The organism is Vibrio kyushuensis, from assembly GCF_050337325.1.
Classification (GTDB): Bacteria; Pseudomonadota; Gammaproteobacteria; order Enterobacterales; family Vibrionaceae; genus Vibrio; species Vibrio kyushuensis.
This window is the reverse complement of record NZ_JAKJSV010000007.1, coordinates 284972-394162: the sequence shown is the minus strand read 5'-3', so window position 1 is coordinate 394162 and position 109191 is coordinate 284972. Positions and strand designations below refer to the sequence as shown.

Annotated in this window: 107 protein-coding genes, 1 tRNA gene, 2 rRNA genes and 1 riboswitch (1 of these 111 running past the window's edge); of the genes, 74 read left to right on the top strand and 36 right to left on the bottom strand. The window is 43.8% G+C overall.

Annotation, left to right across the window (positions count from 1 at the left end; translation table 11 throughout):
- The 3 genes from L4D20_RS17600 to L4D20_RS17590 form a co-directional block, all read left to right on the top strand.
- Positions 1-100: ribosomal RNA gene (locus tag L4D20_RS17600) — 23S ribosomal RNA — on the top strand; the annotation flags it as partial.
- Between the two features lie 97 nt (positions 101-197).
- Positions 198-313 (top strand): 5S ribosomal RNA (gene rrf / locus L4D20_RS17595).
- A 70-nt stretch (positions 314-383) separates the two neighbouring features.
- Positions 384-474 (top strand) — tRNA-Ser (locus tag L4D20_RS17590).
- A gap of 409 nt (positions 475-883) precedes the next feature.
- Here the strand turns inward: L4D20_RS17590 and flhA are convergent.
- From flhA to L4D20_RS17555, 7 genes are read right to left on the bottom strand one after another with little or no spacing between them, the layout of a single operon-like run.
- Positions 884-2977: a flagellar biosynthesis protein FlhA gene (gene flhA, locus L4D20_RS17585; RefSeq protein ID WP_428802878.1), complete on the bottom strand. Its 2094-nt coding sequence runs from the start codon at positions 2975-2977 to the stop codon at positions 884-886.
- A gap of 57 nt (positions 2978-3034) precedes the next feature.
- Positions 3035-4168, bottom strand: a complete 1134-nt coding sequence (gene flhB, locus L4D20_RS17580) for a flagellar biosynthesis protein FlhB (RefSeq protein ID WP_428802877.1) — start codon at positions 4166-4168, stop codon at positions 3035-3037.
- Between the two features lies 1 nt (position 4169).
- The gene (fliR, locus tag L4D20_RS17575; protein WP_428802876.1) at positions 4170-4943 is read right to left on the bottom strand and encodes a flagellar biosynthetic protein FliR; all 774 of its coding nucleotides are present in this window, start codon (positions 4941-4943) and stop codon (positions 4170-4172) included.
- 5 nt (positions 4944-4948) lie between these two features.
- A complete protein-coding gene (gene fliQ / locus L4D20_RS17570; protein WP_428802875.1) occupies positions 4949-5218 on the bottom strand; it encodes a flagellar biosynthesis protein FliQ in 270 nt (89 codons plus the stop codon).
- A complete protein-coding gene (gene fliP / locus L4D20_RS17565) occupies positions 5218-5928 on the bottom strand; it encodes a flagellar type III secretion system pore protein FliP (protein WP_428802896.1) in 711 nt (236 codons plus the stop codon). The genes fliQ and fliP overlap by 1 nt, the downstream gene beginning before the upstream one ends.
- A 40-nt stretch (positions 5929-5968) precedes the next feature.
- Complete coding sequence (gene fliN, locus L4D20_RS17560) at positions 5969-6340, bottom strand: flagellar motor switch protein FliN (RefSeq protein ID WP_428802874.1); 372 nt, start codon at positions 6338-6340, stop codon at positions 5969-5971.
- The gene (locus L4D20_RS17555; protein ID WP_428802873.1) at positions 6337-7215 is read right to left on the bottom strand and encodes a FliM/FliN family flagellar motor switch protein; all 879 of its coding nucleotides are present in this window, start codon (positions 7213-7215) and stop codon (positions 6337-6339) included. The genes fliN and L4D20_RS17555 overlap by 4 nt, the downstream gene beginning before the upstream one ends.
- Before the next feature lie 580 nt (positions 7216-7795).
- Here L4D20_RS17555 and L4D20_RS17550 point away from each other — a divergent pair.
- Genes L4D20_RS17550 through L4D20_RS17515 form a run of 8 tightly spaced genes read left to right on the top strand, consistent with a single transcriptional unit; the run spans position 7796 to position 15927 of the window.
- Entirely contained in the window at positions 7796-8677 is an 882-nt protein-coding gene (locus L4D20_RS17550; RefSeq protein ID WP_428802872.1) for a MotY family protein, read from the top strand.
- Complete coding sequence (locus L4D20_RS17545; RefSeq protein ID WP_428802871.1) at positions 8674-10071, top strand: sigma-54-dependent transcriptional regulator; 1398 nt, start codon at positions 8674-8676, stop codon at positions 10069-10071. Before L4D20_RS17550 ends, L4D20_RS17545 begins: the two co-directional genes overlap by 4 nt.
- Before the next feature lie 32 nt (positions 10072-10103).
- Positions 10104-10436, top strand: coding sequence for a flagellar hook-basal body complex protein FliE (gene fliE / locus L4D20_RS17540; RefSeq protein ID WP_428802870.1), 333 nt, complete (start codon positions 10104-10106; stop codon positions 10434-10436).
- 10 nt (positions 10437-10446) lie between these two features.
- Positions 10447-12180: a flagellar basal-body MS-ring/collar protein FliF gene (gene fliF, locus L4D20_RS17535; protein ID WP_428802869.1), complete on the top strand. Its 1734-nt coding sequence runs from the start codon at positions 10447-10449 to the stop codon at positions 12178-12180.
- Entirely contained in the window at positions 12170-13195 is a 1026-nt protein-coding gene (locus L4D20_RS17530; RefSeq protein ID WP_428802868.1) for a FliG C-terminal domain-containing protein, read from the top strand. The genes fliF and L4D20_RS17530 overlap by 11 nt, the downstream gene beginning before the upstream one ends.
- 2 nt (positions 13196-13197) lie before the next feature.
- The gene (gene fliH / locus L4D20_RS17525) at positions 13198-14127 is read left to right on the top strand and encodes a flagellar assembly protein FliH (protein ID WP_428802867.1); all 930 of its coding nucleotides are present in this window, start codon (positions 13198-13200) and stop codon (positions 14125-14127) included.
- Positions 14124-15464, top strand: a complete 1341-nt coding sequence (gene fliI / locus L4D20_RS17520) for a flagellar protein export ATPase FliI (RefSeq protein ID WP_428802866.1) — start codon at positions 14124-14126, stop codon at positions 15462-15464. Before fliH ends, fliI begins: the two co-directional genes overlap by 4 nt.
- Positions 15457-15927, top strand: a complete 471-nt coding sequence (locus tag L4D20_RS17515; protein ID WP_428802865.1) for a flagellar export protein FliJ — start codon at positions 15457-15459, stop codon at positions 15925-15927. The genes fliI and L4D20_RS17515 overlap by 8 nt, the downstream gene beginning before the upstream one ends.
- A gap of 217 nt (positions 15928-16144) precedes the next feature.
- Here L4D20_RS17515 and flgN read toward each other — a convergent pair whose 3' ends face one another.
- The 3 genes from flgN to flgA all read right to left on the bottom strand — a co-directional run bounded on the left by flgN (position 16145) and on the right by flgA (position 17739).
- Positions 16145-16594 (bottom strand): flagellar export chaperone FlgN, encoded by a 450-nt coding sequence (flgN, locus tag L4D20_RS17510; protein WP_428802864.1) that lies wholly within the window; start codon positions 16592-16594, stop codon positions 16145-16147.
- 11 nt (positions 16595-16605) lie between these two features.
- Positions 16606-16899 carry a flagellar biosynthesis anti-sigma factor FlgM gene (gene flgM, locus L4D20_RS17505; RefSeq protein ID WP_428802863.1) on the bottom strand — a complete coding sequence of 98 codons (294 nt, stop codon included), beginning with the start codon at positions 16897-16899 and terminating at the stop codon, positions 16606-16608.
- 105 nt (positions 16900-17004) lie between these two features.
- A complete protein-coding gene (gene flgA / locus L4D20_RS17500) occupies positions 17005-17739 on the bottom strand; it encodes a flagellar basal body P-ring formation chaperone FlgA (RefSeq protein ID WP_428802862.1) in 735 nt (244 codons plus the stop codon).
- Between the two features lie 181 nt (positions 17740-17920).
- On the opposite strand from flgA, the gene flgB reads away from it, so the two are divergent.
- The 22 genes from flgB to L4D20_RS17390 all read left to right on the top strand — a co-directional run bounded on the left by flgB (position 17921) and on the right by L4D20_RS17390 (position 36824).
- On the top strand, positions 17921-18295 hold the full coding sequence (gene flgB, locus L4D20_RS17495) for a flagellar basal body rod protein FlgB (RefSeq protein WP_428802861.1): 375 nt from the start codon (positions 17921-17923) through the stop codon (positions 18293-18295).
- A gap of 5 nt (positions 18296-18300) precedes the next feature.
- A complete protein-coding gene (gene flgC, locus L4D20_RS17490) occupies positions 18301-18735 on the top strand; it encodes a flagellar basal body rod protein FlgC (protein WP_428802860.1) in 435 nt (144 codons plus the stop codon).
- A gap of 45 nt (positions 18736-18780) precedes the next feature.
- Positions 18781-19494: a flagellar hook capping FlgD N-terminal domain-containing protein gene (locus L4D20_RS17485; protein WP_428802859.1), complete on the top strand. Its 714-nt coding sequence runs from the start codon at positions 18781-18783 to the stop codon at positions 19492-19494.
- Positions 19495-19546: 52 nt separating this feature from the next.
- Positions 19547-20737: a flagellar hook protein FlgE gene (gene flgE / locus L4D20_RS17480; protein ID WP_428802858.1), complete on the top strand. Its 1191-nt coding sequence runs from the start codon at positions 19547-19549 to the stop codon at positions 20735-20737.
- An 11-nt stretch (positions 20738-20748) separates the two neighbouring features.
- Complete coding sequence (locus L4D20_RS17475; RefSeq protein WP_428802857.1) at positions 20749-21480, top strand: flagellar basal body rod protein FlgF; 732 nt, start codon at positions 20749-20751, stop codon at positions 21478-21480.
- Positions 21481-21491: 11 nt separating this feature from the next.
- Positions 21492-22277, top strand: a complete 786-nt coding sequence (gene flgG, locus L4D20_RS17470) for a flagellar basal-body rod protein FlgG (protein ID WP_428802856.1) — start codon at positions 21492-21494, stop codon at positions 22275-22277.
- 214 nt (positions 22278-22491) lie between these two features.
- Positions 22492-23172 (top strand): flagellar basal body L-ring protein FlgH, encoded by a 681-nt coding sequence (gene flgH, locus L4D20_RS17465; RefSeq protein WP_428802855.1) that lies wholly within the window; start codon positions 22492-22494, stop codon positions 23170-23172.
- Positions 23173-23181: 9 nt separating this feature from the next.
- Positions 23182-24336 (top strand): flagellar basal body P-ring protein FlgI, encoded by a 1155-nt coding sequence (locus L4D20_RS17460; RefSeq protein ID WP_428802854.1) that lies wholly within the window; start codon positions 23182-23184, stop codon positions 24334-24336.
- Between the two features lie 11 nt (positions 24337-24347).
- Positions 24348-24965 carry a rod-binding protein gene (locus L4D20_RS17455; protein ID WP_428802853.1) on the top strand — a complete coding sequence of 206 codons (618 nt, stop codon included), beginning with the start codon at positions 24348-24350 and terminating at the stop codon, positions 24963-24965.
- Complete coding sequence (gene flgK, locus L4D20_RS17450) at positions 24962-26332, top strand: flagellar hook-associated protein FlgK (protein ID WP_428802852.1); 1371 nt, start codon at positions 24962-24964, stop codon at positions 26330-26332. The genes L4D20_RS17455 and flgK overlap by 4 nt, the downstream gene beginning before the upstream one ends.
- Before the next feature lie 13 nt (positions 26333-26345).
- On the top strand, positions 26346-27251 hold the full coding sequence (flgL, locus tag L4D20_RS17445) for a flagellar hook-associated protein FlgL (RefSeq protein WP_428802851.1): 906 nt from the start codon (positions 26346-26348) through the stop codon (positions 27249-27251).
- Positions 27252-27336: 85 nt separating this feature from the next.
- A complete protein-coding gene (locus L4D20_RS17440; protein WP_428802850.1) occupies positions 27337-28413 on the top strand; it encodes a hypothetical protein in 1077 nt (358 codons plus the stop codon).
- 128 nt (positions 28414-28541) lie between these two features.
- Positions 28542-29129 carry a hypothetical protein gene (locus L4D20_RS17435; RefSeq protein ID WP_428802849.1) on the top strand — a complete coding sequence of 196 codons (588 nt, stop codon included), beginning with the start codon at positions 28542-28544 and terminating at the stop codon, positions 29127-29129.
- A 164-nt stretch (positions 29130-29293) separates the two neighbouring features.
- Positions 29294-30127, top strand: coding sequence for a flagellin N-terminal helical domain-containing protein (locus L4D20_RS17430; protein WP_428802848.1), 834 nt, complete (start codon positions 29294-29296; stop codon positions 30125-30127).
- Positions 30128-30676: 549 nt separating this feature from the next.
- Positions 30677-32002: a flagellar filament capping protein FliD gene (fliD, locus tag L4D20_RS17425; RefSeq protein ID WP_428802847.1), complete on the top strand. Its 1326-nt coding sequence runs from the start codon at positions 30677-30679 to the stop codon at positions 32000-32002.
- Between the two features lie 10 nt (positions 32003-32012).
- Positions 32013-32408 carry a flagellar export chaperone FliS gene (gene fliS / locus L4D20_RS17420; protein ID WP_428802846.1) on the top strand — a complete coding sequence of 132 codons (396 nt, stop codon included), beginning with the start codon at positions 32013-32015 and terminating at the stop codon, positions 32406-32408.
- Positions 32398-32703, top strand: coding sequence for a hypothetical protein (locus tag L4D20_RS17415; RefSeq protein WP_428802845.1), 306 nt, complete (start codon positions 32398-32400; stop codon positions 32701-32703). Before fliS ends, L4D20_RS17415 begins: the two co-directional genes overlap by 11 nt.
- Complete coding sequence (locus L4D20_RS17410) at positions 32700-33767, top strand: flagellar hook-length control protein FliK (protein ID WP_428802844.1); 1068 nt, start codon at positions 32700-32702, stop codon at positions 33765-33767. Before L4D20_RS17415 ends, L4D20_RS17410 begins: the two co-directional genes overlap by 4 nt.
- Positions 33768-33776: 9 nt before the next feature.
- Positions 33777-34244 carry a flagellar basal body-associated FliL family protein gene (locus L4D20_RS17405; RefSeq protein WP_428802843.1) on the top strand — a complete coding sequence of 156 codons (468 nt, stop codon included), beginning with the start codon at positions 33777-33779 and terminating at the stop codon, positions 34242-34244.
- Positions 34245-34259: 15 nt separating this feature from the next.
- Entirely contained in the window at positions 34260-34991 is a 732-nt protein-coding gene (locus tag L4D20_RS17400) for a FliA/WhiG family RNA polymerase sigma factor (RefSeq protein ID WP_428802842.1), read from the top strand.
- A 10-nt stretch (positions 34992-35001) separates the two neighbouring features.
- On the top strand, positions 35002-35859 hold the full coding sequence (motA, locus tag L4D20_RS17395; protein ID WP_428802841.1) for a flagellar motor stator protein MotA: 858 nt from the start codon (positions 35002-35004) through the stop codon (positions 35857-35859).
- Positions 35859-36824 (top strand): flagellar motor protein MotB, encoded by a 966-nt coding sequence (locus L4D20_RS17390; protein ID WP_428802840.1) that lies wholly within the window; start codon positions 35859-35861, stop codon positions 36822-36824. Before motA ends, L4D20_RS17390 begins: the two co-directional genes overlap by 1 nt.
- Before the next feature lie 100 nt (positions 36825-36924).
- Here L4D20_RS17390 and add read toward each other — a convergent pair whose 3' ends face one another.
- The 6 genes from add to glnA all read right to left on the bottom strand — a co-directional run bounded on the left by add (position 36925) and on the right by glnA (position 45524).
- A complete protein-coding gene (add, locus tag L4D20_RS17385; RefSeq protein WP_428802839.1) occupies positions 36925-37926 on the bottom strand; it encodes an adenosine deaminase in 1002 nt (333 codons plus the stop codon).
- A gap of 116 nt (positions 37927-38042) precedes the next feature.
- Positions 38043-40571: a phosphodiesterase GepA gene (gepA, locus tag L4D20_RS17380; RefSeq protein ID WP_428802838.1), complete on the bottom strand. Its 2529-nt coding sequence runs from the start codon at positions 40569-40571 to the stop codon at positions 38043-38045.
- Positions 40572-40715: 144 nt separating this feature from the next.
- Complete coding sequence (gene glnG, locus L4D20_RS17375) at positions 40716-42119, bottom strand: nitrogen regulation protein NR(I) (RefSeq protein ID WP_428802837.1); 1404 nt, start codon at positions 42117-42119, stop codon at positions 40716-40718.
- A 56-nt stretch (positions 42120-42175) separates the two neighbouring features.
- Positions 42176-43276, bottom strand: a complete 1101-nt coding sequence (glnL, locus tag L4D20_RS17370; RefSeq protein WP_428802895.1) for a nitrogen regulation protein NR(II) — start codon at positions 43274-43276, stop codon at positions 42176-42178.
- A gap of 98 nt (positions 43277-43374) precedes the next feature.
- Positions 43375-43962, bottom strand: a complete 588-nt coding sequence (locus L4D20_RS17365) for a DUF4124 domain-containing protein (RefSeq protein ID WP_428802894.1) — start codon at positions 43960-43962, stop codon at positions 43375-43377.
- 152 nt (positions 43963-44114) lie between these two features.
- A complete protein-coding gene (gene glnA / locus L4D20_RS17360) occupies positions 44115-45524 on the bottom strand; it encodes a glutamate--ammonia ligase (protein ID WP_428802836.1) in 1410 nt (469 codons plus the stop codon).
- A 540-nt stretch (positions 45525-46064) separates the two neighbouring features.
- Here glnA and typA point away from each other — a divergent pair.
- The 5 genes from typA to L4D20_RS17335 all read left to right on the top strand — a co-directional run bounded on the left by typA (position 46065) and on the right by L4D20_RS17335 (position 51037).
- Positions 46065-47900: a translational GTPase TypA gene (typA, locus tag L4D20_RS17355; protein ID WP_428802835.1), complete on the top strand. Its 1836-nt coding sequence runs from the start codon at positions 46065-46067 to the stop codon at positions 47898-47900.
- Between the two features lie 127 nt (positions 47901-48027).
- Positions 48028-48555: an AAA family ATPase gene (locus tag L4D20_RS17350; protein WP_428802893.1), complete on the top strand. Its 528-nt coding sequence runs from the start codon at positions 48028-48030 to the stop codon at positions 48553-48555.
- A gap of 148 nt (positions 48556-48703) precedes the next feature.
- Entirely contained in the window at positions 48704-49594 is an 891-nt protein-coding gene (locus L4D20_RS17345; protein WP_428802892.1) for a virulence factor BrkB family protein, read from the top strand.
- The gene (dtd, locus tag L4D20_RS17340; RefSeq protein WP_428802834.1) at positions 49548-49982 is read left to right on the top strand and encodes a D-aminoacyl-tRNA deacylase; all 435 of its coding nucleotides are present in this window, start codon (positions 49548-49550) and stop codon (positions 49980-49982) included. The genes L4D20_RS17345 and dtd overlap by 47 nt, the downstream gene beginning before the upstream one ends.
- Before the next feature lie 137 nt (positions 49983-50119).
- On the top strand, positions 50120-51037 hold the full coding sequence (locus L4D20_RS17335) for a bifunctional GNAT family N-acetyltransferase/hotdog fold thioesterase (RefSeq protein ID WP_428802833.1): 918 nt from the start codon (positions 50120-50122) through the stop codon (positions 51035-51037).
- Positions 51038-51118: 81 nt separating this feature from the next.
- On the opposite strand, the gene L4D20_RS17330 is transcribed toward L4D20_RS17335, so the two are convergent.
- The 4 genes from L4D20_RS17330 to hslR form a co-directional block, all read right to left on the bottom strand.
- Complete coding sequence (locus L4D20_RS17330; protein ID WP_428802832.1) at positions 51119-53068, bottom strand: AsmA family protein; 1950 nt, start codon at positions 53066-53068, stop codon at positions 51119-51121.
- A gap of 183 nt (positions 53069-53251) precedes the next feature.
- Positions 53252-54880: a phosphoenolpyruvate carboxykinase (ATP) gene (pckA, locus tag L4D20_RS17325; RefSeq protein WP_428802831.1), complete on the bottom strand. Its 1629-nt coding sequence runs from the start codon at positions 54878-54880 to the stop codon at positions 53252-53254.
- Positions 54881-55250: 370 nt separating this feature from the next.
- Positions 55251-56126, bottom strand: coding sequence for an Hsp33 family molecular chaperone HslO (gene hslO, locus L4D20_RS17320; protein WP_428802830.1), 876 nt, complete (start codon positions 56124-56126; stop codon positions 55251-55253).
- Positions 56127-56141: 15 nt separating this feature from the next.
- Positions 56142-56528 carry a ribosome-associated heat shock protein Hsp15 gene (gene hslR, locus L4D20_RS17315; protein WP_428802829.1) on the bottom strand — a complete coding sequence of 129 codons (387 nt, stop codon included), beginning with the start codon at positions 56526-56528 and terminating at the stop codon, positions 56142-56144.
- Positions 56529-56792: 264 nt separating this feature from the next.
- Between hslR and gspC the strand changes: the two genes are divergently transcribed.
- The 12 genes from gspC (at position 56793) to L4D20_RS17255 (ending at position 68360) form a co-directional block, all read left to right on the top strand.
- Entirely contained in the window at positions 56793-57725 is a 933-nt protein-coding gene (gene gspC / locus L4D20_RS17310; protein WP_428802828.1) for a type II secretion system protein GspC, read from the top strand.
- A gap of 36 nt (positions 57726-57761) precedes the next feature.
- Positions 57762-59816: a type II secretion system secretin GspD gene (gene gspD / locus L4D20_RS17305; protein ID WP_428802827.1), complete on the top strand. Its 2055-nt coding sequence runs from the start codon at positions 57762-57764 to the stop codon at positions 59814-59816.
- Positions 59813-61306: a type II secretion system ATPase GspE gene (gspE, locus tag L4D20_RS17300; protein ID WP_428802826.1), complete on the top strand. Its 1494-nt coding sequence runs from the start codon at positions 59813-59815 to the stop codon at positions 61304-61306. Before gspD ends, gspE begins: the two co-directional genes overlap by 4 nt.
- Entirely contained in the window at positions 61306-62529 is a 1224-nt protein-coding gene (gene gspF, locus L4D20_RS17295; protein WP_428802825.1) for a type II secretion system inner membrane protein GspF, read from the top strand. Before gspE ends, gspF begins: the two co-directional genes overlap by 1 nt.
- A 37-nt stretch (positions 62530-62566) precedes the next feature.
- Positions 62567-63010 (top strand): type II secretion system major pseudopilin GspG, encoded by a 444-nt coding sequence (gspG, locus tag L4D20_RS17290; protein ID WP_428802824.1) that lies wholly within the window; start codon positions 62567-62569, stop codon positions 63008-63010.
- A gap of 65 nt (positions 63011-63075) precedes the next feature.
- Positions 63076-63666 carry a type II secretion system minor pseudopilin GspH gene (gspH, locus tag L4D20_RS17285; protein ID WP_428802823.1) on the top strand — a complete coding sequence of 197 codons (591 nt, stop codon included), beginning with the start codon at positions 63076-63078 and terminating at the stop codon, positions 63664-63666.
- Complete coding sequence (gene gspI, locus L4D20_RS17280; protein ID WP_428802822.1) at positions 63656-64057, top strand: type II secretion system minor pseudopilin GspI; 402 nt, start codon at positions 63656-63658, stop codon at positions 64055-64057. The genes gspH and gspI overlap by 11 nt, the downstream gene beginning before the upstream one ends.
- Entirely contained in the window at positions 64044-64838 is a 795-nt protein-coding gene (gspJ, locus tag L4D20_RS17275; RefSeq protein ID WP_428802821.1) for a type II secretion system minor pseudopilin GspJ, read from the top strand. The genes gspI and gspJ overlap by 14 nt, the downstream gene beginning before the upstream one ends.
- Positions 64828-65874, top strand: a complete 1047-nt coding sequence (gene gspK, locus L4D20_RS17270) for a type II secretion system minor pseudopilin GspK (RefSeq protein ID WP_428802891.1) — start codon at positions 64828-64830, stop codon at positions 65872-65874. Before gspJ ends, gspK begins: the two co-directional genes overlap by 11 nt.
- Entirely contained in the window at positions 65843-67078 is a 1236-nt protein-coding gene (gene gspL, locus L4D20_RS17265; RefSeq protein ID WP_428802820.1) for a type II secretion system protein GspL, read from the top strand. Before gspK ends, gspL begins: the two co-directional genes overlap by 32 nt.
- Positions 67078-67575, top strand: coding sequence for a type II secretion system protein M (locus tag L4D20_RS17260; protein WP_428802819.1), 498 nt, complete (start codon positions 67078-67080; stop codon positions 67573-67575). The genes gspL and L4D20_RS17260 overlap by 1 nt, the downstream gene beginning before the upstream one ends.
- Positions 67575-68360, top strand: a complete 786-nt coding sequence (locus tag L4D20_RS17255; protein WP_428802818.1) for a type II secretion system protein N — start codon at positions 67575-67577, stop codon at positions 68358-68360. Before L4D20_RS17260 ends, L4D20_RS17255 begins: the two co-directional genes overlap by 1 nt.
- A gap of 112 nt (positions 68361-68472) precedes the next feature.
- Here L4D20_RS17255 and cysQ read toward each other — a convergent pair whose 3' ends face one another.
- From cysQ to L4D20_RS17235, 4 genes are all read right to left on the bottom strand, one after another.
- The gene (cysQ, locus tag L4D20_RS17250) at positions 68473-69321 is read right to left on the bottom strand and encodes a 3'(2'),5'-bisphosphate nucleotidase CysQ (RefSeq protein ID WP_428802817.1); all 849 of its coding nucleotides are present in this window, start codon (positions 69319-69321) and stop codon (positions 68473-68475) included.
- A 25-nt stretch (positions 69322-69346) separates the two neighbouring features.
- Positions 69347-69895 (bottom strand): ADP compounds hydrolase NudE, encoded by a 549-nt coding sequence (gene nudE / locus L4D20_RS17245; protein WP_428802816.1) that lies wholly within the window; start codon positions 69893-69895, stop codon positions 69347-69349.
- A 194-nt stretch (positions 69896-70089) separates the two neighbouring features.
- On the bottom strand, positions 70090-70677 hold the full coding sequence (gene nfuA, locus L4D20_RS17240; RefSeq protein ID WP_428802815.1) for a Fe-S biogenesis protein NfuA: 588 nt from the start codon (positions 70675-70677) through the stop codon (positions 70090-70092).
- 92 nt (positions 70678-70769) lie between these two features.
- Positions 70770-71498 carry a ComF family protein gene (locus L4D20_RS17235; protein WP_428802814.1) on the bottom strand — a complete coding sequence of 243 codons (729 nt, stop codon included), beginning with the start codon at positions 71496-71498 and terminating at the stop codon, positions 70770-70772.
- 124 nt (positions 71499-71622) lie between these two features.
- On the opposite strand from L4D20_RS17235, the gene bioH reads away from it, so the two are divergent.
- Together bioH and L4D20_RS17225 are read left to right on the top strand one after the other, a co-directional pair.
- Complete coding sequence (gene bioH, locus L4D20_RS17230; RefSeq protein ID WP_428802890.1) at positions 71623-72390, top strand: pimeloyl-ACP methyl ester esterase BioH; 768 nt, start codon at positions 71623-71625, stop codon at positions 72388-72390.
- A gap of 134 nt (positions 72391-72524) precedes the next feature.
- A complete protein-coding gene (locus L4D20_RS17225; RefSeq protein WP_428802813.1) occupies positions 72525-72995 on the top strand; it encodes an ATP-dependent Lon protease in 471 nt (156 codons plus the stop codon).
- Between the two features lie 156 nt (positions 72996-73151).
- On the opposite strand, the gene L4D20_RS17220 is transcribed toward L4D20_RS17225, so the two are convergent.
- A complete protein-coding gene (locus L4D20_RS17220; protein ID WP_428802812.1) occupies positions 73152-75497 on the bottom strand; it encodes a Tex family protein in 2346 nt (781 codons plus the stop codon).
- 281 nt (positions 75498-75778) lie between these two features.
- Between L4D20_RS17220 and L4D20_RS17215 the strand changes: the two genes are divergently transcribed.
- The 4 genes from L4D20_RS17215 to envZ all read left to right on the top strand — a co-directional run bounded on the left by L4D20_RS17215 (position 75779) and on the right by envZ (position 80670).
- A complete protein-coding gene (locus L4D20_RS17215; protein ID WP_428802811.1) occupies positions 75779-77671 on the top strand; it encodes an ATP-dependent zinc protease family protein in 1893 nt (630 codons plus the stop codon).
- A 141-nt stretch (positions 77672-77812) separates the two neighbouring features.
- Entirely contained in the window at positions 77813-78292 is a 480-nt protein-coding gene (gene greB, locus L4D20_RS17210; protein ID WP_428802810.1) for a transcription elongation factor GreB, read from the top strand.
- A gap of 262 nt (positions 78293-78554) precedes the next feature.
- Complete coding sequence (ompR, locus tag L4D20_RS17205; protein WP_428802809.1) at positions 78555-79274, top strand: osmolarity response regulator transcription factor OmpR; 720 nt, start codon at positions 78555-78557, stop codon at positions 79272-79274.
- 91 nt (positions 79275-79365) lie between these two features.
- Positions 79366-80670, top strand: coding sequence for a two-component system sensor histidine kinase EnvZ (gene envZ / locus L4D20_RS17200; protein ID WP_428802808.1), 1305 nt, complete (start codon positions 79366-79368; stop codon positions 80668-80670).
- Between the two features lie 106 nt (positions 80671-80776).
- Here envZ and recG read toward each other — a convergent pair whose 3' ends face one another.
- The 5 genes from recG to gmk form a co-directional block, all read right to left on the bottom strand.
- Positions 80777-82855 (bottom strand): ATP-dependent DNA helicase RecG, encoded by a 2079-nt coding sequence (recG, locus tag L4D20_RS17195; RefSeq protein ID WP_428802807.1) that lies wholly within the window; start codon positions 82853-82855, stop codon positions 80777-80779.
- 171 nt (positions 82856-83026) lie between these two features.
- On the bottom strand, positions 83027-83713 hold the full coding sequence (trmH, locus tag L4D20_RS17190) for a tRNA (guanosine(18)-2'-O)-methyltransferase TrmH (RefSeq protein WP_428802806.1): 687 nt from the start codon (positions 83711-83713) through the stop codon (positions 83027-83029).
- A gap of 80 nt (positions 83714-83793) precedes the next feature.
- Positions 83794-85914, bottom strand: a complete 2121-nt coding sequence (spoT, locus tag L4D20_RS17185; RefSeq protein WP_428802805.1) for a bifunctional GTP diphosphokinase/guanosine-3',5'-bis pyrophosphate 3'-pyrophosphohydrolase — start codon at positions 85912-85914, stop codon at positions 83794-83796.
- 87 nt (positions 85915-86001) lie between these two features.
- Positions 86002-86274 carry a DNA-directed RNA polymerase subunit omega gene (gene rpoZ, locus L4D20_RS17180; RefSeq protein ID WP_004735648.1) on the bottom strand — a complete coding sequence of 91 codons (273 nt, stop codon included), beginning with the start codon at positions 86272-86274 and terminating at the stop codon, positions 86002-86004.
- 183 nt (positions 86275-86457) lie between these two features.
- Positions 86458-87081 carry a guanylate kinase gene (gene gmk / locus L4D20_RS17175; protein ID WP_428802804.1) on the bottom strand — a complete coding sequence of 208 codons (624 nt, stop codon included), beginning with the start codon at positions 87079-87081 and terminating at the stop codon, positions 86458-86460.
- A 387-nt stretch (positions 87082-87468) separates the two neighbouring features.
- Positions 87469-87568: riboswitch (purine riboswitch) on the top strand.
- Between the two features lie 71 nt (positions 87569-87639).
- Between gmk and L4D20_RS17170 the strand changes: the two genes are divergently transcribed.
- From L4D20_RS17170 to L4D20_RS17160, 3 genes are all read left to right on the top strand, one after another.
- Entirely contained in the window at positions 87640-89010 is a 1371-nt protein-coding gene (locus L4D20_RS17170) for an NCS2 family permease (RefSeq protein WP_428802803.1), read from the top strand.
- A gap of 184 nt (positions 89011-89194) precedes the next feature.
- Positions 89195-89572, top strand: a complete 378-nt coding sequence (locus L4D20_RS17165) for a hypothetical protein (protein WP_428802802.1) — start codon at positions 89195-89197, stop codon at positions 89570-89572.
- A gap of 219 nt (positions 89573-89791) precedes the next feature.
- Positions 89792-90745: a DMT family transporter gene (locus L4D20_RS17160; protein ID WP_428802801.1), complete on the top strand. Its 954-nt coding sequence runs from the start codon at positions 89792-89794 to the stop codon at positions 90743-90745.
- Between the two features lie 80 nt (positions 90746-90825).
- Here L4D20_RS17160 and L4D20_RS17155 read toward each other — a convergent pair whose 3' ends face one another.
- Positions 90826-91692 carry a YicC/YloC family endoribonuclease gene (locus tag L4D20_RS17155; RefSeq protein ID WP_428802800.1) on the bottom strand — a complete coding sequence of 289 codons (867 nt, stop codon included), beginning with the start codon at positions 91690-91692 and terminating at the stop codon, positions 90826-90828.
- Positions 91693-91844: 152 nt separating this feature from the next.
- Here L4D20_RS17155 and rph point away from each other — a divergent pair, with 152 nt between their 5' ends.
- Together rph and pyrE are read left to right on the top strand one after the other, a co-directional pair.
- Positions 91845-92561 carry a ribonuclease PH gene (gene rph / locus L4D20_RS17150; RefSeq protein ID WP_428802799.1) on the top strand — a complete coding sequence of 239 codons (717 nt, stop codon included), beginning with the start codon at positions 91845-91847 and terminating at the stop codon, positions 92559-92561.
- A gap of 145 nt (positions 92562-92706) precedes the next feature.
- Positions 92707-93348, top strand: a complete 642-nt coding sequence (gene pyrE, locus L4D20_RS17145; RefSeq protein WP_428802798.1) for an orotate phosphoribosyltransferase — start codon at positions 92707-92709, stop codon at positions 93346-93348.
- A 111-nt stretch (positions 93349-93459) separates the two neighbouring features.
- On the opposite strand, the gene lpxL is transcribed toward pyrE, so the two are convergent.
- From lpxL to coaBC, 3 genes are all read right to left on the bottom strand, one after another.
- Positions 93460-94410 (bottom strand): LpxL/LpxP family Kdo(2)-lipid IV(A) lauroyl/palmitoleoyl acyltransferase, encoded by a 951-nt coding sequence (gene lpxL, locus L4D20_RS17140; protein ID WP_428802797.1) that lies wholly within the window; start codon positions 94408-94410, stop codon positions 93460-93462.
- 22 nt (positions 94411-94432) lie between these two features.
- Positions 94433-95023 carry a nucleoid occlusion factor SlmA gene (gene slmA, locus L4D20_RS17135; RefSeq protein WP_428802796.1) on the bottom strand — a complete coding sequence of 197 codons (591 nt, stop codon included), beginning with the start codon at positions 95021-95023 and terminating at the stop codon, positions 94433-94435.
- Positions 95024-95163: 140 nt separating this feature from the next.
- Positions 95164-96369 carry a bifunctional phosphopantothenoylcysteine decarboxylase/phosphopantothenate--cysteine ligase CoaBC gene (gene coaBC / locus L4D20_RS17130; protein WP_428802795.1) on the bottom strand — a complete coding sequence of 402 codons (1206 nt, stop codon included), beginning with the start codon at positions 96367-96369 and terminating at the stop codon, positions 95164-95166.
- Positions 96370-96590: 221 nt separating this feature from the next.
- On the opposite strand from coaBC, the gene radC reads away from it, so the two are divergent.
- The 5 genes from radC to mutM all read left to right on the top strand — a co-directional run bounded on the left by radC (position 96591) and on the right by mutM (position 99503).
- The gene (gene radC / locus L4D20_RS17125; protein ID WP_428802794.1) at positions 96591-97265 is read left to right on the top strand and encodes a RadC family protein; all 675 of its coding nucleotides are present in this window, start codon (positions 96591-96593) and stop codon (positions 97263-97265) included.
- Between the two features lie 295 nt (positions 97266-97560).
- The gene (gene rpmB / locus L4D20_RS17120; RefSeq protein WP_017036316.1) at positions 97561-97797 is read left to right on the top strand and encodes a 50S ribosomal protein L28; all 237 of its coding nucleotides are present in this window, start codon (positions 97561-97563) and stop codon (positions 97795-97797) included.
- 13 nt (positions 97798-97810) lie between these two features.
- On the top strand, positions 97811-97978 hold the full coding sequence (rpmG, locus tag L4D20_RS17115) for a 50S ribosomal protein L33 (protein ID WP_002535344.1): 168 nt from the start codon (positions 97811-97813) through the stop codon (positions 97976-97978).
- A gap of 193 nt (positions 97979-98171) precedes the next feature.
- Entirely contained in the window at positions 98172-98648 is a 477-nt protein-coding gene (locus L4D20_RS17110; RefSeq protein ID WP_428802793.1) for a hypothetical protein, read from the top strand.
- 45 nt (positions 98649-98693) lie between these two features.
- Positions 98694-99503: a bifunctional DNA-formamidopyrimidine glycosylase/DNA-(apurinic or apyrimidinic site) lyase gene (gene mutM, locus L4D20_RS17105; RefSeq protein ID WP_428802792.1), complete on the top strand. Its 810-nt coding sequence runs from the start codon at positions 98694-98696 to the stop codon at positions 99501-99503.
- A 10-nt stretch (positions 99504-99513) separates the two neighbouring features.
- Here mutM and L4D20_RS17100 read toward each other — a convergent pair whose 3' ends face one another.
- Entirely contained in the window at positions 99514-100281 is a 768-nt protein-coding gene (locus L4D20_RS17100) for a glycosyltransferase family 25 protein (protein WP_428802889.1), read from the bottom strand.
- 175 nt (positions 100282-100456) lie between these two features.
- Between L4D20_RS17100 and L4D20_RS17095 the strand changes: the two genes are divergently transcribed.
- From L4D20_RS17095 to L4D20_RS17070, 6 genes are read left to right on the top strand one after another with little or no spacing between them, the layout of a single operon-like run.
- Positions 100457-101638 (top strand): O-antigen ligase family protein, encoded by a 1182-nt coding sequence (locus L4D20_RS17095; RefSeq protein WP_428802791.1) that lies wholly within the window; start codon positions 100457-100459, stop codon positions 101636-101638.
- A gap of 1 nt (position 101639) precedes the next feature.
- Entirely contained in the window at positions 101640-102569 is a 930-nt protein-coding gene (locus L4D20_RS17090) for a glycosyl transferase family 90 (protein WP_428802790.1), read from the top strand.
- A gap of 4 nt (positions 102570-102573) precedes the next feature.
- On the top strand, positions 102574-103629 hold the full coding sequence (waaF, locus tag L4D20_RS17085; protein WP_428802789.1) for a lipopolysaccharide heptosyltransferase II: 1056 nt from the start codon (positions 102574-102576) through the stop codon (positions 103627-103629).
- A gap of 11 nt (positions 103630-103640) precedes the next feature.
- Positions 103641-104927, top strand: coding sequence for a lipid IV(A) 3-deoxy-D-manno-octulosonic acid transferase (gene waaA, locus L4D20_RS17080; RefSeq protein WP_428802788.1), 1287 nt, complete (start codon positions 103641-103643; stop codon positions 104925-104927).
- 8 nt (positions 104928-104935) lie between these two features.
- Positions 104936-105682, top strand: coding sequence for a glycosyltransferase family 25 protein (locus tag L4D20_RS17075; protein WP_428802787.1), 747 nt, complete (start codon positions 104936-104938; stop codon positions 105680-105682).
- The gene (locus L4D20_RS17070) at positions 105675-106544 is read left to right on the top strand and encodes a hypothetical protein (protein ID WP_428802786.1); all 870 of its coding nucleotides are present in this window, start codon (positions 105675-105677) and stop codon (positions 106542-106544) included. The genes L4D20_RS17075 and L4D20_RS17070 overlap by 8 nt, the downstream gene beginning before the upstream one ends.
- Positions 106545-106546: 2 nt before the next feature.
- On the opposite strand, the gene L4D20_RS17065 is transcribed toward L4D20_RS17070, so the two are convergent.
- On the bottom strand, positions 106547-107269 hold the full coding sequence (locus tag L4D20_RS17065; protein WP_428802785.1) for a 3-deoxy-D-manno-octulosonic acid kinase: 723 nt from the start codon (positions 107267-107269) through the stop codon (positions 106547-106549).
- A 71-nt stretch (positions 107270-107340) separates the two neighbouring features.
- Between L4D20_RS17065 and L4D20_RS17060 the strand changes: the two genes are divergently transcribed.
- Together L4D20_RS17060 and L4D20_RS17055 are read left to right on the top strand one after the other, a co-directional pair.
- The gene (locus L4D20_RS17060; RefSeq protein ID WP_428802784.1) at positions 107341-108444 is read left to right on the top strand and encodes a glycosyltransferase family 9 protein; all 1104 of its coding nucleotides are present in this window, start codon (positions 107341-107343) and stop codon (positions 108442-108444) included.
- Positions 108434-109191, top strand: the 5' portion of a protein-coding gene (locus L4D20_RS17055) for a glycosyltransferase family 9 protein (protein ID WP_428802783.1). It continues 304 nt past the right edge of the window; the window shows 758 of its 1062 coding nt (coding positions 1-758); it begins with the start codon at positions 108434-108436; its stop codon lies off the right edge, out of view. Before L4D20_RS17060 ends, L4D20_RS17055 begins: the two co-directional genes overlap by 11 nt.

The following is a 109191-nucleotide window of genomic DNA, read 5'->3' as shown; positions in this document are numbered from 1 at the left end:
CCTTAAGGGTTGTTCAAGACTAGAACGTTGATAGGCAGGGTGTGTAAGTGCTGTGAGGCATTGAGCTAACCTGTACTAATTGCCCGTGAGGCTTAACCATACAACACCCAAGGGGTTTTGATTGGGCTCAAAGCAAGAACATATTTGAATGTGTAGATAGAACTTTTATTAATCAGTTTTCCGAATTTTAGAATTTGCTTGGCGACCATAGCGTTGCGGACCCACCTGATCCCATGCCGAACTCAGAAGTGAAACGCAGTAGCGCCGATGGTAGTGTGGGGTCTCCCCATGTGAGAGTAGGACATCGCCAGGCTTTAAATATCGTTACTTGTTCAAGCAGGTAACAACATCATCAGTGCACTAATCTGACGATGAAGATTTACGGAGAGATGGCTGAGTGGTCGAAAGCACCGGTCTTGAAAACCGGCAAGGGTTTGTAGCCCTTCTAGGGTTCAAATCCCTATCTCTCCGCCACATTAGAAAGCCCAAGTCGAAAGACTTGGGCTTTTTTCTATTTGGAAGAAAATAATCCGCACTCTTTATTGCTATTCCTATCCAAATATCGACATATGTTTATCAAGCCCCTATCTAACGATAGGGGCTTTTTCATATCGGTCATTAATGGACCGCCCGTCAACGAATGACACTAACTATATTGACGTACAGCAGCGAGTAAACACTTCCACTAGTTACAGCAAGCTTACTCTATGTGATGAAGCTGCTGATCCATGCTCAACTCTTACGAAGAGATATAAAAAGTTAGGCATAATTTAGGCGAGGCATGAATGGCATCTATGCTTAGGAAGAAAGTAGCGGGTAATAAAAATGCCATTGAATAATCAATGGCATTGGAAAGGATAGGTATCTTCTTAGGTAATAGCGTTTAGCCTAAATGGCCAAGTACGTTAATGTTTTTGTCTTCTGGTATCTCATTATAAGAAAGAACAACTAAGCCTTTCGCAAAGGTTCTAGCGTAGCGAGATAGTAATGGCCTTAGCTGAGGAGCAACGAGTAAAACCGGTTTGAATCCATTTTGCTTTAACTGTTCACGAATGTTTGGCATGTTTTGCTGAAGTTGCGCTAATAAATTGGGCTCGACTGGGAAGCTATCTAAGGCAACTGCACCCGTTTGTTGAGCTTTAGTCAAAGCTGTCATGAGCATTTTCTCTAGAGCATCACTGAGTGTGAAGATATTAAAGTCATTGCTATTACCGAGCAGAGTACTGGTCAGCGTTCGCTTCAATCCACATCGTACATCTGAAGCAATCAGAATCGGGTCTTTCGTGACCTCACTGCTTTCAAGCATGATGGCAGCAATATTAACCATGTCTTTAATCGGTACTTGATCAACAAGCAGTTGGCGATAAACCCGCATTTGTTGTTGATGGGTTAATTGTGTCGATAATGCTTCAGCAAGTTTAGGTGAATGCTGCGATAACCGCTCCATGACTCTTTCTACATCATCATGACCGAATAGCTCTGAAGTATGCTCTTTAACGATTTTACTTAAGTGTGTTGCGATAACTGTAGCGCCGTCAACAACAGAGTAGCCAAGGTTAAGTGCTTGTGGTTTGTTGGTCGGTTCAATCCATACTGCATCTAAGTTGTACGCGGGGTCTTTTCCAAGAACGCCATCAAGTTGTCCGTATACTTCCCCGACTGCTAACGCCATCAGACGTTCAGGATCGATTTCACCTTTACCTAAAACCTCACCATACAGAGAGAGTGTGTATTGCGTTGGTTTTAGCTTGAGGTTATCTCGAATCGCTATTTCAGGGATTAAAAATCCAGCTTGCTCAGTAATGGTTTTACGAACGCCTCGAACTCTTAATGCTAAAGGTTCCCCTTGGTTTTTATCCACTAAATTAACCAGTCGGTAGCCAAGTTCAAGTGACAAGGCATGTACTGCGGGAACATCTCCCCAAGTCAGTGTAGGTATATTGTCTTGAGCGATGGCTTCTGCAACCGCCTCGGCTTGTTCTAATGGTTCGGGATTGAGGGTTTGCTTCGCTTGGCGCCATGCTGCAAAGGCGAGCAGTGCGGCAAAGCTGAAAAAGGCCAAATGTGGCATTCCTGGAACAATACCAATCACAAACATAACGCCAGAAGCGGTTGCTAAGGTAGTAGGCGAAGCCAGCATCTGTTCTTGAACATCATCGGATAGCTCGCCAGAGTCACTGACACGAGTAACAATGATTGCTGCCGCTACTGCCAATAATAGCGAAGGAATTTGAGCAACAAGACCATCACCTATAGTCAGTAATGCAAATCGTTGGAATGCTTCAGCTGCGCTTAGGTCGTGCTGAACCATACCAATAGTGACACCGCCCAAAATATTGATGATCAGAATCATCATTGCCGCTATTGCATCGCCTCGGACAAACTTGGACGCACCATCCATAGAACCATAGAAGTCAGCTTCTCGCGCTATCTCTCGACGACGTGATTTAGCTTGCTCTTGATCGATCAAACCAGCATTTAGGTCAGCATCAATCGCCATCTGTTTACCGGGTAGAGAGTCTAAGGTAAAACGTGCAGACACTTCAGATATACGTTCTCCACCTTTGGTGATCACGACAAAGTTAATGATCATCAATATGACGAATACAACGATACCGACGAAGTAGTTACCGCCGATCACCACGTTACCAAAGGCTTGAATAACCTTACCAGCAGCGTCACCGCCATTGTGACCTTCAAGCAGAACGATACGTGTTGAAGCCACATTCAATGTCAGTCGCATTAAGGTTGCGACTAATAAAATCGTTGGGAAAACACTAAATTCAAGTGGTCGTTTACTCGATACCGCAACTAAAAGTACGATGACGGCAAGGACGATATTAAAAATAAACAGCGCATCAAGAAGAAACGGCGGCAATGGCAATATCACCATTGCGAGCACGGTCAGCAATAAGATTGGAATACCAAAATAATTGCTCTTAATTGCAGGGAATAGCATGTTTAACTTTTCTTTCATAAGTGATTACTCAATATTTTTGCGACATAGCATCGCCTAATCAGGTGTTATGTCGCATCAGTCGTGACGCAGTTCGTTAGGTATAATTAAAGTTGGTAATGGTGTTGGCTGAACTTGTTTGGTTTGTTTGTACTCTTTAAGCTGCATGACATAAGTCAGTACATGGGCGATAGCAACAAATAATGGTCCTGGCACCTCTTGGTCAATTCGAGTATTGAAGTACACTGCACGTGTTAGCGGTGGTAGACAGAGAACTTCGATATCATTTTGTTTAGCAATTGTTTGAATTCTTAGAGCCATCTCATCCTCACCTTTTGCGACAACAAATGGAGCACCTGCCCTAGATAGGTCGTATTTAATTGCCACGGCATAGTGAGTAGGGTTAGTAATGACAACATCTGCTCCCGGTACCGAGTTATCGATACGGCGTTGAGACATCTGCTGCTGAAGCTGCTTAATTTTCTGCTTAATTTCAGGCCGCCCTTCGGTATTCTTATGCTCCTCTTTCACTTCCTGTTTTGTCATCTTGAGCTGCTTAATATGGTTCCATAGCTGATAAGGCATATCGAGAAGGCCGATGAAGAGAACGACAAAACCAAAACAAATTATCGCCAAAATTAAATGGTTTAGAGTGAGAGCCACACCTTGCTCCAAAGGTGCACGCTGAGCAGAAATCAGTGAGAGCAAATTCGTGCTGAGCAGCAGATACATAACGCCGCCTATCAGCACGACTTTCAAAATAGATTTCACAAGCTCAACTAAAGATTTAATAGAAAACAGTCGTTTAAACCCTTCGATAGGACTTATTTTACTTAGCTTTGGTTTGATAAGTTTAAGAGACATGACCCAGCCACCTGGGATCATCGAGCTTAAAATAGTCACTAAAATGAGTACGGCAGCCATTGGAAGAAATAGTCCGCCAAGCAGTTGAACGCTCTCGCCTAGCTTTCTTAACATCACATCGGGTTGGCGGATATCATCATAGCTAAGCTGATAGTTAATGGTGAACAGCTTTACGGCTTGTTCACCTAAGTACGCCCCATAGGCCCACAAAAATAACGCAATGGCGATAAACAATACGCCAACGACAAACTCTTTGGAACGGGCCGCTTGCCCTTCACCTTTGGCTTTCTTTAACTTCTGATGACTGGGTTTTTCACTTTTATCCTGACTGGTTTGATTCTCTGCCATGTTAATTACCCCCCATTAATTTCATATCAGACAATATTTGATGGGTAAGCTCGGCGTAGATGCTTGGCAGGCCAGAAAGAGAAAGTAAAACAGCACATAGTCCTAGAATCATCGACATTGGAAAACCAAGGGCAAAAACGTTCAGTGATGGTGCCGCGCGGTTCATTACACCAAAGGTTAAGTTAACCGTTAGCATTGCCGCGATGGTTGGTAGAGCAATCGACACTGCAGCGGTCATCATCCAACTAAACAGGCCAATAAAATAACGTAGGGATGTTTCGCTAATCCCACTTCCAACCGGGAAGCGGTCAAAACTTTGCACAATGATGTCGAGGGCAACTAAGTGTCCATCTAAAGAGAGAAACATCAAAGTGGTGAACATCAAGAAGTAGTTACCGATGAGGGCAACAGTAATACCATTGGCAGGATCATTCATCATTGCCATACCAAGACCCATCTGCATCGAAATTATTTGCCCCACCATCGCCATAGCAGCAAATAGAAAGTGGAGACTGATACCCAGTAGTGTACCTATCGCGATCTGTTCAAGGGCGATCGCGACAGCGTGAACTGAAATGGGATCAACAGCTGGCATTGGCGGTAACAGTGGCGCAGCAATGAAAGAAATTATAAGCGCCAATAATATTCGGGCCCGATTGGGCATGAAGGCATTACCAAAAAATGGCATGGCCATAAAAGCGGCAGAAAAACGAAAGAACGGCCACCAAAGTTGACCGATAATTGAAGTGATTTCCGCAAAAGTTAGATTGACCATTGAGACTAACTGACAATCATTGGAATGGTATAAAACAGGTTATTAAAAAAGTCTGAGATGTTTCTAAGCAACCAACTTCCAGCAAAAATCAGCATCAACAAAGTTGTGATAAGCCTAGGTAAGAAACTCATCGTCTGTTCATTGATTTGTGTGGTCGCTTGGAAAATTGCCACAATTAAACCAACCAAAAGGCTAGGACCAATTAAGACCACCACCATGGTGATGATCATATATATCGCATCAGCATACAGGTTTGCAGTTACGGCACTGTTCATCACAATCCTCCGAAACTGGCACTTAAGCTGCCGACCGTCATAGCCCAACCATCCACCATAACAAAGACCATCAGCTTAAACGGCAGTGAGATAATCAATGGTGAAAGCATCATCATCCCCATTGCCATTAGAACACTGGCAACAACAATATCAATGATTAGAAACGGGATGAACAACATAAAGCCGATTTGGAATGCGGTTTTGAGCTCACTGATTACAAAAGCTGGCATTAATACCGCAAAGCTTATCTCTTCAGGCTCTAAATCAAGAGGGTCTCCGGCAATTCGTAGCATCTGTTCAAGCGAATTTTCGTAAGTTTGGCTGAGCATGAATTGACGAACTGGCTGTTCAGCAACAGCAAACGCTTGCTGCAAGGTGATCTCACCCGCCTCATATGGCTTGTAAGCATCTTCAAAAATCGGCGTCCAAACAGGTTTCATCAGAAGCATTGTCATAGTGAGTGCTATGCCAATTAAAATACGGTTTGGTGGACTTTGTTGTAGACCAAGAGCTTGACGCAAAATAGCCAATACAATGATGATCCGAGTAAAGCTAGTCATCATCATGAGCATGGCAGGTAAAAAGCTCAATGCCGTCATTAAAATCAGGATTTGAACTTTTACTGAGTACTCTTCACTGCTCCCACCGTCAGAGACAGTAAGAAAAGGAATACCTTGATCAGCCAAAGCTATATTGGAAAAAACCAACATAGCAATGACAATAAAAACACGAGCTAACATCGATACGTGCTTAGTTAGTAACGTCATTTAGCGCGTCTTCTGCAATGTCAGTGATGCGTAAACCATACTTATCATTGATAACCACTACTTCTGCATGGCCAAGTAAGTGACCGTTTACTTTCACGTCTAGTGGCTCGCCATTGAGCTTATCCAATTCAATGACTGAGTTAGGACCTACTTGCATTAATTCGCCTAGAGTCACAGCAGTACTCGCGACTTCGAGGGTAACGGTGACCGGGATTTGGCGGAAGAAGCTAAGCTCTCTCTCTGCCATTTTTGGCGCAGGGTCGACTTGTTCCTGTGGAGCGTTAAAAATATCTGCCACCTCAGCATCAAAGTTGAGGTCATCTTCAAGCATTAGGTCTAATGTTTCGTCGTTCATTTTTGAAAGTTCTCTGATGGGTTGATGTGATCGGTAATTTGTAATACTAAATGATTGTTTTGTTCAGACACGCGAGCTTTAAATAGCTTTTGAGAACCGGAACTTACTTCAACTAACTCTTTGATATCCGCGGAAATAATATCACCAACCTTGAGTTTGGATACTTGGCTAAGTGAGATTCGTTGGCTAGCCAAAATCGCATTGAGCTGGACAGGAACTTGCTGCAATTGCTTGCTACGTCGTTCGGCTATTTCCAGTGGATCGCGAATAACAGATGCCGTTGGTTGACCCAAATGAATCAACAGGTGGTCATCAATCTGCATACTCAGTTGGCCGGTGCTTTCACCAATAGTGATATTGAAAACTACGTGCAGTGTTGTTGTATCTAGAGGTGAGTGCTGACTGACCGTTTGCCACTCAGAACTCAATTGATTGAGTACCGTTGCCCCAAGCCTTGCTTGAACTCGCTTCTCACTAGAATTTAGCGGCGGATGAATAGGCGTATCTTGATGAACAAAGCTTGGTGCTCCGCCATAAAATGCATCTGCGATTTGTGTGATTAAATCACCACTGACCACAATCATGCTCATGCCATGATTGCGATTATGAGAAAAGTAGATCGGCTCATTATGAATTGGCGGTATGGATTGCATCTCAATGCTGATCTCCGCAACCTTTACGACCGTATCACTTCTTCGAGTCATGCTATTAATGGTTAGCTTTAACTGCTCTTCCGATTTATTAAGTAACGGAATTAAGTTTTGTCTAGCCATGTTTAATGGTCGGCCTAATGTGCGAGTGTCTATATTGTGCACAATGACATTATCCGATTCTCTTTTAAGTTTTGCGTTATCTGTCTTTATATTATTTTTCATATTTAAATCTAGGTTAGCTCGTGATCTAGCCATGGCTAGAAAGGAATATATATGAAAGGTATTTCTTTAATATATTTGTTAATAATGTCTAAACTTTTTGAACGGCTTAATTAAGCATTAATATTAAATAAAATAGTAACGGTTTATTAATATAAGTGAACCAAGATCCCAATTTGATTTTTTTAGCCTTTCGTCATGGAAATGTTAACTAACTGTCTGAAATTGTGAAATATAGCCATATTTACATTTAATTTTGTATCTTGCTGTAACAAAGCGTCAATGAACGGGTTGTGTTTTAGTCTAAAAAACAACCTTGCTGTGATCTTAATGCAATCATATGCAATGAATAAGTATATATTTATAGTAATTTACCAACTCAATAAATAGCATGATTCGTGTTTTAAATAAGTCGTTACCTGATAGTTATATTAATTTATTAATGACATTTTTATTAATTAATATAATTTGGCATGTAGATCACATTGCAAATTATTAGGTGAAATAAAAGTTTAATTTTTCATTGTTAATTGTCGTTTGTTCGATCCTATTTAAATTTTGCTTAATGGAGTGAGTGAGAGCTATGAAAGTGATAAATGTGGTGATGTTGACAGCGATAGGGTTCTTACCTTTACCTGTTATCGCTAACTCAATACAAAAACCACTCGATCAGGTCCAGTGGCACTTTAGCGGCGATCGTTTTCATTGCCAGATGGAAACTCCGCTAGAGTTTGATGGTGATGCAGCGGTTATCGTACGTTCAGGCAAGCAACCATACTTAACACTGAGTACCTTTCAGAGACCTTACTTTGTTGATAGCACTTGGCTCAATATTAATGATGAGCCGTGGAAAGAAAACAGCAACAGTTTGCCTTGGATAGAGGGCCGAACTCGAGGGGCACAAGAAATTGTCTTTCAAGACAGCCATAAAATAAAAAGCTTACTGAACAAAATGGAAAAAGGAGCATGGGCACAAGTCTCAGCTCAGTATAACCAGCATCAGCAAGTGAAAACCTGGGATCTACCGTCCGTTAATTTCTCACAAAGTTTGCAAGAAATGAAAGCTTGCATGACTAACTTGCTGCCGATGGATTACCCGCAAGCGAAAGATAATTTGTTCCATTTTCCATTGGGCTCAAGTGAACTCTCCCTTCAGCAGAAACTGAATATCGCTGATGTCGCTAGTTATGTTCACTACGACACCTCGGTTACGACTATTCTGGTTGATGGTCATACTGACAACAGTGGCAACTCACTCAATAATTTAGGCTTGGCTCGCGAACGTGCTAAATCAGTGATAGCAGAGTTCAAAAAATCCGGCCTTGATACCAAGAAAATTCAATTAAGAGCACACGGACATCGCTACCCGCTCAAGGCAAATAACAGTGAGGCAAACCGTGAACTTAATCGACGTGTGCAAGTTCGCATTGTTCGTAGTGATAAGAGCAGGAGTGATCAGGCGTGAACCGAGTAACTGCTACAGAAGTCATCGTTGCTCATAACGATGTGCAGCAACTAGAAAAAACACAAATGATGCTACAAGAATCAGGGTATCGCTGCCGAGTTGTAACTACCGGCTTTGATGCACTTATCTACTTGAATGCATCACCAGAATCGATATTGATTGTCTCTTCAGAGCTACCTGATATGTCCTTAATTGAGGTAGTGGAGAAGTCAAAACACCTCAATCCGTATTCTGCTCTGATCGCTATCGTTGATTATCAACAGCATGATTTAGCCAGCCGTGCCATGCGTGCTGGCGCATCAGATTATTTGTTAACACCCTACCAACCAATGCAGTTGGTCGAGTTGCTTCAGCGCGTCAATACTGTGCGTTCCTCTTCGCCAAATTTAATTGCCTCTAGCTGGCGCAGTCAGCAAGTATTGCAATTGGCTCATCGCGCTGCAAAAACAGACGCGACGGTGCTCATTACTGGTGAGTCAGGAACAGGTAAAGAAGTGCTTGCCCAATATGTGCATCAGCATTCGCAACGAAGTGAAGGGCCATTTGTTGCAATTAACTGCGCAGCCATCCCAGAGACGATGTTAGAAGCGGTATTGTTTGGTCATGTTAAAGGCGCGTTTACCGGTGCAACTGCTGCTCAAGCAGGTAAGTTTGAAGAAGCCAATGGCGGAACCTTATTGCTCGATGAGATTGGTGAGATCCCATTAGCGGTACAAGCGAAGCTGTTGCGTGTTCTTCAAGAGAGAGAAGTTGAGCGTTTGGGTAGCCATAAGTCAATTGCTTTGGATGTTCGAATTATTGCGGCAACGAACGTCAATCTACAAGAGGCTGTGAGCCAACGTCTGTTCCGGCAAGATTTGTATTACCGGCTTGATGTGTTACCACTTCAGTGGCCACCACTTCGTGAGCGAAAAGAAGATGTCCTTCCACTAGCAAAGCACTTTATTGCCAAATACAACCAAGGTTGCACAGAGACCTGCCGTTTATCTGCAGAAGCAGAAAATAGCTTACTGGCTTATGACTGGGTGGGAAATATTCGAGAGTTAGAAAACACCATTCAACGAGCCTTGGTCATGCGCCACTCTACATGGATTACCCCTCAAGATTTGATGCTGCCAGTCAACGACTCTATGACGGTGACGCTGAGTGATCATTCGGCTCATTCGGTCAATCAACCTAATCAAGTTTGCTATCAAAGTGGGTTGAAAGACAGTAAGAAAAAAGCTGAAAACCAATTCATCTTAGACACATTAGCGAAATTTAATGGTCGTCGAAATTTAACCGCAGAAGCACTTGGTATTACCACTCGTGCTCTGCGCTACAAGATCGCCGCTATGCGGGAGCAGGGCATCAACGTCGATGCAGTCTCGCATTATTCTCATTCAGCCGCTTAATTAACAGCTACATAATTAATAGAGAGCAGTTTATGTCAAACCCTCCTTCGGTAATGCAGCAGGACATGATGCAGCGAATGGCATCAATGCGCGATCATGCCCACCAAGGCATCAGTGTGATACCGAATCAACAAACGATTCAAAGTGACAATTTCCAAAGTGCGATGCACCAAGCGGTGCGACGCGTTGATAACCATCAACAACACGCGAGTCAAATGACGGCTGATGTAGATGCAGGACGCTCTGATGATTTGGTTGGCGCCATGGTTGCCAGTCAAAAAGCCAGTATTTCTTTTCAAGCACTGACACAAGTACGCAATAAGTTAATGGCTGCGTATGACGATGTACTGAAGATGCCATTGTAGTGAGAATCAAATGAGTACAACAATTGTAGAAAACCCGCCAAGTTCCGAATTACCAAAATGGCAACAATGGCGAGAAACGGCTAAAGAACAGATTGGGAAGCACAGTAAAGTTGCGCAAATTACCGCGCTAACTGTACTAATTTCATTATTCATCGTTGTGATTCTGTGGAGTCATACTAGCCCTTATAAGGCGTTGTATGGTGAAAATGAACGCTACGACAGTGCAGAAATCTTAGAGGTTCTGAGCCAAGTTAAAATTGCCCATCAAATTGATCGTGTTACCGGTCAAATTCTGGTCCCAGAAAATAAGCTAGCTGACGCTCGCATCACTTTAGCCGCACATGGAGTATCGGCTAAGTTGCCACCAGGTTTGGATATTCTAGATAAAGCGACCGGGCTTGGTACCAGTCAATTTATTGAAAGTGCTCGCTATCGCCAAGGGTTAGAAGGCGAGCTTGCCCGTACTATTCTTGCAATCAATGTGGTTAATCACGCTCGTGTCCACTTAGCGATTCCAAACCGCACCCTGTTTGTTGGTATTAATGAAGAAAAACCATCTGCCGCGGTCATGCTAGACCTACTGCCGGGTAAACAATTAGGCCCTTCGCAAGTTGAGGCGATTGTGAACTTAGTGAGTGGCAGTATTTCAGGTATGCCAGTGGAAGGGGTTTCGGTCATCGACCAGTTTGGCAACCTACTCAGCGCAGATTTGAAAAATGGCAATAACGGACGTTTAAGCGTGCAGAACCATGAAATGCAGCAGCGCATCGAAAGAGATATTGTTCGCCGCGCAGGCGACATGCTTGCGCCTTTACTTGGTGTTGGTAACTTCCGTGTTCAAGTGGCGGCAACGCTTAACTTTGACCAAGTCGAAGAGACGCATGAGTCAATCGACAGCGACCCTGTAGTACGTACCGAGTTCAATAAGCAAGACAATACGTCAGGTCAGTTGGCTCTGGGTATTCCGGGATCACTGAGTAACCAAGCTCCAGCAGGAGAAGAGGCAACCAATGAGTCTCGTAACGAACGTGCAGAAAGCACTCGTCATTATGATGTAGGACGTAAAGTTAGACACACACGCCAAGCGCAAGGTTCGGTTGATCACCTTTCTGTTTCAGTACTGATTAACGATGCAACCAATGAGCAAGGCTGGCAACCAGAGCAGCTAGAGCAAGTTGCCCAAATGATTAAGGATTCAGTGGGATATATGGATGAACGTGGTGATCAATTTAGCTTACATGCCTTTAATTTTGCACAAGCACCAACAGTAGTCGCTGAGCCTCTACCGTGGTGGCAACAAGCACAGAATCTAATGCTGATTCAGTACACCATTTATGGACTGATTGCGCTGAGCTTTATTCTGTTTGTGTTGCGCCCACTTGTAAATGCACTAAAAACATCGACCCAAGCATCATCAGGTCTGGCGGCAGCGAGTGGCTCTCAATCAGCACTGGGTTCACAAACTAGTGGTGATGCCATTGAAGCTCCGAATACCGCAGATGAACTGGGGAGTATCGGAAGTCATATTGATAATGAACAAGATCTTGCCGACGCACTGTTGAATTCAGTTCAATTTGGTGGAGCAGCGGAATCAGGAAATACGATAGCAACTGACCTTTATGATCTTCCCCCATCAGGCTCGAATCTAGAAGTTCAGGTTGAACATTTACAGAAGCTCACTGACGCTGAATCAGAACGTGTCGCAGATGTGGTTAAAAAATGGGTGAGCAACAATGAGTCTTAATAATATGTCTTTTCCAGATGAAGTTTTACTCGACCCCGTCGAGCAAGCAGCTATTTTGTTGCTAAGCATGGGTGAAGATTCTGCGGCGAAAGTCATGGGTCATATGTCTCGAGACGAGCTCCTTAAAGTGAGCCATGCCATGGCGCATCAATCGGCAATTCGCAGTATTGAAGCTCAGTACGTTTTACAGTGTTTTTTCAATGAATTCAGAGCTCAATCTGGGATCAGTGGCGCATCGCGTACCTTCTTACAACGCACGCTAGATAAAGCACTTGGTGGTCGACTCGCTCGTAGCTTACTCGATAGCATTTACGGCGATGAAGTCCGAACTATTATGCAGCGCTTACAGTGGATTCAACCGAATCAGTTGGCGCGTTTCTTAAGCCATGAACATATTCAAATGCGAGCGTTGTTCATTGCATTTTTACCTGCAGACATCGCTTCTGCAACCTTGGTTGAGTATGACAAAGAGACGCAGCACGACTTGCTGTATCGCATTGCCAACTTAACCGAAGTGAACAAAGAGGTAGCTCAAGAGCTGAAAGATCTCGTTGAACGTTGTATCGAGTACTTGGCAGAAAACTCCAGTTCGGTCGTTGAAGGTGAACAGCAGGCGGCTGATATCATCAACCGTTACCAAGGTGACCAAGCCGGTCTTATGCAGGCCTTAGGTGATCAAGACCATGAGTTGGTCGATCGTCTGAAAAATAAAATGTACGAATTTGGTGTGCTTACTCGTCAATCGGAAGCGGTTCGTACGCGAATCATTGAAGAGATCCCAGTTGAAACGCTGGCTCTGGCTCTTAAAGGCGCAGATACACAAACACGCAAATCTATTTTGGCTATTTTACCTCGTCGTATGCGTCAGTCGTTTGAGTCTGAAATCGCAATGTTGGGCAAAGTGTCTGTTAGCCAAGTGAAGAAAGCGCGTGATGAAATCATGGAATATGTCCGTGATCTCAATGAAACAGGTCAGATCAATCTACAACTTTACCAAGAGAAAACGGTGGAATAACGATGTTTAAACGAAATCGAGTGATGCGCCTAGCGCCTCATGAATATCGAAGCCATCGCTTTCCTCCTTTGGTTGATTCTGCACAGTTAGCAGCATCGGCTGTTTCTCAGGTTGAGCAGGCAACACCGGCCGATGAGTTTGGTTTTGATGACTTTGATATGGCCGTTGACCTTGACCGAGAGTTTAGCTTTGAGCTAGATGGCGACTCATCCCTGACGGGTCAGGGTGAAGACACTGAAGCTGGACATCAACCTGCCGGTAGTGGTGATATTCAAGAGCAGTACAGTCAAGGTTTTCAGCTAGGCATGACTAAAGGTTATGACGAAGGTCTGCAAGAAGGCATTGAAAAGGGGCAACTGCAAGGCTTTGAACAAGGGCTTGTGAAAGGTCAGCACCAAGGCATAGAGCAGGGTATCTCGGAAGGTAAAAAAGAGTTCCTAATTGCCAGTGCTCCCTTTGCAAGCATGAGCGAGAAAGTCGAGCGTCTGTTTGCAGAGCAAGAACGTCGCCAACGAGAGTTAGTGTGTGAATTGGTGCAAAAGGTTGCTCAGCAGGTCATTCGCTGTGAATTAGCTCTGCAACCACAACAGATATTAGCCCTTGTCGAAGAGACACTTGAAACTCTGCCGAGTGAGCCGCAAGGAATCAAAGTTCTGATGGCTCAAGAAGAGTTCGCTCAGATTGAAAAAGTAGCCAGTGAGAAAATTACAGAGTGGAATATCGTCTGTGATCCGAGCTTACGCCAAGGTGATTGCCGTATTATCACTAAAACAGCAGAAGCAGACGCTGGATGTGAATTGCGTTTAGAAACATGCATGAATTCAGTTAAAGAGCACCTGCTTGATGAAGCTAGCAGTGTCGATGTGAAGCTGCCAAAAGCCTCTGTTGACGCAGCGCACGCTTATCAAGCTGAACTTGAGCCACAAGTATGAATAACGGCATCGATCAACGACTGCAAGACGCGATGGCCTCGTTAGGGGCTGTCCCTATTGCAAAAGTTACGGGACGCTTGGTTAAAGTCACTGGATTGATGCTTGAAGCGGTCGGTTGCCGTTTATTGACTGGGCAGCGTTGCCTAGTTGAAACAGGCAGTGGGGAAAAAATTGAAGCTCAAACGGTAGGCTTTCATCATGATGTTGCTTACTTAATGCCGATTCGACCCGCGACTGGGCTTTTTTCTGGTGCGAGAGTCTGGCCGATTGAAGGGGAATCTCAGCTAAAAATCAGCGATCAATGGCTTGGTCGTGTGGTTAATGGCATGGGGGAGCCGATTGATGGTTTGTCGGACTTTCGTGGCGGCGAAACGATTTGCCTGCAAGGTAAAAGTGTAAACCCAATGTCACGTCAGCCAATCCGTGAACCCTTGGATGTTGGGGTTCGAGCTATTAACAGCATGCTCACGGTTGGCAAAGGTCAGCGAATGGGACTATTTGCTGGCAGTGGTGTTGGTAAGAGTGTGCTGCTTGGTATGATTACTCGTCAAACGGAAGCCGATATTGTCGTTGTTGGACTCATTGGTGAACGTGGGCGAGAGGTCAAAGAGTTTATCGATCACGCACTGGGTCCAGAAGGGTTAGCGCGAGCAATTGTAATAGCCTCACCTGCAGATGAGTCACCTTTGATGCGCCTTAGAGCGTCACAGCTATGCCACCGAGTTGCAGAGCATTATCGTGATCAAGGTAAGCATGTTCTGTTACTGATGGACTCACTCACACGCTTTGCTATGGCCCAGCGAGAAATCGGCCTTGCTTTGGGCGAGCCTCCTGCAACCAAAGGTTATCCGCCATCGGTATTTAGTATGTTGCCTCAGCTTGTTGAGCGCGCAGGGAATAGCTCGAATCCAAATGGCAGCATGAGTGCTATTTATACCGTATTAACCGAAGGTGATGACCAACAAGATCCGATAGCGGATAGTGCGCGAGCTATCTTGGATGGTCACATAGTACTTAGCCGTCAACTGGCGGAATCAGGACACTACCCTGCTATTGATATCGCTCAGTCAATTTCACGCACCATGCCACTGGTAGTGAGCAAAGAACAAGTCCAAGACATCATGCAGTTCAAGCAGTGCTACAGCCGATATCAAGAGGTCAAAGAGTTGATCCCACTGGGGGGTTATCAGCCTGGTAATGACTTATTGATGGATACGGCTGTTCGTGTTTATCCGAATCTTATGAGTTTCTTACAGCAGTCACAAGACGAGGCATCTTCGCTTGATGACTCGACGTCACAGTTAAAATCATTGATTGAAGAGGTGAGTAATGGCTAGATCGTTTGGTTCATCAATAAGCTCTGGGTTGGCTAAGTTTCGCGATATTAATCAAGACCAATTAGAACGCTTAAGTCAGCAATTGCAAAAACAGCAAAACCAAAGTGAGCAGCACCAAAGCCATGTGAATCAGTTGATAGAAATCTATGACTCGGTTCAGGTTAACGGTGGAGAAAGCGCAATGGCGTGGTGCAATCGCGATCAACTGCGAGGAAACCTGCAACATTTGCAGTCTCTTCAACAGCAACAACTCGCCCTAGCAAAAGCCGAGCATAGACGCATTCAGCAGCACGTACTCAATCAAAACATTAAAGTGAAGTCGCTTGATACTGTTCTTGATAAACGCCGCAGAGAGGCGCTACAAAAAGAGAACCGTATCGAGCAAGCGATGAATGATGAGATTGGGGCACAGCGTTATACGATTAATAAGCTAAATGCGAGCCGACAGACGATCAACAAATAACAGCGATGAGAAACAAATCACGTAGAAATAAGCGTTTAGACTTCGGTTTAAGCGCTTTTTTGTTATGAGCGTATTTTTAAGAAAGTAAGTTTGGACTGCTAGCGCAAGGTTTTGAAGAGTGCTTAATCGGTAGAGGGAGATAAGCGAAAGCGGGGACAGTGGCTTTCGCTGATGATATTGAGTGCTATTGTTTTTTGAAAGCTATTGTTATTAAGAGCTATTCAGGCGAATAGAGTTGTGGAGAACTGTCTTGCGTTAACTGACTTAAGATATTTTGTTGCATGTCGAGCAGCGCGTTATTGCGTTCGTTTTGCGCTTTACATTGCTCGATAAGGCGATGCAAATCATTCCAATCAGACGCTAATGGTTTAGCTAGCTTATTCGGCAGAGCAGCAACGAGTTTCGCCACGCCACTGGCATCTGCTGAAACACCGATCTGAATGAGTAACTGAGAACGGTGCTTGGAGCGAGTTTCTAGGTAGCTTAGAAAACTCTTATGCTTGCCTGAGATCTGAGAGAGCTTTTCTGTCTCTCTTTTTATGAGTAATTTATGTTGAACCACCATCAATTCAAGCAGCCGCTGATAATCATTCAGGTCGGCTTTGACCTCAACAATAAACTGCTTAATTGCGGTTGAACGAGAGGTATTGATTGGCGTCACACTCATAATGGTTTTTCTCAATCGCGTTGATGGGTCGTTTTGATGGCACCAGCTAACTCATCAAGGTCGATATTATAATCACCCTTTAATAATTGAGCGCGAATTTCATTTACACGAGCCAAGTCGACTTCAGGAAGTTGACCTAATTCTTTTTGTAACGACTCTAACGTACGAGCTTCTTGGCTAACCTTTTGCTCAAGCGTTGTTTCTTTGTTCGTTTTTACATCGCCCGCTTTACTTTCTGTGTGAGTAGAAGGCTTTACAGTTTGGTTGAAAACGGTGTGATTACCGTTGTTGCCAATATTAATCATCGGGCATTCCTTGAGTCTGGTTCTGTTATCTTTTTAAAACGACCGTCTTTTTCATTCTCTTAAAGCAAACTAGGCGTCTATTTGAAATTAAATAAGGCGGTTTTTTCAAAAAAGCGTGTGCACTTTTCCACTCTCTGTCACTACCGCTCGAATTGTCTTTCCCGAGCTATTATTACGCACTCTGATCTGTTGCTGTAAGTAGCCACTATCGAGGGCGGTTCCTAGCATAGATGTGGAAAAGTTGTCGCCAACGGCTTCGATCATGAGGCTATCACCTTTATTGATAATATATGGGTGACTGACTCGTTCTGGTGAGAGTAACTGACCACTACGAACTTGTCTTAGTGTGCGCTGACCAATCACCGTGTTTGAGTGCGAAATAAAATCACGATTTATCGAGGCTAAGTTGGTGGGCTTAGTGAATAAATCGTCACTGACTAGCAAGGTGTCTTTGGCAACGGTGCGGCTGACATAGATCATTGGGACGACCAAGTCGACCGTTGCTTGAGCGTTTACAGACCAATCTTTGCTACCTTGGCATTGAACATTAAAGCGCAATCGACCTGCAGGATATAGCCTGTTGTCACGACGTGTAATCTCAAGCGGTTGTGAGCACGATGTGAGTCGATGGCTTCCCTTAGGGAGCGTAATCGTGACGCTTTTAGAGCTAGCTTGCCATCTGTTTTGGACAATGACTTGGCTTAACAGTTGTTCAATATGTTGGTTCAACACTCGTTGAATTTCAGGGTTATCTCTTGTCGATATTGTATCTTTAGCGTGCACAGAAAATGCCGTTACTAGGCTAACAAATACCACACTCCATTGCGTTCTATTCATCATTGTTGTCACTTTTCATTAGGCACTTCCTCTTCTTAATTCTTTACTTCCCATGAGCGGAAATGACTCTTCCTATTTTAAATGATTAGTTGATTAAACCCTTTAGAAACAGCTAGTTAATTGTTGGCACGTATCTTGTTATATACAGTCATTAACCATCGTTTTTGTTTGCAAGGAAAATCAAATGGGAATCAGTTTTGACAAAGCACTTGGCGTTCATGCCCACACATTAGAACTTCGTGCGGAACGCTCAAAAGTTATCGCAGGAAACTTAGCAAATGTCGATACCCCCGGCTTCAAAGCACGTGATTTTGATTTCAAAAATGCGATTTCACAAGTTGAACATCGTCTGCAGCAGGGGCAATCAACAACACAAACGAGGGTTCATCCTCAAGAGCTGATGTATCGCAATCCATACAACAACTCAATTGATGGTAATACAGTTGAATTGGGGGTTGAGCAAGCACAGTTTGCACAAAATTCAGTGGATTTTGAAACCAGCTTAACCTTCTTGAATATGAAATTTAAAGGGCTATCGACAGCCATTATGGGGCAATAATCGTTATGTCATTTGGTGATATTTATCAGATTGCGGGTTCGTCTATGACCGCTCAAACCACACGTTTAAACACTATCGCAAGTAACCTTGCCAATGCCAATTCAGGTGCGACAACAGAAGCAGAGACTTACCGTGCTCGCAAGCCTGTTTTCGCCACTGTGTATCAGCAAAATCAACAGCAGCTATTCAGTGATAACAGGGCTACAGCGGGTGCTCGTGTTCAGGTTCTTGATGTGGTGAATACCGAAGGTGAGCTTGATCGCCGTTATGAGCCTGGCAATCCAATCTCAGATGACGAAGGGTACGTTTATTACCCGAACGTCGATGTGGTGCATGAGATGGCCGACATGATGTCAGCGTCACGCAGCTTTGAAACCAGTGTTGATGTACTGACACGCACTCGTAGCATGCAGCAGGGGCTGCTTAAACTTGGCCAATAGTGGCTGTTATTTTAACCATACAGTCTTGGTACTAAAGGAATTCTTATGAGCTTAGCCGGAGTAATGTCGAGTGATTCAGGAGCCCAGCAAACCAGTGATGGTCAGATTGCTGGTAACGGTGGGCAGGATAATACCTTTCTCACCTTGATGATCGCTCAAATACAAACACAGACACCGCTTGATCCACTCGATACGACTCAGTTTATGACTCAGTTAGCGCAGATGACTCAAGTTGAGACGATGCAGAGTATGAATGGCACCATCTCAAATCAGATGGTTCTACTTGATAACATTCAGGTTCTTACAACGGCAGGCATGGTTGGTCAAGACGTCAGAGTATCAACCGATACGATTGAACTTGATGGAACTAAACACGATGGCGTGATTGACCTCACGACATCTGTCGAAGATCTGAAAATAGAGATTAAAGATGAAGCGGGCAAAGTGGTTCATACCATCGAGCTTGGTTCAAACAGTGAAGGCGAAGTGGCCTTCAATATCGATCCAAAATCATTGGGGCTTAAAGATGGTCAATACGACTTGAATGTTGTTACCGATGATAGCAGCTACACGCCAGAGCTTATGATCTCCGGCACGATTGAGAAGATGCGTATCCCACCCGGTGGAGGCTCACCTGAGTTTCTTATTGGTGGTGTGGGTTATGTGCCTTTCTTCCATGTTACGCAATACGGCGATAAAGCTGGTGGTGGCGATGACACCCCAACTATTTCTCCTTTCAACCTACTGGCACGTGGATAGCGAATTTGCCTGTAATTTTAGACACCCCATTTAATATTTAGGAAGAGTAAAAATGAGTTTTAATATTGCAATGAGTGGCTTGAACTCCACTTCACAAGAGCTAAACACGATCAGTAACAACATTGCTAACGTATCAACGGTTGGCTTTAAGTCATCACGTGCAGAATTTGCTGCGGTGATGAACGGTGGTATGGGCGGTGGTGTAGAGATGTCGACCGTTTCCCAAAGCTTTAACGGCTCGAACATGTCGATGACCGGACGACCTACCGACCTTGCGATTGGTGGCAATGGTTTCTTCGTATTAGAAGCGCCAGATGGTTCTACTTCTTACTCGCGTGCGGGTATGTTCAACCAAGATAAAGACAATTTTATTGTGAATAACTCGGGTCACCGTTTGCAAGGTTACAGCGCCGATTCTTTTGGTAACGTACAAACGGGTTCAGTAACGGATCTTCAAGTGAAAACCGGTTCCGTACCCGCTCAAGCGACTAGCCGCGTCGACTTTGCAAGCAACTTTGATGCAGGCGCAACAGACATCGATACCGTAAATAACCCCTTTGACCCTGATGACAGCGATAGCTACAACTCGTCGTACACCACCACGGTTTATGACTCACTGGGCAACGAACACACGTTAACTCAGTACTTTGTTAAAACTGGTGAGAACGAGTGGGATGTTCATTACTGCATGAACGGTGATGACTTAGCTTCGCCAACTTCTGTGGAATTTGATACTGACGGCAACCTAACTGCACCAACGGGTGATGTAGCGATTGCGTATGACCCACAAAATGGCGCATCAGCAATGGCGTTCGACTTATCCATGACGGGTACAACGCAATACGGCAGTGACTTTGCAGTATCGACAAACCGCTCAGATGGTCACACAGCAGGTGAGCTAACGGGCATCACGATTGATGAAGATGGCTACCTTTTTGCTAACTACAGCAACGGCGAGCAGATGATTCAAGGCCAAGTGATTTTGGCTGACTTCCCAAATAACGGTGGCTTAGTTCAAATGGGCAATACGGGTTGGGCAGCAACTCAAGCGTCTGGTCAACCGCTAACGGGCGCGCCGGGTACAGGCACATTGGGTGCGTTGAGCACGGGTTATCTAGAAGAGTCAAACGTTGACCTAACGGGTGAGCTAGTAGGTCTAATGACTGCTCAACGTAATTACCAAGCGAATGCTCAATCTCTATCGACTCAGCAGCAGCTGACTCAAGTCCTATTTAACATGTAAGGCTGATTCTGATGGATCGTATGATTTACACGGCAGCGAGTGGCGCAGGGCGAGTTTTCACCGCTCAGCAAGTCGCTGCCAATAACCTAGCAAACCTTAACACACACGGATTTCGCGCCGACATGGAGCGCGCGGAAGCGTTCGCTGTACAAGGCGCTGCGTATGATACTCGCGCACTTGTGAAGGCGGAAACCAGTGGAACACGTTTTGATATTGCCCCTCTTCAACAGACAGACCGTCCACTTGATTTAGCCTTGCGTACCGAAGGTTTCTTTGCGGTTGAGATGGAAGATGGCGGTGAAGCTTATACCCGTGCCGGCAATGTTGAACGCAGCCAAGATGGCGACCTAACAATCAACGGTTTGCCGCTGATTGGTAATGATGGCCAGCAAATCAATGTTCCGCTGTATACCAGTATTGAGTTTGGTGATAACGGCAGTATTAATATTGTGCCTGAAGGGGAAATACTGGCAATAGAGATTGGCCAAGTGAAATTGGTGAATCCTGATACCGCGGATCTACGCAAGCTCGAGAACGGATTATTTCGTGGCGAAGACCCATTTGCCCCGGCGTTAGAAGGTGAAGTTGCGATGGTATCGGGCTTTTTGGAGCAGAGTAACGTTGTTGCTGTTGAAGAGATGGTGAGTTCAATGAACCTTAGCCGTAACTTCGAAATGCAGTTGAAAATGATGCAAACAGCAGAAAAAATCGCCGAAGCGGGTAACCGCCTACTAAGAGCTTAAAGGAAACAGTAATGAACGCAGCGTTATGGATCAGTAAAACAGGCCTAGCCGCACAAGATGCGAAAATGGCCACCATTTCAAACAATCTAGCCAACGTGAATACGGTTGGTTACAAGCGCGACCGTGTGGCGTTTGAAGATCTGTTTTATCAAATTCAGCGTCAACCTGGTGCGATGGTTGATGAAGTCAATGAACTGCCAAGCGGTATTCAGCTTGGTTCTGGTGTACGTGTCGTCGGAACACAGAAAGTGTTCACTGAAGGCATGTATCAAACCACGAGTCAGACCCTAGACGTGGCCATTGATGGTCAAGGGTTCTTTGAGTTAGAGACGGCCGACGGTGAAGCCGCGTATACGCGTAACGGCCAATTTCACTTGAATTCAGAAGGCATGATGGTCACTGCGCAAGGTCTACCATTAGCTCAGAACATTCAAGTACCAGAAGATGCGGAAACGATCACGATTGGTCACGATGGTACAGTGTCAGCCAAAGTAGCGAACAGTGATTTCCCACAAGAAATTGGTCAAATCACTCTGGCCAATTTTATCAATCCAGCTGGCCTTGAGGCGCTTGGTGGCAACATGTTCCGTCAAACCGCGTCAAGTGGCGAAGCGATTGATGGTGTAGGCGGCGAAGGTGCTTTTGGTCAGTTAAAACAAGGTGTCCTAGAGGGTTCAAACGTACAAGTCGTTGAAGAGATGGTCGACATGATCACGACTCAACGTGGCTACGAAATGAACGCGAAAGCACTGTCGTCTGCAGATGAAATGCTGCAATACGTAAACCAAGTTCTGTAATCGCCAGTTCTTAAAAGCTTCAGTTGTTAAAAACTAAGTGACGCTTGAGCGGTAAGTGTGTATTTGGTCGATAAGGTGCTCAATTTTGAGCTTAGCTCCACACCTTATCGGTCTTATGCGCAGCGATATATTCATGGATTGATGCGTTTAGGCCCTCATCACTATCTACTGCAGCTAAAACTGAGTGCAAGCCTAAACCTATAAAGGTAAACCAATGTTGAGATTATTCGCACTGATTTTCAGTGCACTGTTGCTTGTTGGGTGTAGCTCGTTCGACTCATCATCATTGATTGATGATCGCCCTTCGCCTGATGATGATGTCTATGCACCACCGGCGCTGGACTACTCTTTGCCTGATGCAGGTGCAGGTTCAGTTTACCGTGATGGCTATATTTGGACGCTATTTCAAGACAGGCGTGCGTATCGTGTTGGCGATATCTTAACGGTCTCTTTGGATGAAGATACCCGCTCGAGTAAACAAGCTAACACCAATTTCGGTAAAACCTCGTCAGGTGGCTTATCTGCGGATTATGATACCGGAACTAGTGCTGGTGGATTAAGCGGTAACTTATCAGGTGACCGTGATTTTCGTGGCAACTCAGCCAGCTCTCAGCGTAACTCTTTAAGTGGTTCAATTACCGTGATGGTGCATGAAGTGATGCCCAATGGCGTTGTTCGCATAAAAGGCGAGAAATGGATTCGTCTTAACCAAGGTGATGAATTTATTCGTCTTAATGGTCTAGTGCGTGTTGATGACATCAACAATGGCAATCAAATTTCTTCGCAGCGTGTGGCTGATGCTCGGATCACCTATTCACAAAGTGGCGTGTTGGCAGATGCCAACGAAGCAGGTTGGTTAACCAAGCTGTTTGTTAATCCACTATTCCCATTTTAAGAGGTGCTCATGAAATCTAAAGTTCGCGCGTTTCTTTATACATTGGTCGTCAATGTTCTATTCATTGGCTGCATTGCCACTATTCCGGTCATTGCAGCGACGCCTGCCTATGCTTCCGCCAGCGAAAGACACCTTATCGATTTGGTCGATATTCAAGGTCTGAGAGAAAACCAATTGATTGGCTACGGCTTGGTAGTTGGCCTTGATGGTACAGGCGACCGTAATCAAGTGAAATTTACCAGTCAATCTGTGACCAACATGCTTCGTCAATTTGGCTTGCAACTTGATGACAATATTGACCCTAAACTGCGTAACGTAGCAGCGGTGAGTGTGCACGCTTCTATTCCGCCGTTGTCGGGTAAAGGTCAAGCTATCGATATTACCGTTTCTTCGATTGGTGATGCGAAAAGCTTACGTGGTGGTTCACTAATCATGACGCCATTAAGAGCGATTGACGGTCAAGTTTATGCGGTTGCTCAAGGTAACCTTGTGGTTGGTGGTATTAAAGCGGAAGGTCGCACAGGTTCAAGTATTACAGTCAATGTGCCAACTGCTGGTCGTATCCCTAATGGGGCGATCATTGAAAGCGAAATTCCATCTGATTTTAGTTCTCGACCTATCGTAACCCTAAACCTCTTAAAGCCTAATTTTACCACCGCAAGAAACATCTCTCGTACCATCGATGAGACATTTGGCCCGGAGACAGCAACCGCGGTGAGCTATGCGCGGATCGAGATCCAAGCGCCGGAAGATTTCGAGCAGCGCGTGGTGTTTATGTCTATTTTGGAAGAGATGAAAGTCGATATCGGTCGTCAACGTGCTCGAGTGGTCTTCAACACCCGAACCGGAACCGTAGTGGTTGGCCAAGGGGTTCAAATTGGTCGAGCAGCGGTGAGCCATGGCAACTTAACCGTGACCATTGGTGAGTCGTTCAATGTTAGCCAGCCGAATGCCTTTGGTGGTGGTCAAACCGTGGTTGTTCCTGAATCTGAAATTGATATTAACCAAGAGCGTAACCCGATGTTTATCTGGCCTGAAGGTGTCGAGCTTGAAACCATTGTTACAGCGGTGAATAGCCTTGGAGCCTCACCAGATGATCTGATGGCTATACTGCAAGCGTTGCACACTTCAGGTGCGCTTAACGCTGAACTTGTTGTGATTTAAGGGGAATTGTAATGACTGTCACCACACTTCCTGTCAACCCGTTTGCCCTGCAGCACATGCCGTCAAATATCATGCGCTCGAATCATCAGCCTGCCAACGTGGGGGTTGTCACCAGTTTTGATAGCCGAAACTTAAATGATCTCAAGGTCTCAGGCGATACCGACCAAGCTCTTCAAGGTGTCGCAGAGCAGTTTGAGTCACTGTTTTTGCAAATGGTGCTCAAGCAGATGCGTCAATCAAATGAAGCATTACAAAGTGATGAAGAGAACCCACTGTTTAGCAGCCGTGAACATAAGACTTATCAAGAGTTTTTTGATGGTCAGATCTCAATAGAAATGTCCAAAGGCCGCATGGGTTTAGCAGAGTCGATTGTGGCTCAATTGGGTCGAGAACAAGCAACAGGAAGTGAAATGCGAGGCGCGGCCATTGAAGCGTCTTCCATTTCTCCTTTCCCAGCGCAATCTCAAGGCACATTTGTCGAGAGTGAATTTAAGAACGCCACTCCTGAGGTCGCTTTACCTACACAAGAGCAGCAAATTCTACCGTCGCAAGATTTGAACGTTACCCAATCAAGTCGAGCCTTTAGCCAACCACTGTTGCATGTCAATCTTAAGGAGTCTTCAGTATGAGCTTGATGAACATAGGCCTTTCAGGCGTACAAGCTAGCCAAATAGGGATGAACGTTACTTCCCAAAACGTTGCGAATATCAACACGGTTGGCTACAGCCGTCAGCAAGCGGTGTTTGGTGCTGTAGGCGCGATGGGCTTGAACGATGCAGGTAATGGTGTCAGCGTGACAAGCATCCGTCGAGTAACGGATCAGTATCAAACCAATCAAATGTTCCGTGCAAGCTCAATGCTTGGCCAAACATCTACAGCGCATCAGCAACTGCAACGTTTAGAGACGTTACTTTCAGCAGACTCAATGAACCTAGACCAAGGTTTCAATAACTTCTTCTCATCACTTAATGGTGCCAGTGTATCGCCATATAGCTCGGCGAATCGCCAGCAAGTGATCAGTGAAGCGGAAGCATTGGCTAACCGTATGAATCAACTAAGCAGCTCGGTTGACGGTCAGTTTTCTGATTTGAACCAACAGCGCACTTCAGCGGTTGCACACGGTAACAGTCTATTAAGCAACATTAGCAAACTCAACGAAGAGATCCGTAAGGGTGAAGTGAGTGGTGAAAATACTGCTGCCCTTCGTGATGAGCGTGACGTGCTGATTAACGAACTTTCTGAAGTAGTCGAAATTCGCATTACTGATCCTGGTGATGGCACGCTAGAACTGGCATTGCCGAATGGTCAGCCATTGATCAGTGGTAACCAAACCGCGCAGTTTGCGGTATCGGCTGATCCGAACAACCCACAGAGCCAAATCTTATCACTGAGTTTTAATGGGCAAGATTTTCCAATTGGTTCTGATATTGGTGGCAAGTTGGGCGCATTAGACGCTTACGAGAAAGATGTGTTGATTCCATCTCAAGAGATCATCAATGATATTGCGCTTGAGTTTGCCACAGCCTTTAACGACCAGCTTGGGCAAGGTTTTGATTTAAATGGTAATGCAGGTAAAGCCTTGTTTGTCTTTGACCCTGATAACCCAGCGTCGACATTAAAAATCGACCCTGACTTTAAACCAGAAGATTTAGCCTTGTCTGACGACGGTAAGCCGGGTAGTAACGGTAACTTGCTTAAGCTCATCGAAATCAAAGACCAAGAGTTTGACATTGTTCACTTAGGTTCTCAAACATTAGGCGGTGCTTATACCTCAATGTTGGGTGACATCGCAGTGAAGACCCGCCAAGCGCAGTCTGACCACCACGCCGCGAGCAATATCTACGTGCAAGCGACGATTGAGAAATCGGGCACCAGTGGCGTAAATCTTGATGAAGAAGCAGTGAGCTTAATGAAGTACCAACAAGCCTACCAAGCCAACCTTCAGGTTATCAATGCCGCGAATCAAACCTTTGCATCTGTTATGCAGCTATTTTAATTGAGGAATCCCCATGAGAGTTAGTACCAATCAATATAGCCAAATGATGTCATCGAGCTTGAATAACAACTCGCTCGGCATTAACAAATTGATGCAGCAGATGGCAACAGGTAAGCGAATTTTAGTGCCATCTGATGATCCAATGGCATCAACGCGCGTCATGAGCCTAGGTCGCCAGCAAGCCGCTTTAACTCAATACCAAAGTAATATTGAGCAAGCGGATACCTTGCTAAAAAATCAGGAGGTGTATCTAAGCAATGGTGTCGAAATCCTGCATGAGATGCGAGACAAACTCCTTTGGGCTGCCAATGATTCTAATGGCCCAGCCGAGCGTGAGGCGATGGCAGCAGAATTAGAGCAATTGCAAGAGACTTTAGAGTCTCTGGTGAATGCGAAAGATGAAAACGGTAAATACCTGTTTGCCGGTAATGACGTCAATACCAAGCCGCTGGATAAAGATGCAGATGGTAACTGGGTTTACAACGGTGACATGGGTGTGCGTGAAGTCGTGGTCGGCGATGGTGTGACCATGAAGGTCAACGTTAATGCCGGTGATATGTTTTTCTCTGGTGATATGGATATCTTTAATCAGCTCGATGAAGCGATTGTTGAGCTTCGTGATCCTGATTTTAACGCAGCGAGTAATGATGTATTAGAGCGAAGTTTGGACGTTCTTGATGCAACTATGGGCTCAATATCTGGTTCTATCACTGATTTGGGTACAAGACAGAACTCGTTAGGTACATTAGGTAGCGGCCATTCAGAGGTTGAACTGTTTAATAATCAATTGATTGGGCAGCTAGAAGACCTTGATTATGCCGATGCCATGGTGGAATTTAACAACTATTTGCTGGCACTGCAGGCAACCCAAGCAACGTACGCGAAAACGGCGAGCATGTCGCTGTTTGCGATAATGTAATTGTTTGTTTTATAGATGTATATCGTTTCTAAGTACCGCTTTTAAAGTGTGTATTGATAGTTCAGAGCAGGAATTGAAATAGAGTATGGTTTCTCAAGTTAGTGATTTAAGAGCAACAACTTCTGGTGTGAATCAACAGCCTGCTGTTATTGCTAAGCGTGCTGGGCATAATACGCAGGTGGTTGAGAGCCCACGTATTGCTGAAAGCAAACAGCGCGACCCGATTCGCCTGTCGCAAACATTAACGCCAGAACATACTCGCCGTCAAAGCCTGCTTCAGAGAGCGCAACAACAACTCGCTTCTGCGCAAGTAGCCGAGCGCAGCCTTATGGAGATTGGCAATGGTTTAGGCGAGCTGAATAAACGCTTAAGCTTTGCTCTGAAATCGGGCGGTGCTTCAGCGAAAATTACCGCTGAGATCGATAGAATCAATACCAGTATGGAGCGTTCTATTCAGCAAGCTGAGTTTCAGAACCAGCCTGTCGTGAGCAGGCAACTAAAGCCGATTTATCATGGTGATGATCGCACCACTTTTCGCATTAAAGGGTTGGATACCAACCGCGCTGTAGGTCGAGATGAAACCTTGGTGTTCAACTTAGGAAAAGGCGGCGCCAATGCGGTTCCGGTTAAGTTAGACAGCCAAGCAACGCCAGAAAAACAGGCGATGCAATTTCGCCAAGCGTTCAATGAACACGGGATAGGCGTTGGCCTTGATAAGCAGCGCCAATTGGTGTTTAACGCCAGCGAACAAGATTGGCAGCGCGTATCAACCCACATGAAAGTGACGGGCCAAGGTGAGCGTTTTCCTGCGGGTAAAGCGAATCGCGCTAAAGTTGATACGACAGAACCAAGGTTTGAACCGTTAAAGCTTAAAGCGGATAACCAACACCTGCGTGAATCTCAAGCAGAAACTAAACAATTGATGCAGCAGGTAAAAGCCAGTGTTCAAGAGCTTCGAGCTCATAGACGTTTAGTTAATGAAAAAATTTCTGCGATTAATGAGAAAAACGTTAATAGCGCTGAAATAAGTTTAACAACGGTTGAGCGAGATTTAGAGCGTGTTTTACCAAAAGAAGCAAGCTTTACTCAGGTGTACCAAAATATCCAAACCCAAGCGAATGTTCATCGGCACACCGTAGTTGCTCTGTTAACGAGATCTTAATCGAGCCCCAAACAACATCTCAATGTTGTATTCATTACACGAAAAAGAGCCAGTTACTGACTGGCTTTTTTTATACCTAATTTTTTAGCTTACTCATTTCTTGAGGCAATCACTTTTCTGAGGTTAGTATGCAGTCACAACTCCCTCCCGGCATTGATAAATTGGTTCGCGTAGAACCTGCGCAGCTTAAATCTGAGCAGCAGATGTCTCAGCCATCCAAGCAACCAAGCCACATTCCTACTCAACATCAACAGCAGCAAATGCCTAGTTTGGTCATGCCATTGGCTCAGTGGCAGGTGGTGAGAATGCTTTACTCGGCCCAACAAGTGACGCCAAGTCGCCACGATATGGTCTATCAGCAAGGTCAACAAGCGAGCCCAGTACTGCAACTACCGAGTGGCCGCGGAGTACTAATGACTCAATTTGAGCTTGATGGGCAGATGCATCAAGTTCGCTGGCAGGTTTCCCAGGGTGAAGCGGTATTAGTGGCTTCAACGCTGGCCAGCGATCAAATGATAAAATTGTTGCCGTCGGTAGGCGGTGGCTGGCGTTTAGTGACTAACGGATTAGAGCTTACCCAACCAATTCAATTATTATGGTCGCCACTAGGTAGTGACGGCCAGCAAGGATTCGCGACAAAAGAGCAGCAGCTATGGATGAAGCGTGCTATTTGGTTTGGTGTTATTACTACTATTGTTTTAGTCATGATATTTTAGGTTAAAAATCGATCTAATCGGCAAAATAACGTTAATCTTTATTTAATTTATTTTTTTTCCTGTCGTTCCTAAAGGAATCTGAAATTAGTGGTTTAAGTGGTTGTTATCAATCGACGTTTTATAGTTATGCAAGCAGAACAGCATAATCAAAAGAGGATTCAACCATGCTATCTATTCATACTAATTACACGTCTCTACTGACGCAAAACAACCTAAATAAAACTTCGGGCTCTATGGACCAAGCGATGCAACGCATCTCTACGGGTTTCCGTATCAACTCTGCATCTGATGATGCGGCTGGTCTGCAAATTGCTACTCGCCTTCAGTCTCAGTCAAATGGTCTAACGGTTGCTGCACGTAACTCAGAAGACGCAAAATCATTTCTTCAGACTGCTGAAGGTGCTTATGATGAAATGACGAATATTGCACACCGCATGAAAGATCTAGCGACACAAGCGGCTAATGGCACGAACTCTCAAGCTGAATACGACGCTATGGACGCAGAGTACACAGAGTTAAAAGCTGAACTAACTAATATTCAAGATAATACAGAGTATGGCGCGGGTAATAAGATTTTTGATGGTTCTAACGGTGCTGGTACTGGTCTTTTACAAGCAGGTATGACGTTCCAAATTGGTTCATCTTCTACTTCAACGATGGCTCTATCAGCTAACGTTGGTGATGTTGACCTTTCGACTACTGGTGGTTTAACGGATCAAGCGTCAGCTATTGCTGAAATGGCTGTATTGGATACCCTAACAGGAGAGATCGGTGAGCAGCGCTCTATTCTCGGTGCGACGGTTAATCGCCTTGACCATACAGTGACCAACCTTGGTAACATGCGTGAGAACACAGAAGCGGCGAAAGGTCGTATCATGGATACTGATTACGCGGTTGAATCTTCAGAAATGATGAAAAACCAAATGCTAACGCAAATGTCTATGTCTATGCTTTCTCAAGCAAATGGCATGTCTGGCATGGTAATGAGCCTAATCTAATTTGGCTGAAGCTAAATAATTTAGCTACCACACTCTATCTTTCTAAACCGCAGCCCCCGCTGCGGTTTTTTTTATCGCTAGAATTTCTGTCCCTTTTTAACCTCCATTTATCCTCACTTTTTGTTTAATTCAACTAGACCTTACGCAGATATTTCGTCACTCATTTCTGCTTACAAGATCCCATTTTCAGCTTTTGATTTGATTAAGAAATAGTGTCGATTTGTCGTTTGTTAGTTGTAGGAAACACAGATATGACAGGGACTAGCGAGAATCGGAACTTATTAACATTAATGCTTCCGCACTATTTCCGTCATCGGAATGCTGATTTCCGTTTAAGAGATTTAAAAATTCGATAGTGATGAATAAATGCGCAAAAACATACCTTTGTGGCTACTTATTCGTCATTAAACAAAAAGTTAGGTGTTGGAATGCTTTTTGCTCTAAGCAAGTAGGTTATGTGGATCCACTTGAGCAGAGTCAATTAAAGCAACACTCCCTCATCATGCAAAAGCTGCCCATACTGGCGGTGTTAACGATAGGAAGAGAGACATGATTGATCCGGCTCAAATGGCAATGCAAATGGTGATGATTCAGCGCCAACCGTTTGATATTCAATACGCAAACCAACAGGCGATGTACAAAAACCAGCTTGATGCGTGGAAAGATATCGACAGTGCATTCAGCAGCTTCAAAACTGCACTAGATGGCATGAATAAAGCGGATAACAGCTTTATTAAAAACTCAGTCACGCAAAGCCAAGATGATTACATCAATGCAACAGCAGGCAGCCAAGCGCGCACGGGCTCTTACGATCTTTTTGTCAAGCAACTGGCGAAAGCGCAGCAAGACTCTTTTAGCTTTGAAGGTGGTGAACTGCCAGCCGATGGTTCGATGACATTGACCACCGCTGATGGCGAAGATATTACGGTCAATTTTTCTGATTTCTCTGATTTGAATGAGTTAACCGATCACCTTAATGATTTAGATGTTGGTATTAACGCTAGCGTTGTGAGCTCAGATGGTGAGAAACACTTGGTACTGACATCGGATGAAACCGGTGTTGAGAATAAGTTTGATGTGACGGTGACGGGCACGACTCACAGTCACCGAGAGCTTAATACGGCGGCCGATGCGATTGTAATGTTGGGTGGCGAAAATGGTTTAGAGCTGACCAGCAGCAGCAATACGTTTGATAGCGCAATTTACGGTGTCAGCTTTGAAGTGACCAAGACTCATGAAGCGGGAGACTCTCCGCTAACGTTAACCGTTGGTGCTGACAACGAAGCATCAAAAGAAGCCGTGACAGAGTTTGTTGACGCTTATAACGATTTGATGCGCACCGTGTTAAAGCACACTAAAACCGATTATCAGTTGGATAAAGACAGCGATAACGACGATGACGACGATGACAACAGTATCTCGATCAGTGTTGCTGGTGCTTTGGCCAGTGACTCTACCGCTCGTGGTCTAAAGAATACGCTTAATAACGCCACTCGTGGCATGTTTGATGAGGGTACGCTCTACAGCATTGGTATTGAAGCAAACCGCGACGGCACACTAAAAATTGATAGTGCCCGATTTGAAAAAGTGCTTGCTGAAAATCCTGAGAAAATCGATGCGATCTTCTTAGGTGATGATGGTGCACTTGCTTCTCTTGATAAAGCGATTGCGCCTTACACTGGCAGTGCAAGCGGAGATAACCTGCTTAAAACACGTCAAAACACCATACAAGGCAATATCGATCGAGTGGACGACAAAAAAGAGACCCTCGATTACCGAATGGAAAAAACCTATAACCGTTACCTACGTGAATATTCTGCAATGGCACAAGCGATGTCACAGATGCAATCGACAGGTTCGATGTTCATGCTTTAAGGAGTAGTAAATGTTTAATGATGAGTCGGGCTTCGATGCCTATCAACAAGTTGATGTAGAAGCACAAGCTGCCGCATCTAGCCCATATCAACTGGTGTTGATGCTGATTGGCGGATTTCTCGATACCTTGACCCGAGCGGAAGCGCACATGGAGGCCAAGCGTTTTAAAGAGAAAGGTGAAGCGATTGCACGTTGTCTCGACATCATCGGTGGTTTGAACAGTGCGCTTGATATGAAGCGCGGCGGAGAAATGGCAGAGCAGATGAATAACCTGTATGACTTTTGCAGCCTGCGCTTGTTTGAGGCTAGTACTCAAAATGAAATTGAGAAGCTTCATGAAGTGCGCTCTGTCATGACCAATATTCAGGAAGGATGGCAAAACTTTGGAGCAGCACATGGAAATTAATAGCGCTTTATTACGTACTGTTAACCAAAGATTGCAGCACAACTGCAAGCACAAAGAGTGGAAAGAACTGCGCGAGTTAGACCTGAAAATTCGCAAGATATTAACGGTCATTAATGAGCAACCTGCAGCAGCGCAACGTTTCAAGCATGACCTTGTGGCCCTTAAAGAGTCGCACACTGTAGCGATTAATTTGTGTGATGAAGAGAAGCAGCGTATTGGTCGTATGTTGGCGAGTCTGCAAAGTCAGCGTGAAGGTATGTCTGAATACACTCAAGTAGAGAGGGCAATGGCATGAGTGCAGTTCACGCTGCATCAGCGTCTAGTCAATCTCAAGTAACGGCAACACCGATACGCTCAGAGCAAAGTGGTACATCAGCGGGTTTTGCTGCGCTATTGGGGATCTCTGACGTGACGACGGCCGAAGGTGCTCAGTCTGGCCAGTACTGGTTTGATCTCTATGACCAACTCAAAGAGCTCGCAGATATGGAAGATTGGCAGTTCGATAGTGACCAGTCACTAATGTCTCAGCTTCCGCCTGATGGGCAGTTCCGTGTTGTTGAATTGACCAATCACTTTGGTGGCGAAATTCGCGAACAGCTATTGGCTATGATGCGCCGTGCTGATGGCCTTCAAAGTGTTGATGTTCAGCTTGGTCAACAGCATCGCCCTCAAGCCTTGTTTCAATCGCAGCTCCCACAGGACACGCTTAATTTCTCTCAGGCAATGGAACGCATTATTTCTAATGCGATGGTCCCTGTTCGACCAGAGATGCACAACCCTGAATTGCTAGCACAGATGCAGCGTGGCGCTCAATCACCTCAGTCGTTTATGACGATGCAAAATCTGCAAGCGGGCATTGCACCCACTGTCACAACGGAAGCTGCTGCGAATACTCACGCCATTACGAATAGCCATCTTGTTGAATGGTCAGCCGTTAAGGTTGATGAGAACAAACAGCAGTGGGGTCAGCAGATGATGTCAGTGTTAAAAGATCGCGTGCAAATGCAGATGAGTCAGGATATTTCACACGCTCGAATCCGTCTTGATCCGCCACATTTAGGCGCATTGGAATTAAGTGTCAGAGTGGATGGTTCAAAAGTACAAATTCAGGTTCTGGCCAATGATCCTGCGTTAAGAGAAGCGATTCAACAAAGTGCAGAGCGATTAAGGCACGATTTAGAATCTAAAGAGCTATTGGGTAGTCAGGTAAGTGTTGATGTGGGCGATCACAGTGAGCCTCAGTATCAAGATACCCAAGCTGAAACGCTTGAAAATATTATGGTTGCGGAATCCGACTGGCACTCTTCAACTTTTCAGTCATCTGGTCTCGAAGACCATCGCGTTACCCGCTTAGTCTAAGGAATTTTTATGTTTAACTTCAGTCACCCTCTGGTCAAGTTAGTCTTGGCAGGCGTTACCGCCTCAGCTCTGATTGCTGGTACTGCGTTTGGCACGCTTCATTTTATAAATAATGATGGTAACGATGTCTCTACTATCTTCGGTTCTAGTGCCAAAGATACTCAAACCCATTTCATGTCTTTGGATAAATTCGTCATTTCCCTTAATGGTGAAGAGCGTACTCATTACTTGTTGCTAGAGCTGGATTTGAAAACGTCGAGCCTCACTGCGCATGAAGAACTGATTCGTTTTCGCCCAGTCGTGAATAACGTGCTGCTAAAAATGTTTAGCCAATACAGCTACGAAGAGATGCGTTCAATTAACGACATTGACTACATGCAGAAGCAAGTGCAGATGAACCTTGCCAAAACACTTCTGGAAAATGGCTTTATGTACAACATTGATGATGTGTTGTTCACCAAGCTGGTTCTTCAATAACAGACAGGTGACATCATGCTAGAAGCCCAAGATTGTTCTCAACATGAATATATGGAAGTACAGCCTACACCTTCGACACTCGATGAAGGTGCAATATTGCGCCAACACCTGAAGTTGGTTAAGCGAATTGTAAATCAACTGCGTCCACATGCTTCGGCTACTGTTGGGCTGGATGATATGGAACAGCTTGGTTTACTTGGCTTGTTAGAAGCCGCTAGGCGCTATGGGGAGATGGATGAAAACTTCCCGTATTTTGCGTCAAGACGTATTCGTGGCGCGATTTTAGATGAGTTAAGACGTCGAGATTGGCGACCAAGGCAACTTCGTCAGCAAGCACATGACCTAACCAATAAGATCAAACTTCTAACCAAAAAATTATCGCGTCAGCCTTCTGAGCAAGAGATTTTACAAGAGCTTGGGCTGACATCGAATGAGTATCATCGTTTGCTCTATGTGAGCCAAGCTGAAGAGCTACAAAGCCTTGAGCAACTATTTGAGCAAGGCAGTGAACATTTTCACTTAGAACCAAATGATAGCGCTGTTCAGAACCTGATTGATCAAGATTTACTGAAGTACGCATTGGGTCGGTTACCTGAACGTGAACGGTTAATTTTGAGTTTGTACTACTTAAAAGAGCTGAGCTTAAAAGAGATTGCAATGGTAGTTGGGCTCACTGAAGCCAGAATTTGTCAGCTGCATAAACAAGCATTAAATAATCTTCAGACGATGATTAAGAGTCAACTATAAAGGAACAATCATGCAAAAACTTATCGGCGTTATCGTCATCATATTTGGTGTGTTTGGCGGTTACTTAATGGCTGGAGGCTATTTAGGAACCATGTGGCAACCGGCTGAATTGATTATCATTTTGGGTGCAGGCGCAGGTGCTGTCATTTTAGGTAATCCACAATATGTGATTGTTGAAATGTGGCAACAAACCAAAGCCATCATGGTTAAAAAAGATGAGCGTAAGCTTTACCGTGAGCTTCTTTCAATGATGCATCACTTGCTTGAGCAAGTACGTGTTGGCGGCATGCGCGCATTGGACGAGCATATTGAAGAGCCGTATCAAAGCAGTATGTTTCTAGCTTACCCAGAGATCATGGAGCACCCGAAACTGGTTACCTTTATTTGTGATAACTTCCGTTTACTCGCGATGGGTAAAATCAGTGGCCACGAACTAGAGAACCTGCTTGAGCAAGAAATTGCTGCTATCGAAGATGACATGCTAACCCCTTCAAAAAGCATGCACCGTTTGGCTGAGGCTATGCCGGGTTTTGGTATCTTAGCGGCGGTTATGGGCATCGTGATTACCATGACCAATATTAATGCTGACATGGCTGAGATTGGCGTGAGTGTTGCAGCAGCGTTGGTGGGTACTTTCTTAGGTATTTTCTTTTGCTACTGTGTTTTTGACCCAATCAGTGCTGCGATGGAAAAGCGTGTGAGACGTGAGATTTCTGCGTTTGAATGTGTTCGTGCCATTTTGGTTTCTCATACTTCAGGTAAAGGGTCATTAGTTTCGGTTGATGCAGGGCGTAAGTTAATCTTATTGGATGTTAAACCAACCTTCTCTGAAATGGAGACTTGGGTAACTCAGCGAGTATTTCAATAATGCGTAGTCAATCAGAGCAGATCATTATTCGGCGCGCACGTCGTAGAAATACACCTATATTTAAAGGCGGGGCATGGAAAGTCGCGTTTGCGGATTTTACCTTAGCCATGATGGCCTTTTTTATGGTGATGTGGATACTGCAAGTGACCACGTCGGATGAAAAAGAACGAATTGTTGGCAAGTTAGCAGGCCAACCGCAAATGATTCCGATAGAGGAGCAATTTGTTGATAATAGTTTATTTGCTATTGATTTTGGTGGCAGCGCATTACCTGATTTACTTAGTGTAAATCCAAGTAATCCTCGAAATATGGGGAATAGTTTAACCATCAACGTTAAGGATGGAGACGGTAATAACTTCGGTGGCATAGGCAGTGAGAGTCTGTCTTTAGTTGCTGGTCGTTATGATAGCCAAGAGCAGATGGTGGTATTGGGCGAGTTTATGAATGCGTACAGTGATCACTTATCAATTGGTGAGCATGTACAGATTGAAATCGTGCCACAAGGCCTCCGAATCTTGGTCAATGATGACAAGCAGCGACCGATGTTCCGCTTAGGTGGTTCAAGCTTAACCGACTATTTTGAAGACTTGCTGCTCGCATTGGCTCCTGTGTTCACTACCGTTGAAAATGCCATTATGATTTCAGGTCATGCAGATGCAACAGCGTTTAATCAGCGTTCTAGAAACAATAACTGGAACTTGTCAGGCCAACGAGCACAGCGTGCACGAGAGGTTCTCGAGTTTGGCGGTATGCCTGCGGATCGAGTTTCTCAAGTGACAGCGATGTCAGACAAAATGCTGCTCGATGAGGACAATCCTAATAGTGCCGTTAACCGAAGAATTGAAATATTAGTGCTGACAGCCGATAGTGAAGAAATGCTTAATGAACTGTTCGGTCGTAAGAGCAGCAGTGCTCTTGGACAGGCGCATAAAACAGCGCAAGATAATCAGCCTGTTGAGTGGTAGTGATTAAGTGTTGTGTATGTAGTTCTCTGGAATATAAGTAAAAGCCTCTAATCTTCGCAGACTAGAGGCTTTTTAGTGTTAACTTTATGTGGTGGTTTGCTTAGCGTTGGCTTACTTTATTCGTCAGCTCTTGTTTCTCTTGAGCAGAAAGGAAGGCAAGTTCTAAGCCGTTAAGCTGAGCTTGTTTAATTTGCGCTTGGCTTAAGCCTGCTTGAGGTGCTGCGACTTCATATTCATAAGGAAGCTCAATCCCTTCAACCGCTGGATCATCAGTATTTAGACATGCGAGTACACCATGATCTAAAAACTGTTTAATTGGGTGATTTTCTAACGACTCTACCGTACTGGTTTGGAAGTTCGATGTTAGGCACGATTCAATACCAATTCGGTGCTCTGCAAGGTAATCCATCAGTTTAGGATCGTGTATCGCTTTAACACCGTGACCAATACGAGTTGCGCCAAGCTCTTGAATGGCCTGCCACATACTCTCTGCACCAGCCGCTTCTCCTGCGTGAACGGTAACATTTAAACCCGCATCGCGAACTTGATTAAAATGAGTCACAAAGCGATCGCCCGGTTGACCAAGTTCATCACCGGCTAAATCAACAGCAACAATGTGATCCTTTTGGGTCAAAATCGCATCAAGTTCTTGCTGACAAGCATCAATGCCAAAAGTGCGGCTCATGATACCAATCAGGTTTGCTTTAACGCCAAAATCACGTACACCGGCTTGTACTCCATCAACCACGGCTTCAACCACGCCTGCAACCGGAAGTTTGTGTTTCATTGCCATGTAGTAAGGTGAAAAGCGCAGTTCTGCGTAGTCAATTTGTGCGTTAAGAACATCTTCAACATTCTCATAGGCCACTCGGCGACATGCGTCGAGATCGCCCAATACCGCAACACCCCAATCTAACTTCGATAAGAAGGCGACTAATGATGGCTCGGCTTCAACAATCTGCACGTGAGGCGTTAGGCCTTCAATATCGTAAGCTGGAAGTGCAATGCCAAATTTTTTGCCTAGATCTAATATGGTCTGAGTACGAATGTTACCGTCAAGGTGACGATGTAGGTCAGTTAAAGGGATATTTTTATTAATCATTGTATTCATTCCAATTAATAGTGGGGTTTTATTAGGGCAACAGATGCTAAGTATAAAAACCATTCACTGCACTGTCAGTAGTGAAAGTGCGTAAAACGGGTTAAATCCCCTATTTGTTATTTCATGTTAACTAAATGTGTTGGCCATTCTTCAAATGGAACTGGGCGGCTGTATAAGAATCCTTGGGCTTGTGGGCATTGCAGTTTGCGGAGTAATTCTGCTTGCTGTTGAGTTTCGACCCCTTCTGCCACAAGGTTCACCTTGAAGCCTTTGGTTATATTGACAATAGCCGCTACGATTGAATTATCGAGATTTTCTGGTTCTAACTCACAGACAAAGCTGCGGTCGATTTTTAGGCAGTCGAAAGGCAGTTTGTGTAAATAGGCCAATGAAGAGTAACCCGTCCCAAAGTCATCAATGGCAATTGAAATACCCAGATCTTTAAGTGCGAACATATTTTTCATGATCATTGGATCATTGTCGACGATGCGTGATTCGGTGATTTCTAGCGTCAGGTTCTTAGCGTTGAGTTGAGTGCTTGCTAAGATATCTTTAACATCATCGATAAACTCATCTTTAGCCAGCTGCTCGACGGATAAGTTAACGTGAAGGATAAAATCCTTTGCCCACTGACCAGAGTGAATTGCTGATGCTGTATCGGTACACGCTTTCAATAAAACCTGATGGCCGATATCGCTAATAAAGCCGTTATCTTCGGCTAATGGAATAAACTCAAGAGGAGAGATGAGACCTTGTTTGCTCACCCAGCGAGCTAAAGCTTCTGCCCCAAGTATTTTGCCCGTTTCTAAATCAATGATCGGCTGATAGAAAGGTACAAACTCTTGTTTTTCAATTGCAGCGCTAATGTTCGCGAGCATCTTGGTGCGATTGCGTGAGACTTCGGCCATTTCTGGGCTATACACACTGGTTCGAGTTTTGTCTTGTTTCGCTTTACTTAGCGCAATGCTGCTATTACGTAACCATACGGTCATCTCTTTGTCTGGAGATGTGTTGACCACGCCAATAGAAACATTAACGATGAGCTTGTCTGATTTCATGCTAAACGGAGAAGCAAACGCTTGAAGTAAGCGATTGGTTAATAAGGTGACCTCCTCGTGCTCTGCTACCCCTGGAGCGTAAATTGCAAACTCGTCACTACCACGAGCGATAAGATAATGGTTTGGTAATGTGTCGCGTAAGCGCGTTGCTGCAACGACTAATAGTTTATCAGCTTGTTGATGACCAAGGCTGTCGTTAATTTCTCTAAACCGGTCAATCCCAACCAAGTAAAGGCTTCCGGTTTGCTTCGCATTTAATTTTACACTAGCCTCTAGCAAGCCCCCTCTGCTGTAAAGCTGTGTCAAAGAGTCATAAGTTAACTGGTGACGCAGTGCATCAAATGACGATTTTAGATTGTTCGTCATTTCATTAAAGGCTTTAACTAACATGTTGATTTCATAAACGTACCCAAGGTTTGGCATGCTGCTATTCCAGTTACCTTTGGCAAGGTTTCGAGCGGACTGGGCGGTTGCTGAAATGGGCTTGGTTACTCGATTGAATGCGACTAGACCAATGGCAATACCTATGATGCTGACCACAATCCCAACGCTCCAACTTAAACGTTGGTTGTTCGGCAGTGCGCCAAGGAGGTCAGGCTCTGAAATCGAAACACCGATATACCATTCAAGCCCATGCTGATCTGTGTAAGGCGTAACTTGGCTAAAATAGCGTTCGCCACCAATGATGGAATCGAATTTGTATAAGCGAGACTGAATAGGAAAAGCCAGCGGTTGAATGTACACCGCCATCGCTTGAATTATCGGGTTAGCACTCTCTATTGCGAGTAACCGATCGCCTTTGTCGGTAATGGGGGTTCCCCAAGAGACGACACTTTTACTGCTAGAGTGTGTGACCAGTTGGTGGTCATTATCAAATATGTAGATGGTCGCTTTGGTTTGTTGTTTAAGCTCGTTTAGAAAGGCATTGAAAGTGTGCAGTTTGATATCATTGGCAACAACACCGATGAACTTTTCATCTTCAAACACGGGAGCTAGTGCAGAAATAGTGATCGCTTGCCTTTCATCTGCATCGGTGTATATCGTTGACCAAGCTGGCCTTTTACTGCTTGAAACAGGCGTGTACCAAGGGCGGACCTTTGGGTCATAGTTCTCGATCACCGCTCTAGTTTGCTCGCTGATTTCTCTGCCTTGATAAATGGTCAACTTTCCATTAGATCGACTGTCTTTTAACATTAAGCTAAAGTCATTATTGGCTTCTTTTCTAAAGCCAATATATTCACTGGCTTCGCTACCAAAGCTGATGACCCCAAGTTGAGAAACTGGCTGATACAATGACTCAAAGCTGCTTAGAATATACTGCTCAATAGATTCTAAACTGCCTTTAGTGTATAGCTGGTTTTGGCCAATATTATGACTGATGGATAGGGTGGCCTGAAACGGTTCTTCAAGGTAGTAGTTGAGTTTTTGAACAACGTTGGTGGTCAGTGATGTGAGATGTTTATCACTGACCTGCTCAACCATCTCTTCATAGCTGTATTTCTGAACGAAAATGATACTGCTCATCGCGATCAAAAATATCAAGATGAAGGGTACGACGACCGCTGTTCTTAATGTTATCTGAGTCATTTACTTCCGTGAATATGTTATATACGCGCATTTATATCGAGGGGTTACTTTTTAAGCTTGCCCTAAATGTGGGCAGAATGGTATACCATATAAGTATTATATAGATGCTCTGTCTCATTCATGCGGCGTATTTCCTTATTTCACTCAGTATAGCTCTTTTAGTTTCCTCGTCAGTGTATTTCTTCCCCAGCCTAGAACCTTAGCAGCATCTTGTTTATGACCATTAGTATGATTGAGTGCTGCTTCAAGGAGAATGCGTTCAAACTCTGGTTGAGCAAAGGTAAGCAACTCGGTTTCTCCCGATGAAAGCGCTTGCTTAGCCCAGTAGGCGAGCAGTGCTTGCCAGTTCTCTCCTTCACTTAATGCGACGGCTGGCTTTTCATTGATAAGTTCTGTAGGAAGATCGCTAGGTAGAATCTCATTACCACTCGCCATCACAGTTAACCAGCGACAAATGTTTTCTAACTGACGAACATTACCCGGCCATTCGAGGTTATTGAGTACTTCAACGGTTGCTGGGTTTAATGTCTTGATATCAACTTTAAGCTCTTCTGCGGCCAGAGATAAGAAATGTAGCGTGAGCTTTTCAATATCCTGCTTACGCTCGCGAAGCGCGGGAATATGAATTCGAATTACATTAAGTCGGTGAAACAAGTCTTCACGAAAATCGCCTTGATGAACGAGGTTTTCAAGATTTTGATGGGTTGCAGCCACAATACGAACATCAACTTGAATCGCGGAGTGTCCGCCAACACGGTAGAACTGCCCATCCGAAAGCACTCGTAGTAATCGAGTTTGAATATCGAGTGGCATATCACCTATTTCATCTAGAAACAGGGTGCCGCCATTCGCTTGTTCAAATCGACCTTGTCGAACACTATTGGCTCCAGTAAAGGCGCCTTTTTCATGACCAAACAGTTCTGATTCGATTAAATCTTTTGGAATTGCAGCCATATTGAGTGCAATGAAAGGTTTCTTGGCGCGTGGACTATGGCGATGCAGTGCATGTGCGACCAGCTCTTTACCTGTTCCTGATTCCCCGTTAATCAGTACTGATATTGATGAGCGTGACAAACGGCCAATCGCACGAAAGACCTCTTGCATGGCCGGAGCTTCACCAATGATTTCTGGCGTTTCGTCTGATGAGACCTCTTCGACGTTCTGTGCTTTGCGCTGCTCTTGATTATGCGTGATTGCTCGTTCGACTAAGGTGAGCGTTTCATCGACATCAAAAGGTTTAGGTAGGTATTCAAATGCGCCTTTTTGGTAAGCGTTAACCGCAGCATCAAGATCAGAGTGCGCGGTCATAATAATCACCGGCAGCTCTGGAGAGCGAGCGTGGATTTGTTCAAGCAGCTGTATCCCATCAATGCCCGGCATGCGAATATCAGATACCAATACATCGGGTGTTTCTCGCTCTAGGGCAAGTAAGACACTTTCTGCATCAGCAAATGTTTCACATTTAATGTTGGCAGATGAGAGTGTCTTCTCCATTACCCAGCGGATGGAGCTGTCGTCGTCGACAACCCAAACGTATCCTTTACTCATAGTGTGTAATCCTTACGGCAACGACGTTGCAAGCTTAAAGTTGTAAGTGATAAATATTAAATCGGTAGATAGATGGTAAATGTTGTTTTACCGGGCCAGCTTTCAACGTCTATTTTTCCGTTGTGCTGATCGATTAAGTTTTGTGATATTGAAAGTCCGAGTCCTGTTCCACCCTCACGCCCTGTGATCATTGGGTAGAACAGTGTGTCGAGTAATTCTGAAGCGATACCAGGTCCATTATCGATGATCTCTATTCGTGCACTGAGTTTGTGCCTTTGACCATGAATATTCGCTTGATGCACTGTTCTGGTGCGAATGGTAATTGTCGGGTGCTCTGTCTTATATTCGGCAAGAATTTGCGCTGCGTTACTGACGATATTAAGTAGTGCCTGTTCTATTTGATCTGCGTCGACCAAAATCTCTGGCAAGCTTGGGTCATAGTCACGTTCAATGGCGATAGTATGTTGTGATTCAAGCTCAACCAGCTGACGTGCTTTTTCAATAATGGAGTGCAGATTTTCAGGCTGCTTTTTACCGGGCTTTTGTGGGCCAAGTAATCGATCCACCAAAGCTCTTAATCTGTCGGCTTGTTCAATAATGATTTGCGTATATTCCGTCAGGTTGGGATCGGGCAGCATTCGCTCAAGTAATTGAGCTGCACCACGAAGACCACCTAGCGGGTTTTTTATCTCATGAGCTAAACCACGAACCAGCAGTTTAGCTGCTTGCTGCTGTGCATGCTGATTCAGTTCTTGAGATAAACGACGCTGCTGGCCAATTTTTCTCATTTCAACTAACAGCATCAGCTCTTTTTTCCACGACAGTGGGCTGACAGTCACTTCGAGCATCAATGGCTTTCCATCCACCACGAAAGTAACGTCGCTATCCGTGATACTTTGGCCACTTTGAAGAGGTTGAGACAGCAGTGCTAAGTCCATAGAGGCATGTTGAATGAGGTTAGAAAGGGGTTGGTCGATGATGCGTTTGGCGCTTTGAGTAAAGAGTTGCTCTGCCGCAGGGTTGGCGTATCTCACGGTCAGAGACTCATCCAACATCAGTGTTGCGGTGACGACATTATTTAGTATCGCATTACTTAACTCTAAGTCGCTCAGATTTCGGCTCACTGCATCATCCTTATATCTCTGGAAAATCACCATCGCACCATTATGGTGCATATAAATTCCAGTATGGCGCATCGATGCTACAAGAGAAAGTAAAAAGGGGCTGTGTCATGAAGTTTCAGACCCGTTTTGCGTTACTTTATAGAAGCACTATGTAAATGCACCGTTATAGTGTTGGATGATGCAATAAGCTTGCCGTCTCTAAACGCTTGAATTGAAATAGTATGAGTGCCGCGATTAATATTTTTTAGTTGCCACTCTCCAGTCGTGTTGGGGGCTGCGTATGAGGCGTCATTGAAGATCAGCTGTAGGTGCTCACCCACGGCCAATTTACGATTTAGCTTTGAAGTAATGTTGATATGGCCTTGGTTACTGCGAATGGTTTGGTCACTCTGCGGAGATTGAAAAGAGAGTGATAGCGGCTCAGGTTGAAGCGCAGTCTTGGTTTTTTTGTTTGGAATTGTTTTACTGCTAGAGGCATCGCTAGGTAAGTTTTCAAATGAGGGTGCAGGGGCATTTGCTTGATGATCGGGTAGGGTTAACGCCTTAGTATTCTTACCACCTGGTGAGTCGCTAAAATGGAGAACGCCTTGGTCATCCTCCCAGGTATAGACAGTCTGAGCGAAGAGCAAACTGGGAGTGAATATTAAGAGAGCGACTAAAGAGGAAATAGCGAAGTCAGAAGTGAGCAGCACAGAGCGGGTAGGAAGTCGCTTTTTCATCATTAGTATCCTTCAAATAATCAATCAATTGAGTATGTTAAAGGTCGATGTTCATAGGCCAAATACAAAAAAGGCCCACCTGCGAGGTGAGCCTAATAAAATAGTAACTTCAACTATAAATTACACAATACTTTGTGAATTACGAATTGAGGTTATACAGAGTAGTAAAGTTCAAACTCAAGTGGGTGAGTTGTCATGTTTACGCGCTCTACGTCTTGAGACTTAAGACCGATGTAAGAATCGATAAAGTCATCAGAGAATACGCCGCCGGCAGTTAGGAACTCACGGTCTTCATCAAGTGCTTTTAGTGCAACTTCTAGAGATTCTGCAACTGTTGGGATTTCTGCTGCTTCTTCTGCTGGTAGGTCGTATAGATCTTTGTCCATCGCTTCGCCAGGGTGAATCTTGTTCTTGATTCCGTCAAGGCCAGCCATAAGCATTGCTGAGTAGCATAGGTATGGGTTAGCTGCTGGGTCACCAAAACGTAGCTCGATACGACGCGCTTTAGGGCTTGGTACCACTGGGATACGGATAGAAGCAGAACGGTTACGTGCAGAGTATGCAAGCATTACTGGTGCTTCGAAGCCTGGTACAAGACGCTTGTACGAGTTAGTTGATGGGTTAGCGAACGCGTTAATAGCGCGAGCGTGCTTGATTACACCACCGATGTAGTGAATAGCTAGCTCAGATAGGCCGCCGTACTTATCACCAGCGAACAGGTTAACACCGTCTTTCGCTAGAGATTGGTGAACGTGCATACCAGAACCGTTATCACCAACAAGTGGCTTAGGCATGAATGTCGCTGTTTTACCAAATGCGTGAGCAACGTTGTGTACAACGTACTTGTAGATCTGAGTCTCATCAGCTTTTGTTGTTAGCGTGTTGAAGCGAGTAGCGATTTCGTTTTGACCCGCAGTTGCTACTTCGTGGTGGTGAGCTTCAACAACAAGACCCATCTCTTCCATGATTAAACACATAGCAGAACGGATATCTTGAGATGAATCAACAGGAGCTACTGGGAAGTAACCGCCTTTAACGCCAGGACGGTGACCTTTGTTACCGCCTTCGTAATCAGAACCTGTGTTCCAAGCTGCTTCTACGTCGTCAATCTTGAAGAAAGAACCTGACATATCAGTGTTAAACTTAACATCATCAAATAGGAAGAATTCTGGTTCAGGACCGATAAGAACTGTGTCTGCGATACCTGTTGAACGTAGGTACTCTTCAGAACGCTTAGCGATTGAACGTGGGTCACGGTCGTAGCCTTGCATTGTTGCAGGCTCTAAAATATCACAACGGATATTTAGCGTTGAGTCTTCTGTGAAAGGGTCAAGAACAGCGCTAGATGCGTCAGGCATCATTACCATGTCTGATTCGTTGATACCTTTCCAGCCAGCAACTGAAGAACCATCGAACATCTTACCTTCTTCGAAGAAGTCTGCGTCAACTTGGTGAGACGGAATTGAGATATGTTGCTCTTTACCTTTTGTATCTGTAAAGCGCAGGTCAATAAACTTAACTTCGTTTTCTTGGATTAGCGATAGGACATTTTCTACTGACATCTTGGATAACCTCCAGTGTAATTAAAGCGGTATTAGCTCGATAAAATAGTCTTCTATAAAAGTGATGAACTTATAATAAAAGTAAGAAACCCAGCATTGATTAATTTCGTTTCATTAGTATTAATCGATGCTGATTACAATAAAGCTATTATCGTGCCAAAAAAATTAATCCATTAATTTCAATGCATTATATAAAAGTTGTTGAGATTAATCATTGCGATTGCACCAAAATGATCCGCAATAGCACTGTATTGGTGCATTACGGTGCAATTGCACCAATATGAAACAAACAACAGATGTTATTCAGCCAATATTTGCCGAAAATGTCAATGGCAATAATGCGTACCTGATTCTAATTTGTCCCAAATCAACTCATCATCTAGTCTTATATGGAAGGAAATCGCTGAGATGGATCACATATTTCTGGGTTTTTTCCCAGAATCTGGTACATTACGGACGTTTTTTTAATCAAATAAAGTAATGCTCATTAAATAATCGATTATTTAAGAGGGTTACTTCTTTAAAAGTGAATCAAAATCCATGGCTACTCCACAGATTGATAAGTTAAGAAATATCGCGATCATCGCGCACGTTGACCACGGCAAAACTACGCTGGTTGATAAACTGCTACTGCAATCAGGTACGCTTGAGTCTCGCGGTGAAGCTGAAGAGCGAGTCATGGACTCGAACGACATCGAAAAAGAGCGTGGCATTACCATTCTTGCTAAGAACACAGCAATTAACTGGAATGACTACCGCATCAACATCGTAGATACTCCTGGACACGCGGACTTCGGTGGTGAAGTTGAGCGTATCATGTCAATGGTAGATTCAGTTCTACTTATCGTTGACGCTGTTGATGGCCCAATGCCTCAAACTCGTTTCGTTACTCAAAAAGCATTCGCACACGGCCTTAAGCCAATCGTTGTTATCAACAAGATTGACCGTCCTGGTGCTCGTCCTGATTGGGTTATGGATCAAGTTTTCGATCTTTTCGACAACTTAGGCGCAACTGATGAGCAATTAGACTTCACTGTTGTTTACGCTTCAGCACTAAACGGCTGGGCAACAATGGAAGAAGGTACTGTTGGCGAAGACATGGAACCACTGTTCCAAGCCGTTGTAGACACAGTAGAAGCACCGCAAGTTGATCTTGATGGTTCACTTCAAATGCAAGTATCTCAGCTTGATTACAGCTCTTACGTTGGCGTTATCGGTGTATGTCGTGTAACTCGCGGTAGCATCAAGCCAAACCAACAAGTAACTATTGTTGGTGCAGACGGTAAGAAACGTAATGGCAAAGTGGGCACAGTTCTAGGTTACCTAGGTCTTGAGCGTCACGAAGTTGAACAAGCTAACGCTGGTGATATCATTGCAATCACAGGTCTTGGTGAGCTGAAAATTTCAGACACTATCTGTGACCAAAACAACGTTGAAGCAATGGAACCACTTTCTGTTGACGAACCAACGGTAACAATGACATTCCAAGTAAACACTTCTCCGTTCGCGGGTAAAGAAGGTAAGTTTGTAACGTCACGTAACATCCTTGAGCGTCTACAAAAAGAGCTAGTACACAACGTTGCACTACGCGTTGAAGAGACTGACAGCCCAGACCGTTTCCGTGTATCAGGTCGTGGTGAACTTCACCTTTCGATCCTTATCGAAAACATGCGTCGTGAAGGTTTTGAGCTAGCAGTATCTCGTCCAGAAGTAATCATCAAAGAAGAAGATGGTCAACTATTGGAACCGTTTGAAACGGTAACTATCGATGTTGTTGAAGAGCACCAAGGTGCAATCATGGAAAGCATCGGTCTACGTAAAGGTGAGCTAACAGATATGGCTCCAGATGGTAAAGGCCGTGTTCGCATGGACTTCATGATGCCTTCTCGTGGTCTTATCGGTTTCCAAACTGAATTCCTAACAATGACGTCTGGTTCTGGTCTTATTTACCACTCATACGATCACTACGGCCCACACAAAGGCGGCGTAATCGGTCAGCGTAACAACGGCGTACTTGTTTCAAACGGCACAGGTAAAGCACTAACTTACGCATTGTTCTTCCTTCAAAACCGTGGTCGCCTATTTGCAGAGCACGCAGACGAAGTATATGAAGGCCAAGTAATCGGTATTCACAACCGTTCTAACGACCTAACAGTTAACTGTTTGAAAGGTAAGCAGCTAACTAACGTTCGTGCATCTGGTACTGATGAAGCGCAGGTTCTTTCTCCGCCTATCCGTCACACACTTGAGCAAGCTCTTGAGTTTATCGACGAAGATGAGCTAGTAGAAGTAACGCCAGAAAGCGTTCGTATCCGTAAGAAACTTCTTACTGAAAACGAGCGTAAGCGTGCTGCACGTCCAGCGAAAGACGCTTAATAGCTTGTTTGCTTAACGGCTTTATGCTGTAACAGCTAAACAATAGAAAGGGTGAGAAGATTTCTTCTTGCCCTTTTTTGTGTCTGAAGGTTATGACGTTAGAAGGTTTATGATGGATAAAACAGAAATGAAACCAATTATTATTTCGGGTGGGCCAGGGGCTGGTAAAACAACCTTGATTAATGCGCTGTCTGCGCGAGGTCATCAAACCTTTGCTGAAAGCTCTCGCCAATTGATTGAGCAGCAAAGCCAACTAGAAGGTGGCGTATTACCTTGGACGAACTTAACGGGTTTTGCAGAGCTTTGTTTGGACGTAATGGGTGAGCAGAAACAGGCGGCCATAGCGAGCCGACGACTCTCATTTATGGATCGCGCCATTCCTGATATTTGCGCCTACCTAAAGCAGGGGGAGATTGAAGTGGACGACAAGTATGTAGAAGGCTGCAAGGGTTATCATCCTCAGGTGTTTTTTTGTCGACCTGAAGCGTCTATTTATGTTCAAGATGATGTGAGACCGTACCCATTTGAAGAGGCATTACAAATCCATCATCAGCTTGAGAATACCTATCGAGAGTTAGGGTTTGAAGTTGTTGATGTGCCTTGGGGGAGCGTGGAACAAAGAGTTGATGAGATATTGGCCTATGTTAGAAAATAATCTAGATTGGTAGCGACTAGAGCCTGTTAACTGATAAGCTTAATTTAATTACACTGTATCAGGGAGAAACAGGTTGAAGTTGGATGCGATCACTCTAAATACCGCGTTAAAGCATGGGCTAGCCTATTGTCGCTATCTTTTGACTCGGATGAAGCACGATAGAATCAATGTAAACGCTGGGTATCTAACCTACATTACTTTGCTCTCAATTGTGCCAATGCTAACGGTATTGCTGTCTGTGCTCTCGTCGTTTTCAATCTTTGCCACTGCTGGCGATGTCATACAAGACTTTGTTATTACCCACTTTGTTCCGGCGGCGGGCGATGCTGTTAAAGGCGCGTTAGCTGAGTTTATTGCGAATACCGGAAAAATGACCGCCGTTGGTGGCTTGTTTTTGTTTGTTGCCGCGCTGATGCTGATTTCCAATATTGATAAGAATCTTAACTTTATTTGGCGAGTCACAGAAAAGCGCCGCCCCGTTTTTTCCTTTTCAATGTATTGGATGGTGCTGACTCTAGGGCCAATCCTTGTTGGGGCAAGTATTGCTGCCACCTCTTACATCACCTCTTTGAAGATTATTGACAGTGAAGCCATTACGGGTGTCTATAATTTGCTGCTTCGCTGGTTGCCATTTTTACTCTCTTTCTTTGCTTTTATCGTACTTTACCTACTTGTTCCCAACAAAAAGGTACTATTTAAGCATGCGGTTGTCGGCGCTATTGTGGCGGCCATTTTATTTGAGCTGAGTAAAAAGGGCTTTGCGGCTTACATCACTCATTTCCCTTCTTATCAGCTTATTTACGGCGCTCTGGCGGCGATCCCTATTTTGTTTGTTTGGGTTTACTTGTGTTGGTTAATTGTTTTGATTGGCGCGGAAGTCACCGCAGCATTGGGCGAAGAGACTCAGTGGTCACAAGATTCAGAGATGCTACAATCGAGCGTTCAAGATAGTCAGAACGTTCAAAGTATTGAGCAAGAGAAAGGAAAACAGAGTGATAGCGCTGATTCAGAGAGTAAGCGAAGCCGCAGTAAAAGTTGATGGTGAAGTCGTTGGTGAAATAGACCAAGGTCTACTGGTACTGCTCGGTGTTGAGAAAGATGATGATGAAGCCAAAGCAAAACGCTTAATGGAGCGCGTTACTACATATCGAGTTTTCAGTGATGATGAAGGTAAGATGAACCTCAATGTGAAACAAGTTAGTGGTAAAGTGTTGGTCGTTTCTCAATTCACCTTACCGGCAGACACCAAAAAAGGCACCAGAGCAGGCTTTTCACGTGGAGCACATCCAGCTGATGCGGAGCGCTTGTATGACTACTTTTCAGATCAGTGTGAAGCCGTGCTACCAACGGAGCGAGGACAATTCGCTGCAGATATGAAAGTATCACTTGTGAACGATGGCCCCGTGACTTTTTGGCTACAAGTGTAGCTAATACGTATTGAGTAAAGATTAATCGAGTAAAAACAAAGCGAGAAAATGAGAACGACAGTCAGCGGATCTATAATTAATAAAAATCGACCGTGGCTAATTTTAATAGACAGACGTAAAACGCTAGGAAGAATTCAATGTTCAAACTGATTACACCAAAAACAGATAACCAGCTGAATAAGTATTATCACTTTCGCTGGCAGATGTTGCGTGAGCCGTGGCAAATGCCGCTAGGTTCAGAGCGTGATGAATATGATTCAACTAGTCATCACCGCATGATTGTGGATGGTAGAGGGCGACCAATGGCGATTGGGCGTCTGTATATTACCCCTGACGATGAAGGCCAAGTACGTTATATGGCGGTGAAAAGTAACCGTCGTAATAAAGGTATGGGTTCGCTGTTGTTGGTGGCTCTTGAGTCGTTAGCCCGCCAAGAAGGTGTAAAGCGGTTAGTATGTAATGCTCGTGAAGATGCCATCTCATTTTATGAAAAAAACCATTTTGAGCGTCGTGGTGAGCTAACTGATCAGCGTGGGCCTATGCGTCACCAACAGATGGTGAAGACACTGGACCCAATGGCCAATGTACTTCGAAAGCCGGAATGGTGTACTGAGTTACAAGAGCGTTGGGAAAATCAGATCCCAATCAGTGACAAGATGGGCATTAAAATTAACCAATATACCGGTTATCAATTTGAGTGTAGCGCGCAGCTGAATCCGAATCTTAACCCACACAACACCATGTTTGCAGGCTCTGCATTTACACTTGCAACCTTAACGGGTTGGGGAATGACGTGGTTATTGCTTAAAGAGCGCGGCTTACAAGGTGATATTGTTTTGGCTGATAGCCGAATTCGATATCGTCACCCTGTGGAGCATAACCCTGTGGCGAGTACCTCTTTGGATGGTATCAGTGGTGACTTAGATAGATTGGCGTCTGGGCGAAAAGCTCGCATTGTCATTAACGTCACTATTTACAGTGGTGATAAAGCAGCGGTTGAGTTTATTGGCACTTATATGCTGCTACCAAATTACCAGTCGACCCTTTCTGTTTAACCTCAATATACTATCGGTGTAATTACGCCTCCGTGAATACACCGAATTACTTAGCTCGAATAAGTTATTGCCCCAAATGCGTTAAGAGCAATTATGATGGGACGTCGTTTTGTTATTGAGTAGATCAAAGCTCAGTTGCTGGCACTCTTGTTCAATTAGCAGCTCAATATTGCCTACTTTTGGCATCACCAAATCGATGTTGCCATGCAGTGAACCCACTAGATTTTCACCTTCCACTTTACTGTCACTCATTGATACGCGACCTCTATTGGAATTCACCTCTAGATCTCGCATGTAAAAGGGTATCAGTAAGCTTTGTGGCTGCGCGCTGCCATAACCTTGAGCTTTGGTATAAGTTAACTTGGCATCACGTACGCTGGCGAGAATAGTGCCCGTCAGTGAATGATCTAGCATCTCTTTATTGCCTGATAATCCATGCGCGTTTAGCTCAAGCTCCAGCTCACCATCAAGTTGAATAGGTAGGTTAGCCACGGTATGAATCAATTTTAGTGGCAGCCCATCACCATGAGCGATCAGCTGCCATGGACGGCTGAGGCTATTGAGTTCCCAATAACCCGAAGCATCAAAATAGCCTTTTTCTAGTGGAATGAAGAGCCGCTCTAGCTCCCAAGCCCCGTCATCTGAATTACTGTTGATCACCGCTTGTGTTGCTATTGCATCATCGTAACTTAGACTATTTGCGGAGAGTTCGATCTCTCCATTCCATAGGCCCAACGTTTGGTTTCGTTTCAGCTCTAGGTTACTTCCTGAGACATTCAGCCCTGACACTTGCCAAAACGGCGAGTGTTTAATCTGAATCACCTGACTACGTAGGATGTCGAGTTGATTAATAGCCACAGCATCTTGCTGATTTAAGTAGTCAGTCAGTAACGATAAACTCTGTTGTGTGTCCTCAACTAGCTTAAGACCCGTGGCTTTTAGCCAATCAAGTTTTGTTGTAGTGGGGGTTAGTTTTCCTGAAAGCTGAATCCGACCTTGAAGATAATCGCTATCAAATTCCACGATAGAAATCTGATTCGGTGATAGCTCTAATTTTGCCATTGGAGAAATAAAAAGCTGATCTTGGTAGGCGATGCTCTCGGCATTAAACGAAAGGTACGCACTCTCTTGCTGCCACCATGATAAGGATTGAAATAGAGATTGTGTGGACAATGAAGGCAGCGTTATATTTTCGACCGATGCATCCAAATTTACGATTTGAACATCACCGGAGGAGAAATGACTGTTAAGTACATCTAGGCTATTAATGTGAGAGATGTTATTGAATATCGTAGTTTGGCCTGATGAAAGTGCAGTTAGTTTTTCAAGTTCAGTTAAATTGAGCTTATTAAGAGTCACATTAACCAGTGACCAACCGTGATCATACTGCTCGGCTTGGCCAGATATTTCAGCGTCGCGCCACTCAAATGAAATACCAAAAATGGTGCTGTTATTTGGCTTGTAGTCAGCGTCGATCAATAGCTGATTGAGTGCTTCGCCATGATAGTAAAACTGCTCAGCACTTAGCTGAATCTCTCCAAAGGGGATCAGTTGCTTCTCGTCACGCCAGAGTGGTTTTTTAATCTGAATATTGATCCCACGAGCAATGCTGTCTTGATAGGAGAGATCGAAATTATTCAAAGCGAGTTGATGCAGTGTGAGATTATTTTGCCATTCAAAAGAGAGTTGCGACTGTTGTAGGCTTAAACCATCAATGAGCAGGCTATCGAGCACCCATTTCCCTTGTTGATAAGGGGTTCGATTGATCCACAGTTCAACTTTAGGAATGTATGTCGTTTTCAGCTTTTGACTCTGTTTTTGTGTGCGCTGATAAGTGACACCCTCGAAGCTGAAGTGTAGTGGTGCGTTGTAGGTGATTTTTTCAACCTGAATTTGGCTGTCTAGAAATAGCTCAAATAGATAATTCCCAGCGGCAGAAGCGTAGCGAGTTTGAGAAATAGCATAAGCCGATGCGACGAGCGAAATGAGCAGAGCAATTAGGATTAGCGGAATGACCAGCAGCTTTTTCATTTCAGATGTAATCCAATTTGAGTGAGATCGTATCAATAAGAGTCTATAGATTGGTACAAAATGAAGTGTGCATCAATAGAAAAAGCCCCTAAAGTTAGGGGCTTGTACTAAGTTGTGAGATTAAGAGCCAAAGTTGTCAGCTTTTTAGTAACAGTTATCAGCTTCAATCCACTTGGTTTGCTTTTAGTCGAGCTGTGGACCTGCGGCAACTAGAGACTGACCTTCGTTATTATCTGTGTACTTATCAAAGTTATTGATAAAGCGCTGAGCTAGATCATTCGCTTTGCTTTCCCACTGTAGTGGGTCAGTGTAAGTATCACGAGGGTCTAAGATGGAAGGGTCAACACCAGGTAGGGATGTTGGAACTTCTAAATTAAACACTGGAATAGACGTCGTTTCTGCTTTCTCAATCGAGCCATCTAGGATTGCATCGATGATTCCGCGAGTATCTTGAATAGAGATGCGCTTGCCACTGCCGTTCCAACCTGTGTTAACAAGGTAAGCTTCAGCACCTGCCGCTTCCATACGCTTAACCAGTACTTCAGCATACTTAGTTGGGTGTAGCGTTAGGAACGCCGCACCAAAACAAGCAGAGAACGTAGGCGTTGGTTCAGTAATACCACGCTCAGTACCGGCTAGTTTCGCGGTAAAGCCTGATAGGAAGTGGTACTTAGTTTGCTCAGGTGTCAGCTTAGACACTGGAGGAAGCACACCAAATGCATCCGCTGATAAGAAGATCACTTTGTTTGCGTGACCGCCTTTAGACACAGGTTTAACGATGTTATCGATGTGGTGGATTGGGTAAGAAACACGAGTGTTCTCAGTTTTTGAGTTGTCATCAAAATCAATAGAACCATCATTGCGAACAGTTACGTTTTCTAGCAGTGCATCACGGCGGATTGCATTGTAGATATCTGGCTCAGCTTCTTTAGACAGCTTGATGGTTTTTGCGTAACAGCCACCTTCAAAGTTAAATACGCCGTCATCATCCCAACCGTGCTCATCGTCACCAATAAGCGCACGTTTAGGATCAGTAGACAGTGTTGTTTTACCCGTACCTGATAGGCCGAAGAACACAGCTACGTCGCCTTCTTCACCTACGTTAGCACTACAGTGCATAGAGGCGATGTCTTGCAGAGGCAAGAAGTAGTTCATCATTGCGAACATACCTTTTTTCATCTCACCGCCGTACCAAGTGCCGCCAATCAGCTGCATGCGCTCAGTTAGGTTAAATACCGTGAAGTTTTCAGAGTTCAGACCATGCTCTTCCCACTTCTGGTTGGTACATTTTGCGCCGTTCATTACGACGAAGTCAGGCTCAAATGTTGTTAGCTCTTCTTCGCTTGGACGAATGAACATGTTTTTCACGAAGTGAGCTTGCCATGCAACCTCAGTAATTACGCGAATACTTAAACGAGTATCAGGGTTAGCACCACAGTAACCATCAATCACAAACAAGCGTTTACCAGATAACTGATTCGTCACAAGCGCCTTAAGGTCATTCCAAACCGCTTGGTCGATTGCTTTGTTATCATTTTTAACCGCGTCAGATGTCCACCACATGTGCTCTTCTGTTGTCGCATCTTTAACGATGTACTTATCTTTTGGCGAGCGGCCAGTAAAGATCCCAGTATCAACAGCAACAGCACCAAGTTCAGTTACTACGCCTTTTTCGTAGCCTTCTAAACTTGAACGGGTTTCCTCTTCGAATAATTGCTCGTAACTAGGATTGCGAAGAATCTCAGTTGCGCCAGTAATTCCGTGCTTTGTTAGATCGATTTGTGCAGCCTTTGTATGTTCCATAACGGTCATAGGTGCTCCTTGTAAGGATAGATTTTGTAGGGATTTGAAATTTTATTATTTTTTTATTTGCTCATCATACTACCAACGAGGTAGACGGAAAAAAGGGATGTAGTTCAAAAAATACCCACAATTCCGGTGTGGCTTATGTGTCCCATCACATAATGGCAAGAACCATTTTATCCTGTAAGCAAACCTTTGCGCTAGATCAAAAGAATTATTAAGTTGAAGAAATTAAGTGTGGTTATTTCATGGTGGAAGCCCTTGTGTTACCGGGGTTTGATCACAAAAAAAGCCAGCGATGAGCTGGCTTGTATGGCGGTTTTTACGTGCTTAATACGCTTTGCGAATTAGAACAGGTAAATTAAGCAGTTTGTACGAATTAATGCAGCGTACTGTTGCCTGAGTTGGCTTCAATAAACAGTTCTTTCACCTGTTCTTCGTTAAATGAATAACTCGTTCCACAGTAATCACAATGCAAAGAAACAGCACCTTCGGTGGCGATGATGTCGGCAAGCTCTTCTTGGCTAACGGTAATAATGGCTGCGCCGCTGCGTTCACGAGAGCAACCACAGTGAAATTCAACTGGCTGTGGCGTGAAAAGCTGAACTTTCTCTTGGTTATAAAGGCGATACAACAATTCGTTCGCTTCTAGTGTGAATAGCTCTTCATCTTTAACCGTATCAGTTAGCTGTTCAAGGTGCTCGAAGTCATCAGCAGAGCCTGTGCCATCGGGCATGACTTGCAGCAACATACCAGCTGCGCATTTTTTACCTTCAACTTCACCAGTACGAATCCATAGGCGCGTTTTTAATTGCTCAGAGCGCTCAAAGTAGCCTTCTAGGATTTCAGCTAGGTTGTCACCTTCAAGTCCAACCACACCTTGGTATCGTTCACCTTTCTTTGGTTCAATCGTGATCACGAGGTGACCTTTACCGATGAGTTCATGAAGTGATGCCTGATCGTCAATATCATCTTTAAAACGCGCAACACCACGAATTTTCTGATCATGGTCGCCATTGATCACAACCAGTGATACTGGGCCATCACCTTGCAGTTGCATGGTAATTGAACCTTCGAATTTAAGCGTTGCGGTTAACAGGGTTGTTGATACTAGTAGCTCACCCAGTAGCTTTTGCACGGCTACAGGGTATTCCTTGCCAGAAATAATTTGTTGGTAGGCTTCATCCACTTGTACCAACTCACCGCGTACAGAAAGATCTTCAAAAAGGTAGCGGTTTAATACATTGCTTTCCATCTAGGGAGCTCCAGCTTATTGATTCTTAAATTTAATAATGTTTCGACGCTGCTTTTTGTCAGGTCGACGTTCTGGGGCAGGGCTATGAGCGTGAAGTTTACGCTGCTCTGCATTTGTTTCTCGTTTTGCGATGCTTTCTGCTGTCTCAGTATAAAGCGTCTGTGCTTCTGGCGCTCCACGCCTCTGGTCTGACAGTTTTTCAATCACGACGGTTTTCTCTTCGTGACCTTGTCTAAGTGTAATTAGCGCGCCCAGTTCTACAAGTTTACTTGGTTTGCTACGCTGACCATTATAATGAACTTTGCCACCGTCGATCATATTACGTGCAATAGAACGCGTTTTATAAAAACGGGCGGCCCAGATCCATTTATCGAGTCTTATTGCTGTAGAGTTGGAACTCATAGTAAAAAAATACCTCTAATTGATTGGCGCACGGTAATAAGTCGACAGTTTACGATCACTGACATGTGAGAAACAGTCATCAAATGTGGGTAAACAATGGTGTTGTGATTCCATTTTTTCAAGGTAAACAGTAAATATTCGTGCGATTTCACGGTAGCTTAACAACCCTATGTTATATTAAAGGGTCATAACTGTATGATCAGTAATATTAATCACTGCTTCCTGTCAGTGATTTTGGATTGGTATTTATAAGGATATTCTTGGGTGAAGCAGAACCATCTTTCTCACATCGTCGCTTCAAATGTTTGGCTACAGAAAATAACGGGGAAATCCGTCGCTATTCAACAACGCTTGAGTATCGTCTGCTGCTTAATGTTATTGATGTCGGCTGCATGGATGTTGGGAAAAATGTTCTGGTTGGTGCAAAGCCCATCGGATTCAGTGACACCGTGGACACCCCAAGCGATCAATAAACAAAACCAACCTCAATCGAGCCTCGATACCTCTTCGCTAAAGAACAGCCACTTATTTGGTGTTTATCAACAAGAGAGTAAACCGGTTGAAAAGCCAGTCGTACAGGATGCGCCGAAAACGAAACTGAATTTGACCTTAGTTGGTGTCGTTGCCAGTAGTGATGAAAATAAGAGTTTAGCGGTTATTGCTAACCGAGGTAGTCAGGCAACTTACGGCATTCGAGAGCAGATTGAAGGCACTCGAGCACAACTGAAAGCGGTATTCAGTGATCGAGTGATTATTGATAATTCTGGGCGTGATGAAACCTTGATGCTCGCTGGTATTGATTACAGCAAGTTATCAGCCAATACACCCGCAGCAAAACCGAGCCAAAATCGCCAAGGTAATAATGTAGCGAATAGTAACGCGACTAGTGCATCGAAACTTGATTCGATTCGTGAGCAGATTTCAAAAGACCCACAAAAGATATTCCAGTACGTTCGCATGTCGCAAGTGAAGCGTGATGGCAAAGTGATGGGTTATCGAGTCACACCAGGTAAAGAGCCAGAGCTGTTTCGTTCAGTGGGTTTAGAAAGTGGTGATATTGCAACACAACTCAATGGTCATGATCTGACCGACCCCGCATCAATGAGCAAAATTTTTAAAACGATCTCTGAGTTAAGTGAGTTAAGTCTCACTGTAGAAAGAGATGGTCAAAGCCGTGATATTAATATTGAATTTTAATGCTGATGCACAGTGCGTCAGTATGAGGAGTAAAAAGTGAAGCATTGGTTTAACAAGAGTGCTTGTCTATTAGCAGGAAGCCTATTAGCAGGAAGCTTAGTGGCACCCCCAGTGGCGGTAGCCAATGATTTTAGTGCCAGTTTTAAAGGCACTGATATTCAAGAGTTTATTAACATTGTTGGTCGTAACTTAGAAAAAACCATCATTGTTGACCCGTCTGTGCGTGGCAAAGTAGATGTGCGCAGTTATGACATGTTGACCTCTGAGCAATATTACAGCTTCTTCCTCAATGTTCTTGAAGTGTACGGCTTTGCTGTCATTGAGATGGATAACGGTGTGTTAAAAGTGGTGAAATCGAAAGACGCCAAAACCTCCGCGATTCCAGTCGTCAGTGACGATAGCGCTCAGGGCGACAGTGTCATCACACGTGTTGTTGCAGTCCGAAACGTCTCAGTGAGAGAGCTATCGCCACTGCTGCGCCAACTCAACGATAATGCCGGTGCGGGTAACGTTGTGCACTACGATCCTGCCAATATTATCTTAATTACGGGTCGTGCTGCGGTTGTAAATCGCTTGGCTGAAATCATTAAGCGTGTTGACCAAGCAGGAGATAAAGAAATAGAAGTTATTGAGCTTAACAACGCTTCTGCTGCTGAAATGGTTCGTATCGTTGAAGCGTTAAACAAAACCACTGACACGAAAAATACTCCAGCATTCTTACAGCCTAAACTTGTGGCTGATGATCGCACCAACTCTATTCTCATCTCTGGCGATCCAAAAGTACGTGCAAGATTGAAAAGGTTGATTACTCAGCTCGATATCGAGATGGCTTCAAAAGGCAACAATCGCGTTATCTACCTTAAGTACGCAAAAGCCGACGAGTTGGTTGATGTTCTAAAAGGTGTTTCTGATAACCTGCAAGCTGAAAAACAAGCGGCTAGAGCGGGTTCTGGAACTGGTGGTGGAAGTAACAACCGAAATGAAGTGATGATAGCGGCTCATACCGGTACCAATGCGTTAGTTGTGACGGCTCCGCCAGATATCATGAATGCGATTCAAGATGTCGTCTCTCAGCTTGATATTCGCCGTGCTCAGGTTTTGATTGAAGCGTTAATTGTTGAAATGTCGGAGGGTGATGGCATCAACCTTGGGGTTCAATGGGGTAATTTGGAAACCGGTGCTGTTGTTCAATATGGCAATACTGGTGCATCCATTGGCAACGTGATGATTGGCTTAGAAGAAGCTCAAGACACGACTAAAACGGAAAGTTACTGGAACTCAAGCGATAATAAATGGGAATCACGTGAAACCACCGAGGAAGGGGATTACTCGACTTTAGCCGCTGCGTTATCTGGCGTGAACGGTGCCGCTGTGAGTATTGCGATGGGCGATTGGACGGCATTGATTAGTGCGGTATCCACCGATTCCAATTCAAATATTCTTTCTTCTCCAAGTATTACGGTAATGGATAATGGCGAAGCTTCATTCATCGTTGGTGAAGAAGTACCGGTTGTCACAGGTTCAACTTCTGGCTCCAATAACGATAATCCATTCCAAACCGTTGACCGTAAAGAAGTCGGTATCAAGCTTAAAGTGGTGCCACAAATTAACGAAGGTAATTCAGTACAACTGGATATCGAACAAGAAGTATCAAATGTACTGGGTGCCCAAGGCGCAGTGGATGTTCGCTTTGCTAAGCGTCAGATAAATACCACTGTTATGATCGAAGACGGGCAGATGATTGTCTTAGGTGGGCTTATCGATGAGCGCGCCCTTGAGAGTGAGTCGAAAGTACCGCTACTGGGCGATATTCCTTTCTTAGGTCACTTATTTAAATCGACCAGTACTCAGGTTGAGAAAAAGAACCTAATGGTCTTTATCAAACCAACCATCATTCGCGATGGCATGACGGCTGATGGGATCACTCAACGTAAATACAACTACATTCGTGCAGAGCAACTGTTTAAAGCCGATCAAGGCTTGAAGTTAATGGAAGATAATAACATTCCAGTACTGCCTGAGTTTGGTCAAGAAATTGGTCACCCTGCGGAAATCCAAGCCTTCCTCGATCAAATGAGTACAAAGAAATGAGTGAGCAACTAAACAATAGCGTCATACAGCGCTTGCCCTTTAGTTTTGCTAATCGCTTCAAGGTCGTCCTTGAACATAACGAGCAAGGCAGCACGCTATTTTATGTAGCGCCGCTGGCGATTGAAGCCTTAGTGGAAGTAAAGCGAGTAGCGAAAGTTGCCTTTACGACCATTGAGCAAAGCGTGGAAGAGTTTGATAGTAAACTGACGGAAGTTTATCAGCGAGACTCTTCAGAAGCGCGCCAGTTAATGGAAGATATCGGTGCTGACAGTGATGACTTTTTCTCTTTAGCGGAAGAGCTTCCTCATGATGAGGACTTGCTTGAAGCCGAAGACGATGCACCGATCATCAAATTGATTAACGCCATGCTGGGTGAAGCGATCAAGGAAGGTGCGTCTGATATACACATTGAGACGTTTGAAAAATCACTGTCGATTCGTTTTCGTGTCGACGGTGTCTTGCGTGATGTTCTCGCGCCAAGTCGCAAGCTAGCACCGTTACTTGTTTCTCGTGTGAAGGTGATGGCAAAGCTCGATATTGCTGAAAAACGAGTTCCTCAAGATGGTCGTATTTCACTGCGTATTGGTGGTCGAGCCGTCGATGTTCGTGTCTCAACCATGCCTTCATCTCATGGTGAGCGAGTGGTTATGCGTCTACTTGATAAGAACGCGACCCGTTTGGACCTGCACAGCTTAGGCATGACCAAACCTAATCACGATAGCTTTAGAACGTTGATTGAACGACCGCATGGCATTATTTTGGTGACGGGTCCTACCGGTTCTGGTAAATCCACCACTTTGTATGCGGGTCTTCAAGAGTTAAACAGCAACGAGAGAAATATCTTAACCGTAGAAGACCCGATTGAATTTGATATCGATGGCATCGGCCAAACACAGGTTAACCCGAAAGTTGAGATGACCTTCGCTCGTGGATTAAGAGCGATTCTTCGTCAAGATCCCGATGTGGTCATGGTCGGTGAAATTCGTGATTTAGAAACGGCGCAAATTGGTGTTCAAGCGTCATTGACGGGTCACTTGGTTATGTCGACTCTGCACACTAATACTGCTGTCGGTGCGATCACTCGTTTGCGAGACATGGGGATTGAGCCATTTTTGATCTCATCTTCTCTGCTTGGCGTATTAGCTCAGCGATTGGTACGAACGTTATGCCGTGATTGTAAGCAGCCATACCAAGCTCTACCAGATCAAAAGGCGTTGTTTGACGTTGCACCGGATGAAGAACTTATTTTGCATCGTGCCGAGGGCTGTGAAAGTTGTAATAACAAAGGTTACCGAGGTCGTACTGGTATCCATGAGTTGCTCTTGGTTGATGAAAACGTGCAAGCCCTAATCCACAGTGAAGCGGGTGAGCAAGCAATAGAACAAGCCGTTCGACAGAAAACGCCGAGCATTCGTAGTGATGGTTTATTGAAAGTTCGCCGAGGTATTACTTCGATTGAGGAAGTGATGCGAGTGACTAAGGAAACCTAATGGCGGCATTTGAGTATAAAGCGTTAAATGCCAAAGGGCGGCAAAAGAAGGGGGTTATCGATGGTGATAATGCCCGTCAAGTTCGTTCACGCCTAAAAGAGCAAGGTCTTATCCCTATCGAGGTGACTGAGACTCGCGCCAAAAACAGTGCTCAATCTGCGCAAGGCGGTATTGCTTTTAAGCGCGGTTTAAGTACCCCAGATTTAGCGCTTATTACCAGACAATTGTCGACACTGGTTCAGTCAGGTATGCCACTTGAAGAGTGTTTAAAAGCCGTCTCTGAACAGTCAGAAAAGCCGCGCATTCGTACCATGCTGGCTGCGGTGAGATCTAAGGTGACAGAAGGCTATACCTTAGCGGATAGCTTGGCCGATTATTCTCATGTGTTTGATGATCTGTTTCGTTCGATGGTGGCTGCAGGTGAAAAGTCGGGTCACTTGGATGCGGTATTGGAGCGTTTAGCCGATTACGCAGAGAACCGCGAAAAAATGCGTTCGAAATTGCTGCAAGCGATGATCTACCCCATTGTGCTGGTGGTATTTGCAGTCAGTATTGTGGCCTTTTTATTAGCGGCGGTCGTACCTAAAATCATCGATCAATTTGTGCAGATGGCGCAAGACTTACCTCAGTCGACCCAGATTCTATTAGCAGCGAGTGATTTTGTACAACAATGGGGCTTAGTGCTACTTATTAGCACAATCACTGTTATAGCGTTCATTAAGTGGTTGTTAACCAAGCCAGAAATTCGATTAAGCTGGGATAAAACCATGTTATCGCTGCCATTAATTGGCAAGATAATTAAAGGGCTGAATACCGCTCGCTTTGCTCGAACATTATCTATCTGTACATCCAGTGCTATCCCTATATTAGAAGGGATGCAGGTCGCGGTGGATGTTATGACTAATCAGTACATTAAACAGCAAGTACTGCTGGCCTCTGATAATGTCAGAGAAGGGGCGAGTTTAAGAAAAGCGCTCGATCAGACCAAACTGTTTCCACCGATGATGCTGCACATGATCGCCAGTGGTGAGCAAAGTGGTCAGCTTGAAAGTATGCTGACTCGCGCTGCGGATAACCAAGATACTCAGTTTGAATCAACCGTAAACATAGCATTGGGGTTATTTACGCCAATGCTGATTGCTTTAATGGCAGGGCTAGTGCTGTTTATTGTAATGGCGACCTTGATGCCAATCTTAGAAATGAATAATTTGATGAGTCGTTAAGACCACAATCTATGCCTCAATGGTTTTTGGAGAGAAAATGAGACGTAAAATGAACAAACAGTCAGGCTTTACCCTATTAGAAGTCATGGTAGTCGTGGTTATCTTAGGCTTACTTGCGAGCTTTGTTGTGCCTAACCTTATAGGTAGTAAAGACCAAGCGGATCAGAAAAAGGCCGTGATAGATATTGCAGCATTAGAAAGTGAGTTAATGAAGTACCGACTCAACCACCATACATTCCCAACGACCGATCAAGGTCTAGAAGCGTTGGTGACAAAACCAAACAACCCAGAGCCACGTAATTACCCTGAAAATGGCTACGTAACACGCTTACCAACAGACCCGTGGGGCAACGAATACCAATACCTAAACCCAGGTGAGCACGGCGTGATTGATATCTTTACCCTAGGTGCTGATGCTCAGGAAGGTGGTGAAGGGATTAACTCTGATATTGGTAACTGGAATCTACAAGATTTTCAGTAATCATAAGTAGCTAGGCACTTGCTTAAGCGAGTGAATTAAAATCATACAGTTAGAGTTGTCATAGCATGATGAAATTCAAACAGCAGGGCTTTACCTTACTAGAAATACTGTTAGTTCTAGTGGTGATTTCCGTGGCTGTGGTGACAACACTTTCTGTATTGCCTAATAACAGTGAAGACAAAGCCAAAAGTCAGGCTCAGTCACTGTTCCAACGCCTCCAACTGCTCAATGATGAAGCGATATTGAGCGGTAAAGACTTTGGATTAAGAGTGGACGAAACCCGCTCTCGTTACCTTTGGATGGGGATCGAGAACGGTGAATGGAAAACCATGGGTTTTGACACCATTCCAGAGAAAACCTCTTTAGCTGAAGAGAATATAGCGATTCAAATGACGTTGGGCGGTGATATCTGGAATGATAAAGATCGTTTGTTTAATCCGGGGTCGCTATTTGATGAAGAGATGTTTGCTGATATTGATGCTGACGAGAAACCACTTCCACCACAAATTTTCATCTTCTCAAGTGGCGAGATAACACCTGTTTCGATCGCTATCTACCCTCAAGAACGAGATGCCAAGCTCGATAGCTGGCAAGTTGTTGTCAAAGAGAATGGCCAGATTTTATTATTAGCCCCGGGAGAGCAAGATGAGCTTTAAACATCGTCCGATTCATTGCTCTTCTTCTAAGCGAAGAAAACACTCTGTACGAGGTATGACTCTGCTAGAGGTTCTAATTGCATTAGCCATTTTTGCTACAGCCGCCATTTCTGTCATACGCTCGGTGGGTCAGCACATTAATACCATTACTCATTTAGAAGACAAAACCTTTGCAGCTATGGTAGTAGATAACCAAATGGCAAAAGTGATGCTCAACCCGACAGCGTTAAAGGCGCAGCAAGGGAGCGAAGAGCTAGCGGGCAGAGAGTGGTACTGGAAAGTAACGCCAGTTAAAACCTCTGACGGCTTACTAAAAGCATTTGATGTGAGCTCATCACTTAGTAAACAGGGCGACGCGATTGTCACGGTGAGAAGCTATGTTCCTGAGTAAACTGTTCCCAATTTTGTTGCGAGTAATGAGTAGTGGAAAGCAGCCTCATAAGCAATTGATACATAGCAACCCAAAAGCTCCTAAGGCTCTTAAAGTCGCCAAAGCTCAGCAAGGTTTTACCCTGTTAGAGGTTTTGGTCGCAATGGGCATCTTTGCTGCATTGAGTGTCAGCGCATACCAAGTGGTTGATCAAGTGCGGCTTAGCAACGCCATGTCACTTGAACGTGGTGAGCGACTGAAAGAGTTGCAACGAAGTTTGGTTATTATGGACAGTGATTTTCGTCAGATAGCGACCAGACAATTTCGCACCAATGGTGAACAAGGCGGCGATCAGGAAGGCGTTCAATTACTGCAGTGGCAAGATTACTTGCTAGAGTCAGACAGTAAAGGTGTACTTTTCACGCGCTTAGGTTGGCATAACCCGCAGCAACAGTTCCCACGTGGTGAAATCATCAAAGTGGGCTATCGAATTAAAGAGAAAACCTTAGAGCGAGTATGGTGGCGCTACCCTGATACTCCAATCGGTCAACAAGCGGTGGTTACCCCGCTGCTCACTGACGTAGAAGCGTTCAGCATGCGTTTTTATTATCAAGGCTCTTGGATAGAAGAGTGGAGCGTTGAACAAGAATTACCACAGGCCATCGCACTAGAATTAGAGCTAACCGATTATGGGAAAATTGAGCGAGTCTATTTAGTTGCAAGTGGCTCAATTACTCATGTCGAGGATACACCAAGTAACGATGACGGCTCTAACAGCGGAGGCTCGGATGATGAAACCTAGAGCCAAGTCTAGAGCGAATGGTAAATCTAAAGCTAAACAGCGTGGTGTAGCACTGATTATCGTACTGATGCTACTGGCTGTAATGGTGTCAATTGCCGCTACGATGTCGAGCCGACTGTTTACTCAGTTCAAGCGAGGTAGCAACCAATTAACCTATCAGCAGGCCTATTGGTACAGCATTGGTGTTGAGAGTTTAGCTAAGGTTGGTATTGAGCAGAGCTACCAAGACAGTGATACGATTAATCTCTCTCAGCCTTGGGCACTTGAAGAGCAAACGTACCCGCTGGATTACGGTACGTTAAATGGACGTATGTTTGATAAACAGGCGTGTTTTAATCTCAATGTTTTTTCTCGAGTTAAAAGTGACTCTTCCCAATCGAATAGACCGTATTTAGTTCGATTTTGGCAAGCATTACTCGAAGAGGTTGAAGTCGAAGGCTATCAAGCAGAGGTTATCGCAGATTCAACGTGGGATTACATCAGCCAAGAGCATTCCGTACAGTCATCATCAGGCGCTGGTGATAGTTATTATGAATCGCTCTCTCCAGCCTATATGGCTGCGAACGGACTGATTGCTGACATCAGTGAGTTGCGGTCTGTTCAACAAGTTTCGGGTGATGTGATGCAAAAGATCGCACCGTATATTTGCGCGCTACCAAATGATGATTGGCGTTTAAATATCAACACGATTGATGTTGAACAATCGGCGTTGTTGGTGGCTCTATTCCAACCTCATTTGAGTGAACAAAATGCAAAATCGTTAATTGAATCACGCCCTTTTGATGGGTGGTCATCCATTGATGACTTTATGGCTGAAAGTTCGATTAGCGCGATAGAACAAAGCGTTCGTGATGAAGCAAAAGCGTATCTGAGTGTCGATAGCGCTTATTTTGAATTGGACGCACAAGTATTAGTGAATGACTCTCGAGTAAGAATTCGGAGTCTGTTATTTAGTGATAATAGAGAAACAGCAACGGTGATTCGCCGTCGCTTTGGAGGGATCAGTGAGCGAGTTTCTGACAGTTCGACTGAGTAGTGACAAAAATGCACAGATTCAATGGCTCGTTTGGTCGACAACACAAAACGAAGTCATTGCCAGCGGTGAACTAGCTGATTGGCAAAGCGTATCTGAATTAGCGGATTATGCCGATCAAAGACAAGTAATTGTATTGCTGTCTGGCGAGGATGTCGTACTGGCTGAGGTCGATTTACCTGCGGGTTCTTCTCGTCAATTGGAATCGATGCTGCCTTATTTAATGGAAGACGATATCGCTCAAGATGTCGATGAATTGCACTTTACCATATTATCTAAAAGTACTGCTTTAGGTAAGAGCGCGAAGCGAGCGAGCATTGCAGCCGTCGATAAAAATTGGTTAAGCGATTGTTTAGGTGAGTTAAAAAGCATTGGCATCATCGTTCATAAAGTACTGCCTGACGTATTGGCGCTGCCACATAGTGAACACCTTACGGCTGCCAATATCAACCAGCAATGGCTAGTACGAAAAGGCGATTATTTAGGTCTTTGTATTGAGTCCCAATGGTTTGAGCTTTTACATGCTTCAGATTGGGTAAAAGAAGGGGGTGACTATCTACCCTTGACCGCTTACAGTGCTCTGCCTGAAATTGCGCAAGCCCACGAACAGTCGTGGCAAAGTGTTGACGCGCCTTTGATCATGCAGCTTCTTAGTGAGGGTGCAATTGGCTCTAAAGTGAACCTGCTGACTGGGGAATTCAAACCTAGCTCATCAATGTTGAAGTATTGGTCAATTTGGAAGAAGTCGGCTGTTGCGGCGGCGGTACTTGTCTGCGTGTTTGCGGGTCAGCATTGGTTGAAAATCAATCATGATGAAACACAAGCACAGGCGTATAGAGCCGAAAGTGAGCGTATTTTCCGTGAAGCGCTACCGGGTAAAACTCGTATACCAACTGTGAGTTATTTGAAAAGGCAGATGAATGATGAAGCCAGCCGTTTATCTGGCGGTGGTTCGGGCTACCCGATGCTTGAGTGGATGATAAAAATTCCTGAATCATTGAAGGGAAACAGCTCTATGACGCTATTAAGCATTCGATATGATGGTAATCGAGAAGAGATTCGAATTCAGGCTCAAAGTAAAGACTTCCAAAGCTTCGAGCAAGTTAGAGTCAAGTTTTCTGAAAGTTTCGATGTTGAACAGGGGCAGCTCAGTCGTTCGGGTGAGTGGGTCAATGGCAGCTTTGTATTGAAAAGAAAGGGAGCTTGATGATGGATAAATTAGTCACGTCTTTTAAGCTTTGGTGGCAAAGCATTAGCTTGCGAGAGCAGCGATTAGTGTTGATCTGTTCGGGATTATTGATCGTTGGAATTGGCTACTGGGGCATTCTTGAGCCTTTGAATCAACGCAGTATACAGGCGAATAATCGAATCAACAGTGAAAAACAGCTATTGAATTGGGTACAAAGCAAAGCCGATGAAATTGTTCAGTTGCGAGCGAAAAGTGGGCTAGCGACAACCACTCAGCCGCTTAATCAGGTGATCTCTTCTTCGGCTAACCGTTTTAAGGTTGAACTTATTCGTATTCAACCTCGTGACGATATGTTTCAAGTTTGGGTGCAGCCACTCGAATTTAATCAGTTCTTAGGTTGGATTACTTATCTAAAAGAGCAGCAAGGGGTTGATGTTGAACACCTTGATATCGCTCGTACCGATCAGCCTGGAGTGGTGGATGTGAAGCGCTTACAGTTTAAACGAGGTGGTTAATGAAGCGTATTATCGTTATTGCGTTACTTATCGTACTTACCTTAATCGTCAGTCTTGTGGCACATATGCCAGCAAGGTTTGCATTGCAGTATATTCCTATGCCTCGTGCATTGGTGATTCAGAGTGTTCAGGGAAGTGTTTGGCAAGGCAGCGTACAACAAGTTAGTTGGCAAGGTACGTCATTGGGTCAGGTTCATTGGAACATTAATCCTAGTCAGTTATTACTAGGCAAGGCTCAAGCTGAAGTCCTATTTGGTCAAGGCAGCGCGATGGGATTAAGAGGGCGTGGCGTCATTGGCTACAGCTTCTCTGGTGCCTATGCAAAAGAGACGATTGCATCACTACCCGCTCAGTTTGCTGTGGAGCAACTGAACCTGCCATTGCCACTTGATCTAGAAGGGCAACTAGAGGTTTCTATAACGGAACTCGCTATCACTGATCTTGATAAATCGATGCCATATTGCCAACAGGGCTTAGGATCGATGGTTTGGAGTGGTAATAAAGCGTTTACGCCAATTGCTGAATTAGATTTGGGTCCAGTCGTCGTGAACCTAAGTTGCCAAGATAATGTGATTTCACTTAATGGCGAGCAGGGCAGTGAGCAAGTCACAGCTGAGTTTGAGGCCAAACTAGAAGTGAGTGCTAACGGTCAACATCAGTATCAAGCCAGTGGTTGGTTTAAGCCGGAAGCGGCATTCCCGGCTAACTTATCCAGTCAATTAAAGTGGCTTGGCAATCCTAATAATCAAGGGCGTTACCCACTTGATTTTAAAGGAACGCTTTAGAGCTGGTTAGTTGAAAGCTAAATCATTAATGGCTGTAAATTACAGCCATTAAATAGAAAAGCGAGCTCTTAGGGGCTCGCATTTTTTAAATGCTTATGTCATTCGGTGGGTTTTAATCCTTTACCGTTAAAATTTCATCCCATGGTAAACCTTCATCGCCAAGTACAATGAAATTAGGGTTCTCTAGCGTTTCACGTTCGTTGTAGGAGAGTGGCGTAAGTTTGGTGCTCAGTATTCTTCCGCCTGCTTCTTCTACGATACATTGGGTCGCAGCGGTATCCCATTCCCCGGTAGGACCAATTCTTAAATAGCAATCCACACTGCCTTCTGCAACGATACAGGCTTTTAGCGCAGCAGAACCCAGTGGCACTAAGTCATAGTCCCAAGCGCTGCTCATTCGGCCGGTAATGCCATTAATATCTTGTCGGCGACTAATCGCGATGCCAATAGATTGCTTTTGGCCCTGTTCATGTTTGTGCGACTTTATACTCACCGCATTATCAACATTTGGCGCTTCGTCTGTATTAGGAATCTTCCACGCTCCTTTACCTGAGTATGCGTAGTAAGTGACACCTGAAACCGGTGCGTACACAACGCCCATGATCGGTTTATTGTTGTCGATAAGGGCAATGATCGTGGCGAAATCACCGCTTCGAGCAATGAACTCTTGTGTGCCATCCAGTGGGTCCACTAACCAGTAACGGTCCCATTGTTTACGTTGTTCTAAGCTAATATCAGCCGCCTCTTCAGAGAGCACGGGAATATCAGGAGTTAGCTCAGACATCTGTTTAAGGATGAGTTTATGTGCAGCGATGTCGGCACTCGTGACCGGTGTTTCATCACTTTTTACATACGATTCATACTGTTTAGTTTGGTAAATATCGAGGATAAGTTGACCGGCAGAGCGAGCCACCTCAATTACGGAAGGCAATAGATGAGATAAGTCTTTATCAGTAGACATAATAATTCCTAAGACTCTGTTGTTATTATTTTTTTAAATGCTTCAGAGCGAGTAGTAAGGCGGTAATGCTTCGTGCTTCACAAAAATCTAAATGAGTTACTAGCTCTTCAGCTTGAGCTAATGGCCAACGCACCACATCCAACGGTTCAGGTTCATCACCCTCTAGCTTCTCAGAGTATAGGTCCTGTGCGATGAATAGGGTCATTTGGCTGGAAAAATAAGAAGGAGCTAAGACCACGCGCTTGAGTGGTGTGAGTGAGTTGGCGCCAAAGCCAATCTCTTCTTTAAGCTCTCGGTTAGCGGCTTCATCTGCCGATTCACCATGATCAATTAGGCCCTTAGGGAACCCAAGCTCATAACGCTCTGTACCGGCTGCGTATTCTCGCACCAACAGCAGATCACCTTGTTCAGTGATAGGCACCATCATTACAGCATGACGACCACTTGGCTTCATTCGCTCATAGGTACGCAACACACCATTACTAAAACGCAGGTCGAGAGATTCGATAGTAAACAGTTTTGATTGAGCAACCGAACGTATAGCGAGAATGGTTGGTGGACTCAGTGTTGTCATAATATTCGCTCCGATAGGTTGAGTCTTAAGCGCAATAGGTATGTTCTGTTGTTAACATAACAAAGAAAGCAGTTCCTAATATATGAAATAACTCACTAAGATGAAAAGGGATCCTTTGGAGGTAAGTCAAATTATTGGATTTAATACAAAAAAGCCGACGTAATCACATCGGCTTAATTTAAAATCTTTCACTCTTAGTAGTAAGAATGCTCGCCGCGGTCATGCTCAGTCGCATCACGTACAGCCGTTAGCTCACCTTCAAATTGTTGAAGTAGCTCTTTCTCGATGCCTTCTTTTAGAGTGACATCAACCATTGAACAACCATTACAACCGCCACCAAAGGCAACAATTGCAATGCCATCGTCAGTGATTTCAACCAAACTAACGTGACCACCGTGACCTGCAAGTTGAGGGTTCACTTGAGTTTGAATCGCGTATTCAACACGTTCAATCAGTGAAGCATCGTCTGATACTTTACGCATTTTAGCGTTGGGTGCTTTTAACGTTAGCTGAGACCCCATTTTGTCTGTAACAAAATCGACTTCTGCATCTTCTAGAAATGGAAGACTAAGTTCATCAACAAAAGCGGAGAACAGTTCAAATTTTAACTCGGTATCCGTTGCTTCAACCGCTTCTGGTGGGCAGTAAGAAACGCCACATTCAGCATTTTGTGTACCAGGGTTAACAACAAATACGCGAATATTAGTACCTTCGGGTTGTTGGCCAAGTAAGCCTCCGAAGTGAGTTTGCGCTGTTTCTGTAATAGTAATAGTGTTTGACACGACGAATACCTGAGTAATTTTGTAAGCTATTATTACGCCATTCTACTCCTGATAAATCTAATTTCTAGACCTAAAAACGAAATCTATAGTCTTTATATCGAGCTATCCAATTCAGGAGTGCGGCAGATACAATAAATATCAATGGTTTCGACGCCAGCATCAAGCAGTAATTTACATAAATGATGGGTTGTACTGCCTGTCGTGACCACATCGTCAAAAATCGCGATATGTTTTTGCTTAGGATTATAGTTGAGACGAAACGCCTGTTGCAGGTTTTGCTGTCTTTGATGTTTGTTTAGCCCCTTTTGCTGAGGCGTATGTTTGATGCGAGAAAACAGATCGGTTGATGTTGGGATGCTCATGATTTTTGCTAACTGTTTGGCAAGTAACTCACTTTGATTGAAGCCTCGCAGTAAGTAGCGTTGCCAGTGTAAAGGTACACAGGTAATCAGCTCTGGCTTGGAGTCAATGTGCAGGCTAAGCAGAGCCGAAAGAGGTTTGGCGTGCCAGAATTGTTGCTGATATTTAAAGCGATGAATGTATCCCGACAGCGGAGCAGTATAGTCACCGACACAGTAGAGCTGAGACCAAAGTGGTGGGTTGATCAGGCATTGCCCACATTGGGGTGTCGTTGTAATCGTGGTGAGACCACAACGTAAGCAGCGTGGTGTTGGTGCAAACAGTTCAAGACAACTGTGACACCAGATAGAGTTAGGCAAGTGTGCTAAAGCGCGATGTCTTGGTTCAATGGGTAATCGACATAAATCGCAATAGCAGCCGACATGCTGATGCATGGTTTTTTGTAGCCAATCAGATAACATGAGAAAAAGTATTTTGATAAACCTACCCTCATATTGAATTGAACCAGAGTCGATATAAGGCTGTTTTTAGTAGGGGATATTGTGACGTTGAATAGAGACTGTAATCATGAAGAGAGAAAGCGCCATGGATAACGCGTTGCATTGGCAAGTGAGTGGGCAAGGTGAGGATTTGGTTTTGCTGCATGGCTGGGGAATGAACGGTGCAGTATGGGATCAAACGGTTGAGGTACTCAATCAGCATTATCGAGTACACGTTGTCGATTTACCGGGTTATGGTCACAGCGCTCATTTACATGCAGCCAGTTTAGAAGAGATCGCTCAATGTTTACTGCCTCACGCGCCTGAACAGGCAATTTGGCTTGGTTGGTCATTGGGTGGTTTAGTGGCGACCCACATGGCGCTGAATCACAGTGAGAGAGTCAGTAAGCTTATTACGGTGGCGAGCTCACCTAAATTTGCAGCCGCGCGGCCTTGGCGAGGTATTCAACCAAAGGTGCTTGATGCGTTTACCGAGCAGTTAGTCGATGATTTTCAAACCACCATTGAACGTTTTATGGCATTGCAAGCGATGGGTAGCCCGTCAGCAAGGCAAGATGTAAAGCAGCTAAAAAAAGCAGTACTGTCGCGTCCTACCCCTAATCCACAATCACTTCTGGCGGGCTTAGAAATGTTGGCGAATGTTGATTTACGCCCTCAATTAGAAACGCTCTCTGTGCCTATGTTAAGGCTTTATGGACGATTAGATGGCCTGGTTCCCGTTAAGGTTGCCACAGATATAGAAGCTCACCTTCCCATGACTGAACAGTATGTTTTTAGCCAGTCATCGCATGCTCCTTTCATGACGGAGCTGGATTCCTTCTGTCATCAAATTGTCGCTTTTGGGGAGAAATAATTGTCGCTTTTGAAGAAAAGTGACAATAATTGCTAAATTTTTAACCACTCTAGCCGATAAATTAATTAACCCAATATAGCTGATAATACGAAAAAGCATTATCGGGTTGGGCGATGCCAAGGAGGAATTTGGCTATGATCGTGTCACCGACTAACGTTAGTGTGCCACTTATCGCCCCATCGGTTAATGTGCAAACGGAGCAGGCCGCGAGAGACAATAAAATTCGCGAACCTGTCGTACCAACCGCAGAGTTAGTAAAGTCGAATGCAGAGCGTAAGTTAAAAGCGGACGATAAACGGCGAAGGCGATCCTCATGGGATCCGTCAGAGCATCCAAGTTACGATACGGAAGCTGATGGCGAAGTTACTGAGCCGCAAAGTGAAGAACCAAAAAGTGTGTTAGAGCGGCTTTTTAGTTTATTAGCTTTAAATACTTACAGTAAAAAGCAAGGCAAAGGCTATGCAATGCGATTTAGGTTACCTAAGCACATTGTTGATGCAGCGATAACTGAGGGACAGATGGCAAAACGGCGAACAGTAATAAAATATCATTACGGTCACGCAGTTGCCCCTAACGTACCGTCTGAGGTTATAGCGGTGTTGTAGACATGAGTATGAATGCTTACTTATTTATATAGATAACTATATAGCTAGATAAGTAATTTAGGTTACAAGTGCTCAAGTGTTTATCGCTATCTATAAAAATACCCACTTTCTAGTGGGTATTTTTTTATCTATTTTTTGCTGCTCTTAAAACAGAGACTATTTTTTTGCTTTAGCAAAGGCTGCAGCAAACGCACCACCCATCGCGCCACCTGCCGCATCATTTTGCTGACGAGAGCCTTGATTCTGAGAACGGCTTTGATTCGATCTTGGTGAACTATTTTGCTTCTGAGAACCAGAATTAGAACGTTGCGGTCGATTATCTTGTCCTGGCTCGTCGTTCAAACGCATCGTAAGGGCAATACGTTTACGTTGGGCATCGACCTCCATCACTTTAACTTTCACAATGTCACCCGCTTTGACCACTTCACGAGGATCAGCGACAAATCGGTCGGTCAGAGCAGAGATATGCACTAAGCCATCTTGATGAACACCAATGTCAACAAACGCACCGAAATTAGCTACGTTCGACACCACGCCTTCTAAGACCATACCTACTTCTAGGTCTGAAACCTTAGTGACACCTTCAGCAAAGCTCGCGGTTTTAAATTCAGGGCGAGGATCTCGACCCGGTTTATCGAGCTCTTTGATAATGTCCGTTACGGTTGGAACCCCAAAACTGTCATTGGTGTAATCGACGGCCTTTAGGTTACGCAAGAACTCACTGTTACCCACCAAGGCTTTCACCGCGGTGCTGTTTTTATCTGAAATCGCTTTGACCACTGGGTAGGCTTCTGGGTGAACCGCTGAGGCATCCAGTGGGTTTTTTCCATCCATGATACGAAGGAATCCTGCACACTGTTCAAACGCTTTAGGCCCAAGGCGAGCGACTTTTTTCAATGTGGTACGCGCTTCAAAGCGGCCATTAGTATCGCGATAATCAACGATATTTTGCGCCATTGTGGCACTTAACCCTGCAACACGATTAAGTAGTGCCGCAGACGCAGTATTCACATCTACACCGACCGCGTTTACACAATCCTCGACGACTGCGTCAAGACGTTTTGCAAGCATAGATTGACCCACATCGTGTTGGTATTGGCCCACACCAATAGACTTAGGATCAATTTTCACAAGCTCGGCGAGTGGATCTTGTAGGCGACGGGCAATAGACACCGCACCACGCAGTGATACATCCATATTCGGGAATTCGTTCGCCGCTAATTCTGAAGCGGAATACACAGATGCTCCTGCTTCGCTGACGGTGATCTTTTGTACTTTTAAATTGCCGCGTTTAATTACATCAGCCACAAACGTATCGGTTTCACGTGAAGCAGTACCATTACCGATGGCAATTAGGTCAACGTTGTATTTTTTGACCAGCTTCTCAACAGTATGTGCCGATTGGTCATACTGCTTTTGTGGCGGGTGAGGGTAGATCGTATCGGTAGCTAGAACTTTACCTGTCGCATCAACAATCGCGATTTTAGAACCAGTACGTAAACCCGGATCTAAGCCTAGTGTTGCTTTCGGGCCAGCAGGTGCTGCCATCAACAGATCTTTTAAGTTGGTGGCAAACACTTCAATCGCTTCCACTTCAGAGCGCTCTTTCAATGCGCCCATCAACTCTGTTTCCATGTGCATCGATACTTTGATGCGCCATGCCCAGCTAATTACCTGTTTACGCCAAGCATCAGCAGGAGCACTGTTAAGGTTAATACCATAGTGGTCGGTAATAATGGTTTCACAATACGATTGGCGAACGCTTGCTTCTTGAGCCGGATCTGCATTCATAGCGATGGACAGAAAGCCTTCATTACGGCCACGAAGCATGGCTAACGCACGGTGGGAAGGGACTTTACTGATCAGCTCATTGTGCTCAAAGTAATCTTTAAATTTCTCGCCTTGCTGTTCTTTACCTTCAACCACTCGTGAACTGAGTTCGGCATTGCGCGATAAGTAATGGCGCACTTTTTCTAATAGGTTGGCATCTTCAGCAATACGCTCCATGACGATAGCGCGAGCACCATCAAGCGCTGCTTTAGTGTCTTTGATGCCATTATCATCTTTAATGTATTTGGCCGCTTCAGACTCTGGTTCTGTTTGAGGGTTTGACCATAAGGTATCAGCAAGTGGCTCTAGCCCGGCTTCAATCGCGATTTGCCCTTTAGTACGACGTTTTTGTTTGTACGGTAGGTAGAGATCTTCCAAACGCGTTTTGCTTTCAGCTTGATTCAGCTCTTTTTCTAGTTCAGGAGTCAGCTTTTCTTGTTCGCGAATTGATTTTAATATCGTCTCACGTCTATCACCTAGCTCTCTCAAATATGAAAGGCGACTGTCTAAATTACGTAGCTGAGTATCATCAAGCCCACCAGTGACTTCTTTTCGGTAACGAGCAATAAAGGGTACGGTATTACCATCATCAATAAGGGTGACAGCGGCAGTAACTTGCTCTGGGCGAACATTCAGTTCACGGGCAATAGCATTGCAGATAGCTTGGCTCATCTGAGAATTCTCTTTTGTTCTAATATTGACTAATGTACATGTATTGAAACGACACCTGGACATTAGCACCTTTGATTTATCTTAATATTGGGGTAACCAGTGGATTTTCCAATATTTTTGCAAGTCAGCTGTCAAATTTCCAAGTCGATCAGAGATTTTTGGTCGATTTTGGTTAAAGTTATGTAAAAAAATAAAGTAACTCGAACTTATCCGCTTTCCAGAGCTCAAATTTCTCAAGGAAGAGAAGTAACGACTTTTCTCTCAGAATTACGGAATCAATAATGAAAAAAATGTCTTTAGTAATTGCGATGCTTAGTACGACTCTTTTTTCTGGTGCTTCTTTGGCATTGGACTCGAAATACACCACGCAACATCCCATTTATCAGCTTGATAAAAAGGTCGTACTTGGGCGTGTTGAAAGTGTCTACCTTGATACCGTGGATGATATTTCAGGTATCCCTTTTGCGGGGAAAATTGACACCGGTGCAGATACCACGTCAATGCATGCTGAAGATATTCATATCACCAGTGGAAACCCTAAGTATAAAGGCTTAAAAGATAAAGAATTAATGAAGACCATTGTCGATGAGTACGGTGGTCCAAAAAGTAACTGGTGGCTAGAGAGCTTTGATACACCTGAACGTAATATTCAAGGTGTGGTGAGCTTTACTATTCGTCATCCTTATACCGGTGAAAAAATTGCTATAGAACGTCCACTTGCGCGCACCAGTGTGATTAAAAGTCGCACCAGTGAAGAGCCGCTGTATCGCCCTGTGATTGATATTCCGTTGACCATTGCGGGCACCACTGTGATGACAGATGTGAACTTAACGGATCGCAGCCAGTTCTCTGCACCTATCTTAATTGGCAAAACTTTTTTGACGGATAACGCTTGGGTTTTTGCTGGCTATGATTACCTTCAAGAGCAAGAGAGTGCTCAAGTTGTGGGTAAAAAAGAGCAGGTTAATGTAGATGGTATTGAGTTAAACGTGAGTTTCTCTCTGAGAAATGATTACAGTATGCTGCATGCACTTAATATTGATGTGGATAAGAAAGCGAATTTAGTCAGCTTTGACATGGTTGGCAAAGATGGTAAGAAGAAAGCGATGTCATTGCCAATGGTTCGCATGCTCAAAGTCGGTGGTGATAAACGCCCATTGGTTTATATTCCTGTTGAAGTGAGCAAAGGCAATATTCAGCACTGGATGGTCTATTTACGCGATCGTTCAGGCAGCAAGTCTCAGTTGCGAGTGGGCACTAGTACTATTAATCAAAACTTCATGATCGATAGCAGCGCGTCTAATGTGCTTGATAAAGCGCCTATTGCGTTTAGCCACATCGTTAAGAATAAAAAACCCCTGATTATCTCCCCACTTGAACAGATAGAACTTGATGGTTTGAGCTTAAAAGCAAAACCTTCTTTATCGGTCAAAACACCGTTATTGAAAGTAACCAGTTTCGAAGTGTTTGAAAAAGAGGGTAAAGACCAAGTTGAGTTTTATGTAGAAGATCGACAAGGCAATGAGAAAAAACTCAGTAAAGAGGTAGTCAAAAACATTCGAGTTGGCGATACCGTTCGCCCTGTGGTTGAAGGTAGCTATACGCGAAATGGTCAAGCGACCGAGCTTCAATACGCATTAGAAGTGTTGGATGAAGATGAGAAAAAACCGTACTTCATCCTTGGTCAGAAGATGAGTAAAGATGGGGTGTACATAAACCCTCGCTCCGAGTACTTACTGCAATCCTACCCACTATTTAAAGCGGGCCATATAGAAATGGCAAAAGTGGAAGGTTTAGAGTTCCCTGTAAAACTGGATACAGGGGCCGATGTGAGTTCAATCAACGCGCATGATATTAAGCTGTTCAAGAAAGATGGCAAAGATATGGTGAGCTTTATCTATGAAAACCGTCAAGGGGATAAACACGCATTCACCAAGCCAGTTGTGGACATAATGCGTATTCGCGCTAAGAAAGGGGAAGAGGCCAATGTACGCCCTGTGGTTGAGATGATGGTGAAGCTGGGCGATCTGGAGAAGATTGTGCATGTGAACCTGCAAGACCGTGAGCGCTTCCGCTACAGCATGATCTTGGGTAAGAACTTTTTAAAATACGGTGCAGTGGTCAGTAGCGATGAGAACTTCATCTTAGGCGGCGATCCGGCTGATAAAAAATAACGCTCGATAGATTGACCTGATCCCTGATTTGCAGCCCAAATCAGGGATTTTATTTTTGTAGGTCGCAAATCGATAGAGATGTTGTACATTAGCCACAGTTGATTAGTGTTAAGTCAGTAACCCTAAAAGAGGTATCAAAAAGTGAAAACCAAACTCATTACCCGAGAAGGTTACAATAAGCTCAAACAAGAACATGATCATTTGTGGCATGAAAAGAGACCTGAAATCACTAAGATAGTTACCTGGGCGGCAGGCCTTGGCGATCGCTCTGAAAATGCAGATTACACCTTCAACAAGCGATTACTTCGGCAAATAGACCGCCGTGTTCGATTTCTTAGAAAATTCTTACCGGATGTCACGATCGTCGATTATTCACCACAGCAAGAAGGCAAAGTATTCTTCGGTGCATGGGTTGAGATTGAAAATGAAGAAGGTGAAGTGAAGAGGTTTCGTATTGTTGGTCCTGAAGAGATCTATGGCGATGCTAAAGGCTATATCTCGATTGACTCCCCTATGGCGAGAGCACTACTTAAAAAAGAAGTAGACGATGAGTTTGTGGTTAAAACACCAGAAGGTGAAAAAGAGTGGTTCATTAATTCGATTGAATACGATAAGCGTTGAGTCACGAGTATAAAATCATCCAGAGCAAGGTTATATCATTCAAAAAATTTGTGACCGGAATAATGAAACCAGTTCATAGTCTGTGCGAGTAATTAGGTTTGTTTTCATATATTTGACGTATGATTATTGAAAGTGCTTAATACAGTAAGTAGAAAAGTAATAAACGTTAACAATTCTTTGCGCCACATTGTGCTTAACAATGTTACATTTCCAACTGCGACTCTGTTTTGAGTGCAAGCTTATTAATAGGTGGAATCATTACATGCAAGAAAACTTTAAAATTTTAGTGGTAGATGACGATGCACGATTACGCGCATTGCTAGAGCGATACTTATCAGAGCAGGGATTCCAAGTACGCAGTGTTGCCAATAGTGAGCAGATGGACCGCCTATTAACACGCGAAAACTTTCACCTTATGGTGTTAGATTTAATGCTTCCAGGAGAAGATGGCCTGTCGATTTGTCGTCGCCTGAGAAACTCAAATAACCTGCTACCGATTTTGATGCTGACAGCAAAAGGCGATGAGATTGATCGTATTGTGGGCCTTGAAGTGGGTGCAGATGACTATTTACCAAAACCATTTAATCCGCGTGAGTTGCTCGCACGTATTAAAGCGGTACTTCGTCGTCAAACGATTGAAGCACCGGGTGCGCCAAGCTCTGAAGAAGCTCAGGTTGAATTTGGTGAGTTCCGACTCAATCTAGGTACACGTGAAATGTTCCGTGGTGAAGAGCCAATGCCTCTTACCTCAGGTGAATTTGCAGTACTGAAAGCGCTAGTGACTAACGCTCGTGAGCCTATGTCTCGTGACAAACTGATGAACATGGCACGTGGTCGTGAGTATTCAGCAATGGAGCGCTCGATTGACGTACAAATTTCTCGCTTGCGCCGCATGCTAGAAGTTGACCCAAGTAAGCCTCGCTATATTCAAACAGTATGGGGTCTGGGCTACGTATTCGTACCAGACGGTAAAGAAGTTTAATCTCTCTTCACACCTTATTTGTATGCCCAAACGGTTAGTTTTCTACTGGCCATTTGGGCAAATTGCTAAGGATTAGCAAAGGTTTCCTGTTATGCGCATTCGCAGCTCGTTCACTCAAACCATCCTCCTTTTTCTTACCCTGCTTATCGCAAGCCAAGTCTATTCGTATTATGCGGTGTTTAATTACGCCTTAATGCCGAGTTTGCAGCAGTTCAATAAGATCATTGGTCATGAAATTCGTTTGATGTTGGATGAGTCCAATGGTGGTCTTGAAGATCTTGAGATGGATGCGCCACTGCGCAGGCGAGTCTTAGAGCAGCTTGGGGTGACCATTCATGCCAAAGATAGCCCAATTGCGAGCAAGTTTGACAAAGCGATGAGTATTGATTTGATGAGTGAAGATATGACTCACGAATTAAATATCAATACAGAAGTAAGAATGATCCTTGGCAGTGATAGCTATATTTTATGGTTAAGAATTGATTCACTACCGAACTCTCTCATTCGTATTCCTCTTTCCGAACTGCAAGAGAATGACTTTAAGCCGCTGTTTTATAACAGCCTAATCGTTGCGCTATTGGTTATAGCGGGTGGCTGGCTGTTTATCCGTTTGCAAAATCGTCCCTTAATTGCACTTGAGAAAGCGGCTAAGGGTGTCGGACGTGGGGAAATACCACCTCCGTTGCCAGAAAAAGGGCCATCGGAGATTCGCTCAGTAACCAGTGCCTTTAACCAGATGTCGAAAGGTATCCAAGCGTTAGAGGAAGATCGAGCACTACTGATGGCGGGTATCAGTCATGATTTGCGGACGCCTTTGACTCGTATTCGTCTAGCCACTGAGATGATGTCGGCAGAAGACAGTTACCTTGCGGAAGGTATCATCAGTGATACAGAAGAGTGTAATGAGATCATCAGTCAGTTTATGGATTACCTTAAGCCGGTAAATCGAGAGACCTTTACGCCAGTCTATCTGAATGATATATCCAATGAGATTGTTTTGGCTGAAATGAATGCCGATGTTGAAATTGAAACCGTCTTTGAGCAAAACGAAAAGCCAGCGATTGGTAATTCAATTGCGATTAAACGGGCGATCACTAACTTAGTAGTAAACGCGGTGCGCTACGGTAACGGTTGGATACGAATTAGTACTGGAGTGACTGCTGACAAAAAGCTAGTGTGGGTCTGCATTGAGGATAATGGTGTCGGCATTGCTCCTGATCAGGTTAGTAAGCTGTTTGAACCCTTTACTCGCGGAGATACCGCGAGAGGTAGTGAGGGCACGGGACTTGGCTTGGCAATTGTAAAACGTATTGTTAGCCAGCATCGTGGAACGGTTGTGGTCAATAATCGCAGCAGTGGCGGATTAAAAGCCCAGCTGAGTTTCCCTACTAAATAGCTAATTTAGATCGTAGCGATTTGCCTCAAAAAGAATGACGTAGAGTAAATGAGGCTGGTGTAGTGCCAGCCTTGTTTTTTCTGCTAATTTATTTCAGACAGTATCTCTATGCTTTCGCGTAGAAGTCCCTCTCTCCAAGCCAGCGTTCGATGATGGCAGCCGCATTGACAGGGTGTTGGTCGTGAACATGACGCGCCATGCGTTGAATGTCTGGGATCAGGTGCTGATCTCGAACTAAATCTGCTATTTTAAAGTCAGCCAAGCCAGTCTGCTTAGTCCCTAGCAATTCACCGGGGCCACGGATCTCTAAATCGCGCTGAGCAATCACAAATCCATCGTTACTTTCACGTAGAACCCCTAAACGCTTTTGTGCGGTTTTCGACAGCGGTGCGTGGTAAAGCAATACACAATGGCTAGCCACTTTACCTCGGCCAACACGACCTCGAAGCTGATGAAGCTGAGCAAGCCCAAGCCTTTCAGGGTTTTCGATGATCATTAAGCTGGCATTAGGCACATCCACGCCCACTTCAATGACGGTCGTCGCCACTAATAGGTGCAGTTTGTTCTCTTTAAATTCTTGCATCACTGCTTGTTTCTCTGCCGCTTTCATTCGACCGTGAACCAAGCCAATCTTCACATCGGGTAGCCTTCGTTGCAGCTCTTCAGCGGTATCTTCCGCAGCCTGTGCTTCAAGAACTTCTGATTCATCAATTAAAGTACATACCCAATACGCTTGCTTACCTTCGTTTAAACAAGCGTTTTTCACGCGCTCTACGATGTCATCTCGTTTGGTGTCAGGAATCGCCACAGTTTGAATCGGCGTTCTTCCCGGTGGTAGCTCGTCGATAACGGACGTTTCTAAATCCGCATAGGCGGTCATCGCCAGAGTTCTAGGAATGGGTGTGGCGGTCATGATCAGCTGGTGTGGGTACGAGCCTTGTTTTGCCCCTTTCTCGCGAAGTTCTAACCTTTGGTGGACGCCAAATCGATGTTGTTCATCAATGATCACTAAAGTGAGGTTATGAAATTCGACGTGTTGCTGAAATAGTGCATGTGTCCCAACCACCATTTGTGCTTCACCAGAGGCGATACGTGCTAATTCTGTTTGTTTAGCCTTACCTGTTAATTTCCCTGCAAGCCAGCCAACTTGAATGCCCATGCTTTCAAACCAAGTAGCAAAGTTAATGGCGTGTTGCTCTGCCAATAGTTCGGTGGGCGCCATGAGCGCGACCTGATAACCGTGTTCAATCGCCTGAACCGCTGCCAGTGCGGCAACAAGTGTTTTTCCCGAACCCACATCGCCTTGTACTAAACGCATCATTGGGTGCGCAATAGTAAGGTCATGCTCTATTTCTTGAACCACTCTTGCTTGTGCGTTGGTTGGAGTAAACGGCAGTTGTTCTAGAAGCTGCTGTTTTAAACGATGAACCGTAGGCAGTGGAATCGCGTTATCTTGTTGCCCTTTGCTACGAACGGCGAGCATCGATAGATTCTGAGCCAATAACTCTTCAATAATTAATCTAAGTTGTGCGGGGTGCTTGCCCTCATCAAACAGTTCTAAATTGATGCTTGGAGGTGGACGGTGAATCGTGTGTAATGCCTCAGCCAACGTTTGTTGATGATTGTATAGCCCGGCAGGAAGTAGCTCTTGTACTGCAGCTTTATCCAGTAAAGCTAGGGCTTGGTCTGTAATGTTTCTCAGCGTTAATTGCCTAAGACCATCTGTTGTTGGATAAACAGGCGTTAATGTTGGCTCTGCGTCTGGTGCTTGCTCGGGTGATGAAAAATTGTAGTCTGGATGAATGATCTCAAGTCCCATTCCACCACGCTTAATCTCGCCATAAGCGTGGACCCATTTTCCTTCTGAGAAATTATTTTTGATGCCAGCGGTAAAGTTGAAAAAGCGCAATGTAATTGTGCCATTTCCATCGCTGATTTTAACCGCTAGCATTTTGCGTTTACCAAAAATGGTATCAACGCTCATCACCTTGCCTTGTACTGCTCCCCAAAGACCTGCATGAAGCTTGGCTATTGGGTAAACACGAGTACGATCTTCGTAGCGATAGGGCAGATGAAACAGTAGGTCTTGAACTGAATGCAGGCCAACCTTAGCGAGTTTTTCCGCAACTTTTGCGCCTACGCCAGAGAGCGAGGTGAGAGAAATGGCAGAAAGAAGTTGGGACATAAATAAGCTCGCATGTCAGCAGCAGGTTGATGAGGGTAGTTAACCATTGGGCTGTGTTTTTGTACAGGAAAAATTAGCGGTACAGAAGCTCGCCAGAATAAGCGTCACTTAATCTGGCGAGTGCTTTGATAGATTGAATATTAATAAAACCACGTTTACCAAGAGTTGTAGCTATTTGCTTTGCATCTCTTTCCACCACGCTTCATCAGCAACGATTTGGCCTTCATCATCTAGAGGTGGATAAGGAAGCTTCTTACGTTTGGCTACTTTAGCCAGCACCGGATGACCACGTTCAAACAGAGTTCGATGAATAGACTCTTTAGGAATAGAGCTCTCTTCACGGTCATACATCCCCGCTTGTTGACGTTGACGTTGGGCTTCATACATTACAATCGCACTTGCCACTGAGACATTAAGAGATTGAACCATGCCCATCATTGGAATAATGATGTCTTGATCAGCAAGCTCTAGCGCCTTTTTCGAAGCGCCGACTTTTTCATTGCCGAGAATAATGGCAGTTGGTTTGGTGTAATCAATGTCACGAAAGTCTACCGCGGTATCAGAAAGGTTAGTGACCAGTACCTGCATGCCTTGGGCTTTAAATTCGGCAACTGCATCAACAATGTCATTATGCGTGTCCACTTCCACCCAGTTTCTTGCACCTGCTGAGGTGTGACTAAGGGTTTTCATTTGGGCACTCGGCCAAATTGCATGGATTTTATGAATGCCTGTGGCATCAGCGGTGCGGATAATCGCTGATACGTTGTTAGGTTTGTGGACCTCTTCTAAACAGAGAGTCAGGTCTGTTTGGCGCGCTGTCAGCACCTCTTGAATACGCTGGTATCTTTCTAAATTCATGATGTGTTCGTTTATTTAAGATAAATATTGTTAAAGCCATAATAAAAATGCGCTCAATCTGAGCGCATTCAATAGAGAAGCTAGTTTCGTTTACGTCTAACTCTGAGAGCGTGAGGCATGACACGAATCTTCTTCATGATTCCAGCTAGATGCACGCGGTCTTTCGTCGTCAGTAGCATCGTGATGGTATACAAACGGCCATCACGTTCTTCTGTAGAAATGCCGTGAATATTAGAGCCTGTCTTAGAGATAACATTGGTTAATTCTGCTAAAGCACCTTGGCTATTTTGCATATCAACGGTTAACTCGGTGATGAACTCTTGGTCGTAATCTTCAGACCATTCAACACCCATGTACTTGTCGGGCTCTTTTTGGTAGCCACGAACATTAGGACAGGTTTCACGGTGAACCACTAACCCACGACCCGGAGAGACGTGCGCAATGATGTGATCATCTGGAATTGGATGACAACAGTTAGCAAAGGTCAGTAAGATCCCTTCAGCGCCACGAATAGGCAGTTTCTTCTTCGGTTTGCCATCTTTGCTGACGACTTCGCTGAGTTCATCGCTGTCACCAAGTAGACGACGTGCAATGACGATACTCATTAGCTCACCCAAACCAATCGCTGCGAGTAAGTCTTCGATATCGTTGATTTTAAGATCGCTTAATACCTGCTCAATATTACTTTCAGACAGATCAGAAATCGATTGGTCACCCAATGCATGATTCAGTAACCTGCGACCAAGAGTCACGGATTCTTCACGACGCATGGTTTTAAGAACCTGACGAATCTTAGTTCGAGCACGAGAGGTCACAACATAGTTGAGCCATGCGGCGTTTGGACGCGCGCCCGGCGCACTGATGATCTCAATGGTTTGGCCATTCTTAAGTGACTTGCTCAGTGGGTATGGATTGCGGTCAACCCGCGCACCGACACACATATTGCCGACATCAGTATGCACTTCATAAGCGAAATCAACGGCTGTTGCACCAACAGGTAACTCAACAATGCGGCCTTTTGGCGTGAAGACATAAATCTCATCTGGGAACAGATCCGATTTTACGTTTTCGATGAACTCAAAAGAGTTACCAGCGCTTTGTTGTAGTTCAAGTAAGCTTTGCATCCAACGTTGAGCTTTCACCTGCGCGGTGGTACCTGTACGATCGCCATCGCCTTTATAAGACCAGTGCGCTGCGACACCTTTGTCAGCCATTTGGTCCATATCGTCAGTACGAATTTGTACTTCGACAGGGACACCGTGAGGGCCGATCATGGAGGTGTGCAAAGATTGGTAGCCATTCGCTTTTGGTACCGCAATGTAATCTTTCATGCGACCAGGGCGTGGCTTATACAGGCTATGAACTTGGCCGAGAACGCGATAACAGGTGTCTACATCTTCAATGACAACTCGGAAGGCGTAGATATCCATAATGGTATGGAATTTCTGTTCCTTGGTTTTCATTTTGTTGTAGATAGAGAAAAGGTTTTTTTCACGACCGAAAACACGAGCCTTAAGCCCAACATCTTCTAGGCGACCTTCAATCTCACTGTGAATGCGTTGAATCATCTCTTTTCGGTTGCCACGCGCTGCTCGAACCACCTCTTTAAGGACGCGGTAGCGATTAGGGTAAAGCGCTTCAAAACCGAGCTCTTCAAGCTCTGTCTTAATATTATGGATACCGAGGCGATGCGCCAAAGGAGAGTATATTTCGAGGGTTTCACGAGCAATACGACGCTTTTTATCAGGGCGAAGTGCCCCAAGGGTACGCATGTTGTGAGTACGGTCAGCAAGCTTGATCAAAATAACGCGAATGTCTTGCACCATGGCAAGGACCATCTTACGGAAGTTTTCGGCTTGGGCTTCTTTGCGATCTCGAAATTTAAGCTTATCCAGCTTAGACACACCATCGACGAGTTCTGCAACTGTATTGCCAAACTGCTCTTCTAAGTCTTCTTTAGTGACATCACAGTCTTCAATGACATCGTGAAGGAGAGCGGCTTGTAGTGTTTCAATATCAAGGCGCATTTCAGCCAAGATACGAGACACAGCGACAGGGTGGATGATGTATGGTTCACCGCTTGAGCGGGTTTGCCCTTCATGGGCGTCTCTTGCTACCACATAAGATTGACGCAGAGCCTCAATTTGAGGCTCTGTTAGGTATTCTTGGGCAACGTCTTTGAGGCTATCAAATAGATACAAATTATAGGCCCGGCAGGTTGTTTAATTGTATAAGCAACTTACTTTGCAAAGAGATTCCTTGCGAACTAATCCCTTAAAAAGAACTGGTTAGCGAGTGTGAGCGATGCTACTTACTGCTGCTAGTTCTGCTGCTTCTTGCTCTTGCTGTTCTTGGCGCTCACGTGCGTCTAGAACATCTTTAGTAATAAGGCCTTCTTCGATTTCGCGTAGAGCGATAACCGTTGGCTTATCATTCTCTTCTGGCACTAGTGAATCTTTACCACCAGTCTGCATTTGACGAGCGCGGCGTGCCGAAATCAGAACTAGGTCGAAACGATTGCCTACTTTTTCAACAGCATCTTGAACAGTTACGCGTGCCATGAGGACTCCAATTAGTTAACTTAAATTTTTAATGACGAGAAAGTATACAAGTTTAATGTGACACTTTCTAGCGATTAAATAGATTTGATCCTAAAGGATCTTGGGGTGTTATGACGCTATGCATGATCATTTCATTGCTAGGGTCATGACGTTAATTGAACGGTTTCAGTCAGTTTGTCTGACTTATTCCGCCAAAAGCGCGTTAAGCATGCCTTTATATTTAGCAGCTTGCTTATCTTGCTTCAATCTTTCTGCACGAATAATGGCTTTAAAGTCCATTAATGCTGCATCAAAATCATCGTTGATAATGACGTAGTCGTATTCGCTGTAGTGAGAAATTTCTGCTTTTGCTTCTGCCATACGCTTTGCAATCACTGTATCGCTATCTTGGCCGCGAGCATTTAAACGACGCTCAAGCTCACCGTTCGATGGCGGTAAAATGAAAACACTGCGTGCTAGTGGCATTTGCTGGCGAATTTGACGAGCACCTTGCCAGTCAATATCAAGGAAGACATCAATGCCTTTCTCTAGATTCTGTTCAATCCAAACCTGAGACGTACCGTAGTAGTTACCAAACACTTCAGCGTATTCGAGGAACTCATTTTTACTGATCAGTTCTTCAAAGTGCTCTTTTTGTACGAAGTGGTAGTGTACGCCATCTTGCTCGCCCGGACGCATACCACGAGTGGTATGAGAAACCGATACTTTCATCGCGTATGTTGGATTGGTTTCTAGCATCGCTGAGATCAAGCTAGATTTTCCTGCGCCGCTAGGTGCAGATACGATATATAGAGTACCTTTGCCCATCTGTACTGTTCCACGTTTGGTTGGATGGAAGCCGAAAGTGATTCGTCTTCAATTAAAGATAGCACTGACCGAAATAATCGTCATCGAGAGGTAAATCATTCATTGATTTATCTGTTTAAGTCGATGGATTTTTGGTCAGAAAAATGGAGGCGAAGAATAGCATGATTTGCCATATTTCGACAAGCGGATGAGTGCATGAGAGAAATCCGCAATTGTTGAGGGCAAGAGAGCATTAATTTTTCAAATAAAACGGGCCAAAATTAAAGTGTATGTTTTTCAATTGTTGGCAAACGTTTGCTTGTTTATCAACAAGTTGATTTTATGGCGTAATTTTTGTGCAAAATAATGTCGAAAATCATTGAATTATTCATGAGAGCAATTAGAATTCGCGCCAAAGTTTTATCGCACTGTATATGTTTAGTGATTTGGTCTAAACGTTTCTACTACTGAGCCTAACTCGGTTGCTACAGTCCTATGTTGGTTGCTTGTATTGAGCGTTTAACCATATTCAGCGTGATAATCCCACCGATTTATAAATTAACTGAATAAGGTCTCACCGTGAGCGTCGATACTGCAATCAAGAAGAGAGCGTCTGATTCTATTCTTGAATCTACCTTCAAAATTACCGAAAGAAAATCCACTATTGGCACTGAGCTGTACGCCGGTTTCATTACTTTTTTAGCAATGAGCTACATATTGGCAGTGAACCCAGCCATTCTTGGCGATATTCCAGGTATGGATCGCGGTGCGATTTTTACAGCAACGGCATTAGCAGCGGCACTTGCTACGCTAATCATGGGAATATTTGGTAATTACCCAGTGATGCTTGCTCCGGGCATGAGCATGAACGGCTTCTTCAAGGGATTGTTATTTAGTGGTTCTGTTGCCTTAGTATGGCATGAAGCACTGTTTGGTATTTTCCTATCAGGTGTGCTTTATCTGATTCTGTCGATGACCAACATGCGTAAAGCGATGATTGAGTCGATTCCTGAGGATTTGAAGCTAGCAATCACCGTTTCACTCGGTCTGTTCATTGCTTTCTTGGGCCTAAAAAACGCTGGCATCATTGTTTCAAACCCATTTGTATTAGTGGGAATGGGCGATATTACTGACCCGCAAGTATTGATTGCTTTCGTGAGTATTTTTATCGCTTTGGGTTGTATGGTTCGTGATATCAAGCTGGCAACGTTCATCTCGTTTATCTCCGCGATTGTATTAACGATTCTGGCGGATATCTTTCTTGGTACTAACCATGCGCCGATTCCAGAGCAATTTGTCACTATGCCACCAAGCATGGAAGGCAGCTTTGGTGCGATCTTTAACTTCTCAGGCTTCACGGCAGAGAAGATGTTCGACCTACTGTTTATCGTTATCATCTTCTTGATTGTCGATTTCTTTGATGGTTTAAGCACCATTGTTGGTGTTGGCCGTGATGCAGGTATTATTGATAAAGACGGTAAGGTGCCAAATGCGCGCTCTGCACTGGTTGCTGACGCTGGCGGCACGGTGATTGGTTCTGTATTAGGTACGACATCTATTACGGCCTTCTCTGAGTCTGGCATTGCTTCTTCTCAAGGTGCGAAGACGGGTTTGGCGGCTGTAATGGTGGCTGGGTTATTCCTAATCTCGCTATTCCTATACCCACTGTTCTCAATTTTCTCGGCAGCGATGGTTGCACCTGCGATGGTTGTTGTTGGTATCTACATGATTGGTCGTCTTGGACAAATAAACTGGGAAAAGAAAGAGTCACGTATTGCCGCTTTCTTCACCATCATGTTTACAGTACTGAGCTTCTCTCCAGCTAACGGTATGGCGATGGGCTTCATTAGCTATGCATTTACTATGGTTGTTGCAGGTAAAGGCAAACAAGTACACCCAGTGATTTATGCGCTGTGTGTGCTGTTTATGACTTACTTGGTCCTGCTTTAATCTAGTAAGCATTCGAAATTTAAAAGCCAGAGCATGATGCTCTGGCTTTGTTGTTTATTAAGCTAAGTGATTTAGGGCAAACAGCTTTTAGGGTAAAGAAGTGTAAAACCTTCTCAATGGTTATTGTTAATTACGGCTTGTCCCGTTATCGTCACACTCTACCTTTTAGTGATGAGACCGTGTGATGATGAGTAAATACACATCCACAATTTATTTCCTGTTGACGGCATTAGTAGTTATTACGCTATTTAGTGGTGCTGTTCGTGCGGAAGTCTCTCCTAATTATTCAGCTACTCAAACTGTCATGTTAGATATTAGTAGTTTGGGTGGGTGCGGTTTCAATGCGGATGTGAAAGATAAAGCTGAATCTGGGTGTTGTGAGCCAGGTGGTTCATGCTTTGAAAAACAGTGCTGTAACCATGTACAAACCTCGAATACAGCCCTAGTTGAAACCACAGTACGTTCTTATAACGCTTCTTCTCAATTCGCTCAGATATCGAGCATATCCATTAGTTACAATAGCACTAGCGTACATTCGCTCTACCGACCTCCCATCGCCTAACTCTTATTTCTCTGCGATTTATCGCACCACTACATTTGCACGAATTGATCGTGTGATTCTGATACCTGTGTAAATAACGACGTTTATTTACACCATCCTGTGATGGGAATAAGAAAATGATATTTGAAATGAAAACCTCTACTGTGCAACGCTTGGCGCAATACGCTTACCTGCAATTTATTACGATCCCTAATAACACCCTAGTATTAGGGGATTATAATGAAGCATAAACACCTAACTGCTCTATTATTTGTTTCTGTGTGCCTGATTTGGGGCACGACTTGGCTAGCGATGGAAGTCGCGGTGGCAAGTATCCCACCTATCTTTGCTACAGGGCTACGCTTTTTGATTGCATCGCCTTTGTTGATATTACTGGCAAAAAAACTCAAGCAACCACTATTTTTTCCTAAAGGGCAACGATACTGGATGTTAATAGTCGCGACTTTCTATTTCGCGATTCCATTTACCTTGATGATTTTTGGTGAGCAGTACATCTCTTCAGGGCTCGCTTCGATTATTTTCGCCAATATGCCGATAGCCGTAATGATTACCTCAAGTTTGTTCCTTGGCCTGAGGTTGAGAAAATTGCAAATTGCAGGATTGTTGATTGCGGTACTTAGTTTAGTTCTGATTCTAGCGACTGAAATGAACTTGGGAGGGGACGATTACCTACTCGGGTTTCTTGCTCTTGGGGGCGCGGTGGCGATCCACGCTGTGATGTATGTATTTGTCGAGAAGTACTGTCGTGGCATTCCAGTGCTTACCTATAACGCAATTCCTAGCCTAGTGGCGTCGGTGGGGCTGTTTGCAACATCTTGGCTCATGGAGCAGCCGGATATAGCGTCTTTTTCTAGTGATTCAATTACTGCGGTGATTTATTTAGGGGTGTTCGCGAGTGTCGGTGGTATTGTTGCTTACTTTAAGCTTGGTCAGGTGTCGACGCCATTTACTGCATCGATCTGTTTTCTATTCTTTCCGTTGATAGCGCTGAGCTTGTCTACTTTGATTGCAGGAAACAGTATCTCAATGACGTCTGTACTCCTGATGCTTCCGCTTCTAGGGGGAATTCTGGTTACCAAGGCAGAACCGTCATTCTGGTCTAAGTTTGGTTTTTCTCGTGAGCCTAAAGCACGAGTGGTTTGTGAACACTGTATGAAAGAATTAAGGGTTTAGCTGAGTAATCATTAATATAGAAATCTAAAAAAGCCCTGTAATACAGGGCTTTTTATTAACGATTGAAAGTGATTCTTACACTATTCAATATTTTGGATCTGCTCACGCATTTGCTCAATGAGAACTTTCAGTTCAACGCCTGATGCAGTGATGTCTGTGCTGATAGATTTAGAAGCTAGCGTGTTTGATTCACGGTTAAACTCTTGCATCATGAAGTCAAGTTTACGGCCACAAGCCCCACCTTTTTTCATTACCGCATTCGCTTCTTTTACGTGTGAATCAAGACGGTCTAGCTCTTCAGCCACATCTGATTTTTGAGCGAGTAGGATTAGCTCTTGCTCTACGCGTGAACCTTCCAGCTCGATGTTTGCTTCTTCAAATTTCTTCAGTAGACGTTCACGTTGCCATTCTAGAATTTCAGGCATGCGTGCACGAACTTTTACAACTTCTTCTGTAATCGCGACTAAGCGCTGATCAATCAGCGCTTTCATGTTCGCACCTTCACTTGCACGTGCTTCGATGAACTCTTTGATTGCTTCATCAAAACCAACAAGCAGGTCTTTATTGATGCTGTTCATGTCTTGCTCTGGCGTTTCCATCACGCCCGGCCAGTTCATCACTTGAAATGGGTTTAAACGGCTCTCTTCACCGGTTAGGTTCATTACTTGATTAGCTGCGCTGATGACTTGCTTAGCGAGATCTTCATTAATGGAAAGATCGCCTTTCGCGGCAGGGTTTGCTTCAAAGCGTAGATTACACTCTACTTTTCCACGTGCTAAACGCTTACGAAAACGTTCACGCAATACTGGCTCTAGGCCACGAAATTGCTCAGGCATGCGGAAATAAGTCTCCAAATAACGTTGGTTTACGCTGCGGATTTCCCAAACAGCTGTGCCCCAATCGCCTTTTACTTCTTTGCGCGCATAGGCGGTCATGCTATAAATCATCGAATTTTCCTGTCTAAATATATGGTGAAAATTAGCCGCGTAATAGTAGCACAAACGGGCAGGTACGCTATCCGCTACTCGCCTCCAAGCGACATTTCCTATATAATCTTGCCCCAATTCAATCCGTCAAATTCAGATAAAGGTAGATGCCCATGCGTCCAAACGATCGCGCAGCGGACCAAGTTCGCCCAATTAAAATTACTCGCAACTACACCGCTTATGCAGAAGGTTCTGTATTGGTTGAGTTTGGTAATACTAAAGTACTTTGTAACGCGACGATCGAAGAGAACGTTCCGCGCTGGCTAAAAGGTCAAGGCAAAGGCTGGGTAACAGCTGAATACGGCATGTTGCCACGTGCGACTCATACGCGTACTCGTCGTGAAGCGGCAAGTGGTAAGCAAGGTGGCCGTACGATGGAAATCCAACGTCTGATTGCTCGTAGCCTACGTGCGGTTGTTGATTTGAAAGCGATGGGTGAAATCATGATCACTGTTGATTGTGATGTAATTCAAGCGGATGGTGGAACGCGTACTGCTGCTATTTCTGGTGCAAGTGTTGCTATGGCCGATGCATTTCAGTCTCTAATTGAAAGCGGTAAGCTTAAAAAGAACCCAATGAAAGGGCATGTTTCTGCTGTTTCGGTTGGTATTCTAGGTAAAGACATCCTATGTGATCTAGAGTACGTAGAAGATTCAAAAGCCGATACCGATATGAATGTTGTCATGACAGAAGGCGGTAAGATGATTGAAGTTCAAGGTACTGCTGAAGGCGAACCGTTCAGTCACGAAGAGTTAATGGCGCTACTTGAGTCGGCGAGCAAAGGCATTAGCGAGATTGTCGCAGCGCAGAAAGCGGCGTTAGCGGAATAGTTTTTGAAATGGCTTCTATTAATAGAGGCTATTTTTTTGCCTTCTTTATTTTGGATAAACGTTAAGTTATTTAAATGAAGAAGGTAGAAACAGTTATTTGTAAAAAGAGTTTTGTAAAAGTTAATTGAAAAGGTGAGAGAGAAGCATGAAAGCATATCAACGTGAATTTATTGAGTTTGCACTAGAGAAAGAAGTATTAAAATTTGGTGAGTTTACTTTAAAGTCAGGCCGTAAGAGCCCTTACTTCTTTAATGCTGGATTGTTTAACACTGGTCGTGATTTAGCACGTCTAGGTCGCTTTTACGCAGCGGCACTAGCAGACTCTGGCATCGATTATGATGTTCTATTTGGCCCTGCATACAAAGGTATCCCTATTGCGACAACAACAGCGGTTGCTCTAGCAGATCACCACGATACAGACGTACCTTACTGCTTTAACCGTAAAGAAGCGAAAAACCACGGTGAAGGCGGCAACTTGGTCGGTAGTGCATTAGAAGGCCGTATCATGCTGGTAGATGATGTGATCACTGCAGGTACTGCAATTCGTGAGTCTATGGAAATCATTCAAGCGAATGGCGCCGATTTAGCGGGTGTTTTGGTTGCGATTGACCGTCAGGAAAAAGGCAAAGGCGAGCTTTCTGCGATTCAAGAAGTTGAACGTGATTTTGGCTGTGCGATTATCTCTATTGTAAGCCTTACAGATTTAGTGACATTCTTGGAAGAGAAGGGAACGGATGCTGCGAATTTAGAATCTGTGAAAGCGTATCGCGCGCAGTACGGAATCTAAATTCTAGTTTAGCTGCGTATGTAGGCTATGAATTTACAGTACAAACAAAAAAGCTGAGATGATTCTCAGCTTTTTTTTGAATTCAATTTATTGATAGGTTTTCAAGGAAGGCTATTTGTAGCGAATACCACGCTCAACACTTTCATCTTCCATTGTTTTATAGCGCTTATGCAGCCACATCCATTGCTCAGGCGCACGTAGGATAATCTCTTCAACATACTTGTTCATATAAGCAGCTGCCGCTTTCTCATCTTTTTGAGGGTAATCTTCTTCAACCGATTTATTGGCGAGTATGTCATATTGACCATTGGCATTTCTAAACCCTGAACCTACGACAATCGCGCATTTACTGGTATAAGCAAAAATACTGGTGCCTGTAGTGGTGCAAGCATCTTCAATAGCGAAGAAAGGAACAAATGCAGATTTGTTACGGCCGTAGTCGTGATCAGGAAGATAGAATAGGCGCTCTCCATTTCTAAGGACGCGTATCATCTTTTTGACGTTCTTACGGTCAATTGCTCCATTACCGTTTTGGGTTCTTCCACGATATTGAATGAAGTTATAAGCAGCATTGTTATGTGGTCGGTATGCGCCATATCCGGGAAGGCCAAGCACTGCAAACGAACGACAAGTGATCTCAAGGTTCAGTGCATGAACACAACAAAGTAATACACCTTGTTTGTTTAGATCGTGCTGTCTTAGAACTTCTGTGTCTTTATCAACAAGTAATTTTTTAAAGCGCCATGTAGGCCAAAACCATGCAATCCCAGTTTCGATCAGTGCTAGCCCTGTGTTTTTGAAGTTCTCTTTGACTAGTTGTGCAATCTCTTCAGTGGACTTATCAGGAAAAGCGAGTTCTAAGTTACGTGTTGCAACATGCACTCGCTTCTTACCAAAACGCATTCCCAATAGCCCAAGGTTATGACCAAAGCTCAGTAGTAATCGATAAGGTAGAATATTAACAATAAACGCTAATAGACCAAAACCAAGCCAAATTCCCCAATATTTGGGGTGCACTAGCGAGAGTGAAAAAACTGGCTTGTCGTATGTTCTGTTTTTCATAATAGTGACTTAGTACGAGTGATTATTGGATTTGCGCACTGAGTAGTGCCCAATATTCTTCAAAGTTAGCGGTTGGTTGATACTTAAAATCTGATCGAACAAAGCGATTAAGGCTGCCTTCAACTTGACCAAGTAACTGTGCAGCAAGCACAGATTCATCAACCGGGAATGACTTTCCTTCACGTAGTTTACGTTCACGTAAGATCTGGCGCAGTGATAATTCAATACGTTCATAAAGTTGATTGATTCTATCGCGTAGGCGCTCATTTTCAAACATCAATGCATGACCAGAGAGAATGCGCGTCAGCCCCGGGTTGCGTTCTGAAAAGGCGAGAATAAGTTGAATCACTAATCGAATACGATTTAGTGTGTCTTTTTCTTCATCTAAAATTCGGTTGATTCGCGACATGAGCGATTCTTCAATAAACTCAATCAGCCCTTCAAACATTCGTGCTTTACTTGGGAAATGGCGATATAGCGCTGCTTCTGAAACTCCGACTTGTTTGGCGAGTTTGGCGGTCGTGATTCGAGATGCCCCATCAGTTGATTCAAGCATTTGTGCCAATGCTTGCAGTATTTCTTCACGACGATTGGATTTTCTTGTGCCGGCCATGACCCTTTCCTTTTGATGACAACTTGAGAAATAGAACGTAATAGTAATTCACTGTTGGTGGACGGTTAGTGTAACCAACAGTGAATTGAGTTCGTAGTGTTTCAATTAAAATGCTGAGCTTTAAAGCAAAAATAGTGATGTTAGAGGCTTTTCTCGATAAGCATCATGATTGAATGCGCTAGCTGAGACTTTGATGCAAGGGGAAGTGAATGCTCACCTTGCTTATCAAACACGGTGATCGCGTTATCATTACTATTAAAGCCTTGTCCTGCGATTGAAACGTCATTTGCGCAGATCATATCAAGATTCTTTTTAATTAGCTTACCGCGTGCGTACTTTTCAACGTCTTGAGTTTCTGCCGCAAAGCCAACAGTAAATGGTCTATTTTCAGTCAATGCAGCAACAGAAGCGACGATGTCTGGATTTTTCACCATAGTGATATTCATTTGATCGCTATCGGTTGTTTTTTTGATTTTTTGATCAGCAATGATCTCGGGACGATAGTCGGCCACGGCAGCGCAGCTAATAAAAACGTCATGAGAAGGCGCGTTGGCTAGAACCGCGTCATACATCTGCTGAGCACTTTCTACGTTCACTACCGATACGTTCTGAGGTGATGATAGTGATACTGGGCCACTTACTAAGGTAACATCAGCACCTAGGCTAAGAGCTGCATCTGCAAGTGCATAGCCCATCTTTCCTGAGCTGTGGTTAGAGATATAGCGAACAGGATCAATCGCTTCACGAGTTGGCCCTGCAGAAATTAATACAGACTTTCCCGCTAGTGGCTGAGATTTCGGTAAGAAAAATGCCTCACATCGCTCGACAAGCTGCATAGGTTCCAGCATTCGGCCTAGACCCACATCGCCACATGCTTGCTCACCAGAACCGGGCCCCCAAATATTCATGCCACGTTTTTCTAAAGCCGTAATATTTTCTTGGGTTGCTGCATTTTGATACATCTGTTGGTTCATCGCGGGAGAAACGGCAACAGGCGAATCGGTAGCAAGTACTAACGTACTAAGAAGATCGTTACCCATTCCTGCTCTCATTCGAGCAATCAAATCAGCAGTAGCTGGCGCAAGTAAAACAAGATCAGCCCATTTAGCGAGTTCAATGTGGCCCATAGAGGCTTCCGCTGCAGGATCAAATAAGCTTTCAGAGACAGGGTTTCCAGATACCGCTTGCATGGTCAACGGAGTGATGAACTCTTTTGCTGCATTGGTCATCACAACTCGGACCTCAGCACCACGCTCTATAAGGCGACGGGTAAGCTCTGCGCACTTATAAGCGGCGATACCACCACTGATACCTAATAGAATCTTTTTTCCTGCTAGCGTTTGCATGATGTTTTCCTTTGAAAATTCTGTCGCTAAGATAACACGGAGCTCGGTTTTGTTCCTAGCCCCCTTATTTACGAATAAGTTTATCCTCTTCAATAAACATCACAGTTACATTGTTCCTATTGCTCCCTCTCAATGAGTATCAAAGGGAAAGATTAATAGTGGAGTCACTTCTATTCTATCGACATTGATTATTTCATTATTAAATAGTGGCGAACTTATTTATGAGTATTAAAGCACTGCCCGCAGAATCAATGCCGAGAGAGAAGTTACTAGCAAATGGTCCTAGCTCGTTAACTGATGCGGAGTTGTTGGCAATTTTTCTCCGGACTGGAACCAAAGGGATGAATGTTTTGGAGCTTTCGGATGTCCTTTTAAAAGATATGGGGTCGTTACGTGGGTTATTTTCAGCGTCGAAAGATCAGTTTTGTTATCACAAAGGGTTAGGAGAGGCTAAATTTGTTCAACTCCAAGCGGTATTAGAGATGACTCAACGTTATTTGGCGGAAACATTAAAGCGGGGTGACGCATTAAGCAGCCCACAACAAACCAAGCTTTATCTCTCTAGCGTTCTTAGAGATCGCCAGCGTGAAGCGTTTCATGTTCTTTTTCTAGATAATCAAAACCGGGTAATAAAAGATGAGATTCTTTTTGAAGGAACGATTGATGCAGCGTCCGTTTATCCCAGAGAGGTGGTCAAGCGGGCTCTAGAGCATAATTCAGCCGCTATTATACTGGCGCATAATCATCCTTCAGGCGTTGCAGAACCTAGCCAAGCGGATAGGCGAATAACTCGAAAATTAACAGATGCACTGTTACTCGTGGACATCCGAGTGTTAGACCATTTTGTTGTTGGTGATGGCGAAGTCGTTTCTTTTGCAGAACGTGGATGGATTTGAATCACATTTTGCCTTGTTACTTGATAAAAATCTGCTATCATTCCCGCCACATTTTTAGAACCTTAAATCAGCCTCGATTACTCAATAAGCTGCGATGTTCAAAAAAAGATCACGAAATTCTGTAAAAAGGATCTGTTCGGGTCTTGAGCAATGCATGTCAAGTTAGTATAATGCGCGACCTTTGATAGCCTTGAATGGATTTTCCATTTTGGTTTTTACCTCTATTTTCAGAATTGATAGAGAGGTTCGGCCACCAAGGTTGATATCGAGCTGAAACGATTTGGAGAGACATTTCATGTCCCGAGTATGTCAAGTAACTGGTAAGCGTCCTGTAGCGGGTAACAACCGTTCACACGCACGCAATGCTACCAAGCGTCGTTTTCTGCCGAACCTACAAACTCACCGTTTCTGGGTAGAGAGCGAAAAACGTTTTGTTAAACTACGTCTAACTGCTAAAGGCATGCGTATTATCGATAAGAAAGGCATTGATGCTGTACTTGTTGATGTCCGTGCACGTGGCGAAAACGTTTAAGAGGAATTAAGCAATGGCTAAAGGCATTCGTGAGAAAATCCGTCTAGTATCTTCTGCTGGAACTGGTCACTTCTACACAACTGACAAGAACAAACGTAACATGCCAGGCAAATTTGAGATCAAAAAGTTTGATCCAGTAGTTCGCCAACACGTTATGTACAAAGAAGCTAAAATCAAGTAATTGATTTTAACTTTTTAAAGCTTCTTGTTTAGAGAAGATTGCATAAAACCCAGCTTTCGAGCTGGGTTTTTTAGTTTTTGTCGCTAAATTCTTTCATACCTATTTTCCCTCCTCTTTTAATCCAGTTTTCTCGCAGTCACTTTTACATTCCCTTATACTCAAATCATATTGATTGTATTTATAGGGAAATATCATGCGAGTACCACCTGCACGTCGAAAACGTTGGAATAACTTGCTTATGCTGGCGATTGTGGCGTTCATTGGTATTTTGTATCTCCCTACTATGATCAAAACCTATTTGATTGAACCACCGCAAAGTCCGTACCCATATTTACTCAATCCTAATGAAGAGCTTCAGTCACTCCATTTTAGTCAGTGGTCACTAGAGAAGAACCAAGGTCGATGGCGAATTAGCGTGCCGAGTGATATTGCACCTGAAGAGTTAGCTAAGCGATGGAAATCGCTAGTTGGAACGGAAGTAGATGACGATACCAGGCAAACACTCAACCCGACATTGCATAATCCACAAACCATAGAGGTTTGGTATATCGATCAAGAAGAGCCTCAAAGGATCACTTACTATCAAACACCACAGTTCTGGCTATTAAAGAATTGGCAGGATAAATGGATAGCCCTTTCTGTCGAAACTCAGTATTTACTTCCCAAATAATAAGACACCGTTTCTATAACATAATTTATCAAGGAGTTGTAACTCATGCCGGAGTTGCCTGAAGTCGAAGTAAGCCGAATGGGTATTAGTCCTCATCTTATTGGCCAAACTATTCAATCAATCACCTTTCGAACGCCAAAGCTTCGTTGGGATATTCCTCAAGAATTAAAACAGATTGAAGGAGAGGTGATTCTAACTATCTCTCGTAGAGCTAAATATCTGATCATCGAGACTGACATTGGCAGTGCGATTGTTCATCTGGGTATGTCTGGTTCGTTAAGAGTGCTAGAAGCTGATTTTGAAGCTTCCAAACATGATCACGTTGATCTCAAGCTGACGAATGGCAAAGTGCTACGCTATAACGATCCACGTAGATTCGGCTGTTGGTTATGGATGAAGAAAGGGGAGTCACACTCGGTGTTAGAAAACATTGGCCCTGAACCGCTAACTGATGAGTTCAGCAGTGCCTATATGTTTGAAAAAGCAAAAGGAAAGCGAGTTACTGTTAAGCAATTTATTATGGATAATAAAAATGTAGTTGGTGTTGGAAATATCTATGTTTGTGAGTCTTTATTCTCTGCCAATATTCATCCTACTAGGCTAGCTGGAAAAGTACTGAAAAGAGAATGGGACGTATTGGTGCCTGAAATTAAACAAGTGTTAGCTAAAGCGATAAAACAAGGTGGTACGACATTGAAAGACTTTGCTCAGGCAGATGGTAAACCAGGTTACTTTACTCAAGAGCTGAACGTATATGGTAGAGCAGGAAAGAGGTGCTCTATATGCGGGAAAAAAATTGAAGAGCAGAAAATCAGTCAGAGAAATACGTTTTTTTGCTCTAATTGTCAGAGGTAGGGCTTTAACCCTAGCCCTTCCACCATTTCGTTGGTTTGTAGTTACTGCCTAAGCTAGTTAAATGATAGAAGTTTGTAACAAGGTTGAGCGTCATGTTTTTTATTTTATTGACGATCTTCATGACTGCGACAAAGTAGTTCTTCTTACCTTTGCGTCTACGATTCGCAATAATTGAAGGTTGGTTTCCTCCCCATAAGCCTGACTGACAGACGCCAAAGATTGGCTGCTTATGAATCCATGTATTACGAAGGAAAACATCGACGGGGTAATCAAAAGTCTGACTTGCTTGAATGAATGCTTTAGCTGTTTTTGGGGAAACTACATATGCTGTTGTGCATTGTGGGACTTTAAGGTATTTCACCAAACGCTGAGCACCATAAGTACGAACTTGATAGAACATATCGTGATTATCGGCATTCTCTATTCGAATATAGCCACAGTCATCAATATATTCTTCAGCAATATTTAGAGTGTTTTGAAACATCTCAGGGTTGATGTCAAAGTCATCCTCAAAAATGATGATTGGTTCGTTAAGTTCTACACACTTCTGCCACATAAGATAGTGACTGGCGTAGCAACCAAATTCTCCAATTGCTGCTGGGCGGCCCATTTTGAATAGGAACTGTTTTTCTCTAATGCGATCTAGCAAGGGATGAGCATCGACGCGGGCATCAACGCCAATAAAAAATTCCACACTGAGCTGAGCTTTACTTAGTACAGCTTCGGTTGTTAATTGGCGATCTTCACAGCCATTGAGAGTTATGCAATATGCTTTCATTGACAAAAATTGTCTGCTTGATAATGGCTGTATTGTACACGGGAAAAGTTTGGTGGTGAAGTTCATGAAGTATTGCTTTGCAGTAACCTCTACTTACCTGAATCTAGTTTATATAGTGTTCGAAACTCTGATAAACTAGTTTATTCTAATAGAAACCAATTAATGGTTAATAGTAATGCGACATCATTTATCTAATTTTTTTCTTATGCTACCGCTCTTGTGGCTAGCTGCTGGTATAGTTTGGTTCCCGCAAGGCAGTAAGCCTATGGTTGCGATAGTGCTAGTTTCTGTAATTGGCTACTTAGTTCTAAGCGGATTTTCAGAGATTAAACGTAACTGGTCGAACAATTACTGGTTATGGGGAATATTGATTTCGACGATATTTATTGGAGCTTCTTACGCAACCTATGGTGCTAGTACTCAAGAGCTGAGGGCGTTAATTATTAGCTTAATATACTTGAGTATTTTACCTAAAAGGTTCGTGAGTTTAAGTGTGGCGCAGTATCTGCTTTTATTAGCTGCAGTAGTGTCATTCGGCCTATCTCTCTGGTTTGGTTTTATTGCTCCAACAGATAGAATGCAATGGCCTTCAAACCCTATTCCTCTTGCCGCTCATCAAGGGCTTATCTCTCTACTAGCGATAGGGCTGTTGTTGCTTTCGTTTAAAGGAAAGAAGCCGATAGTATTAGGTGTTTCTGTCGCTTTAGCTGGCTTCTCAATTTTACCTACTCAATCAAGAGGGGTTATTCTTGGCGTTCTAGCTATTTATTTATTGGTTGGTGTAGTTCTATTGATACAAAAAAAGATTTCCTTTAGGTATGCTTTTCTTGCTTTAGTTTTAGTTATTGGCAGTGGCTTTTTAGCTAAGGATGCATTGATGGCTAGAGCTAGTGATACTTTCAAAGAAATTGAACATATCAAAAATGGAAATATGAACTCATCAATAGGGGTGAGGTTTCAAATGTATCAGGCTGGTTTAGAACTTTTTCAGCAGAAACCAATTTTAGGTCATGGTCAATTTACTGTTGAATATGCAAAAAAAAATGCTCCAGGATATACCAATGCAGCATACTCATATATGAAGGGGCACTTGCACAATAACTTTATTGATAAAATGGCTAAATCAGGATTAATTGGATTAACTATATTTTTATTTTTTATGCTCTATCCAATGTACTTGTCGACATTTAAGTATAAAGAGTACTTTTGGCTATTATTTTTACCATCTGCTCACTATATATTATTTAGCCTCACTGATAGCCCATTTAGAAATGGAGATACGGCTGTAGTTTATCTTATCGTCATCGGGTTGATTATTAACTGTGCTCAGTTTGATATGGAAGAAAAAGAACAATAATATGAAACTACTCTTCTATATTAAGCATGCATTTCTTTCTCTTGCACCTCAGTTTTATTTTACTTATAAAAGTAAATTGCTGCGTAATAGCAACAGAGGCAAGAATTCAGAAGTAGAGGGTCGAGTTGCTTATTACGTTAAGTTTAATCAGTCATTAGATAGTACTAAGCTTAGTTGTGCAGTGAGAGATTATAAGCGCAAGGGCTATACATCCTATTATTTTGATCTAAAAGAATTTCTTTATTACTTCCCTAGGCACTTCCGATTTAGTTACTACTTTGGAGATGAAACTCACATAGAATCCGTTCCTACTTTGTTTAAGGCTCGGCCTATTGATGGTGATAATGAAAATTCGGTTCTATTTAAGCTTGATAAACGGCGCCATTTTCGCTTTGTAGATGACAAGCTTGATTACGCAGATAAAAAAGATCTCGCGGTCTTTCGCGGAGCGGTCACTCAGGAGCATCGTATTCGTTTTATGCAGAAGATGTTTAACCATCCTCAGGTTGATGCAGGACAGTCGAACTCCTGTAAGGAACATCCAGAGTGGAAAAAACCGTTTATGTCAGTTGAAGACCAGCTTAATTGTAAGTTCCTAATCTGTTTAGAAGGTAATGATGTAGCCTCTAATTTAAAGTGGGCGATGTCTTCAAACTCGGTTGTAATAACGCCGAAAATGAAGTTTGAAACATGGTTTATGGAAGGAACCCTCAAAGCAGGAATTCACTATATTGAAGTTAAAGATGATTGGTCTGACTTTGATGAGAAGATAAAATATTACTTAGATAATCCAGATAAAGCCGAGCAGATTATTAAAAATGCTCATGAATATATCGCGCCTTTTAAGGATGAGAAACTTGAACAGCTAGTCTGTGTAAAGACACTTGAACGTTACTTTGAGCTATCAGGACAATATGTCGAAAAGAAATAATATAATGAGAATACTAGTAATTGGCCCATCTTGGGTGGGCGACATGGTTATGTCTCAAGGATTATACATTGAGCTAAAAAAGCAGAACCCAGAGGCTAAGATAGATGTTCTTGCCCCTGCATGGTGCAAACCTATCCTTGAACGAATGCCACAGGTATATCAAGCTTTAGAGATGCCTCTAGGGCACGGCCAATTTGACCTGAAAACACGTTATGCCTTAGGAAAGTCTTTAAGAGAAGAAAAGTACGATGTAGCGTATATATTACCAAATTCCGCTAAGTCAGCGCTGATTCCTTGGTTTGCAAAAATCCCAAAACGTATTGGCTGGAAAGGAGAGGCACGTTACGGGTTGCTCAACGATATTCGAACCAACAAGAAATCTTTCCAGTTTATGCTCGAGCGATATGTAGCACTTGCACACCAAAAAGAGAGTATGACAGGAAGTGGCTGTTTAGGTGAGCTGGCTAGTTTACCTTACCCTAAGCTAGACGTTATAACAGAGACTCAATCAGCAGCAATGAGTGAGTTTGGTTTAAACAGAAAGCGACCTATTTTAGGCCTTTGTCCAGGGGCAGAGTTTGGCCCTGCGAAACGTTGGCCAGATAATCACTTTGCTGAAGTAGCGGCAAAAATGATTGAACAAGGGCATCAAGTTTGGCTTTTTGGCTCAGCGAAAGATCGTGAGGTAACAAGTGCGATTATTAATCAAGTTCCCTCCGATATACAACAACACTGCGTTAACTTAGCAGGAAATACAAGTCTAATTCAGGCGGTTGATTTGATTGGTGCTTGTCAAACTATTGTAAGTAATGATTCTGGTTTAATGCATGTAGCAGCAGCAGTAGGTTGCAATGTAGTAGCTGTGTATGGCTCTAGTTCCCCGAAATATACGCCACCGTTGACAGAAAAGCTGGCTATTCTTAATACCGATATTGATTGTCGTCCATGTTTTGAAAGAACTTGTCCAAAACAGCATTTGAAATGCTTGGTTGAATTATTGCCTGAACGAGTAATAACGGCAATCAAGCAATTTAATGTTGATGTAGAAACAGCAGAGTAATGAGTTTTTTTATGGCTACTATTGTCCGTTGGTTCTATACGTTGCTTCTTGCGCTGATTAGCCCTGTTTTACTCTGTGGGCTCTATCGTAGCAGACCCAATAAACCAAAATTTGGAAATCGTTGGAAGGAGCACTTTGGTTTTACGCCAAAGATAGTAGATAGAAAGTCTGGTGTATTATGGGTACATGCGGTATCGGTTGGAGAAGTAGTGGCTAGCAAAAAGCTAGTGGAAGAATTAAAAAAACAATACCCGGATAAAGTAATTCTTGTCACAACGACAACAAGCACTGGCGCAGAGCAGGTAGAGAAACTAGGTAATGGAATTATCCATCGCTATATGCCGATTGACTTTAGTTGGTGTGTTCAGGTTTTTTTAAATACAATTCAGCCTGATGCATTACTCATTATCGAAACTGAAATCTGGCCTAATACTCTTCACTGCATATCAAAGTTAAATATACCAACGACATTGGTAAATGGGCGTTTATCAGAAAAATCATTACGAAACTATCAACGTCTTAATATGTTAATTAGACCTGCTTTGAATTGTTTTTGTACAATCTTAACGGTTCATGATGATGATAAGCAGAGATTCGTAGCCTTAGGTGTTGCTCAGTCAAAAGTCGCAGTTACTGGCTCTATTAAATACGATGTGACTCACGATGACACTATCCTTGAAAAAGGAAAGGATTTACGAGGTACAATTGGTGAAGATAGACCTGTATTGATAGCAGCAAGTACTCACAAAGGTGAAGATGAGCAGGTTTTAGAGGCTTATAAAATGGCAAGGCGAGAGATTCCTAACCTTCTATTAATTCTTGTTCCTCGTCATCCCGAGCGGTTTGAACAAGTGGCAGGCTTAGTTCTAGAGCAAGGGTTAGCACTTGTTCGCCGAACTATTCATAACGAAGGTGACTTATCCACTGCAGACGTTCTATTAGGTGATACAATGGGTGAGCTAATGATTATGTATGCAGCTAGCGATCTTGTGTTTATGGGGGGGAGTCTGATCGGAAATAAAGTTGGTGGGCATAACTTTATTGAACCAGCTTTACTTTCTAAACCTTGTATTACAGGGCCTAGCTATTACAATTTTTCTGATGTGGCGAGTCAGTTAATAGAAGTCAATTCATTAGTTGTTACTCAAAATAGTACGGAATTAGCTCAGAGTATAACTAGGTTCTTTTTTCAAGCTGAACGGGTAAGTATTAACGGCAGCGCTGGCTATGGTATAGTTCAACAAAATCAAGGTGCTCTATTACGTACCTTATCTATCATTAAATCATCCATAATATAGAGTTCACTATGATTAGAACGTTTATTATTCATGTTAGTAAAGGCTATGAAGACCGTAGACAGCATATCGATTCTCATTTGCCAGAGCGTGGTATTACTGATTATGAATATATGCTCCGTGGAGATATAGATGATTTGAGTGAAGATGTTCGCAATGAATTCTTTACTGATACCCTTCGACTAGCTGAAATGTCTTGCTTTTATAAGCACTATCTAGTTATGAAGCGAGCCGTGAAGGAACGCATTCCGCAAGTGTTAGTTTTTGAAGATGATGTGCTACTCATTGATAGCTTCACTGATAGATTAGAAAAATCCTTGGAAGAGTTAGGAGGCAAGCAGTGCTATCTCGTTAATATAGAGGATGCGGCTACATCTGTTCCTTATTCTTGCCGAAAGCCTAATCAAACATTGTATCTGTGTGCCACTAATAAGTTATGTGGTGGTTATGTGTATGATTTAGCTTTTGCAGAGAAAATGGTTTCATTTATTGAATCTAAGTCTGTTGAAGCGCCGATTGATGGCTTTATTGGTAACGAAAATGAAAATCTAGGTTACTCGATTTACTGGTGCCAGCCACCACTCGTAGCTCAAGGTAGTAAAAGTGGGCTATTTTCAAGCGAACTTAATGGGGCTAAGTCTGGTAGGTATGCGACTATTCGTAGTGCTATCAAAGATTGGTACCGTCGAGATGTCCGTAGCCACATAAGTAAAAAACAAAAACAACTGTTTGATATTTCTGAGGAAGAGAATGAGTAATGCAATTGTATCTATCGTATATGGAGATGATGTCACGTACTACAATGGAGCTAAGTTTAGCCTTATTTCATTTTTATCATATATTCCTAAAAGTGACAGGCCTAAGGTTTTTGTTTTAACTGAGAAACCTGAGTTTTTTTCTGATGTACCATTTACTGTCTACCCGATATCTAAGAAACAGAAGTCTGAATGGACTTGTGAAGGTAAATACCATTTCAGGATTAAAAATAGAGGGTTGAGGTACGTTATGGATCTCATCCCATCAGAAATAAATAAATTTATATTTTTTGATGCGGACACTCATTTTAAAAAAACATCTAGCAAGTTGTTTGATTTGATAAGCGATAAAAATGCTGTTCTTTTTTATCCAGAAACAAATATATATAACGCACCTCAAGAATCGGAGTATGGGAAGCTAAAAGGGAAACAGATTTTAACTTCAGATAGTAGCAACTACGAAGTTCTAGACTCATCGGTAATGTGGAACTCCGGAGTTATAGGTATTAGTCGTTCAATGTCTCATAGTATTGACTATGCGGACGAACTAATACTTGGAATGATGGAAGCTAGCTGTAAAGCTCATACTATTGAACAATTCGCTTTGTCTGAGGCTCTTACTAAAGATTATAAATTAAATGCAGCTCGAACATATGTGAATGATTACTCAACCAGTGGTCAAAAAAACTGGGCAAAAATAGTATTAGAGCGATTTTTCTCGGAGCATGGAAATAAACCATTTGAAGAGCAAGTTCAATTGGCTAAAGTGGTGAGCTTTAAGCGACCTTTATCGGTGGTGGTCCGTGGGCATATTTACAAGAAAAAAAAGAAACTTCGTAAATTATTTGGCTTAAAAGAAGAGTAATATTACTTATCTAGGGTGCTATTGGAGTACCCTTTTTTAATTTCCTCAAAACAAAAGTGGGTAATATCTATATTGCCAAGTTCTACCTCCTTGTCGAAAGAACGCTCTAAACGAGACAAGTTTCCTTCTTTCCATTTATTCCCTGCTTGCTGACAACACTTATCAAAATCAATAATCCATACTTTATCTTTATCATCGATCATAATATTGTGGATATTAAGATCCGTGTGATTAACCTCAGCATCATGCATTTTTCTTATCTCGACGCCAATACTATGAAGTGATGCTTTAGATAGTGATTGTGAGCTTAGTATCTTTACCAAATCTTTAGCGTTAGAAATTTTTTGAGTAAGAATATCAGCACTATATGAGAGTGAGCTGGTTTTTGTAACTTTTGCAGCGATAGGTTTAGGTACATTTACGTTGTTGCTGATAAGCTTTTCTAGCAAGGTTAGTTCTTGATATGCGCGAGTACGGGTTAAGCCTGTGAAAAGGTAGCTATCTTTGACTATTTTTCCAAATAATCCTCCTCGATGATAGTGCCTAAGCGCAAGCGCTTCTATTTTTCCTTGAACGAACCAGGTAGTACCACGACCTTTTGCGCTACCTAAAATCGCATTTTCGTCTTTCCAGTAATCAATGCAAAAAGCGAGTTCAACATCTTCGCTTAACTGAGACGGGTCATACCAATAAGTAGTGTTATGGATTTGCTTGATAGTAAACATGAATCGCTGTCTCGGTTTGGCTGGTTTGTGGCATACTAAGGGAAATAGTATATCAAACACATTAACGATAAATGAGTTATTCACAGCGCTATAGAAAAATTTTAGTTATCGCCACTCATTGTATTGGCGATAGCTTGCTGATTTCAATATTTACTAGAAGCCTACGAAAGGCATTCCCTTCTGCACAGATTGATGTATTGGTTAATGCTCGAGGGGAGATGGTCTTTGGTACAAATCCCGACATTGATAATTTGGTTGAGATCCCACCAAGACCATCTGCCGCTGATTACTTTCGTCTCCTGAGAAATCATGGCCGCTATGATTTGGTTATTAATGAGATGCTTAACGATCGAACTGCTATCTACAGCCTAATATTTGGCAGATATAAACTCGGCGCTATTGATGAGTCACTAGGGACCTCTTGGATTAAAAAAATAATTTTTTCTAAGCACATTGCAGAGCAGCACCGATTTGAACACAAAATGAGTCGCGCTTCTCGTATGTTAGGTCTGATTGACGTTGAGGCTGTACCTCGTTTAATTTCACCTGAAGAAGCGCTTCCAACGGATATTGTTCAACAGTTACCTGAAGATTACATTGTGATCCATGCACCTTCTTCAAATGAGATAAAGCAGTGGCCTGTTTCATATTGGGTTGAGGTTATTGAATCTCTACTTTTAAATGGTTATAGCATTGTACTCACTGGGGCAGACTTAGAGCGCGATGTGTTTATTGTTGAAGAGATAGTAAAGCAGCTGCCTAGCTCGGAAAAATTAATCAGTGTGTTGGGTAAATTATCTTTGGCTCAGACTTCAACTGTCATAAAGGGCAGCTATGGCTTTGTTGGTCCAGATAGTGGACCAGGTCATCTTGCATCAGGATACTCGATTCCGATTGTCTCTATCATTAGTGTTGCTCCTGCTAGCAAGTGGTCTCCTTGGCCTTATGAAGAACCTATAAACGTTCAAGAAAACTTGTATAAAAATGGAGTGACTACCCAGCGGGTAAGAAATATTACACTTTTGCAGTCAGATAAAAGCTGTGTTCCATGCTATGCGAATAAATGTCGAGTGAGTGATGAACTCTATTCTCCATGTTTACTAGATATCACGCCTAAGCAAGTGCTTGACGCAGTCGAAGAAATGATGCCGTTAAAGGTAAGTCATGACAGGTAATAGTATTACACCCAAATCCATATGCGTTCTTCGCCTGTCTGCTATCGGTGACGTTTGCCATGCTCTATCTGTTGTTCAGCAGATTCAAGAAACCTATCCACAATGTCAGATAACCTGGATTATGGGGAAGATCGAATCACAACTGCTTGGTGATCTTGATGGTATTAAGGTCGTTATTTTTGATAAAAAACGTGGGTTTAAAGGGATGAGCGAAGTCTGGGGTGAGTTAAACGGTCAACAGTTTGATTACCTACTACATATGCAGGTTGCTCTGCGTGCAAGTTTGCTGACCTTAGGAATAAAAGCGAAGATTAAGCTTGGCTTTAGTTGGTCGCGTGCTAAAGAGGCTCAATGGCTATTTACCAATGAAAAGCTTCCCAAGACTCAAGCCCCTCATGTACTGGATAATTTCGCTCAGTTTGCACAATTTATCGGATGCAAGAAGCAGCCTCCAGCATGGTCAATTCCTATTTCCTCTGAAGACTCCTTACTGGCCACCGAACTTTCCAATCAACCTTATATTGTGATTAGCCCTGCTGCGAGCAAGGATGAACGTAATTGGCTTGTTGAGCGTTACGCGCAGGTTGCTGATCACGCTTATCATCTAGGGTTACAAGTAGTACTTTGTGGTGCCCCAACTGAGCGTGAGAAATTGCTTTCATCTCAAATAGCACAGAAGATGGCCTCTCCAGTGGTAGATTTGGTTGGGCAGACATCGCTAAAGCAACTGACAGCAGTACTCAAAAA

Bases quoted from the DNA above. Each gene is read 5' to 3' on its own strand.
- L4D20_RS17235 (WP_428802814.1), bottom strand. From the start codon at position 71,498: ATGTTATCTGATTGGCTACAAAAAACCATGCATCAGCATGTCGGCTGC.
- flgH (WP_428802855.1), top strand. From the start codon at position 22,492: ATGTTGAGATTATTCGCACTGATTTTCAGTGCACTGTTGCTTGTTGGG.
- fliE (WP_428802870.1), top strand. From the start codon at position 10,104: ATGTCAAACCCTCCTTCGGTAATGCAGCAGGACATGATGCAGCGAATG.
- rpmB (WP_017036316.1), top strand. From the start codon at position 97,561: ATGTCCCGAGTATGTCAAGTAACTGGTAAGCGTCCTGTAGCGGGTAAC.
- L4D20_RS17410 (WP_428802844.1), top strand. From the start codon at position 32,700: ATGAGTGCAGTTCACGCTGCATCAGCGTCTAGTCAATCTCAAGTAACG.
- cysQ (WP_428802817.1), bottom strand. From the start codon at position 69,321: ATGTCTACTGATAAAGACTTATCTCATCTATTGCCTTCCGTAATTGAG.
- gspJ (WP_428802821.1), top strand. From the start codon at position 64,044: ATGTTCCTGAGTAAACTGTTCCCAATTTTGTTGCGAGTAATGAGTAGT.
- motA (WP_428802841.1), top strand. From the start codon at position 35,002: ATGCAAAAACTTATCGGCGTTATCGTCATCATATTTGGTGTGTTTGGC.
- hslR (WP_428802829.1), bottom strand. From the start codon at position 56,528: ATGAGTTCCAACTCTACAGCAATAAGACTCGATAAATGGATCTGGGCC.
- L4D20_RS17070 (WP_428802786.1), top strand. From the start codon at position 105,675: ATGAGTAATGCAATTGTATCTATCGTATATGGAGATGATGTCACGTAC.
- gspK (WP_428802891.1), top strand. From the start codon at position 64,828: ATGAAACCTAGAGCCAAGTCTAGAGCGAATGGTAAATCTAAAGCTAAA.
- slmA (WP_428802796.1), bottom strand. From the start codon at position 95,023: ATGGCCGGCACAAGAAAATCCAATCGTCGTGAAGAAATACTGCAAGCA.
- L4D20_RS17155 (WP_428802800.1), bottom strand. From the start codon at position 91,692: ATGATTTATAGCATGACCGCCTATGCGCGCAAAGAAGTAAAAGGCGAT.
- pyrE (WP_428802798.1), top strand. From the start codon at position 92,707: ATGAAAGCATATCAACGTGAATTTATTGAGTTTGCACTAGAGAAAGAA.
- fliI (WP_428802866.1), top strand. From the start codon at position 14,124: ATGAATAACGGCATCGATCAACGACTGCAAGACGCGATGGCCTCGTTA.
- gspG (WP_428802824.1), top strand. From the start codon at position 62,567: ATGAGACGTAAAATGAACAAACAGTCAGGCTTTACCCTATTAGAAGTC.
- rpoZ (WP_004735648.1), bottom strand. From the start codon at position 86,274: ATGGCACGCGTAACTGTTCAAGATGCTGTTGAAAAAGTAGGCAATCGT.
- gspI (WP_428802822.1), top strand. From the start codon at position 63,656: ATGAGCTTTAAACATCGTCCGATTCATTGCTCTTCTTCTAAGCGAAGA.
- hslO (WP_428802830.1), bottom strand. From the start codon at position 56,126: ATGGAAAGCAATGTATTAAACCGCTACCTTTTTGAAGATCTTTCTGTA.
- L4D20_RS17440 (WP_428802850.1), top strand. From the start codon at position 27,337: ATGGTTTCTCAAGTTAGTGATTTAAGAGCAACAACTTCTGGTGTGAAT.
- glnA (WP_428802836.1), bottom strand. From the start codon at position 45,524: ATGTCAGTAGAAAATGTCCTATCGCTAATCCAAGAAAACGAAGTTAAG.
- flgK (WP_428802852.1), top strand. From the start codon at position 24,962: ATGAGCTTGATGAACATAGGCCTTTCAGGCGTACAAGCTAGCCAAATA.
- nudE (WP_428802816.1), bottom strand. From the start codon at position 69,895: ATGACAACACTGAGTCCACCAACCATTCTCGCTATACGTTCGGTTGCT.
- flgN (WP_428802864.1), bottom strand. From the start codon at position 16,594: ATGAGTGTGACGCCAATCAATACCTCTCGTTCAACCGCAATTAAGCAG.
- L4D20_RS17110 (WP_428802793.1), top strand. From the start codon at position 98,172: ATGCGAGTACCACCTGCACGTCGAAAACGTTGGAATAACTTGCTTATG.
- gspH (WP_428802823.1), top strand. From the start codon at position 63,076: ATGATGAAATTCAAACAGCAGGGCTTTACCTTACTAGAAATACTGTTA.
- flgL (WP_428802851.1), top strand. From the start codon at position 26,346: ATGAGAGTTAGTACCAATCAATATAGCCAAATGATGTCATCGAGCTTG.
- L4D20_RS17550 (WP_428802872.1), top strand. From the start codon at position 7,796: ATGAAAGTGATAAATGTGGTGATGTTGACAGCGATAGGGTTCTTACCT.
- L4D20_RS17065 (WP_428802785.1), bottom strand. From the start codon at position 107,269: ATGTTTACTATCAAGCAAATCCATAACACTACTTATTGGTATGACCCG.
- gepA (WP_428802838.1), bottom strand. From the start codon at position 40,571: ATGACTCAGATAACATTAAGAACAGCGGTCGTCGTACCCTTCATCTTG.
- L4D20_RS17530 (WP_428802868.1), top strand. From the start codon at position 12,170: ATGAGTCTTAATAATATGTCTTTTCCAGATGAAGTTTTACTCGACCCC.
- mutM (WP_428802792.1), top strand. From the start codon at position 98,694: ATGCCGGAGTTGCCTGAAGTCGAAGTAAGCCGAATGGGTATTAGTCCT.
- L4D20_RS17335 (WP_428802833.1), top strand. From the start codon at position 50,120: ATGTTCAAACTGATTACACCAAAAACAGATAACCAGCTGAATAAGTAT.
- fliP (WP_428802896.1), bottom strand. From the start codon at position 5,928: ATGTTGGTTTTTTCCAATATAGCTTTGGCTGATCAAGGTATTCCTTTT.
- waaF (WP_428802789.1), top strand. From the start codon at position 102,574: ATGAGAATACTAGTAATTGGCCCATCTTGGGTGGGCGACATGGTTATG.
- L4D20_RS17075 (WP_428802787.1), top strand. From the start codon at position 104,936: ATGATTAGAACGTTTATTATTCATGTTAGTAAAGGCTATGAAGACCGT.
- L4D20_RS17400 (WP_428802842.1), top strand. From the start codon at position 34,260: ATGCTAGAAGCCCAAGATTGTTCTCAACATGAATATATGGAAGTACAG.
- L4D20_RS17220 (WP_428802812.1), bottom strand. From the start codon at position 75,497: ATGAGCCAAGCTATCTGCAATGCTATTGCCCGTGAACTGAATGTTCGC.
- L4D20_RS17215 (WP_428802811.1), top strand. From the start codon at position 75,779: ATGAAAAAAATGTCTTTAGTAATTGCGATGCTTAGTACGACTCTTTTT.
- L4D20_RS17060 (WP_428802784.1), top strand. From the start codon at position 107,341: ATGAGTTATTCACAGCGCTATAGAAAAATTTTAGTTATCGCCACTCAT.
- pckA (WP_428802831.1), bottom strand. From the start codon at position 54,880: ATGACCGTTATGGAACATACAAAGGCTGCACAAATCGATCTAACAAAG.
- gspF (WP_428802825.1), top strand. From the start codon at position 61,306: ATGGCGGCATTTGAGTATAAAGCGTTAAATGCCAAAGGGCGGCAAAAG.
- L4D20_RS17160 (WP_428802801.1), top strand. From the start codon at position 89,792: ATGAAGCATAAACACCTAACTGCTCTATTATTTGTTTCTGTGTGCCTG.
- L4D20_RS17515 (WP_428802865.1), top strand. From the start codon at position 15,457: ATGGCTAGATCGTTTGGTTCATCAATAAGCTCTGGGTTGGCTAAGTTT.
- L4D20_RS17555 (WP_428802873.1), bottom strand. From the start codon at position 7,215: ATGAAAAATAATATAAAGACAGATAACGCAAAACTTAAAAGAGAATCG.
- coaBC (WP_428802795.1), bottom strand. From the start codon at position 96,369: ATGCAAACGCTAGCAGGAAAAAAGATTCTATTAGGTATCAGTGGTGGT.
- L4D20_RS17485 (WP_428802859.1), top strand. From the start codon at position 18,781: ATGAGCTTAGCCGGAGTAATGTCGAGTGATTCAGGAGCCCAGCAAACC.
- L4D20_RS17415 (WP_428802845.1), top strand. From the start codon at position 32,398: ATGGAAATTAATAGCGCTTTATTACGTACTGTTAACCAAAGATTGCAG.
- envZ (WP_428802808.1), top strand. From the start codon at position 79,366: ATGCGCATTCGCAGCTCGTTCACTCAAACCATCCTCCTTTTTCTTACC.
- flgE (WP_428802858.1), top strand. From the start codon at position 19,547: ATGAGTTTTAATATTGCAATGAGTGGCTTGAACTCCACTTCACAAGAG.
- fliD (WP_428802847.1), top strand. From the start codon at position 30,677: ATGATTGATCCGGCTCAAATGGCAATGCAAATGGTGATGATTCAGCGC.
- fliQ (WP_428802875.1), bottom strand. From the start codon at position 5,218: ATGAACAGTGCCGTAACTGCAAACCTGTATGCTGATGCGATATATATG.
- waaA (WP_428802788.1), top strand. From the start codon at position 103,641: ATGGCTACTATTGTCCGTTGGTTCTATACGTTGCTTCTTGCGCTGATT.
- flgA (WP_428802862.1), bottom strand. From the start codon at position 17,739: ATGATGAATAGAACGCAATGGAGTGTGGTATTTGTTAGCCTAGTAACG.
- L4D20_RS17255 (WP_428802818.1), top strand. From the start codon at position 67,575: ATGAAGCGTATTATCGTTATTGCGTTACTTATCGTACTTACCTTAATC.
- L4D20_RS17405 (WP_428802843.1), top strand. From the start codon at position 33,777: ATGTTTAACTTCAGTCACCCTCTGGTCAAGTTAGTCTTGGCAGGCGTT.
- L4D20_RS17225 (WP_428802813.1), top strand. From the start codon at position 72,525: ATGATCGTGTCACCGACTAACGTTAGTGTGCCACTTATCGCCCCATCG.
- L4D20_RS17095 (WP_428802791.1), top strand. From the start codon at position 100,457: ATGCGACATCATTTATCTAATTTTTTTCTTATGCTACCGCTCTTGTGG.
- fliR (WP_428802876.1), bottom strand. From the start codon at position 4,943: ATGGTCAATCTAACTTTTGCGGAAATCACTTCAATTATCGGTCAACTT.
- L4D20_RS17345 (WP_428802892.1), top strand. From the start codon at position 48,704: ATGAAGCACGATAGAATCAATGTAAACGCTGGGTATCTAACCTACATT.
- glnG (WP_428802837.1), bottom strand. From the start codon at position 42,119: ATGAGTAAAGGATACGTTTGGGTTGTCGACGACGACAGCTCCATCCGC.
- L4D20_RS17430 (WP_428802848.1), top strand. From the start codon at position 29,294: ATGCTATCTATTCATACTAATTACACGTCTCTACTGACGCAAAACAAC.
- fliH (WP_428802867.1), top strand. From the start codon at position 13,198: ATGTTTAAACGAAATCGAGTGATGCGCCTAGCGCCTCATGAATATCGA.
- ompR (WP_428802809.1), top strand. From the start codon at position 78,555: ATGCAAGAAAACTTTAAAATTTTAGTGGTAGATGACGATGCACGATTA.
- recG (WP_428802807.1), bottom strand. From the start codon at position 82,855: ATGTCCCAACTTCTTTCTGCCATTTCTCTCACCTCGCTCTCTGGCGTA.
- rph (WP_428802799.1), top strand. From the start codon at position 91,845: ATGCGTCCAAACGATCGCGCAGCGGACCAAGTTCGCCCAATTAAAATT.
- fliS (WP_428802846.1), top strand. From the start codon at position 32,013: ATGTTTAATGATGAGTCGGGCTTCGATGCCTATCAACAAGTTGATGTA.
- typA (WP_428802835.1), top strand. From the start codon at position 46,065: ATGGCTACTCCACAGATTGATAAGTTAAGAAATATCGCGATCATCGCG.
- fliN (WP_428802874.1), bottom strand. From the start codon at position 6,340: ATGAACGACGAAACATTAGACCTAATGCTTGAAGATGACCTCAACTTT.
- flgM (WP_428802863.1), bottom strand. From the start codon at position 16,899: ATGATTAATATTGGCAACAACGGTAATCACACCGTTTTCAACCAAACT.
- L4D20_RS17260 (WP_428802819.1), top strand. From the start codon at position 67,078: ATGATGGATAAATTAGTCACGTCTTTTAAGCTTTGGTGGCAAAGCATT.
- L4D20_RS17350 (WP_428802893.1), top strand. From the start codon at position 48,028: ATGAAACCAATTATTATTTCGGGTGGGCCAGGGGCTGGTAAAACAACC.
- flhA (WP_428802878.1), bottom strand. From the start codon at position 2,977: ATGAAAGAAAAGTTAAACATGCTATTCCCTGCAATTAAGAGCAATTAT.
- flgB (WP_428802861.1), top strand. From the start codon at position 17,921: ATGGGAATCAGTTTTGACAAAGCACTTGGCGTTCATGCCCACACATTA.
- lpxL (WP_428802797.1), bottom strand. From the start codon at position 94,410: ATGAAAAACAGAACATACGACAAGCCAGTTTTTTCACTCTCGCTAGTG.
- L4D20_RS17090 (WP_428802790.1), top strand. From the start codon at position 101,640: ATGAAACTACTCTTCTATATTAAGCATGCATTTCTTTCTCTTGCACCT.
- L4D20_RS17460 (WP_428802854.1), top strand. From the start codon at position 23,182: ATGAAATCTAAAGTTCGCGCGTTTCTTTATACATTGGTCGTCAATGTT.
- add (WP_428802839.1), bottom strand. From the start codon at position 37,926: ATGATTAATAAAAATATCCCTTTAACTGACCTACATCGTCACCTTGAC.
- fliF (WP_428802869.1), top strand. From the start codon at position 10,447: ATGAGTACAACAATTGTAGAAAACCCGCCAAGTTCCGAATTACCAAAA.
- L4D20_RS17100 (WP_428802889.1), bottom strand. From the start codon at position 100,281: ATGAAAGCATATTGCATAACTCTCAATGGCTGTGAAGATCGCCAATTA.
- gmk (WP_428802804.1), bottom strand. From the start codon at position 87,081: ATGGGCAAAGGTACTCTATATATCGTATCTGCACCTAGCGGCGCAGGA.
- L4D20_RS17455 (WP_428802853.1), top strand. From the start codon at position 24,348: ATGACTGTCACCACACTTCCTGTCAACCCGTTTGCCCTGCAGCACATG.
- L4D20_RS17435 (WP_428802849.1), top strand. From the start codon at position 28,542: ATGCAGTCACAACTCCCTCCCGGCATTGATAAATTGGTTCGCGTAGAA.
- L4D20_RS17365 (WP_428802894.1), bottom strand. From the start codon at position 43,962: ATGAAAAAGCGACTTCCTACCCGCTCTGTGCTGCTCACTTCTGACTTC.
- glnL (WP_428802895.1), bottom strand. From the start codon at position 43,276: ATGGTGATTTTCCAGAGATATAAGGATGATGCAGTGAGCCGAAATCTG.
- trmH (WP_428802806.1), bottom strand. From the start codon at position 83,713: ATGAATTTAGAAAGATACCAGCGTATTCAAGAGGTGCTGACAGCGCGC.
- flgG (WP_428802856.1), top strand. From the start codon at position 21,492: ATGAACGCAGCGTTATGGATCAGTAAAACAGGCCTAGCCGCACAAGAT.
- L4D20_RS17390 (WP_428802840.1), top strand. From the start codon at position 35,859: ATGCGTAGTCAATCAGAGCAGATCATTATTCGGCGCGCACGTCGTAGA.
- radC (WP_428802794.1), top strand. From the start codon at position 96,591: ATGAGTATTAAAGCACTGCCCGCAGAATCAATGCCGAGAGAGAAGTTA.
- flgC (WP_428802860.1), top strand. From the start codon at position 18,301: ATGTCATTTGGTGATATTTATCAGATTGCGGGTTCGTCTATGACCGCT.
- L4D20_RS17475 (WP_428802857.1), top strand. From the start codon at position 20,749: ATGGATCGTATGATTTACACGGCAGCGAGTGGCGCAGGGCGAGTTTTC.
- L4D20_RS17165 (WP_428802802.1), top strand. From the start codon at position 89,195: ATGATGAGTAAATACACATCCACAATTTATTTCCTGTTGACGGCATTA.
- rpmG (WP_002535344.1), top strand. From the start codon at position 97,811: ATGGCTAAAGGCATTCGTGAGAAAATCCGTCTAGTATCTTCTGCTGGA.
- bioH (WP_428802890.1), top strand. From the start codon at position 71,623: ATGGATAACGCGTTGCATTGGCAAGTGAGTGGGCAAGGTGAGGATTTG.
- L4D20_RS17330 (WP_428802832.1), bottom strand. From the start codon at position 53,068: ATGAAAAAGCTGCTGGTCATTCCGCTAATCCTAATTGCTCTGCTCATT.
- gspE (WP_428802826.1), top strand. From the start codon at position 59,813: ATGAGTGAGCAACTAAACAATAGCGTCATACAGCGCTTGCCCTTTAGT.
- flhB (WP_428802877.1), bottom strand. From the start codon at position 4,168: ATGGCAGAGAATCAAACCAGTCAGGATAAAAGTGAAAAACCCAGTCAT.